This is a genomic window from Mesorhizobium sp. B1-1-1 (genome assembly GCF_006442955.1).
Taxonomy (GTDB): Bacteria; Pseudomonadota; Alphaproteobacteria; order Rhizobiales; family Rhizobiaceae; genus Mesorhizobium.
Genome location: NZ_VFWW01000003.1, coordinates 389591 through 499816, shown reverse-complemented (window position 1 = coordinate 499816; position 110226 = coordinate 389591). Strand labels below are relative to the sequence as shown.

Annotated in this window: 119 protein-coding genes and 1 tRNA gene (1 of these 120 running past the window's edge); 66 read left to right on the top strand and 54 right to left on the bottom strand. The window is 64.5% G+C overall.

Translation table 11 applies throughout. The annotated features are described in order from the left end of the window. Positions 1-120 precede the first annotated feature (120 nt). Positions 121-657 (top strand): L,D-transpeptidase, encoded by a 537-nt coding sequence (locus FJ986_RS08150; RefSeq protein WP_181165209.1) that lies wholly within the window; start codon positions 121-123, stop codon positions 655-657. A 44-nt stretch (positions 658-701) separates the two neighbouring features. Here the strand turns inward: FJ986_RS08150 and FJ986_RS08145 are convergent, their stop codons facing one another. Next, positions 702-947, bottom strand: coding sequence for a hypothetical protein (locus FJ986_RS08145; RefSeq protein WP_140524660.1), 246 nt, complete (start codon positions 945-947; stop codon positions 702-704). 165 nt (positions 948-1112) lie between these two features. Between FJ986_RS08145 and gcvA the strand changes: the two genes are divergently transcribed. Beyond that, positions 1113-2045 carry a transcriptional regulator GcvA gene (gene gcvA / locus FJ986_RS08140; protein ID WP_140492662.1) on the top strand — a complete coding sequence of 311 codons (933 nt, stop codon included), beginning with the start codon at positions 1113-1115 and terminating at the stop codon, positions 2043-2045. Positions 2046-2054: 9 nt separating this feature from the next. Here the strand turns inward: gcvA and FJ986_RS08135 are convergent, their stop codons facing one another. From FJ986_RS08135 to tsaD, 6 genes are read right to left on the bottom strand one after another with little or no spacing between them, the layout of a single operon-like run. Next, entirely contained in the window at positions 2055-2471 is a 417-nt protein-coding gene (locus FJ986_RS08135) for a DUF1761 domain-containing protein (RefSeq protein ID WP_140524659.1), read from the bottom strand. A gap of 51 nt (positions 2472-2522) precedes the next feature. Further along, the gene (locus tag FJ986_RS08130; RefSeq protein WP_140524658.1) at positions 2523-3194 is read right to left on the bottom strand and encodes a methyltransferase; all 672 of its coding nucleotides are present in this window, start codon (positions 3192-3194) and stop codon (positions 2523-2525) included. Continuing rightward, positions 3191-3616: an EVE domain-containing protein gene (locus tag FJ986_RS08125; protein ID WP_140492656.1), complete on the bottom strand. Its 426-nt coding sequence runs from the start codon at positions 3614-3616 to the stop codon at positions 3191-3193. Before FJ986_RS08125 ends, FJ986_RS08130 begins: the two co-directional genes overlap by 4 nt. Positions 3617-3644: 28 nt before the next feature. Then, positions 3645-3941, bottom strand: a complete 297-nt coding sequence (locus FJ986_RS08120; protein ID WP_140513955.1) for a YciI-like protein — start codon at positions 3939-3941, stop codon at positions 3645-3647. A gap of 23 nt (positions 3942-3964) precedes the next feature. Next, positions 3965-5002: an NAD(P)H-dependent glycerol-3-phosphate dehydrogenase gene (locus tag FJ986_RS08115; protein WP_246671685.1), complete on the bottom strand. Its 1038-nt coding sequence runs from the start codon at positions 5000-5002 to the stop codon at positions 3965-3967. Then, positions 4999-6084: a tRNA (adenosine(37)-N6)-threonylcarbamoyltransferase complex transferase subunit TsaD gene (gene tsaD, locus FJ986_RS08110; RefSeq protein WP_181171872.1), complete on the bottom strand. Its 1086-nt coding sequence runs from the start codon at positions 6082-6084 to the stop codon at positions 4999-5001. Before tsaD ends, FJ986_RS08115 begins: the two co-directional genes overlap by 4 nt. 105 nt (positions 6085-6189) lie before the next feature. Here tsaD and hemC point away from each other — a divergent pair, with 105 nt between their 5' ends. The 6 genes from hemC to FJ986_RS08080 all read left to right on the top strand — a co-directional run bounded on the left by hemC (position 6190) and on the right by FJ986_RS08080 (position 12284). Further along, positions 6190-7116 (top strand): hydroxymethylbilane synthase, encoded by a 927-nt coding sequence (gene hemC, locus FJ986_RS08105; RefSeq protein WP_140513958.1) that lies wholly within the window; start codon positions 6190-6192, stop codon positions 7114-7116. Between the two features lie 2 nt (positions 7117-7118). Beyond that, positions 7119-7835, top strand: a complete 717-nt coding sequence (locus tag FJ986_RS08100) for a uroporphyrinogen-III synthase (protein WP_140513959.1) — start codon at positions 7119-7121, stop codon at positions 7833-7835. Between the two features lie 89 nt (positions 7836-7924). Beyond that, entirely contained in the window at positions 7925-9406 is a 1482-nt protein-coding gene (locus FJ986_RS08095; protein WP_140673926.1) for a mitofilin family membrane protein, read from the top strand. A gap of 10 nt (positions 9407-9416) precedes the next feature. Further along, positions 9417-11018, top strand: coding sequence for a heme biosynthesis protein HemY (locus FJ986_RS08090; RefSeq protein ID WP_140580173.1), 1602 nt, complete (start codon positions 9417-9419; stop codon positions 11016-11018). 36 nt (positions 11019-11054) lie between these two features. Further along, positions 11055-11534: a TerB family tellurite resistance protein gene (locus FJ986_RS08085; RefSeq protein WP_140563940.1), complete on the top strand. Its 480-nt coding sequence runs from the start codon at positions 11055-11057 to the stop codon at positions 11532-11534. Positions 11535-11555: 21 nt separating this feature from the next. Continuing rightward, positions 11556-12284: a glutamine amidotransferase gene (locus tag FJ986_RS08080; protein ID WP_140563939.1), complete on the top strand. Its 729-nt coding sequence runs from the start codon at positions 11556-11558 to the stop codon at positions 12282-12284. Between the two features lie 21 nt (positions 12285-12305). Here the strand turns inward: FJ986_RS08080 and FJ986_RS08075 are convergent, their stop codons facing one another. Together FJ986_RS08075 and FJ986_RS08070 are read right to left on the bottom strand one after the other, a co-directional pair. Further along, complete coding sequence (locus FJ986_RS08075; protein ID WP_140492627.1) at positions 12306-12536, bottom strand: hypothetical protein; 231 nt, start codon at positions 12534-12536, stop codon at positions 12306-12308. A gap of 85 nt (positions 12537-12621) precedes the next feature. Continuing rightward, entirely contained in the window at positions 12622-13860 is a 1239-nt protein-coding gene (locus tag FJ986_RS08070) for an MFS transporter (RefSeq protein WP_140580174.1), read from the bottom strand. A gap of 893 nt (positions 13861-14753) precedes the next feature. Here FJ986_RS08070 and FJ986_RS08065 point away from each other — a divergent pair. Together FJ986_RS08065 and FJ986_RS08060 are read left to right on the top strand one after the other, a co-directional pair. After that, complete coding sequence (locus FJ986_RS08065; RefSeq protein WP_140554826.1) at positions 14754-15179, top strand: hypothetical protein; 426 nt, start codon at positions 14754-14756, stop codon at positions 15177-15179. A gap of 34 nt (positions 15180-15213) precedes the next feature. Continuing rightward, a complete protein-coding gene (locus FJ986_RS08060) occupies positions 15214-15621 on the top strand; it encodes a lysozyme inhibitor LprI family protein (protein WP_140673924.1) in 408 nt (135 codons plus the stop codon). A 179-nt stretch (positions 15622-15800) separates the two neighbouring features. On the opposite strand, the gene FJ986_RS08055 is transcribed toward FJ986_RS08060, so the two are convergent. From FJ986_RS08055 to FJ986_RS08035, 5 genes are all read right to left on the bottom strand, one after another. Then, positions 15801-16262: a MucR family transcriptional regulator gene (locus FJ986_RS08055; RefSeq protein ID WP_140492615.1), complete on the bottom strand. Its 462-nt coding sequence runs from the start codon at positions 16260-16262 to the stop codon at positions 15801-15803. A gap of 216 nt (positions 16263-16478) precedes the next feature. Then, positions 16479-17183, bottom strand: a complete 705-nt coding sequence (locus FJ986_RS08050; protein WP_140673922.1) for an ROK family protein — start codon at positions 17181-17183, stop codon at positions 16479-16481. 16 nt (positions 17184-17199) lie between these two features. Continuing rightward, positions 17200-18576 carry a glucose-6-phosphate dehydrogenase gene (zwf, locus tag FJ986_RS08045; RefSeq protein WP_140654945.1) on the bottom strand — a complete coding sequence of 459 codons (1377 nt, stop codon included), beginning with the start codon at positions 18574-18576 and terminating at the stop codon, positions 17200-17202. A gap of 22 nt (positions 18577-18598) precedes the next feature. Continuing rightward, positions 18599-19615, bottom strand: coding sequence for a phosphogluconate dehydrogenase (NAD(+)-dependent, decarboxylating) (gnd, locus tag FJ986_RS08040; RefSeq protein ID WP_140492606.1), 1017 nt, complete (start codon positions 19613-19615; stop codon positions 18599-18601). A gap of 42 nt (positions 19616-19657) precedes the next feature. Next, positions 19658-22075, bottom strand: a complete 2418-nt coding sequence (locus FJ986_RS08035; RefSeq protein WP_140673920.1) for a glucan 1,4-alpha-glucosidase — start codon at positions 22073-22075, stop codon at positions 19658-19660. A 208-nt stretch (positions 22076-22283) separates the two neighbouring features. Between FJ986_RS08035 and FJ986_RS08030 the strand changes: the two genes are divergently transcribed. The 5 genes from FJ986_RS08030 to FJ986_RS08010 all read left to right on the top strand — a co-directional run bounded on the left by FJ986_RS08030 (position 22284) and on the right by FJ986_RS08010 (position 28955). Next, positions 22284-23297, top strand: a complete 1014-nt coding sequence (locus FJ986_RS08030) for an ABC transporter substrate-binding protein (protein WP_140492600.1) — start codon at positions 22284-22286, stop codon at positions 23295-23297. Between the two features lie 49 nt (positions 23298-23346). Beyond that, positions 23347-24810 (top strand): sugar ABC transporter ATP-binding protein, encoded by a 1464-nt coding sequence (locus FJ986_RS08025; RefSeq protein WP_140559251.1) that lies wholly within the window; start codon positions 23347-23349, stop codon positions 24808-24810. Position 24811: 1 nt separating this feature from the next. Further along, positions 24812-25786 (top strand): ABC transporter permease, encoded by a 975-nt coding sequence (locus FJ986_RS08020; RefSeq protein ID WP_140513969.1) that lies wholly within the window; start codon positions 24812-24814, stop codon positions 25784-25786. A 3-nt stretch (positions 25787-25789) separates the two neighbouring features. After that, entirely contained in the window at positions 25790-26737 is a 948-nt protein-coding gene (locus FJ986_RS08015; protein WP_140673918.1) for an ABC transporter permease, read from the top strand. 145 nt (positions 26738-26882) lie between these two features. Continuing rightward, the gene (locus FJ986_RS08010) at positions 26883-28955 is read left to right on the top strand and encodes a 3-hydroxyacyl-CoA dehydrogenase NAD-binding domain-containing protein (RefSeq protein WP_140673916.1); all 2073 of its coding nucleotides are present in this window, start codon (positions 26883-26885) and stop codon (positions 28953-28955) included. Between the two features lie 26 nt (positions 28956-28981). On the opposite strand, the gene FJ986_RS08005 is transcribed toward FJ986_RS08010, so the two are convergent. Continuing rightward, positions 28982-29788, bottom strand: a complete 807-nt coding sequence (locus tag FJ986_RS08005; RefSeq protein WP_140673914.1) for a LuxR C-terminal-related transcriptional regulator — start codon at positions 29786-29788, stop codon at positions 28982-28984. A gap of 119 nt (positions 29789-29907) precedes the next feature. Between FJ986_RS08005 and FJ986_RS08000 the strand changes: the two genes are divergently transcribed. The 6 genes from FJ986_RS08000 to FJ986_RS07975 all read left to right on the top strand — a co-directional run bounded on the left by FJ986_RS08000 (position 29908) and on the right by FJ986_RS07975 (position 35735). Continuing rightward, on the top strand, positions 29908-31044 hold the full coding sequence (locus FJ986_RS08000; protein ID WP_140673912.1) for an ABC transporter ATP-binding protein: 1137 nt from the start codon (positions 29908-29910) through the stop codon (positions 31042-31044). Further along, positions 31025-32188 (top strand): spermidine/putrescine ABC transporter substrate-binding protein, encoded by a 1164-nt coding sequence (locus FJ986_RS07995; protein WP_140673910.1) that lies wholly within the window; start codon positions 31025-31027, stop codon positions 32186-32188. Before FJ986_RS08000 ends, FJ986_RS07995 begins: the two co-directional genes overlap by 20 nt. Before the next feature lie 77 nt (positions 32189-32265). Beyond that, entirely contained in the window at positions 32266-33123 is an 858-nt protein-coding gene (locus tag FJ986_RS07990; protein WP_140524649.1) for an ABC transporter permease, read from the top strand. After that, positions 33123-33935, top strand: coding sequence for an ABC transporter permease (locus FJ986_RS07985; protein WP_140673908.1), 813 nt, complete (start codon positions 33123-33125; stop codon positions 33933-33935). The genes FJ986_RS07990 and FJ986_RS07985 overlap by 1 nt, the downstream gene beginning before the upstream one ends. A 10-nt stretch (positions 33936-33945) precedes the next feature. After that, positions 33946-34707: a glucose 1-dehydrogenase gene (locus FJ986_RS07980; protein WP_140492572.1), complete on the top strand. Its 762-nt coding sequence runs from the start codon at positions 33946-33948 to the stop codon at positions 34705-34707. A gap of 323 nt (positions 34708-35030) precedes the next feature. Continuing rightward, positions 35031-35735: a hypothetical protein gene (locus tag FJ986_RS07975; protein ID WP_140673906.1), complete on the top strand. Its 705-nt coding sequence runs from the start codon at positions 35031-35033 to the stop codon at positions 35733-35735. Between the two features lie 29 nt (positions 35736-35764). Here FJ986_RS07975 and FJ986_RS30425 read toward each other — a convergent pair whose 3' ends face one another. Continuing rightward, a complete protein-coding gene (locus tag FJ986_RS30425; protein WP_181167598.1) occupies positions 35765-35959 on the bottom strand; it encodes a hypothetical protein in 195 nt (64 codons plus the stop codon). Between the two features lie 93 nt (positions 35960-36052). On the opposite strand from FJ986_RS30425, the gene FJ986_RS30730 reads away from it, so the two are divergent. The 9 genes from FJ986_RS30730 (at position 36053) to FJ986_RS07930 (ending at position 45545) form a co-directional block, all read left to right on the top strand. Beyond that, a complete protein-coding gene (locus FJ986_RS30730) occupies positions 36053-36373 on the top strand; it encodes a hypothetical protein (protein ID WP_224655810.1) in 321 nt (106 codons plus the stop codon). Next, entirely contained in the window at positions 36283-36711 is a 429-nt protein-coding gene (locus FJ986_RS07965) for a nucleotide disphospho-sugar-binding domain-containing protein (RefSeq protein ID WP_246681781.1), read from the top strand. Before FJ986_RS30730 ends, FJ986_RS07965 begins: the two co-directional genes overlap by 91 nt. Then, positions 36612-37985, top strand: coding sequence for a glutamine synthetase family protein (locus FJ986_RS07960; protein ID WP_140563930.1), 1374 nt, complete (start codon positions 36612-36614; stop codon positions 37983-37985). Before FJ986_RS07965 ends, FJ986_RS07960 begins: the two co-directional genes overlap by 100 nt. Before the next feature lie 2 nt (positions 37986-37987). After that, positions 37988-39286 carry an FAD-binding oxidoreductase gene (locus FJ986_RS07955; RefSeq protein WP_181181861.1) on the top strand — a complete coding sequence of 433 codons (1299 nt, stop codon included), beginning with the start codon at positions 37988-37990 and terminating at the stop codon, positions 39284-39286. 198 nt (positions 39287-39484) lie between these two features. After that, positions 39485-40690 carry a 3-oxoadipyl-CoA thiolase gene (gene pcaF, locus FJ986_RS07950; protein ID WP_140673904.1) on the top strand — a complete coding sequence of 402 codons (1206 nt, stop codon included), beginning with the start codon at positions 39485-39487 and terminating at the stop codon, positions 40688-40690. A 150-nt stretch (positions 40691-40840) separates the two neighbouring features. Then, a complete protein-coding gene (locus tag FJ986_RS07945) occupies positions 40841-41872 on the top strand; it encodes a BMP family protein (RefSeq protein ID WP_140670642.1) in 1032 nt (343 codons plus the stop codon). 165 nt (positions 41873-42037) lie between these two features. Beyond that, positions 42038-43549 (top strand): ABC transporter ATP-binding protein, encoded by a 1512-nt coding sequence (locus FJ986_RS07940; RefSeq protein ID WP_140673902.1) that lies wholly within the window; start codon positions 42038-42040, stop codon positions 43547-43549. Further along, complete coding sequence (locus FJ986_RS07935; protein ID WP_140492557.1) at positions 43549-44604, top strand: ABC transporter permease; 1056 nt, start codon at positions 43549-43551, stop codon at positions 44602-44604. Before FJ986_RS07940 ends, FJ986_RS07935 begins: the two co-directional genes overlap by 1 nt. Further along, complete coding sequence (locus FJ986_RS07930; RefSeq protein WP_140492554.1) at positions 44601-45545, top strand: ABC transporter permease; 945 nt, start codon at positions 44601-44603, stop codon at positions 45543-45545. The genes FJ986_RS07935 and FJ986_RS07930 overlap by 4 nt, the downstream gene beginning before the upstream one ends. Positions 45546-45621: 76 nt before the next feature. Here the strand turns inward: FJ986_RS07930 and FJ986_RS07925 are convergent, their stop codons facing one another. Beyond that, positions 45622-46389 (bottom strand): SDR family oxidoreductase, encoded by a 768-nt coding sequence (locus FJ986_RS07925; RefSeq protein ID WP_140492551.1) that lies wholly within the window; start codon positions 46387-46389, stop codon positions 45622-45624. Between the two features lie 292 nt (positions 46390-46681). Here FJ986_RS07925 and FJ986_RS07920 point away from each other — a divergent pair, with 292 nt between their 5' ends. Next, positions 46682-46837 (top strand): hypothetical protein, encoded by a 156-nt coding sequence (locus FJ986_RS07920; protein ID WP_140492547.1) that lies wholly within the window; start codon positions 46682-46684, stop codon positions 46835-46837. 137 nt (positions 46838-46974) lie between these two features. Beyond that, positions 46975-47922, top strand: coding sequence for an LLM class flavin-dependent oxidoreductase (locus FJ986_RS07915; protein ID WP_140554811.1), 948 nt, complete (start codon positions 46975-46977; stop codon positions 47920-47922). 98 nt (positions 47923-48020) lie between these two features. On the opposite strand, the gene FJ986_RS07910 is transcribed toward FJ986_RS07915, so the two are convergent. Further along, entirely contained in the window at positions 48021-48695 is a 675-nt protein-coding gene (locus tag FJ986_RS07910) for an isochorismatase family cysteine hydrolase (protein ID WP_140654975.1), read from the bottom strand. A gap of 219 nt (positions 48696-48914) precedes the next feature. On the opposite strand from FJ986_RS07910, the gene FJ986_RS07905 reads away from it, so the two are divergent. From FJ986_RS07905 to FJ986_RS07890, 4 genes are read left to right on the top strand one after another with little or no spacing between them, the layout of a single operon-like run. Beyond that, on the top strand, positions 48915-49706 hold the full coding sequence (locus tag FJ986_RS07905) for an ATP-binding cassette domain-containing protein (protein ID WP_181167272.1): 792 nt from the start codon (positions 48915-48917) through the stop codon (positions 49704-49706). Positions 49707-49761: 55 nt separating this feature from the next. After that, entirely contained in the window at positions 49762-50682 is a 921-nt protein-coding gene (gene exbB, locus FJ986_RS07900) for a tonB-system energizer ExbB (RefSeq protein ID WP_140580192.1), read from the top strand. Positions 50683-50694: 12 nt separating this feature from the next. Further along, positions 50695-51162: a TonB system transport protein ExbD gene (gene exbD, locus FJ986_RS07895; RefSeq protein ID WP_140673900.1), complete on the top strand. Its 468-nt coding sequence runs from the start codon at positions 50695-50697 to the stop codon at positions 51160-51162. Beyond that, positions 51159-52094 (top strand): energy transducer TonB, encoded by a 936-nt coding sequence (locus tag FJ986_RS07890; RefSeq protein WP_140673898.1) that lies wholly within the window; start codon positions 51159-51161, stop codon positions 52092-52094. Before exbD ends, FJ986_RS07890 begins: the two co-directional genes overlap by 4 nt. Positions 52095-52168: 74 nt before the next feature. Here the strand turns inward: FJ986_RS07890 and FJ986_RS07885 are convergent, their stop codons facing one another. The 5 genes from FJ986_RS07885 to FJ986_RS07860 form a co-directional block, all read right to left on the bottom strand. Beyond that, positions 52169-52492 (bottom strand): hypothetical protein, encoded by a 324-nt coding sequence (locus FJ986_RS07885; RefSeq protein ID WP_140625390.1) that lies wholly within the window; start codon positions 52490-52492, stop codon positions 52169-52171. A 241-nt stretch (positions 52493-52733) separates the two neighbouring features. Beyond that, positions 52734-52985, bottom strand: a complete 252-nt coding sequence (locus FJ986_RS07880) for a hypothetical protein (protein WP_140492525.1) — start codon at positions 52983-52985, stop codon at positions 52734-52736. A 68-nt stretch (positions 52986-53053) separates the two neighbouring features. Beyond that, positions 53054-54148, bottom strand: a complete 1095-nt coding sequence (locus FJ986_RS07875) for a SagB/ThcOx family dehydrogenase (protein WP_246674902.1) — start codon at positions 54146-54148, stop codon at positions 53054-53056. 399 nt (positions 54149-54547) lie between these two features. Further along, positions 54548-55294 carry a helix-turn-helix transcriptional regulator gene (locus FJ986_RS07865; protein WP_140524635.1) on the bottom strand — a complete coding sequence of 249 codons (747 nt, stop codon included), beginning with the start codon at positions 55292-55294 and terminating at the stop codon, positions 54548-54550. Between the two features lie 325 nt (positions 55295-55619). Next, positions 55620-55695 (bottom strand) — tRNA-Ala (locus FJ986_RS07860). A gap of 136 nt (positions 55696-55831) precedes the next feature. Here FJ986_RS07860 and FJ986_RS07855 point away from each other — a divergent pair. Together FJ986_RS07855 and FJ986_RS07850 are read left to right on the top strand one after the other, a co-directional pair. Continuing rightward, complete coding sequence (locus FJ986_RS07855; protein WP_140492518.1) at positions 55832-56122, top strand: YggT family protein; 291 nt, start codon at positions 55832-55834, stop codon at positions 56120-56122. Between the two features lie 13 nt (positions 56123-56135). Next, the gene (locus FJ986_RS07850; protein WP_140492515.1) at positions 56136-56453 is read left to right on the top strand and encodes a DUF167 family protein; all 318 of its coding nucleotides are present in this window, start codon (positions 56136-56138) and stop codon (positions 56451-56453) included. A 3-nt stretch (positions 56454-56456) separates the two neighbouring features. Here the strand turns inward: FJ986_RS07850 and FJ986_RS07845 are convergent, their stop codons facing one another. The 3 genes from FJ986_RS07845 to FJ986_RS07835 are packed head-to-tail and all read right to left on the bottom strand — an operon-like array spanning position 56457 to position 59203. Continuing rightward, positions 56457-57338: a MurR/RpiR family transcriptional regulator gene (locus FJ986_RS07845; RefSeq protein WP_140492512.1), complete on the bottom strand. Its 882-nt coding sequence runs from the start codon at positions 57336-57338 to the stop codon at positions 56457-56459. 24 nt (positions 57339-57362) lie between these two features. Next, positions 57363-58430 carry a sn-glycerol-3-phosphate ABC transporter ATP-binding protein UgpC gene (gene ugpC / locus FJ986_RS07840; protein ID WP_140524624.1) on the bottom strand — a complete coding sequence of 356 codons (1068 nt, stop codon included), beginning with the start codon at positions 58428-58430 and terminating at the stop codon, positions 57363-57365. A gap of 2 nt (positions 58431-58432) precedes the next feature. Then, positions 58433-59203, bottom strand: a complete 771-nt coding sequence (locus FJ986_RS07835; protein WP_140492506.1) for an SDR family oxidoreductase — start codon at positions 59201-59203, stop codon at positions 58433-58435. Positions 59204-59483: 280 nt separating this feature from the next. Between FJ986_RS07835 and FJ986_RS07830 the strand changes: the two genes are divergently transcribed. From FJ986_RS07830 to FJ986_RS07815, 4 genes are all read left to right on the top strand, one after another. Continuing rightward, positions 59484-60716: a sugar ABC transporter substrate-binding protein gene (locus FJ986_RS07830; protein WP_140492503.1), complete on the top strand. Its 1233-nt coding sequence runs from the start codon at positions 59484-59486 to the stop codon at positions 60714-60716. 459 nt (positions 60717-61175) lie between these two features. Next, on the top strand, positions 61176-62045 hold the full coding sequence (locus FJ986_RS07825; protein ID WP_140673896.1) for a sugar ABC transporter permease: 870 nt from the start codon (positions 61176-61178) through the stop codon (positions 62043-62045). After that, positions 62042-62866 (top strand): carbohydrate ABC transporter permease, encoded by an 825-nt coding sequence (locus FJ986_RS07820; protein ID WP_140673894.1) that lies wholly within the window; start codon positions 62042-62044, stop codon positions 62864-62866. Before FJ986_RS07825 ends, FJ986_RS07820 begins: the two co-directional genes overlap by 4 nt. 79 nt (positions 62867-62945) lie before the next feature. Beyond that, positions 62946-64451, top strand: coding sequence for a M81 family metallopeptidase (locus FJ986_RS07815; protein ID WP_140673892.1), 1506 nt, complete (start codon positions 62946-62948; stop codon positions 64449-64451). Here the strand turns inward: FJ986_RS07815 and FJ986_RS07810 are convergent, their stop codons facing one another. From FJ986_RS07810 to FJ986_RS07785, 6 genes are all read right to left on the bottom strand, one after another. Next, entirely contained in the window at positions 64452-66506 is a 2055-nt protein-coding gene (locus FJ986_RS07810) for a M3 family metallopeptidase (protein WP_140673890.1), read from the bottom strand. Positions 66507-66591: 85 nt separating this feature from the next. Continuing rightward, positions 66592-67002: a nuclear transport factor 2 family protein gene (locus tag FJ986_RS07805; protein ID WP_181168552.1), complete on the bottom strand. Its 411-nt coding sequence runs from the start codon at positions 67000-67002 to the stop codon at positions 66592-66594. Between the two features lie 20 nt (positions 67003-67022). Then, positions 67023-67667, bottom strand: a complete 645-nt coding sequence (locus tag FJ986_RS07800; RefSeq protein WP_140492485.1) for a carbonic anhydrase — start codon at positions 67665-67667, stop codon at positions 67023-67025. Between the two features lie 138 nt (positions 67668-67805). Then, positions 67806-68573, bottom strand: a complete 768-nt coding sequence (locus FJ986_RS07795; RefSeq protein WP_140625383.1) for a DUF429 domain-containing protein — start codon at positions 68571-68573, stop codon at positions 67806-67808. Then, complete coding sequence (gene pdxY / locus FJ986_RS07790) at positions 68570-69454, bottom strand: pyridoxal kinase PdxY (RefSeq protein ID WP_140625382.1); 885 nt, start codon at positions 69452-69454, stop codon at positions 68570-68572. The genes FJ986_RS07795 and pdxY overlap by 4 nt, the downstream gene beginning before the upstream one ends. Before the next feature lie 7 nt (positions 69455-69461). Further along, the gene (locus FJ986_RS07785) at positions 69462-69713 is read right to left on the bottom strand and encodes a hypothetical protein (RefSeq protein ID WP_140492477.1); all 252 of its coding nucleotides are present in this window, start codon (positions 69711-69713) and stop codon (positions 69462-69464) included. 162 nt (positions 69714-69875) lie between these two features. Between FJ986_RS07785 and FJ986_RS07780 the strand changes: the two genes are divergently transcribed. From FJ986_RS07780 to ppa, 5 genes are all read left to right on the top strand, one after another. Beyond that, a complete protein-coding gene (locus FJ986_RS07780) occupies positions 69876-70511 on the top strand; it encodes a LemA family protein (protein ID WP_140514006.1) in 636 nt (211 codons plus the stop codon). 51 nt (positions 70512-70562) lie between these two features. Continuing rightward, positions 70563-71372, top strand: a complete 810-nt coding sequence (locus FJ986_RS07775) for a YgcG family protein (protein ID WP_181165206.1) — start codon at positions 70563-70565, stop codon at positions 71370-71372. Between the two features lie 8 nt (positions 71373-71380). Further along, complete coding sequence (locus FJ986_RS07770; RefSeq protein WP_140524615.1) at positions 71381-72019, top strand: TPM domain-containing protein; 639 nt, start codon at positions 71381-71383, stop codon at positions 72017-72019. Between the two features lie 116 nt (positions 72020-72135). Next, positions 72136-72642: a GNAT family N-acetyltransferase gene (locus FJ986_RS07765; RefSeq protein ID WP_140492466.1), complete on the top strand. Its 507-nt coding sequence runs from the start codon at positions 72136-72138 to the stop codon at positions 72640-72642. Between the two features lie 190 nt (positions 72643-72832). Further along, positions 72833-73366 carry an inorganic diphosphatase gene (ppa, locus tag FJ986_RS07760; protein ID WP_140492463.1) on the top strand — a complete coding sequence of 178 codons (534 nt, stop codon included), beginning with the start codon at positions 72833-72835 and terminating at the stop codon, positions 73364-73366. A 14-nt stretch (positions 73367-73380) separates the two neighbouring features. Here ppa and FJ986_RS07755 read toward each other — a convergent pair whose 3' ends face one another. From FJ986_RS07755 to ccmA, 5 genes are all read right to left on the bottom strand, one after another. Continuing rightward, positions 73381-73962 (bottom strand): DsbE family thiol:disulfide interchange protein, encoded by a 582-nt coding sequence (locus FJ986_RS07755; protein ID WP_140492460.1) that lies wholly within the window; start codon positions 73960-73962, stop codon positions 73381-73383. Further along, positions 73959-74132 (bottom strand): heme exporter protein CcmD, encoded by a 174-nt coding sequence (gene ccmD / locus FJ986_RS07750; RefSeq protein WP_140492264.1) that lies wholly within the window; start codon positions 74130-74132, stop codon positions 73959-73961. Before ccmD ends, FJ986_RS07755 begins: the two co-directional genes overlap by 4 nt. Then, positions 74129-74278 carry a hypothetical protein gene (locus FJ986_RS30420; protein WP_181165197.1) on the bottom strand — a complete coding sequence of 50 codons (150 nt, stop codon included), beginning with the start codon at positions 74276-74278 and terminating at the stop codon, positions 74129-74131. Before FJ986_RS30420 ends, ccmD begins: the two co-directional genes overlap by 4 nt. Beyond that, on the bottom strand, positions 74265-74930 hold the full coding sequence (ccmB, locus tag FJ986_RS07745) for a heme exporter protein CcmB (protein WP_140514012.1): 666 nt from the start codon (positions 74928-74930) through the stop codon (positions 74265-74267). The genes FJ986_RS30420 and ccmB overlap by 14 nt, the downstream gene beginning before the upstream one ends. 196 nt (positions 74931-75126) lie before the next feature. Next, positions 75127-75735, bottom strand: coding sequence for a heme ABC exporter ATP-binding protein CcmA (ccmA, locus tag FJ986_RS07740; RefSeq protein WP_140673888.1), 609 nt, complete (start codon positions 75733-75735; stop codon positions 75127-75129). A gap of 284 nt (positions 75736-76019) precedes the next feature. Between ccmA and acnA the strand changes: the two genes are divergently transcribed. Then, positions 76020-78710, top strand: coding sequence for an aconitate hydratase AcnA (acnA, locus tag FJ986_RS07735; RefSeq protein WP_140673886.1), 2691 nt, complete (start codon positions 76020-76022; stop codon positions 78708-78710). 38 nt (positions 78711-78748) lie between these two features. On the opposite strand, the gene FJ986_RS07730 is transcribed toward acnA, so the two are convergent. Then, complete coding sequence (locus FJ986_RS07730) at positions 78749-79426, bottom strand: ceramidase domain-containing protein (RefSeq protein ID WP_140673884.1); 678 nt, start codon at positions 79424-79426, stop codon at positions 78749-78751. A 180-nt stretch (positions 79427-79606) separates the two neighbouring features. On the opposite strand from FJ986_RS07730, the gene FJ986_RS07725 reads away from it, so the two are divergent. After that, on the top strand, positions 79607-80422 hold the full coding sequence (locus FJ986_RS07725; protein WP_140492249.1) for a thioredoxin family protein: 816 nt from the start codon (positions 79607-79609) through the stop codon (positions 80420-80422). A gap of 91 nt (positions 80423-80513) precedes the next feature. Here the strand turns inward: FJ986_RS07725 and FJ986_RS07720 are convergent, their stop codons facing one another. The 6 genes from FJ986_RS07720 to FJ986_RS07695 form a co-directional block, all read right to left on the bottom strand. After that, a complete protein-coding gene (locus FJ986_RS07720; protein WP_140673882.1) occupies positions 80514-81899 on the bottom strand; it encodes an FAD-binding oxidoreductase in 1386 nt (461 codons plus the stop codon). A gap of 125 nt (positions 81900-82024) precedes the next feature. After that, positions 82025-83137: an ABC transporter ATP-binding protein gene (locus FJ986_RS07715; protein WP_140492243.1), complete on the bottom strand. Its 1113-nt coding sequence runs from the start codon at positions 83135-83137 to the stop codon at positions 82025-82027. Continuing rightward, positions 83134-83931 carry an ABC transporter permease gene (locus FJ986_RS07710; RefSeq protein WP_140559228.1) on the bottom strand — a complete coding sequence of 266 codons (798 nt, stop codon included), beginning with the start codon at positions 83929-83931 and terminating at the stop codon, positions 83134-83136. The genes FJ986_RS07715 and FJ986_RS07710 overlap by 4 nt, the downstream gene beginning before the upstream one ends. Beyond that, on the bottom strand, positions 83931-84794 hold the full coding sequence (locus FJ986_RS07705; RefSeq protein ID WP_140559227.1) for an ABC transporter permease: 864 nt from the start codon (positions 84792-84794) through the stop codon (positions 83931-83933). Before FJ986_RS07705 ends, FJ986_RS07710 begins: the two co-directional genes overlap by 1 nt. Before the next feature lie 23 nt (positions 84795-84817). Further along, positions 84818-85888, bottom strand: coding sequence for an extracellular solute-binding protein (locus FJ986_RS07700; RefSeq protein ID WP_181165196.1), 1071 nt, complete (start codon positions 85886-85888; stop codon positions 84818-84820). Between the two features lie 35 nt (positions 85889-85923). Further along, positions 85924-86586: an XRE family transcriptional regulator gene (locus FJ986_RS07695; protein ID WP_140670665.1), complete on the bottom strand. Its 663-nt coding sequence runs from the start codon at positions 86584-86586 to the stop codon at positions 85924-85926. 536 nt (positions 86587-87122) lie between these two features. On the opposite strand from FJ986_RS07695, the gene FJ986_RS07690 reads away from it, so the two are divergent. Further along, the gene (locus FJ986_RS07690) at positions 87123-87509 is read left to right on the top strand and encodes a DUF2794 domain-containing protein (RefSeq protein ID WP_140492230.1); all 387 of its coding nucleotides are present in this window, start codon (positions 87123-87125) and stop codon (positions 87507-87509) included. Positions 87510-87560: 51 nt separating this feature from the next. On the opposite strand, the gene FJ986_RS07685 is transcribed toward FJ986_RS07690, so the two are convergent. The 4 genes from FJ986_RS07685 to FJ986_RS07670 all read right to left on the bottom strand — a co-directional run bounded on the left by FJ986_RS07685 (position 87561) and on the right by FJ986_RS07670 (position 92512). After that, positions 87561-88130: a GNAT family N-acetyltransferase gene (locus FJ986_RS07685; RefSeq protein ID WP_140670667.1), complete on the bottom strand. Its 570-nt coding sequence runs from the start codon at positions 88128-88130 to the stop codon at positions 87561-87563. A 123-nt stretch (positions 88131-88253) separates the two neighbouring features. Next, entirely contained in the window at positions 88254-89027 is a 774-nt protein-coding gene (locus FJ986_RS07680; protein WP_140492223.1) for a Bax inhibitor-1/YccA family protein, read from the bottom strand. 240 nt (positions 89028-89267) lie between these two features. Then, on the bottom strand, positions 89268-91817 hold the full coding sequence (locus FJ986_RS07675; RefSeq protein WP_140673880.1) for an ABC transporter permease: 2550 nt from the start codon (positions 91815-91817) through the stop codon (positions 89268-89270). After that, on the bottom strand, positions 91817-92512 hold the full coding sequence (locus tag FJ986_RS07670) for an ABC transporter ATP-binding protein (RefSeq protein ID WP_140673878.1): 696 nt from the start codon (positions 92510-92512) through the stop codon (positions 91817-91819). The genes FJ986_RS07675 and FJ986_RS07670 overlap by 1 nt, the downstream gene beginning before the upstream one ends. Before the next feature lie 82 nt (positions 92513-92594). Here FJ986_RS07670 and FJ986_RS07665 point away from each other — a divergent pair, with 82 nt between their 5' ends. Together FJ986_RS07665 and thpR are read left to right on the top strand one after the other, a co-directional pair. After that, entirely contained in the window at positions 92595-93239 is a 645-nt protein-coding gene (locus tag FJ986_RS07665; protein WP_140673876.1) for an arylesterase, read from the top strand. Positions 93240-93366: 127 nt separating this feature from the next. Beyond that, the gene (thpR, locus tag FJ986_RS07660) at positions 93367-93963 is read left to right on the top strand and encodes an RNA 2',3'-cyclic phosphodiesterase (RefSeq protein ID WP_140650111.1); all 597 of its coding nucleotides are present in this window, start codon (positions 93367-93369) and stop codon (positions 93961-93963) included. Here thpR and FJ986_RS07655 read toward each other — a convergent pair. Beyond that, positions 93867-94385: a low molecular weight protein-tyrosine-phosphatase gene (locus FJ986_RS07655; protein WP_140673874.1), complete on the bottom strand. Its 519-nt coding sequence runs from the start codon at positions 94383-94385 to the stop codon at positions 93867-93869. The genes thpR and FJ986_RS07655 overlap by 97 nt on opposite strands. A gap of 51 nt (positions 94386-94436) precedes the next feature. Here FJ986_RS07655 and FJ986_RS07650 point away from each other — a divergent pair, with 51 nt between their 5' ends. From FJ986_RS07650 to FJ986_RS07640, 3 genes are all read left to right on the top strand, one after another. Next, positions 94437-94730, top strand: coding sequence for a 4a-hydroxytetrahydrobiopterin dehydratase (locus FJ986_RS07650; protein ID WP_140625370.1), 294 nt, complete (start codon positions 94437-94439; stop codon positions 94728-94730). 162 nt (positions 94731-94892) lie between these two features. Then, the gene (locus tag FJ986_RS07645) at positions 94893-95255 is read left to right on the top strand and encodes a YkvA family protein (RefSeq protein WP_140514028.1); all 363 of its coding nucleotides are present in this window, start codon (positions 94893-94895) and stop codon (positions 95253-95255) included. Positions 95256-95530: 275 nt separating this feature from the next. Further along, complete coding sequence (locus FJ986_RS07640) at positions 95531-96034, top strand: invasion associated locus B family protein (protein WP_140492199.1); 504 nt, start codon at positions 95531-95533, stop codon at positions 96032-96034. Between the two features lie 55 nt (positions 96035-96089). Here FJ986_RS07640 and FJ986_RS07635 read toward each other — a convergent pair whose 3' ends face one another. Both FJ986_RS07635 and FJ986_RS07630 read right to left on the bottom strand, forming a co-directional pair. Next, complete coding sequence (locus FJ986_RS07635) at positions 96090-97448, bottom strand: chloride channel protein (RefSeq protein ID WP_140514029.1); 1359 nt, start codon at positions 97446-97448, stop codon at positions 96090-96092. Between the two features lie 302 nt (positions 97449-97750). Beyond that, positions 97751-98050 (bottom strand): hypothetical protein, encoded by a 300-nt coding sequence (locus FJ986_RS07630; RefSeq protein WP_140554786.1) that lies wholly within the window; start codon positions 98048-98050, stop codon positions 97751-97753. 266 nt (positions 98051-98316) lie between these two features. On the opposite strand from FJ986_RS07630, the gene rlmN reads away from it, so the two are divergent. Genes rlmN through FJ986_RS07615 form a run of 3 tightly spaced genes read left to right on the top strand, consistent with a single transcriptional unit; the run spans position 98317 to position 100447 of the window. Beyond that, positions 98317-99552 carry a 23S rRNA (adenine(2503)-C(2))-methyltransferase RlmN gene (rlmN, locus tag FJ986_RS07625; RefSeq protein ID WP_140559217.1) on the top strand — a complete coding sequence of 412 codons (1236 nt, stop codon included), beginning with the start codon at positions 98317-98319 and terminating at the stop codon, positions 99550-99552. Then, positions 99549-99998 carry a hypothetical protein gene (locus FJ986_RS07620; protein WP_140492187.1) on the top strand — a complete coding sequence of 150 codons (450 nt, stop codon included), beginning with the start codon at positions 99549-99551 and terminating at the stop codon, positions 99996-99998. Before rlmN ends, FJ986_RS07620 begins: the two co-directional genes overlap by 4 nt. Beyond that, positions 99995-100447, top strand: a complete 453-nt coding sequence (locus FJ986_RS07615) for a hypothetical protein (protein ID WP_140492184.1) — start codon at positions 99995-99997, stop codon at positions 100445-100447. Before FJ986_RS07620 ends, FJ986_RS07615 begins: the two co-directional genes overlap by 4 nt. Before the next feature lie 79 nt (positions 100448-100526). Here the strand turns inward: FJ986_RS07615 and FJ986_RS07610 are convergent, their stop codons facing one another. After that, a complete protein-coding gene (locus FJ986_RS07610) occupies positions 100527-101168 on the bottom strand; it encodes a LysE family translocator (protein ID WP_140492181.1) in 642 nt (213 codons plus the stop codon). A 192-nt stretch (positions 101169-101360) separates the two neighbouring features. On the opposite strand from FJ986_RS07610, the gene FJ986_RS07605 reads away from it, so the two are divergent. Then, positions 101361-102584: an argininosuccinate synthase gene (locus FJ986_RS07605; protein ID WP_140492178.1), complete on the top strand. Its 1224-nt coding sequence runs from the start codon at positions 101361-101363 to the stop codon at positions 102582-102584. A gap of 187 nt (positions 102585-102771) precedes the next feature. On the opposite strand, the gene FJ986_RS07600 is transcribed toward FJ986_RS07605, so the two are convergent. After that, a complete protein-coding gene (locus tag FJ986_RS07600) occupies positions 102772-103572 on the bottom strand; it encodes a lytic transglycosylase domain-containing protein (protein ID WP_140492175.1) in 801 nt (266 codons plus the stop codon). A 255-nt stretch (positions 103573-103827) separates the two neighbouring features. On the opposite strand from FJ986_RS07600, the gene FJ986_RS07595 reads away from it, so the two are divergent. From FJ986_RS07595 to rpsP, 6 genes are all read left to right on the top strand, one after another. Further along, positions 103828-104925 (top strand): putative zinc-binding metallopeptidase, encoded by a 1098-nt coding sequence (locus tag FJ986_RS07595; RefSeq protein ID WP_140492172.1) that lies wholly within the window; start codon positions 103828-103830, stop codon positions 104923-104925. 62 nt (positions 104926-104987) lie between these two features. Further along, positions 104988-105584 (top strand): DUF1236 domain-containing protein, encoded by a 597-nt coding sequence (locus FJ986_RS07590; RefSeq protein ID WP_140492169.1) that lies wholly within the window; start codon positions 104988-104990, stop codon positions 105582-105584. A 172-nt stretch (positions 105585-105756) separates the two neighbouring features. After that, positions 105757-106722: a type II CAAX endopeptidase family protein gene (locus FJ986_RS07585; RefSeq protein ID WP_140492166.1), complete on the top strand. Its 966-nt coding sequence runs from the start codon at positions 105757-105759 to the stop codon at positions 106720-106722. 289 nt (positions 106723-107011) lie between these two features. Further along, positions 107012-108595 (top strand): signal recognition particle protein, encoded by a 1584-nt coding sequence (gene ffh, locus FJ986_RS07580; RefSeq protein ID WP_140492163.1) that lies wholly within the window; start codon positions 107012-107014, stop codon positions 108593-108595. A 7-nt stretch (positions 108596-108602) separates the two neighbouring features. Continuing rightward, a complete protein-coding gene (locus FJ986_RS07575; protein ID WP_140492160.1) occupies positions 108603-108929 on the top strand; it encodes a chorismate mutase in 327 nt (108 codons plus the stop codon). 57 nt (positions 108930-108986) lie between these two features. Beyond that, entirely contained in the window at positions 108987-109388 is a 402-nt protein-coding gene (gene rpsP, locus FJ986_RS07570; protein ID WP_140492156.1) for a 30S ribosomal protein S16, read from the top strand. Positions 109389-109471: 83 nt separating this feature from the next. Here rpsP and FJ986_RS07565 read toward each other — a convergent pair whose 3' ends face one another. Next, positions 109472-109735, bottom strand: a complete 264-nt coding sequence (locus FJ986_RS07565) for a glycine zipper domain-containing protein (protein ID WP_140492153.1) — start codon at positions 109733-109735, stop codon at positions 109472-109474. A 277-nt stretch (positions 109736-110012) separates the two neighbouring features. On the opposite strand from FJ986_RS07565, the gene FJ986_RS07560 reads away from it, so the two are divergent. After that, positions 110013-110226, top strand: the 5' portion of a protein-coding gene (locus tag FJ986_RS07560; protein ID WP_140492150.1) for an ACT domain-containing protein. Its footprint extends 194 nt past the window's final position; only the first 214 of its 408 coding nucleotides appear in the window; its start codon is at positions 110013-110015; its stop codon lies beyond the right edge, outside the window.

The window sequence follows — 110226 nt, the reverse complement described above, 5'->3', positions numbered from 1 at the left end:
AAAATTCAGTTGACCGCTGCCTGTTTATGCGGAAGCTGACCGGCACAACAGCCGATCACAGTGATTTGTTCCGTGGCACGATCATACAAGAAAAAACACGATCGCAATGCAGCCGGCGCAATTTTGCGAAAAGGACTGCGGGTGCTGACCGTGCGGGCAAGGCCCGGCCGTCCCAGCCAGGGGCTGCTGCAGGCGGGCAGAACGGTGTTTGCCTGCGCGCTGGGGCGTGGCGGCATCTCGGCGGGCAAGCGCGAAGGCGACGGCGCCACGCCGCTTGGCCAAATGCGGATCCTGTCGGGTTATTTCCGGGGAGACCACTTCTCCAGCGGCCGCATCACCCGGCTGGCGATGACGCCGATCGGGCCTGATCTCGGCTGGTGCGAAGTGCCCGACGACCGAAACTATAACAGGCCAGTCAAGATCCCCTACGGCGCCAGCCACGAACGCATGCGGCGCGACGACAGGCTCTATGATGCCTGCCTTGTGCTCGACTGGAATATAACGCCGCGCCGCCGCGGACGCGGCAGCGCCATCTTCTTCCACCTGGCGCGCCCGGGCTTCACGCCCACGCAAGGCTGCGTCGCGGTGACCGCACGCACGATGGCGCGCCTTTTGCCGCTGCTGTCGGACCGGACGGTGGTGAGGGTGGTAAGGTAGGGAATAGGCAGTAGGCAGTAGGGTTCTCTTTCTATTGCCTACTCCTAATTCCTATTCCCTTTCCTTACCTGCCAGCCGATGTCGAGCAGGCCCAGCCGGCCGAGTTCGCGGGCCATGGCGCGGGAGACGTCTTTGCGCGTGGCGCCGACATCGCGCAACTGGCGATCCGACAGGTCCTCGATGTCGTCCTGCGGCAGGCTTGCCGCGACCTTGGCCTGGCGGAGCCAGTCGAACGCGGCGGTCAGCCAGTTCAGCCGGCTCGCGGGAGCTCTCAAAGCTATGTGAGACATGATACGGTTCCTTCCATCCGGACATAAAATCCGGTTTGATATTGGTTCGATGGTCGCATCATGCCCGATTGAAAGATTGGAGAGAAACGAGTAGTTCTTTCCGGATTATCAAGTTTTCTTTGAGGATCAGGACGCCATGACCGCGTCTGTTCTGGGGCCGCGCTGATGGCCCGCCTGGTGCCGGGAACCCGGGCGCTGAGGACGCTGGAGGCAGCGGCCCGGCATCTCAATTTCACCCGGGCCGCCGACGAACTCGGCCTGACGCCAGCCGCCGTCAGCCACCAGATCAAGGAGATCGAAGACCAGCTCGGCATCGTCCTGTTCACGCGCTCCAGCCGCAGCATCCGGCTGACGGAGGCCGGAACGGTGCTGTTCGAGGCCTCTGCCGATGCGCTCGACCTGCTTGGCAAGGCCGTCTCGCGGGCACAGAAGATGACGCGCGGCACGACGCTGCTGAAAGTGACGCTCGACGCCCAATTCGCGACGAAATGGCTGATGCGGCGGGTCGAGGATTTTCGAAAAAAACATGAAGGCATCGAACTCAGGTTCGACATCGCCTACGGATTGCGGGATTTCGACCTTGACGATGTCGATGTCGGCATCCGCTTCGGCGCCGGCAGATATCCGGGACTTTGCGCGCATCGGCTGTTCGACAACGTCATCATCCCGGTATGCAGCCCGAGCCTGCTGGCGTCAGGTCCGCCGCTGCGCGAACCGCGCGATCTCTTCCATCACACGCTTGCCCATATCGAATGGGCGCGTCAGGGCGTGACCTGGCCGAACTGGCGCATGTGGATGGCGGCAGCCGGCGTCGACGATTTCGACGACAGCCGCACCATCGTTTTCGGCACCTCGGCCGACGCGGTCCAGGCGGCGATGGAGGGCAGCGCCGTGGCGCTCGCCGATTTCGCCATGGTGGCCAACGACCTTTCCGAAGGTAGGTTGGTGCGGCCTTTCGAACTCGGCATCAAGGTCGCGCCGGAATTCGCCTATTTCCTGGTCTATCCCAAGGAATTGGTGAACGATCCGCGCATCGTTGCCTTTCGCACGTGGATTCTGGAGGAAATGGCAAAATCCCAAACCGCGGACCGGGTGTAGCGGAGGCCTTCAACTCGCTGCGGCGCCGAACCAGCCGACCACGGCGCCGACGATCAACAGCACGCCAAGCCAGTGGCCGCCGTCGATGACGGTCAGGTCCCAGCCGAAATTCTCGTAGCGATGATTGACCGACAGCGTGGTTGCGACGAAGCCGAGCCAAAGCACGAAACCGAAGACCAGTCCCGCCAGCAATGTCGGCTCGCCGCCAGTCACCGCGCCGACGACCAGGGCCAGCACAAGCGCCATGACCAACTCGGCGATGAAAGAGATGAGAAACGGCAGCAACGATTTCTTCATGGTCGCCGGATCGAGTTTTGCAGCCTTCAGCCATGGCTTACTCAAACCGGTGTACCAGCCGGCGCCGAACAGCCACGCCAGGATTGCGGCGACGATCACCGCCAGCCAGTTAACCGCTGAAAAATCCATGATATTCCCCTCTGATACGGAGCTCATGGAAACGCCTGTTCAGTGGCGGCGTCAAGCCGGGCGCTCGGTGCTCCACCGCCAGACGGTGGTGCGTTTTATTTCGGCATCCTCGAGCGCCCGCGTCACCGGCACCTGGTAGACGCCAAGCGGTTCCAGCCCCGACCGCGGCAGATAGGAGCGGCCGGGATCGCCGATCAGGATATCGGCGCCGCGCCGCTTCAGAGCCGCGAACCAGGGCGTCAGCCGGTCTGCGAACGGCTTGTCGTAGAAGACATCGCCGGCAAGAACCACGTCCCAGTCCGCATCCGTTCCGACGCAGTCATCCTGGACGAATTCGACGGCGACGCCATTGGCTTGCGCATTGAGGCGGACCGCCGTGGCGCAGAACGGGTCGATGTCGGCGGCGGTCACCCCTGCCGCGCCGGCTTTTGCTGCGGCGATGGCGACGAGACCGGAGCCGGAGGCGAAGTCGAGCACGCGCTTGCCCCGCACCATGGCCGGGTTGTCGATGATATGGCGGGCAAGCCCCTGGCCGCCGGCCCAGGCAAAGGCCCAGAAAGGCGGCGGCAGCCCGATCTCGACCAGCTCGTCCTCCGTCCGCTGCCACAGATCATGCGCCTCGTCGGCAAGATACAGCGCAATCTCGGGCACATGCGGCGGCGCCATCAGCGCCGTATTGTCGAGGATGAAGCGTTCGGCGCTATGGCTCGTGAGAACCGTCACGGAGCCGGCGTCAGGCCACCCATGCGGCAGACTTCCTTCCATTCGGCCGGCGTCACCGGCTGCACGGAAAGCCGTCCGAGCCGCACCAGCGCCATGTCGGCGAGCTTGGGATTGGCCTTGACCTGCTCCAGCGTCGGCGGGTTCGGCACATCCTTGAAGGCGCGGATGTCGACGCATTCCCAGCGCGGATCGTCCGATGTGGTGTCGGGATGAGCCAGTGCGCACACTTCGGCGATGCCGACCACGTTCAGCCCCTCGTTGGAGTGGTAGAAGAAGCCGAGATCACCGATCTGCATGGCCTTCATGTTGTTGCGCGCCGCATAGTTGCGCACGCCGTCCCATTGCGTGCCTGCCTTGCCCTTGGCCTTCAACGCCTCGAACGAGAAGACCGAGGGTTCGGATTTGAACAGCCAGTAGTTCATTCGTATTGCTCCTCCAGCCTTGTGCCGATTAATTAGCCGCCGGCTTGTTGAAGGTCCAGTTCCACTGGCGGATCTCGACGCTTTCGAACAGTCCCGCCTTGGCATAGGGATCGGCTGCCGACAGCGCCTGCGCGCCTGCCATGTCAGGCGCTTCGACGACGACGAGGCTGCCGTTGGACTTGCCGTCGGCGTCGAGGAACGGACCGGCGAAGGCCAGCTTCTTGTCGCTGTTCAGCCCTTCGAGAAAAGCGAGGTGCTCCGGCCGCGTATCGATGCGCACTTGCATGCTTCCGGGCTTGTCCTTGCAAATCAACGCGAACAACATGTCTCTGTCTCCTGATGCTGGAATCAATCGTCGGTTTCGGTCTTCAGCGGCCGGGTCATCAAGGCCGCCACAGCCTGCCGGATGGTGATGGTGCCGTCCAGTATGGCGGCGACTGCGGCGATGATAGGCGCGTCGATGCCGCGCTCGGTGGCGATGCGGGCGGCGATCGCCGCCGTCGGCACGCCTTCCGCCAGCGGCAGCCCGCCAAGCGGCTTGCCCTGGCCGAGCGCCAGTCCGTAGGCAAAGTTGCGCGATTGCGTGGACGAGCAGGTGAGCAGCAGGTCGCCAAGGCCGGAAAGCCCCATCAACGTCTCGGGCCTGGCGCCGAAGGCGGCACCGATGCGGCGCAGTTCGACGAAGCCGCGCGTCACCATGGCGGCCTGGGCACTGGCGCCGAGCCCGGCGCCGGTGACGGCACCCGCGGCGATGGCGAAGACGTTCTTCAAGGCGCCGCCGATCTCGACGCCGATCAAATCATCATTCGAATAGCAGCGCAGATTTTCCGCCGAGAAGCGCGCGGCAAGCTTGGCCGCCAGCGCCTCGTCCCGGGCGGCAACCACTACCGCCGTGGGCAAGCCCCGGGCAACGTCCGTGGCGAAGCTCGGACCGGACAGAGCGGCGACCGGATTCACAGGCAGGATTTCCCCGACGATCGCCGACAGCAAAGCGCCGGTGTCGCGCTCGATGCCCTTGGCGCATAGCACCAGTGGGACGCCGGCCGGCATATGGCCGTTGGCGTGAGCAAGCATGGCCCGCAACGATTGCGCCGGCGTCACCGCCAGCACGCAATCGGCACCGTCGAGCGCGGCTTGGATGTTGCTCGTCGCCACGATGCCGGCCTGGAGCGCGATGCCAGGCAGATAGCGTCGATTTTCGCCGTGGTCGATTGCGGCGACGGTCTCCGGGTCGCGCGCATAAAGGCGGACGAAATGGCCGGCGCGCAGCATGGCCAGCGCCAAAGCGGTACCCCAGGCCCCGCCACCGAGCACGGCAACGCGCCAGCCGGTTGGCGCGATCTCGATGCCGCTCATGCCTTCTTCGCTCATGCCCTCCTTGCTCATGCTTTGGCCCCGCGCCGGCCCGAACCGATCATCGGCGCGGAGATGCTGTCCAGCGGCCAGCGCGAGCGCGGCACGAAATCGAAGCCGTTTTCTTGCGCCAGGCCTTCGCGCATCCGCTCGATGCCGGCCCAGGCGATCATTGCCGCATTGTCTGTGCAAAGTTTCAGCGGTGGCGCGACGAAGGCGAAGCGCGCCTCGGCGCACAGCCGTTCCAGCGTCGCCTTGATCGTATGGTTGGCGGCGACGCCGCCGGCGACGACCAGCGCCGGCGCGGCCGTGTCGGGGAATTCCCGGCGGAACCGGGCGAGCGCGCGCGAGACACGGTCGCCCAGCGCGTCGGCCACCGCCGCCTGGAAGGACGCGCAGATGTCGGCGACGTCCCGGTCGCTCAAGGGCTCGATCGCGCTCGCCGCCTGGCGCACAGCGGTCTTCAGGCCGGAGAACGAAAAATCGGGCTGCGCCGATCCCTTCATCGGACGCGGGAAGGCAAAACGACCCGCATCGCCCGATGCCGCCGCCTTCTCGACATTGGGACCGCCGGGATAGGGTAGGCCAAGCATCTTGGCCGTCTTGTCGAATGCTTCGCCGAGCGCGTCGTCGATGGTCGTCGCCCAGCGCTGGTAGTCGCCGACGCCGCGCACGGCCAGGATCTGTGTGTGGCCGCCGGAGACCAGCAGCAGGAGATAGGGAAAGTCGAGCCCATCGGTCAGCCGCGCCGTCAAGGCATGGCCTTCGAGATGGTTGACGGCGATCAGCGGCTTGCCGGTTGCGGCCGCGATCGCCTTGGCCGTCATCAACCCGACGATGAGGCCGCCGACGAGGCCCGGACCTGCGGTCGCGGCGATGGCATCGATGTCGGCCAGCGCCACGCCCGAATCGGCAAGGGCTGCCTCGACAATGCCGTCCAGCGCCTCGACATGAGCGCGCGCGGCGATCTCCGGCACAACCCCGCCGAAGGCGGCATGCTCCTCGATCTGCGACAGCACGATATTGGACAGGATTTTGGGCGCGGCATTGCCTTCCAGCGCCACGACGCTGGCGGCGGTCTCGTCACAACTCGTTTCAATGCCCAGAACGCGGATCAATTGGTCGCTGTCCCCAAGGATTGTGTATCGGGGCATTCCCCGGTAGGAGACGCCCGGAAAAGGCGACTTCGCTTGCCGGGGGGTTATCACGGACCGCGCGCCATGCAAACAATCTTGAAGATCGGAACACGCGGCAGCCCGCTGGCGCTGGCGCAGGCGCAGGAAACCCAGGCGCGGCTTATGGCGGCGCATGGTTTGCCGCAAGAAGCGTTCGAAATCGTCGTCATCTCGACCACCGGCGACCGCATCCAGGACCGGCCGCTGTCGGAAGCTGGCGGCAAGGGCCTCTTCACCAAGGAGATCGAGGAGGCGCTGCTCGCCCGCGCGATCGACATTGCCGTGCATTCCTCGAAGGACATGCCGACGCAGTTGCCCGATGGGCTGGAGCTGTCTGCTTTCCTGCCGCGCGAGGACGCGCGCGATGCTTTCGTCGGCAAGGCGGCTAAGACGATTGCAGACCTGCCGCGTGGCGCCAAAGTCGGCTCGTCGTCGCTCAGGCGGCAGGCGCTGATCCGCCGCATGCGGCCGGATCTCGACGTGGTGATGTTTCGTGGCAATGTGCAGACGCGGCTGCGCAAGCTCAATGAAGGCGTTGCCGCCGGCACCATCCTCGCCCATGCCGGGCTGAAGCGGCTCGGGCTCGGCCACGTGGTCACCGATCTGATCCCGCTCGACATCTTTCCGCCGGCGCCGGGCCAAGGCGCGATCGGCATCGAAACCCGCATAGGCGATGGCGACGTCGAACAGATGCTGGCGGCCATCCACGACCTGCCGACCGGACAGGCGCTGGCTTGCGAGCGCGCTTTCCTGGCGGCCCTCGACGGCTCCTGCCGCACGCCGATTGCCGGTCATGCCGTGATAGACGGCGCGGACCTTTCTTTCGCGGGATTGATCATCTCGCCTGATGGCACGCAGTCGCACATGGTCGAGATGAAAGGCCTGGCGCTGGATGCCGCCCGCATCGGTGAAGAGGCGGCAAGGACGGTGCGGGCCAGGGCCGGCGAGACATTCTTCGACGGCTGGGCCTGACGGTGCAGCGCGTTCTGGTGACGCGGCCTCAACCGGGCGCCTCCCGCACCGCGCGAATGCTCAAGGACATGGGGTTTCTACCGCTGCTTTTGCCGCTGACCGAGACGGTGGCCTTGCCGATCGATACGGACCTCGTCATCGGCAATGCCGTGGCCGTTGCGGTGACCAGCGCCAATGGCGTGCGCTTTGCGCCTAAGGAGGTCGTCGCCCGGCTTTCGGACTTGCCTTGCCATGCCGTCGGCAAGAGGACCGCGCAAGCCGCGCGTGAAGCAGGATTTTTGTCCGTCAGCGAAGGTCCCGGCAATGCCGAAGGTCTTGCCGGCAGTCTTGCCGGCGAATTCCAGGGCAAGACCATTGTCTATCTCTGCGGACGCGTGCGCTTCCCGGCATTCGAGCAGCGGCTGCAAGCTGCCGACGTCGGGGTCCGCCCCGTCGAGACATACGACACGCTCGCCGTGACCTATTCGGACGAGGCCGTGCTTGCCCGTCTGTCGGGGCAAACCGCGGATGCGGTGCTGCTCTATTCCGCCAGGGCGGCTGCTGCGCTGCAGGCCCTGGTCAGGCGGCCTGCGCTGCATGAAGCCTTTGACAAGACGCGGGTTTTTGCCCTGTCGCATCGCATCGCCGCCGTCCTTGGCGACGTCGCTGGCGACCGTATCCACATAGCCGCGCGGCCCGACGAGGGTGCGCTGCTTTCGCTTTTGCGGCCCGGGTCCTGAGCCGCGTCATCACACCGCCCCTTTTCACCGCTTGGTGATGTGCTAGACCCTCTTTGAACCATCCCCAAGCGAATTTGCGGAGCCCAAGCATGGTGAAGACGCCGAAGATGCGACATTCGAAAAGCCGCCGCGAGCCGGTGACCATCGAACTTGAGCCCGGCGCCGTTTCCCGCATCGCCGACGAGAATGCCGCCAGGGCCGGGGCGCAAACCGATGAGGCCAAGGCGGAGGAAGCCGCGAACGCCTCGCGGCCGGAGGCGCCCGAAGAGCCTGTGCACGCCGACCAGACCGATCTAGAACCCTGGGAGCACGCCGAGGCGACAGCGCCCCGATCGGAACGATCCGCGGAAAGCGCCGCCAAGGCGGACGAACCGGCGGCAGCCTACCCCGGTTCCCGGGACGACGCCGCTGGCAAGGCCGGCGCCTTCGACTACAGTTTCGAGGACACATCGGCGAAGCGCGCCGAACCTGAACCGGCCGGGCCAGTAACCGGCGCCTCGGCGGGGAACGGGAAAACCGCATCCGCACCGCCACCGCCGAAGCGGGTCAACGGCATCGCGGCCGGCATCATCGGCGGTGTCATCGCACTGGTCGGCGCCGGCGGATTGCAGTTCGCCGGCCTGCTCGGCGCGCCGGGGTCCGCTCCCAGCGTCTCGCTCGAAGGCGTCAACGGCGAAATCGCCGCGCTCAGAACCGAGATCGCGGATCTGAGGCAAGCCGGCGACGGCGGTGCGTCGGCCAAGGTCGACGGGTTGTCCGCGGCGTTGGATCAGGTCAGGACGGATGTCGCAGCGCTCAAATCGGCGGTCGAGCAAGGCGGAGCGGGCGACAATGCCGGGCTGGCCGCGCTTGGCGACAAGGTCAGGCAGATCGAGACGGCGGTTGCGGCGCTCGGCAAGGCCGGCAACCCGGCTCCAGTCGATCTCGGCCCGCTCAATGAAAGGCTGGCTGGCCTCGATGCGCTGGTCAAATCGGCCGGCGAGGCGGCGGCGAAGCAGGACGGCCGGCTCACCGCGCTGGAGCAGTCGGTGGCGCAGCTTTCCGGCAAGGTCGAGGCGCAGGCCGGACAGCCGAAGGTCGCGCTCGCCATCGCCGCTTCGGCACTGAAGGCGGCGCTCGACCGTGGCGCGCCGTTCGGTGCCGAACTCGAGACCTTCGCCGCGATCGCGCCGGACGCGCCGCAGCTTGCGGCTCTGCGCGCCTACGCGCAAAAGGGCGTCCAGACCCGCACCGAGATCGCATCGCAGATGGATGCCGCCGCCAACGCCATGGTCGCGGCGGCCACGCCGGTCGACGAAAATGCCGGGCTGCTGCAGAACCTTCTGTCGAGCGCCGAATCGCTGGTCAAGGTCCGGCCGATCGGCGCTGTCCAGGGCGCTGGCGCGCCGGAAACCATTGCGCGCATGGAGGTGGCGGTCAATCAGGGCGACTATGCCAAGGCGCTCACAGAATATGAGACGCTGCCCGCGCCTGCAAAGGCGGCCGGCGCCGATTTTGCCGGCAAGCTGAAGGCACGCATCGAGGTCGAGACGCTGATCGATGCGCTGATATCAGGCGCGATGAAGGCGTGAGGAACTGGCGATGATCCGAATCCTGCTCTTCCTCGCCGTCGTCTTCGCGCTGGGCCTAGGCTTTGCCTGGCTGGCGGACCGGCCGGGCGACATGGTCATCACCTTCAACGGCTACCAGTATCAGGTCAGCCTGATGGTGGCGGCGGTGGCGGTGGTCGCCGTCGTCGCGGCGGTGATGATCCTGTGGTGGCTGATCAAGTCGGTCTGGAACAGCCCCTACACCATTTCGCGCTATTTCCGGGTGCGGCGCCGCGACCGCGGCTATCAGGCGCTGTCGACCGGCATGATCGCCGCCGGCGCCGGCGACGGCGCGCTGGCCCGCAAGAAGACCAAGGAAGCGGCCAAGCTGATCCGCTCCGACCAGGAGCCATTGATCCATCTGCTCGAGGCCCAGGCTTCGCTGCTCGAAGGCGACCACGAAGGCGCGCGCCAGAAATTCGAGAGCATGCTCGACGATCCCGAAATGCGGCTGCTCGGCCTGCGCGGGCTTTATCTCGAAGCCGAGCGCCTGGGGGACCGCAATGCCGCCAGGCACTATGCTGGGCGCGCCGCCGGCATGGCGCCGCAACTGGCCTGGGCGGCCGAATCGACGCTTGAAGAGCTGACCGGGCGCGGCGACTGGGACGGCGCGCTGAAGCTGGTCGAGGCGCAGAAGGCGACCCGCCAGATCGAACGTGACGCCGCCAACCGCCGACGCGCCGTGCTGTTGACCGCCAAGGCGCAGTCACTCGCCGACAGCGATCCCGCAGCTGCCCGCACGGCGGCGATAGAGGCCAATCGGCTGCAGCCGGAGTTCGCGCCGGCCGCGGTCGCGGCTGCGACGCTGCTGTTTCGCCAGAACGACGTGCGCAAGGGCTCGAAGATCCTCGAGACAGCCTGGAGGGCCGAACCGCATCCGGAGATAGCGGAGCTCTATACCCATGCCAGGCCGGGTGACGCCGTGCTCGATCGCCTCAACCGGGCGAGGAAATTGCAGGAGATGAAGAAGAACCACGCCGAATCCTCGATGACGGTGGCGCGCGCCGCGCTCGATGCACAGGATTTTGCGACTGCCCGCCGCGAAGCCGAGGCGGCGATCCGGATGGACCGCCGCGAGGGCGCCTATCTGCTTTTGGCCGACATCGAAGAAGCCGAGACGGGCGACCAGGGCAAGGTGCGACAGCTCTTGTCCAAGGCGGTGCGGGCGCCGCGCGACCCGGCCTGGGTCGCCGACGGCGTCGTCTCGGAGCGCTGGGCGCCGGTATCGCCGGTCACCGGCCGGCTTGACGCCTTCGAGTGGCGCGCCCCGATGGAGCGTCTCGGCCAGCTGATCGACAGCCGTGACGATGCGCCGGACGCCCCGGCGGTGGCGATCGAGGCGCCGGGCAGGCCGGCGCAGGAAGAGTCGGTCGAGGTGATCGATCACGCTGGCCCGGGCGGCGAGACGGCCGGCAAGCAGGCCGAGAACGATCAGGACCACGTCAGGCCGGTGACGGCGCAGGCTTTCGCCGCGGCGCCCGCCGATGCCGAGGCCGTCGAACCGGCGCAGGAACTGGCACGCCTGCCGGACGATCCCGGCGTCGATCCGGACGATGCGGCGGAAAAGTCGCCGCGCCGGTTCCGGTTGTTTTGAGTTGGCTGGGTGGCCCGGCCGTTTGGGAATGGATCGATGTTCGAACGCGTCCTGTCGTTTCTGAGGGATTTGCCGACCGGCGCCGGCGCCCGCGCCAGCGCCGATGACCCGCGCGTGGCGGCGTCGGCGCTGCTCTACCACGTGATGAGCGCCGACGGCGTGCGCCAGGACGTCGAGTGGGAGCGGTTCAAGGCAGTGTTGGCGCAGGCCTATTCGGTCAGCGGCAACGAGCTCGACGCGCTGGCCGCCGCCGGCGAGCGCGCCGACAACGAGGCGATCGACCTCTATGCCTTCACCAGCGTTCTGAAGCGCCACCTCGATGCCGAAGGCCGCAAGGCTTTCATCGGCTTGATGTGGGAGATCGTCTATGCCGATGGCGAGCTGCACGAATTGGAAGACAACACGGTGTGGCGCGTTGCCGAGCTGATCGGCGTCGAACGCCAGGACCGCATCGAGGCGCGCCGCAAGGCGGCGGCCGATGCGCCGGGCGCCCGTGGAACGTCGAGCGACGAATAGGTCCATCCGCCGATGCCGCCGATGCCCCCGCGTTCGAAGCCGAGAATTCTGATCGTGCTGCATCAGGAGAATTCGAGCCCCGGGCGCGTCGGCCACATGCTTCTCGAAGAGGGCTTCGATCTCGACATCCGCCGCCCGCCGCTTGGCGATGCCTTGCCAGAGACGCTCGACGGCCATGCCGGGGCCGTGGTGTTCGGCGGGCCGATGAGCGCCAATGACGAGGACGAGTTCGTCCGCCGCGAGACCGACTGGCTTGAGGTTCCGCTGCGTGAGAACCGACCGCTGCTGGGTATCTGTCTTGGTGCGCAGATGCTGGCCAACCATCTCGGCGGCAAGGTCGAGGGCCATGGCGAAGGTCTGGTCGAGATCGGCTGGTATCCGTTGAAGGCGACCGAAGCCGGCAGAAAGCTGATGCACTGGCCCGAAATGGTCTATCAGTTCCACCGCGAAGGTTTTTCGCTGCCCAGCGACGCGACACTGCTGGCTACGAACGAGACCTATCCCAACCAGGCCTTTCGCTACGGCGAAAATGCCTGGGGCATCCAGTTCCATGGCGAACTGACCCGAGTGATGATGCAGCGCTGGGTGGTGCGAGGCGCGCACCGCTTCGAATTGCCGGGCGCCCAGCCCGGCCGCGACCATCTCGGCGGCAGGCTGATCTGGGACATGCACCTCAAGCGCTGGCTGGACGAGTTCCTGGTGCTGATTTTCGGCGGCCGACGGCGCGGTCGCGGCACAACCATCCCCTGATGGCGGGTTGTTTAACGCCTGCTAGTTCGAAAACGTCACGCTCACGCCGCGCTGACGAAAATAAGCCTGCATCAATTTGCGGCCCGAGCGGTTGTTCTGCGCCAGTTTGGTGGGATCGAACACCGCCTGCTTCATCCCCTCTCGTGCCAGCGCTGCCTTAAGCGTCGCGATATGGGCGTCGAGATCGGCATTGTCGGCCCGCAGCGACACATAGATACTCTCGGTTGCCTCAGCCACGGTCGGTTCGCTCACAGTTATCGTCCTTTGGTTGGTCGGGCGGCGGCTTAGCACGGATTCGCAGCCCGCCGATACCGGTGGACCTGAATTCGATGCCCCGTCAGTTTCGTCCATTGAGGTGCCGCACCCTTCGGAGCGCCGGGAACAGGTAGGCCCACAGGCCGGCAACGGCGATGGCGCCGACGCCGCCGATGACGACGGCCGGCACCGTGCCGATCAGCGCCGCCATGGTGCCGGCGCGGAATTCGCCGAGCTCGTTGGAGGCGCCGACGAAGACCTGATTGACGGCGTTGACGCGGCCGCGGACATGATCGGGGGTCCAGAGCTGGATCAAGGTTTCCCTGATGTAGACGCTGAACATGTCGGTGGCGCCGAGGAAGGCCAATGCCAGGATCGACAGCCAGGCGATGGTCGACAGGCCGAACAGCACCGTAAAGGCGCCGAACGCGGCCACGAAGCCGAGCATGATCAGGCCCGCGTGGTTTCGGATAGGATGACCAGCGAGCCAGATGGCGACACAGATGGCACCCACCCCTGGCGCCGAGCGCAGCAAACCAAGTCCCCAGGGACCGAGTTGCAATATGTCGCGGGCATAGATCGGCAGCAGCGCCGAGGCGCCGGACAGGAGCACGGCGAAGAGATCGAGCGAGATGGCGCCAAGCACGATCTTCTCGCCCCAGATGTAACCGAAGCCGGCGAACAGGGTCTGCATGGTCGGCTTGTCGGTCTCGCTGCGTTGCGCTGGCCTCGGTATGGTGAAGATCAGCAGCCCGGCGACGAGCATCAGCGCCGTGGCCGTGCCATAGGCCACCTCGGCCGATACGCCGTAGAGCAGGCCGCCGGCGACCGGCCCGACGATGGTCGCCGTCTGCCAGGCCGACGAGTTCCAGGCGATGGCGTTGGCGAAATCCCGGGGCGGCACCAGATTGGCGAACAGCGACGACGAGGCCGGTCCGAAGAAGGCGCGGGCAATGCCGAACATGGCGAGCACGATGAAGATTGGCAGCGGGCCGCTGATGCCGCGCAGGGTCAGGATGAGCAGCGCGAGCGCGCAGATCGCCTCGAGCAGCACCGCCAGCGCCATGATCAGCCGGCGGCCGAAACGGTCGGCAACGACCCCCGTGACCAGCACCAGGAGCAGCGCAGGCAGGAACTGGACGATGCCGACAAGCCCGAGATCGAGCGGGTCGCGGGTCAGGTCGTACATCTGCCAGCCGACCGCGACGGACACGATCATGGTGGCGAATGTGGTGAGGAAGCGCGCCGCCCAATAGCTCAGGAAGGAGCGATGGCGGAACGCGGCATAGCGCTGGTCCGGTGATATCTGTTCGGAGGTCATGGAACGAGGCCCCGTTAGAAGGATGGAGGCCGGCGGGGCACTTCCACGAAGGACGCTGGTCCGGCCGGGGAACCCTTTAGCCCAGTTCGACGTATGACGCGCGCAAAAAACAGGTTCTGGATCAAGGATTTTCTGACGTGTTCCATCGAACGCACACGAAACTCACCCGCCAAGGCCCGGCGGGACAGGAAAGCCTATCGGGTGTCTCGAAGACCGCATGTCTCCCCATCGTGCACGCGATAGCCTTGAAAGCCGATCGATGAGCAGCATTCTTTCGGCCTGCCCACTGGCATGGCCGAAACCTACCGATACATTGGGTTTTGGCGATAATGTCGAGCGTAACTTCACCCTTATATATCGTCGTTCCTTGTGAATTGGAACAATAGACCATTCCATGTTGGAATAATGCGAAAAGCGTACGCGTAATCAGCAATCTTTTTGCTGGCGCCTTTCTGTCATTGCATTTAAGTACTTGCTAAATCAAGCAGGGTGCTTACTGGATTATTAAGCATTTTCAAAACAGAACTCAAGATCGGGCAATTTTTCCTTGCTAGCCGGGGACATCGGTTACAACCTATGGATACATCAACCGCGCCGGCGGATCGTTGGCATGCTTGGGCGGATGGGCGCTAGGCATGGAGAGGGAAATGGACATTCGCCAAGGCGGCTCCCGCTGGGAGCGCTCCCCTCGATTTGAGGAATTGCGACGGCCGGCCGCAAAGTCGTCGAATGCATGGGCCACAGCCCGGCAATCCAAGCTTCGATACGCAGGGCAACTATCAGGGGTGCAATGGCATCGGCTGCCAGGTCGATGCGCCTGACGATGACAATTCATCGGGTGACGACGATTCCGACTGACAGCCACACTCCGCAAAGGAAGAGGAAAACCACCTATGTCTGAATTCGGCGACTTGGTTCGACGGCACGCCAAAATCGTCATGATCGGGCTGGCGGGGTTGATACCGACATCTGCTTTCGCGAACGATGCCTGCGACGGCGTCAAGGTCGAAGTGACGAAGGCGCGCAAACAGGAATATGCACCGCTCGTCGCTTCGGCGATGGACAATAAGTTCAAGCCCGCCCGCGCCAAGTTCATCACCATCTTGGAAAGCGGCAACTGGAGCGCCGCTTATGTCTCCACGCCTGTGAGCGATGACGGCGTGATGTTCTTCCAGACCGTCGACGGAAAGAAGCAGTTTCGTGACGTCTGGGGCGGCTATGCCGATCCATCGGAAAAGCCTGGACTGGTATCCTGGGCGAAGAAGCTCGGAGCGCCGGAAAAGCTGGCCAGGTGCTTCGCCGAAACCGTTACGGAATGACGATGCCGCTCACCTGCAAAGAGGACGAGAACCAATGAAAACCGCAATTCTGACCACCGCCGTAGTTCTGGCCATGCCGGCTTTCGCTTTTGCCAAGGACAAGTGCGCCGACGCCAAGGAGCAGGCCACCATGAACCAATGCGCCGATGCTTCGTTCAGGAAATCCGACAAGAAGCTCAACGAACTTTACAAGCAGATCGAAACCCGCCTGAAGGACGACGCGGATACCAAGAAGCTTCTTGTCCAAGCGCAGCAGAATTGGATCAAGTTCCGCGACGCCGAGTGCAATTTCCAGATCGCGGGAGCGGCCGGAGGCAGCGTGGTCCCCATGCTCCTCTCGATGTGCATGGATGGCCTGACGCAATCCCGGGTCAAGGATTTCGAGGGTTACCTGAATTGCAAGGAAGGCGATCTGAGCTGTTCCGTTCCGGCAGCGAACTGAGGTTTCCTGCCAGTCTGCAGACGGGGTGGAAAATCATTCCCTCAGCGCGCCGGAGATGGCATCGAGCCCGCCCTGCAATTGCGCGCTCGCCATGGAAGAGCGTAAGATCGGGCAGCCTGCCAAGACGGAACCGCCGGCAGGCCTCAATCAAACCATTGGCTCAGCGCCGGAATGCGCGCTCAGGCCGAGACCTTGGCTTTCCTGCCCCTGGCCGGCGCTTTCGGAGCGACGGCCTTGCGGCCGAGACCGATCGACTTCGCCAGTTCCGAACGCGAGGCCGCGTAATTGGGAGCGACCATCGGATAGTCCGACGGCAAGCCCCATTTGGCGCGGTAGGCGTCCGGCGTCAGGCCGAAATGCACGCCCAGATGACGCTTCAGCGATTTGAACTTCTTGCCGTCCTCCAGGCAGATGATGAAATCCGGCGTCACCGACTTCTTGGGATTGACCGCCGGCACGAGCGGCGCCGCCACGGGTACGGCCGGCTGGCCGAGCCCGCTGATCGAAGCGCTGACGCTGGCGATGAGGTCGGCCAGGCCGGAGGCGGGCAGGCGGTTCTTCTCGACGTAAGCCGACACGATATGGGCGGTCAGCTCGAGAAGGTCGATATCCTTGCGAGCGTCGTTGCTGTCGTCGGTCAATCTATTTTCCTCCGTCTATGGCGTATGGGGCCCGAAATCGGCACAGTTTCGGATGGGATGATGCGCAAAGTTAAAGTGCGGCGGCGTCTTTGCACGTCCCTCGCGGTTCGTCGCGATGTAGTGCGCCGGAATTCCTAGTCGGCAAATCTGCGCAATGCAACGACTTGGCCCCGCGTCACACATTATTTTGAATAACTATACTGAACTGTAATACTATCAGACGATCAGGGCCTTGTCTCGCCACAGACGAAATCCGCCTTCGAAGGCGCGTGTGTTGTCGCCGCGCCTGCTGTCGGCGGGCAAATCGCCGAGCTTGTCGACATTGCCGCCGCCGATGACGACATAATCGGGCTGCATGGCGGCGCGCAGCCGGTCGACGACGTCGAAAACGGATTTTCGCCATTTCTTCTTGCCGCGTTTTATCAGGCCGCGCTCACCGACATAGTCCTCGAAGCTCTTGCCCTTCTTATAGGGAAGATGGGCGAGTTCCATCGGTTGGGCGACGTTGTCGACGATCATCGCCGCACCTAGGCCGGTTCCCAAGCCCAGGAACAGCATGCGACCGCCTTCATAGCTGCCGATGGCCTGCATCAGCGCGTCGTTGACCACCTTGACCGGTTTGCCGAACTGCGCGGCGAAGTCGAAGCCGGCCCAGCCCTTGCCGAGATTGGCGGGATCGAACAAGGGCCTGTTGTGATGCACCGGGCCGGGATAGCCCATCGAGATGACGTCGTAGGACAGTCGGTCGGCCAGCGCCTTCACCGCATCGATCATCTGCTGGGGCCTCAGGTCCGGCCCGGAATCGGCGCGGCGCTCAGCACCGCCTGAGCTGGTGAGGATCTTGACGTGCGAGCCGCCTATGTCGATCGACAGCACGATCGGATCGCCGCTCGCCGCTTTCGGCCTTGCCGTCCTGGCCATGCTGCCCTCTCCCAGCCTATTTCGATGGATTGATCCAGCCGTTCGGCGGCCCGAAGCCGTTCATGGCGGCTGCCGGCCCCCAGGTCTTCGGTTCATAAAGATGCGGCGGCGTGGTGTCGCCGAGGACCGGCCCGACGATGCGCCAGGCAAGTTCGCTGGCGTCCTGGCGGGTAAAAAGCTGGCCATTGCCGTTCATGGCATCGCCGATCAGCCGTTCATAGGGCGGCATATCGCCCTTGCTGTCGTCGAGCGCCGTCAGTTCGACCTGTTCGCCGACCATGTCGTCGCCCGCTGCCTTGCGCTGGGCGCCGATCGAGATCGCCACCTGCGGGTCGATGCGGAAGCGCACATAATTGGCGTCGTTCGGCTTGATCGGGTCGAAGACATCGAGCGGCGGCCGCTTCAGCCGCACGATCACCTCCGTGGCATGCACCGGCATGTTCTTGCCGGCGCGGATGAAGAACGGCACGTCGCGCCAGCGCCAGGTGTCGACGAGGAAGCGCACCGCCGCGAAAGTTTCGACCGGCGAGTTGGGCGCCACGCCGGGCTCGGCGAGATAGCCGTCGAATTGGCCACGCACGATATCGTCCTTGGTCAAGGTGCGGATCGCGCGCAGCACCTGCACCTTCTCGTCGATCAGGTCGTCGGCGGAACGGCCGACCGGCGGTTCCATCGCCAGCAGCAGGAGGATGTTGAGCAGATGGTTCTCGATCACGTCCCTGACGCAGCCGACCTCGTCATAGAAGCGGCCGCGCCCATCGATGCCGAAATCCTCGGCCATGGTGATCTGCACGCTCTCGACGAAATTGCGGTTCCAGATCGGTTCCAGGAAGGAATTGGCGAAGCGGAAATAGAGCAGGTTTTGGATCGCCTCCTTGCCGAGATAGTGATCGATGCGGAAGATCGACTGTTCGTCGAACACCAGATGCAGCACTCGGTTCAGCCAGCGCGCCGATTGCAGGTCATGGCCGAAGGGCTTTTCCACCATCAGCCGCGCGCCGCGCGCCGTGCCCGATTGCTCCAGGCCTTGGACCACCGTCTCGAACATGGTCGGCGGCACCGCCATATAGTGCAGCGGCCGCTGGGCGGTGCCCAGCGCGCTCTTCAGTTTCTCGAACGTGGCCGGGTCGCGATAGTCGCCGCTGACATAGCGCAGCAGCGAAGCGAGCTTGGCGAACACCTTCTCGTCGATCTTGCCGAGCGTATTGACGATGCCGTCGCGCGCGCGGTCCTGCAATTTCCTCAAATCCCAGGCGTCGAAGGCGACGCCGATCACCGGTTCGCTGAGCGTCCCTTTGGCGACCATGGCGTAGAGGGACGGAAATATCTTCTTGTGGGCGAGGTCGCCGGTCGCCCCGAAGAGCACCAGCGTATCGGACCGTTCCGGGCTCATGAGCGCGTCTCCCCTGCCGCCGTCACTTGCCGGCCTTCGGTTTTTCGACATGGCCGCCGAATGCATAGCGCATGGCCGACAAGAGCTTGTCGGCGAATTCGGATTCGCCTTGCGAGGAGAAGCGGTCGAACAGGGCCGAGGACAGCACCGGCGCCGGCACGCCGGTGTCGATGGCCGCTTTCAGGGTCCAGCGGCCTTCGCCGGAATCGGACACCCGTCCGCCAAACTGGGTCAGGCCGGGATCGCTCTTCAACGCGCCGGCGGTGAGATCAAGCAGCCACGAGCCGATGACGCTGCCATGCCGCCAGACCTCGGCCACCTCGGCAAGGTCGATGTCGAACTGGTAGTATTCAGGGTTCTGCAACGGGCTGGTCTCGGCATCGGCCTCGCGCTTGACCTTGCCGGCATTGCCGGCCTTGAGAATATTCATGCCTTCGGCATAGGCGGCCATGACGCCGTACTCGATGCCGTTATGGACCATCTTGACGAAGTGGCCGGCGCCGCTCGGGCCACAATGCAGATAGCCGAAGGGCGCCGTGCCGGCCGTCTTGTCGGGAGCGGGCGCACCCGCATCCGCGCCGGGCGCCAGCGTGGCGAAGACCGAATCGAGATGCCGGACCGCGTCATCGGGCCCGCCGATCATCAGGCAGTAGCCGCGATCCAGGCCCCAGACGCCGCCGCTGGTGCCGACATCGACATAGTTGAGGCCTTTGGCGGCGAGCTTGGCGGCCCGGTCGACGTCGTCGTGATAGTAGGAATTGCCGCCGTCGATGATGATGTCGCCGGGTTCCATCAGCGCCGCCACCTGATCGACGATCTTGCCGGTGATGGCCGCAGGCAGCATCAGCCACACGCAGCGCGGCTTGGCGAGCTTGCCGACGAATTCCGCCATCGATGCAGCCCCCGAGGCGCCGTCGCCGACCAGGGCCGCGACGCTTGCCGGGTTGATGTCGTAGACGACGCATTCGTGGCCGTCACGCATCAGGCGCCGGACCATGTTGGCGCCCATTCGGCCCAGTCCCATCATTCCGATCTGCATGGTCTCATCCTTGTGTCTTGAAGAGGATCTGCCGGGAAGGATCTACAGTCTGTCCTGTTCACCAATGATGACGGAGAAGTCGACATTCTCCCAATCGCCGCTGCCGGGCCAGAAAAAAGTGAAGATCAGCGTGCTCCCCTCGGGCAGGCCGGCGACCGGCAGATCAGCAACATGGACGCCGAAAGCATTCTCGCTGGTCGCGCTGTCATGCACGGTCGCCCAATTGTCGACGCTCCAATGAACGGTCGCCTTCGCCAAAAGCTCGACGCGCATTGTCTTGCCGGCCGGCATGGAACGGATCTTGTTGTTGAAGCGCCATGTCCGGAACGGCGAGACGGTCCTATTGTCGATATAGCGTTCGACGCCTTGCGGCGGCATGTCGAACACCGCGCCGTCGCGCAGCGAGCGCAGCAGCTTGATATGTTCGGAATGCGCCCAGACCAGCGGCATGGCGCTGCCCGAGGGCTTGCCATGCAGCAGTTCGCGCTCGGGGAGGTCGGCGCCGTCCCAGACCTGCTCCGGCAACAGGCCGCCCGGCCCGGCCGAGCCCTCCATTGCCGCCAGCAGCAATGTCGCCTTGTCCTTGCGCCCGGCCGCCAGCTCGTAATGGGCCCGTTCGCCGGCGAGCAACGGCCAGGGGCGGCCCTGGCCGGTGCCGTCGAATGGCGCTCCGTCCTCGTGCTCGCCATAGCCGTCACCGGTGTAGCGATACCAGAGCGGCCCCTGCGGCAGTTGCCGGCGCAGCTGCGCGTCGATGACCTTGACCGTGTCGACGATGCGCGGATCGTCGGCTGCCCTGAGGCCAAAGCGCACCAGGGCAAATGCGTCCGGGCTGACGATTTCCTGCGCCGGCCGGTCGGCATCGCCAGGCGGGCGGTTTTTGATCGGCACATAGCCGTCCTTCGGCGAACCGGCCTCGGCGCTGTCGGGCGGTGCGATGCGGACATAGTAACCCGCGACGCCGGTCGCCTCGCAGCTTGCCGTGCCGGTGACATAGGTCCAGCGCTCGACCTGGTCGTTCCAGCCGTCGGCGGTCTCGCGCAGATAGCTTGCTGCGTCCTGCTTGCCGCAGGCCTCCAGCATATCCGCGGCGGCAAGCAGCGCCGCGATCTCAACGGCGAGCGTGAACGGGCTGTAACCGGAATCCTCCTCCCAACGGTCCTCGCCGGTGACGGGTCCATTGCGCACGACATAGGCTGCGGCGCGCTCGATCATTGGCAGGAAGGCCAAAAGCCTGGCGCGCGGCAAATGGCCCTGGCGCCGCAGCGCATCCGCCAGCAGCAGCGGAAAGGCGCATTCGTCCATCTGGATGCCCGGCCAATAAGCTGTCCCATCGAGCCAGGCGTTCTGCGGCCAGTGGCCATCCGGCTGCTGGATGGAGCAGAGATAGTCGAGGGTTTGCAGGGCCGAAGCGGCATCGCCGGCGGCGAGAAAGCCGCCCGCCGTCTCGACCAGATCGCGCGGCCAGACCAGATGGTAGCCGCCGAGATCGTCGTCGCCCTTGTCGAAGCCCCATGGGATAGACAGGCTGGCGACCGCCGCGCCCGGCATGAGCGATGACCGGTGCGTCGCCAGGACGGCGGTGGAGATCCTGTAGCTGTTCACTCCGGACGCGCCACGGCGGTCCAGCCGCAGCAGGCCAGCCTGCCATTCGCGCCATTGTTCGGCGTAGGAAGTCGCCGCCGCCGCGAAACCCTGCCTGAGGCTGGCGAAGGCATTTCGAGCGGCCTCTTCGGACGTCGCCCCGAAGCCCAGCGCCAGTACCGTTTTGGTGCTGTTGGCGGAAAACCCGATTTCGCCGGTCAGCGCTACATTGCCGTCCTCGGCTTGCTGAAAGGCTGGATCGAGCCTACCGGTGTTGCGCAGTTGCTGCCAGCCGTCGGAGACGCCGACATATCCGGCCGAGCCGTTCCGCCAGGGCAGCGATGAGGCCAGCGCAAGGCAAGTGCCGCGGCCCGAGGCGAACAGCACAGGCTCTCCCTCATGGTCGCCGACCCAGGCGGTGTTGCCCATGCCGGCATTGACCAGATGCGGCGCCAGCAAGGCGTGGACGCGGTAGTCGCCCGGCGCGCCCTTGAGCGGCGTGAAGGTGATCTCCTGCAGCAAGGTGGGTCGTGCAGGGTCGGCCAGGATACGCTTCTCGATCCGGTAGGCGCCGTCATCAGCGGTGTTGACCAGCCTGTAGGCTGGCACGCCTTCTTCGAACGGTTCGATGCCATGCGCGGCATCACGTTTTTCTTCCGAGAAATATCCGTTCGGGCCGGTGACAATCAGGCCGAGGTCGCGGGTGCAGGCACTGTCGACACCGGGATAGTAGATCTCGTTCAGGATGCCATGGCTGACCGTGAACCAGACGCGGCTCGACGGCGAAAGCGCCGCGCCGACGCCGCTTTTGGCGCTTGACGTCCAGCGCGCCGGAATTCCCGGAGCCCCCGGGGGAACGATCGGCGTCACTGCCATGCGTCTGCGGCCTCCTGCCCGCATGCCTAGCCCATCCACCGAAGCCTTTTCAATCGTCGCACCGCAATGTGATCAGCGGCATCTTATGGATTGCAGTTGACAGCTCGCCGGCCTTCTGCACTTTTGTCTGACAATAGATAAAAAACAGGTACGCAAGCGCGATAGTCACCAGCAGCCATCAAGACCAGCAACTCGGGAGGAGTATGACATGAAGAAACTGTTCGTCCTGGGCACCCTTGCAGCGGTGCTCGCAGCCGGTACGGCGTTTGCCGACACCAGCGGCAAGAAGATCGCTTTCTCCAACAATTACGCCGGCAATTCGTGGCGGCAGGCGATGCTCGACAGCTACAACGCCGTCACCAAGAAGGCGGTGGCCGACAAGGTGGTCGGGGCCGCCGATGTCTTCACGACGGCCGACAAGGAAGTGCCGACCCAGGCAGCCCAGGTGCAAAACCTGATTCTACAGGGCTACGACGCCATCGTCATCAACGCCGCCTCGCCCGACGCGCTGAACGGTGCCATCAAGCAGGCCTGCGACGCCGGCATCGTGGTCGTTTCCTTCGACGGCATCGTCACCGAACCCTGCGCCTACCGCGTCGTCGTCGACTATAAGGACATGGGCAAGCAGGAAGTCGAGCATATGGCCAAGTTCCAGCCCAAGGGCGGCAACCTGCTCGAGATCCGTGGCCTCGCCGGCACCTCGATCGACGACGCCATCCATGCCGGCATCCTCGAAGGCGTGGCCGCCCATCCCGAGTTCAAGATCGTCGGCTCGGTGACCGGCGACTGGGACCAGACGACGGCGCAGAAGGCGGTGGCGACCATCCTGCCCTCGCTGCCCGAAATCGTCGGCATCGTCGACCAGGGCGGTGACGGCTATGGCGCCGCGCAAGCCTTCGCCGCCGCCGGCAAGCCGCGCCCGACCATCATCATGGGCAACCGCCAGGACGAGCTGAAATGGTGGAAGGAACAGAAGGAAAAGGACGGCTACCAGACCTGGTCGGCCTCGATCGCGCCCGGTGTCTCGACGCTCGCCTTCTGGGTGGCGCAGCAAGTGCTCGATGGCCGCAAGGACATTCCGCACGACCTGCTGGTGCCGTATCTCGCCTTCACTCAGGACGATTTCGAGGCCGCTCTGCCGAAGATCAAGGAGGGCGGTGTCGCCACGCACGAATACACACAGGAAGATGCCATCGCGGCCATCAAAGCCAATATCAAGTGAATGTCGCACACGCGTTGCCGTGCACATCGCCGACCGGATATCGTTGAGCATGCCTGAAGGGAACGCGGACATCATCAGACTGAGCGGCGCCGAAAAACACTTCGGCGCCGTTCGCGCGCTTGGCGGCGTCGACTTCACTGTCGGGCCCGGCGAGTGCGTCGGCCTCGTCGGCCACAACGGCGCCGGCAAATCGACGCTCATGCACATGGTGGCGGGCACGCTGACACCCGACAGCGGAACGATCGGCGTGCATGGTGAGGCCGAGGAGAACTACTCGGTGTCGCGGGCACAGCAGCTCGGCATACGCTGCGTGTTCCAGGAATTGTCGCTGTGCCCCAATCTCAGCGTCGCCGAGAACACGCGCATCAACCACGCCTCGCTCACCGGCTTCGGCTGGCGGCGCAAGGCGGCCGAGCTGATCACGGCCAAGCTGGACGAAATCTTTCCCGACCATGGCATCTCGGCGGCCGACATCGCCGGTGACCTTTCCATTGGACGGCGACAGATGGTGGAGGTGGCGCGCGCGTTCACGCTGACCCGCGAGCCGCTGCACCTGGTTATCCTCGACGAGCCGACGTCCTCGCTCGACGCGCACACGGCGGGTCAGCTGCTTGCCTTCGTGCGCCGCTTCGTCGCGTCGGGCGGCAGCTGCATTCTCATCTCGCATGTGCTGGGCGAAGTGCTGCAGAACGCCGATCGCATCGTCGTGATGCGCGACGGCAAGGTTGTCGGCGCCGACGCGGCGAACGCTTTCGACCGCGATAGGCTGGTCGCCACCATGGGCGGCGCCGAAGGACATCGGAGGACCGCCACCGAAATCCGGAAAGCCGAGGCCGGCCCGTTGCGCGTGCGCGCCCGGCCGGCGCGGCAGCAGGACGGCAAGGAGCTGGTGGCCCGCGCCGGCGAGATCATCGGACTTGCCGGCCTGGCCGGCCATGGCCAGACCGACCTGCTGCTGGCGATCTTCGCCGCGGCATCGCGCGCCAAGGCCGGCGTCGAGGTCACCGCACCGGTGGCGCTTGTGGCCGGCGACCGCCAGGCGGACGGCATCTTTCCGCAGTGGTCGATCGCTGAAAATATCGGCATCCGCTCGCTGGCTCGGCTGCGCAACGGGCTGCTGATCTCGCCGCGGCGAGAGGCCGAACTGGCCGGGTTCTGGCAAAAGAAGATCGGCATCCGCACGCCGGATATGAACAACAACATCTTTTCGCTGTCGGGCGGCAACCAGCAGAAGGCTTTGTTCGCCCGGGCTCTCGGCTCCGACGCCGGGATCGTGCTGATGGACGACCCGATGCGCGGCGTCGACATCGGCACCAAGCTCGAGGTTTACGATCTCGTGCGCGAGGAGGCCGGCAAGGGCCGCACCTTCCTCTGGTACACCACAGAAACGGAAGAACTCGACAATTGCGACCATGTCTATGTCTTCAAGAACGGCCGCATCGTCGCCAATCTGACGCGCGACGAGCTGACGGAAGAAAAGATCATCCAGTCCTCCTTCGGCGACGCGGCCTGAGATGACGGCCGTCTCTGTTCAACACGGTTCGAAGACCTTTGGGAGCGGGGCGGCACGCGCCCGCCTACTGCGTGGGCTGCTGCCGGCGCTGTCGCTGGTGCTGGTGCTGCTCGCCATCGCCTGGCTCAATCCGCGCGCCATCAGCTATTTCGGCTTCGGCCTGATGCTCAACCTGGCGATCCCGATCGCGCTGGCGACGATCGCGCAGATGTTCGTCATATCGGGCAACGAGCTCGACCTGTCGATCGGCACCTTTGTCGGTTTCGTCGGCTGCGTCACCGCGACCTGGTTGAAGGACGCACCGCTCATTGGGGTTCTCGTCCTGCTCGGATCGATCGGCATCTATGCGCTGCTCGGCGCGCTGATCCATCTGCGCAATTTGCCATCGATCGTGGTGACGCTGGGCATGAGTTTCGTCTGGCAGGGGCTGGCCATCCTGGTGCTGCCCAAGCCCGGCGGCAAGGCGCCGGACTGGCTGCTGGCGATCATGGCGTTCAAGCCGCCCTTTGTGCCCTTCCCGATCATCGCGGCGCTGCTGATTGGCCTCATCGTCCATTTCGGCCTGATGCGCACCTCCTATGGCGTGATTCTGCGCGGCTCGGGCGGCAACCCGGCTGCGCTCAAACGCGCCGGCTGGTCGCTGCTCAAGACCAAGGTCGTGTTGTTCGCGCTGACGGGTCTGTTCGGCGTGCTGTCCGGCATGGCGCTGATCGGCATCACCACTTCGGCCGATGCCAATATCGGCAATGGCTACACGCTGCTTTCGATCGCCGGCGTCATCCTCGGCGGCGGTGAATTCGTCGGCGGCCGCGTGTCGCCGATCGGAGCGGTAATCGGCGCGCTGACGCTGGCGCTGGCGGCATCGCCGCTGCTTACCTTCATGCACATCCCGCCCGACTGGCAGGTGGCGGCCAACGGCGCCATCCTGATCATCGTGCTGGCGGCGCGGGTGCTGATCAGCCGTAAGGAGAGGTAAGCGATGGCGCTGGTTAGATCGCTGGTTGCCAAACCCTGGATCTGGTCGTTCGTCGGCGCGCTTGTGGTGTGGCTGGCGACCATCGCTTTCACCGGCGGCTATGGCGCCGGCGGCATGGTCACCGCCGCGCTGTCGCTGGCCGTGTTCACCGTCATCGTCGGCGTCGGCCAGATGTTCGTCATCACGCTTGGGCCGGGCAATGTCGACCTGTCGCTGCCGGCCAATATCGGGCTCGCCAGCGCGGTGGCCATGAAGGTGATGGGCGGCAGCGATGCCATGATCGTGGTCGGGCTGCTGGCCGCGCTTGCCTGTGGTGCCGCGATCGGTGCCGTCAACTATCTGCTGATCTGGGCGCTGCGAATACCGCCGATCATCGCCACTTTGTCGGCGAGCTTCATCATCCAGTCGGTCGACATCAGCTATGGGCGCGGATTGCAGATCAAGCCGCCGCCGGGCTTTGCCGATTTCGCCAACCGGCAGGTTCTCGGCATTCCGGTGCTGGCGGTTCTCACCGTGCTGTTTACCATCGGTGCGGCCATCGCCTTGCAGCGCATGATCTATGGCCGCTCGGTGCTGGCGATAGGCCAGAACATCCGCGCCGCCTGGCTCGCCGGCGTCAATGTCGGCCGCGTCCGTTTCCTCACCTACACGCTGTCGGGCGCGCTCGGCGGCATCGACGGCGCGCTGCTCGCCGGTTATTTCCGCGGCGCCAATGTCGATATCGGCAACGAGTATTTGCTGGCTTCGATCGCCGTGGTGGTCATCGGCGGCACCTCGGTGGCCGGCGGCAAGGCCAATGTCCCCGGCGTCTGGGGCGCGGCGCTGTTCCTGGTGCTGCTTTTGACCATGCTCAACACATTCGGCGTCAGCGCCGGTGTGCGCCTGCTCTTGACCGGGCTGATCATCGTCGGCGTGATCACGGCGGCCGGCGGGGAGAAGGCGGTGCGGTGATATTCGCCTCACTTCAACCGCAACTCGCCAGCGTGCCGCCCTACAGCCTGTCCTGACAAGTCTTGTGCCAGTGCGACACGCGGTTCCCATTCGCGGCGCGGCCTAGTAAACCCTCCCGATCGCAGCCGGTCTCGGGAGGTTCAGCTTGTCCAATTTTGTCAGCGTCGCCAGGGACAGCGACGTCGCCATCGTCACCATCGACAACCCGCCGGTCAACGCGCTGAGCTTTCATGTCCGCGAACCACTGATGCACGCGCTGGCTGCCTTGCGTGACGACGCATCGGTCGGAGCCATCGTCGTCGCGTGCGCGGGCCGGACCTTCGTCGCCGGCGCCGACATCACCGAATTCGGCAAGCCGGTGCAACAGCCCGAGCTGCGTGCCGTCATTGGGACGCTGGAAACCATCGCCAAACCTACGGTCGCCGCCATCCACGGCACCGCGCTGGGCGGCGGGCTGGAGCTGGCGCTCGGCTGTCACTTCCGCGTTGCCGATGCCGACGCCAGGCTCGGCCTGCCCGAGGTGAAGCTTGGACTGCTGCCGGGCGGCGGCGGCACGGTGCGGCTGCCGCGCCTCGTCGGCGCGATCAAAGCGCTCAGGATGATCGTTTCCGGTGCGCTGGTCGGTGCTGATGAGGCGCATGAAGCCGGACTGGTCGATGCTGTGTTCGAGAGTAACGTGATCACGCATGCCGTGAACTTCGCCAGGGAGATCGCCCGCAAGGGCGGGCCGTTCACGCCGGTGCGCGATCGCGATGACGAGATCAAGAAAACCGAGCTGGCTGCTTTCGATGCCGGGGCGGCGGATCTCGCCAGGAAAGCGCGCGGCCTCGACGCACCGATCGCTTGCGCGCAAGCGGTGCGCAATACCGTCACGATGTCGTTCGAGGAAGCTCTGGCTGCCGAACGCGCGCTGTTCATGAAGCTGGTCGCCGACGATCAGTCGCGGGCGCAGCGGCATCTGTTCTTCGCCGAGCGTGAAGCGGCAAAGGTCCCGGGCAAGGATCTTGTCCGGCGCAGGATCGCCCGCGTCGGCGTCGTCGGCGCCGGCACGATGGGCGGCGGCATCGCCATGGCCTTCGTCAATGGCGGTTTTCCAGTCACGTTATTGGAGACCAGCCAGGAAGTCTTGCAGCGCGGGCTCGGCATGATCGACAAGAACTATGCCGTCTCGGTCTCGCGTGGCTCCTTGACCGAAGACGCCAAGCGCCAACGCCTCGCTCAATTCAAGGGCTCCACCGACTATTCCGACCTCGCCGATTGCGACCTGATCATCGAGGCGGTGTTCGAGGACATGGCGGTCAAGAAAGAGGTGTTCGGCAAGCTCGATGCCATGGCCAAGCCGGGAGCGATACTCGCCACCAACACCTCCTATCTCGACATCGACGAAATCGCCGCCTCGATCTCGCGCCCGCAAGACGTGCTCGGCCTGCACTTCTTCTCGCCGGCCAACGTCATGAAGCTGTTGGAAATCGTGCGCGCCGACAAGACCGCGCCCGACGCGCTGGCAACCGTAGTCGACTTGGCGCGGCGGATCGGCAAGGTGGCGGTCGTCGTCGGCGTCTGCCACGGCTTCGTCGGCAACCGCATGCTGGCCGCGCGCGGCTCCGAATCGGAAGCCTTGCTGCTGGAAGGCGCGACGCCCAGCCAGATCGACAAGGCCTTCACCGATTTCGGCTGGCCGATGGGGCCGTTCCAGATGGGCGATCTCGCCGGCCTCGACATTGGCTGGCGCAACCGCAAGGCGCGAGGCCAGACGGCCGTGATCGCCGACATGTTGTGCGAACAGGGGCGTTTCGGTCAGAAAACCGGCCGTGGGTTCTATCTTTACGAGAACGGGTCACGTATGCCGGTCCGGGACCCGCAGGTCGAGGCGCTGATCCGCGGTAAGGCAGCCGAGAAGGGCATCGCGCCGCGCGAAATCAGCGCGGAAGAAATCATCGAGCGCACCCACTACCCACTAATCAATGAAGGAGCGAAAATCCTCGAAGAAGGGATAGCCGCCCGCGCCTCCGACATCGATGTCATCTGGGTCAACGGCTATGGCTTTCCCATCGGCAAGGGCGGGCCGATGTTCTGGGCCGGCCTCGAAGGCGCGACCGGGATCGTCCAGCGGCTCGAATATTGGCATCAGCGGACGGGCAAGGATGTTTTCAAGCCGGTGCGGCTGCTGAAACGGATGGCCGAGACCGGCTCCTGGGAAGCTGGTGCAAGACCCTGATCGAAAGGTGGTCGAAGTGGGTCGGACTATCTTATCCGCGCGTCGATGATTTCGACAAAGCGGGCAAAAAGGCCGGCCTGCGACTTGATCTTGAGCTTGCGATAGATGTTGCGGCGATGGACCTTCACCGTCCCCGGCACGATGCGCATGGCCCGGGCGATCGATTCTGTGGAATGCCCTTGCAGCACCAGGTCGACGACATGCTTTTCGCGCGGCGTCAGGGACAGACTCTTCCAGATATGGGCGCGATCGAACTCGTTGACCGCCGCCAATGCATCGTCTTGCCCGGCCTCGGCCGGCTCGTCGGCGGGAAGGGCGGGCCAGCGCAATCGGGCGAAGGCGACCACCGCCGGCGCCATGTCGCGCAGCAGTCTGGCGTCGGCGGTCCCGAACGGACCTGAAGCGCGCAACCGCATCAGCGACAGCACCAGCGCATCCTTGCCCGGCAGCGGAACGAAGAAGCCGACCTCCTCGGCCAGCCTGGTCTGGCTGTAGTAGGAGCGAAAATATTCGCTGGCGTAGAAGCGGTCGGGCGCCAGCTCGCGCATGCGCCAGAACCCTTCCTTGCGTTCGACCGCCGCGTGATGGAACGGGTCGAGCAGGTATGGGCCTTCCTGATAGAGCGCGACGAAGACATGGCTCTCGGCCGACGAGAAGGTCTCGAACAGCAACGGCGGACGGGTAGCGCCGCGGTAGCCGAAGATCACGCAATGATCGAAGTCGACGTGCTGCCGCAGCCAAGCGACCATCGCCCTGCCGAAGACGTCGCCGCTCGTCTCCCGCGTCGCCGCGACCAGCGCGGCGAGCTGGCTGTAGTCGTCGCTGCGGGACATCCAATACCCCCTTAAACAAGAAAATAGGTCAGATATACCACCTGCGAGGTATATACTAGCTGCCATTGGCTCTGGTAGCGTCCCGAAATCGCATCGTCCTGTCGCTGGAGCCCGCAGCCTTGACCGCAGTGCCCGACATCGAGTTTCGCGGCGTCACCAAGCGCTATGGCGCGGTGACCGCGGTCAGCGGCATCGATCTGGCCGTGCCGCCCTCCGCCTTCGTCGCCCTGCTCGGACCATCCGGCTGCGGCAAGACGACCTGCCTGCGCATGATCGGCGGCTTCGAACAGCCGAGCGAGGGCAAGGTGTCCATCCGCGGCCAGGACATGGCCGGCACGCCGCCTTACAGGCGGCCTGTCAACATGGTGTTCCAGCAATATGCGCTGTTCCCGCATCTGGATGTGAACGACAATGTCGCCTACGGGTTGCGCCAGGCACGACCGCGGCTGTCGTCGCGCGAGATCGGCCTGCGGGCAGGCAAAGCGCTGGAAATGGTGCGGCTCGCCGGTTATGGCGGCCGCAAGGTCCACGAACTGTCCGGCGGCCAGCAGCAGCGTGTCGCTCTCGCCCGCGCGCTGGTCAACAAACCGGCGGTGCTGCTGCTCGACGAGCCGCTGGCGGCGCTCGACAAGAAGCTGCGCACCGACATGCAGATCGAATTGCAGAACCTGCAGCGTGAGATCGGCATCACCTTCGTTCTGGTCACCCACGACCAGGAGGAGGCGCTGTCGATGAGCGATTTCGTCTGCGTCATGAATGGCGGCCGCATCGTCCAGCTCGGCCAGCCGAGCGAGATTTATGACGAACCGGCCGACCTGTTCGTCGCCGATTTCGTCGGCAAGACCAATCTGTTGAGCGGCACCGTCGCCGGGCATTCGGGCGATCTGGTGGATGTGAAGCTGGCCGATGGCACCGTCATCGCGGCGCGCAAGCGGGTGGATTTGCGGCAGGGCGAAACCGTTTCGGTCAGCCTGCGTCCTGAATCGCTCAGTCTCGGTGGCCCGACTAGCGGCCCGCTCAAGGGCATCGTCCGCAACCGGATCTTTCTGGGCTCCACGGCGGAATACGCGGTCGAGGTCCAGGGCATCGGTACGCTGCTGGCCAAGGCCGACCATCTGATCGGCCAGGGCAATCTCTTCAAGCCGGGTGAACCCGTCGCCATCGGCTTTGCCGCCGGAACGCCGTTGGCGTTCGCGGATCCAAAGAACAACGGGACCAACCAGAGGGTAGAAAAACATGTCGAAATCATATCGTGACGGACTGCCGGTAAGCCCCGAGAATTTCGTCGACCAGCTGATGCGCCTCAAGCGCGGCTCGATCGGCCGCCGCGACTTCCTTGGCCTCACCGGCCTCGGCATCGCGACGGCGGTGATGGCGCGCGAGATCGGCATCATGCCGACGTCGGCCTTTGCCGCCGAGAACCTCGGCGACCGCATGTCGATTGCCACCTGGCCCAACTATCACGACCCGCAGACCTTCGAGAATTTCAAGAAGGACACAGGCGTGGCCGTCGAGGTCAACGTGTTCGGCTCGAATGAGGAGATGCTGGCCAAATTGCAGGCCGGGGCGTCGGGCTGGAGCCTGTTCGTGCCGACCAACTACACGATCTCGACCTACAAGAAGCTCGGCATCATCGAGCCGCTCGACATGGCCAAGCTGCCGAATTTCGACGGCACGCAGGAAGATCCGCGCTTCACCTCGGAAGGCACGATCGACAGCACCATCTATGCGGTGCCGAAGAACTGGGGCACCACTGGCTTTGCCGTCAACACCAAGAAGCTGACCAAGCCGATGACGAGCTGGAAGGAGTTCTGGGACACGGCCATGGCGGAAGGCGATGGCCGCACTATGGTGCACGACTATCAGCTGACCACGATCGGCAATGCGCTGAAATATTATGGCTACTCCTTCAACTCGCTGAAGCAGGACGAGCTCGCCAAGGCCGAGGAATTGCTGCTCAAGGTCAAGCCGCATCTGTTCGCGGTGTCTTCCGACTACCAGCCGGGCATGCGCGCGGGCGATGCCTGGATGACAATGTGCTGGACCAATGACGGTGCGCAGCTCCATCGCGACATTCCGGAGATCGCCTATGTGCTGGGCAAGGAAGGCGGCGAGATCTGGACCGACTTCTACGCCATCCCGAAGGACGCGCCGAACAAGCCGGCCGGCTACGCCCTGCTCAACTATCTGATGAACCCGCAGGTCGCGGTCAAGGAACACCTCGCCAACGGCGCGCCCTCGACCGACGCGCGCGTCAACAAGCTGCTGCCCAAGGAAGTGCTGGACAATCCGATCCTCTATCCGGCGGCCGACCTGTTGACGCCGCTGGAATTCGGCGCTGCTGCAACGCTGACCGATCCGGGCCGCGCCGAGCTGATGGCGCGCTTCAAGTCGGCTTGAGTCAGGCGGGCAACAAATCCCATTCGAGACAACTTGACCGGCGGGCCCAGACCCGCCGGCACCGGGGCAATCCTTCGATGCGCGGCATTCGCAAAAATCTGCTGACGGCCATGCTGCTCGGGCCGGCGGCCGCCTGGCTCGTCGTGTTCCTGGTGCTGCCGTTCATGGCCATCGCCGTCTTCAGCGTCGGCGAGCGGGCGCCGGAGGGCGGCTATCAGGCGGCCTTCACGCTGGCGCAATATGCCAATCTTCCGGCGCGGGCGACCGCGTTCTGGAACACGATGGTGCTGGCTCCGGTGGGCGCGCTCGCCTGTCTGCTCGTGGCCTATCCCGTCGCCTATTACCTCGCCCTGCGGGCGCCGCAGCGCTGGCGGTTGATCCTGCTCGCGCTGGTCGTCATACCGTTCTGGACCAGCCTTTTGATGCGTACCTATGCCTGGATGTACATTTTGGGTGGACGCGGCATCCCGGCGCTGCTCGCGCTTGCCGGCATCGAGGACGTCAGGCTGATCAACACGCCGGGCGCCGTCCTACTCGGCATCGTCTATGGCTATCTGCCGCTGATGATCCTGCCGATCTATGTCAGCCTCGAGCGGCTCGATCGCCGTCTGCTGGAGGCCTCCGCCGATCTCGGCGCGACGCCGCTCTCCACTTTCTTGGGCGTGACCTTGAAACTGTCGCTGCCCGGCGTGATGACCGGCTTCTCGCTGGTGATGATCCTGCTGCTCGGCGAATACCTGATCCCGACGCTGCTTGGCGGCGGCAAGGTGTTCTTCATCGGCAATGCGCTGGTCGACCTGTTCCTGCAGTCGCGCAACTGGCCGTTCGGATCGGCCATCGCGATCACGCTGGTGCTGGTTTCGGTTGTAGTGCTGATTGCCGCCAACCGCATCTCGACCCGCGTCTCGGGCGCCCGCCGGGTGGATCTGATCTGATGCGCGCCTTCGTCATTGCCGTCTTCGCCTTCCTCTACCTGCCGATCGCGCTGGTCGTGCTGTTTTCCTTCAACGCCGGTCACCACGCCAGCGAGTTCACCGGTTTTTCGGTGCAATGGTACGGCAAGGCGCTGGCGAACCCATTCCTGGTCGAGGCGCTGAAGAACAGCCTGTTCATCGCCACCACCAGCGCCTTGCTTGCGGCGGTGTTCGGCACCGCGGCCGCGCTCGGCCTGGCACGCGTCGGGGTGCGGACCCGCGCTGTCTTCGACGCCTTGCTTGGAGCCGCAATCGTCGTTCCCGGCGTCGTCATCGGCATTTCGACACTGGTCGCACTCGTCCAGCTGTTCGCCGTCATCAACCCGTTCCTCGCCTCGATCTGGCCGGACGATCAGCCGCCGCGCCTGTCGCTCGGCTATGGTTCGATCATCGCCGCGCACGGCCTGTTTTCGATGGCGCTGGTGACGATGATCGTCGGCACGCGGCTGGGCAGCCTTGATCGCAACTTGGTCGAGGCATCCAGCGATCTCTACGCCACGCCGCTGACGACGTTCCGCTCGATCGTCCTGCCGCAGATCATGCCGGCGGTGGTCGCCGGCTTCCTGCTCGCCTTCACCTTCTCCTTCGACGATTTCATCGTCGCCTTCTTCGTCGCCGGCGCGCAGACGACGCTGCCAATCTATGTCTTTGCGTCGATCCGGCGCGGGGTGACGCCGGAGATCAATGCCATCGCGACGATCGTGCTCGTCGCGTCCGTCCTGCTCGTGGTGCTTGCCCAATGGCAGCTGCGCCAGCGCAAGCTGTCAAACTGAAGGTCGCATCATGATCCTCGAAGACCGCATCGCCGTGGTGACAGGCGCCGGTTCCGGCATCGGGCGCGCCGGCGCCATGATCATGGCCAGGGAAGGCGCGGTGGTCGTCATCGCGGACAGGGATCGGACCAGCGGCGAGGCGACGGCTTCAGATATACGCGCCGCGGGCGGCCGGGCGGAGGCGGTCGCCACCGACGTCTCGGACGACAACGCGGTCGAGCAGCTCCTTGCCGGTACGCTCGACCGGCATGGGCGCATCGACATCCTGCACAATCACGCCGGCATCCAGGTCGGCGGCACGCTGACCGAGGTCGAGACCGGCGGCATGGACGCTTCCTGGCGGGTCAATGTGCGGGCGCAGTTCCTGGCGGCAAGGATCGTCATGCCATCGATGGTCGCACAGGGCGGCGGCGTCATCCTTAATACGGCTTCGAATTCAGGCGTGTTCTACGACCGCGAGATGATCGCCTATGCGACCTCGAAACATGCCGTGGTGGCGATGACCAGGCAGATGTCGCTCGACTATGCCCGCCACAATGTGCGCGTCAACGCGCTCTGCCCCGGCTGGGTCGACACGCCGTTCAATGGACCGTTCATCGCCCAGATGGGCGGACGCGAGGCAATCGAAGCCTATGTCCGCACCAAGATCCCGATGGGGCGCTGGGCCAGCGCCGAGGAGATCGCCGAGGCGATCCTCTTCCTCGTGTCCGATCGGTCATCCTTCATGACCGGCCAGGCGTTGGTGATCGACGGTGGCGAAAGCATCGGCTGAATCAGCCGTCTGGGCCTTCGGCCGATTGGTGAAAAGCGCCGTGGCCTGCGCGTTCTGGGCCAGAGCCGCGTCGCCGGCCGGCAGCGCCGAAATCAACTCTGACCGACAGTTCGGACCATGGTCCGACCGGCATGGGACTTCAGTACCGCAGCCGTTCAAAGACATAGGTTTCCTTTAAACATCAACAAGTTACTGTGCCGACAGGTTGCCCAGCTCTCTTATTGAGACAGTCTTTGTCCAAAGTTTACTGCGCATAATTAGCGGCTTCTCATACGAACTTACCATAGCAGCGGGCGCAGGGCGGCGTTTCCCGAGGAGACATCATGACAAACCGGAAAACTGTTTTCGCGGCGTTAGCCGCACTGGCGCTTCTGGCTTCTCCGGCGCTCGCCGAAGCCGGCGGCAACGGGCATAGCAATGGTGGTGGTCACAGCGGCGGCAACGGCAATGGCAATGGTGGCGCCCACGGCAACAGCGGCGCTGCGCACGGCAAGTCCTCGTCGGCCCGGGGGCAGGTAGCCAAGGCGACAACGGACACAATGATCACGGTCGATAAGAAGACAAAGGTCTCGTCCCTGCCCAAGGAAAAGAACCTCCACGCCAAGCTCGGCCGGCTGAACTCGCTCCAGCGCAACGTCAACGCCTATATGAATTCCAAGAGCAGGAAATTCGCTGCGCTTCAGGCCTTCGTGACGCAGTCGGCAAAAGCCAAGGTCGCACAAACTCAGCTGGATGCCCTGAATTCACAGCTGGACGCACTGACATCGCTGACGCCGGACCAGATCGCCGCGATGACCCCCGAGGAGCAGGCGGCCCTGCCTGGACAGATATCGGCTCTGCAGGACCAGATCGCCGCCCAGCAGGAAGTGGTCGACGCGGCGGCGGTCGGTACCGACCCGGCCACGCTCGATGCGGCGTTGACCGATATGGCCAACAAGCCCGTCGACGCCGAGGTCACCGCTTGGGCCCAAGGCGTCCTTGCCGGCAAGATCGACGAGACGGCCGCTGCCATGCAACCGACGCCGTAGCATCGCCAGCGACAACGGGGCAGCCGGCCTCACACGCGTTTGCGGCCAATCGCTTCGTGGCCGATGCCTTGTCCGATCACCTTAAGCTGCGGCGGCTGCCGGCATCTATGCCGGTGGTCGCCAATGTCTTTCGGCTGCGGCAATCGCTGCGCGAACATCTGAAAGCACTCGACCAGCTCGAAAGCCGGCAGTATTAGGTTACTGCCGATCTGCTTCGCGTCCATCTGCGGCTCTCGCAAACTGCGACCGCAAGCGGCCGGCCACGGCGCTCTCGCGCCGTTCGGCATGACCAGCCGGCCGGAATGAAGAGGAAATAATTGACGCGTAAAGCCAGCCCGACCATCGCGCTGTTTCCCGAAGCAGGCTTCGGCGCGGCGTTGAATTGCGTCGGCATCGCGCAGGCCGTGCGGGGCGCCCGCCCCGTCTTCATCTCCCAACCCGGCCTTTCCGGTGTCTTTGCCGACAAGCTGCCGGCGCGCTTCATCGTCAATGTCGGCGGCCTGCGCGACGCCTACCGAGCGGTGCCCGACAATATCTATCTCGACCCCTGGTTTCCGCAGCGAAGTCGGATTTCTTCATCCACCATGGCGGCAGCAACTGCTTTTTTGAGGCGCTGCGCTTCCGTGTGGCGTCGCTGATCATGCCCTATTGCCGGGACGGCCACGACAATGCACGCCGCGCCGAAGAGACCGGCACCGGCGATCATATCGGCCGTGACGGCTGGACCGAAGGAGTATTGGAGAGCGCCATTCCCAGCCTTCTGGCCGACGACGCCATGCGCGCCCGCCTCAAGGGAAATGCAGCCCAGATGGCGCTGAACCCCGGAACGGACGTGGTCGCGCAAGCCATACTCTCTCTGATACGGACTCGAACAAAATGCTTGAGAAGAACACGAATACCGCGCCCTCCACCGATCCCAAGGCCTGGTTGGCGCAGCACGGCATCAACGAGGTCGAATGCCTTGTGCCCGACATGAACGGCGTGCTGCGCGGCAAGGCGCTGCCGACGGCAAAATTCCTCAAGGCGCTGGAAGACCGTGCGCTTTATCTGCCGAGCAGCGCCTTCCTGGTCAGCATAGACGGCCGCTATTCCGGTTCCATCGACGAGGGTTTTGCGTATTCGGACCCCGACATGCGCATGGTGCCCGATGTCTCGACGCTTTGCCTGGCGCCGGGCGCCGGCGCTGGCAAGGCCTACGTCTTCGCCGACGCCTTCCACATGGACGGCCGGCCATGGATGGCCTCGCCGCGCCATGTTCTGCGCGCCGTGCTCGATCTCTACCGGCAGCGCGGCTGGCGGGCGGTAGTGGCGCCGGAGCTCGAATTCTACCTGACCGCGCCCAATCCCGATCCCGACAAGCCGCTGACCGCGCCGACCGGCGGCAATGGCCGCGCCGAGGCCGTGCAGCATCCTTATGACATGGCGGCGCTCGAGGAATACGAACCGGTGGTTCGGCGCATCTATGACTATGCTGCGATCGCCGGACTGCCGCTCGATACGCTGATTCATGAATCGGGACCGGGGCAGTTGGAGATCAACTTCCTGCATGGCGACGCGCTGCCGCTGGCCGACAAGGTGCTGCTGTTCAAACGGCTGACGCGCCAGGCCGCCCAGCAAGACGGCATGCACGCCACCTTCATGGCCAAGCCGATTGCCGCACAGGCCGGCAGCTCGATGCATCTGCACATGTCCGTCATCGACGAGGCCGGCAACACGTTGTTTGCCGGCAGCGATGATGCCGATACCGCGATGTTCGGTTATTTCATCGGCGGCCTGCAAAAATACATTCCCGAAATCATGCCGCTGTTCGCGCCCAACGTGAATTCGTTCCGACGCGTTAGACCAAACCACAGCGCGCCGGCCAACATCGAATGGTCGCATGACAACCGCTCCTGCGGCCTGCGCGTGCCGGCCGGCGGGCGCGCCGCGCGGCGGGTGGAGAACCGGCTGCCGGGTGCCGATTGCAATCCGTATCTGGCGATCGCCGGCTCGCTTCTGGCGGGCTATCTGGGCGTCGAACAGAAGCTGGCGCGCTCGGCGGAAGCATCCGGAAATGCCTACAAGATCAAGAGCACGCTGCCGAAAACGATGGAGGAGGCGCTGGATCGTTTCGAGGCCTGTGAACCGGTGCGCAAACTGCTCGGCGAGGACTTCTTCCAGACCTATCTGCGGGTGAAAAGCGTCGAGCTCGACCTGTTCCAGAGCGTGGTGACGAGCTGGGAACGCGACCACCTGCTCTTGAAGGTGTGATCATGGCATCTTCAACGGGTTTCAATTCCGGTCTCGACATCGGCAAGTCCTACTATGTCGCCACCGCCAATCCGGCGCCGGACCATCCGGCACTTATCGGCGATGTCGAGGCCGACCTGGTGGTCGTCGGCGGCGGCTGCACCGGTCTGTCGGCCGCTCTTCACGCCGCCGAACGCGGGTTGAAGGTGGTGCTGCTGGAAGGCGGCAAGATTGGCTGGGGCGCTTCGGGCCGCAATGGCGGCCAAATGATCCCCGGCCTGCGCAAGGGCGCCAAGGGCCTGGTCAAGCTTTATGGGCCTGAACGGGCAAAGGTGCTGTTCGATCTCGCCTTCGAGGCGCGCAGCCTGGTGCTCGACATTATCGAGCGCCATACGATCGACTGTGATCTCAGGCTGACCGGCCATCTGGTCGGCGCGGTCAACGGCTCCGATCTCAGGGATTTGGAGGAAGAGGCGAAATGCCTAGAGAGCGTGATGAAATTCCGCGACGTCGAGATCCTGTCGGCGGCGCAGGCCCGGGCCAAGGTCGACACGCCCTATCACGGCGCGATGTACGAGCCGCTCGGCGGCCACATGCATCCCTTGAATTACACGCTCGGGCTTGCCCGCGCTGCAAGCGCGGCCGGCGTCGTCATCCACGAGAATTCGGTGGCCGTGCGGCTTGAGCGCGAGCCTTCGATCCGGGTCTCGACGTCAAAAGGATCGGTGCGCGCAAAGCATGTCGTGCTGGCTGGCGACGCGCTGCTCAATGGGCTGGAGCCGCGCGTCAACAGCCGCATCATGCCGGTCGGCAACTACATCGTCGCCACCGAGCCGCTGGAGGGCTCCCGCAACGTCATTCCTGCCAATGTCGCGGTGTCCGACACGCGCTTCGTCGTCAACTATTACCGCATGTCGGCCGACGGTCGCCTGCTGTTCGGCGGCGGCGAGCGCTACACGCCGTCGCCGCCGGCCGATATTGCCGGTTTCGTGCGGCCGCACATGGAAGGCACCTTTCCGCAGCTCAAGGGCTGCCGGATCGACCATGCCTGGGGTGGGCTGGTGTCGGTGACGACGTCGCGACTGCCGCATGTCGGGCACTATGGCGAGGTCTATTACGCGCACGGCTATTCCGGCAAGGGCGCCATCCTGTCGACGCTGTCGGGCAAGCTGCTCGCCGAAGCCATCACCGGCGACGCCTCGCGGCTGGACCTGTTCTCGACGCTGACCCCGATGCCCTTCCCCGGAGGCACGGCGCTGCGCGGGCCGCTCTATGTGCTGGGAATGCTGTGGTATGCGATGAGGGATCGGATGAAGCATTGAGCTCGCGGCCAACCGGCTGATCGTGGCGCTGCATCCAAGCGTGATTCGCCAGCAGGGCAGGAGAGCTGTGGCTGGGTGGTTAAGTTCGCGCAGGCGCTTGACGAAATGCCGGCGCCAAGCGAACCGAGCTACGACATTGCGCGACCTGCACGCGTCGCACCAAGGCGGCGCATGAGGGAAACGGGAGAGCTGACTGACATGGCCGAAGCCTATATCTGCGACTATATCCGCACGCCGATCGGCCGCTTTGGCGGCTCGCTGTCCTCGGTACGCGCCGACGACCTCGGCGCCATTCCGCTGAAGGCACTGATCGAGCGCAATGCCGGCGTCGACTGGCAGGCGGTCGACGACGTTGTCTACGGTTGCGCCAACCAGGCCGGCGAGGACAACCGCAACGTGGCGCGCATGGCGCTGCTGCTGGCCGGCCTGCCGAAGGAAATCCCCGGCTCGACCGTCAACCGCCTGTGCGGCTCGGGCATGGATGCGCTGACCATCGCCGCCCGTGCAATCAAGGCCGGCGAGGCCGAGCTGATGATCGCGGGCGGCGTCGAATCGATGAGCCGGGCGCCCTTCGTCATGCCCAAGGCCGAGACGGCGTTTTCACGCAATGCCGAGATCTACGACACCACGATCGGCTGGCGCTTCGTCAACCCGCTGATGAAGAGTCAGTATGGCGTCGATTCCATGCCGGAGACGGGCGAAAATGTCGCCGAGGATTTTTCGGTTTCCCGCGCGGACCAGGACGCTTTCGCGGTGCGCAGCCAGGACAAGGCCGTCGCCGCGCAGTCCAATGGCCGGCTGGCCAAGGAAATAACCGCGGTGACCATTCCGCAGCGCAAGGGCGATCCGGTTGTCGTCTCGAAGGACGAGCACCCCCGCGCTGGCACCACGATAGAGGCCTTGGCCAAGCTGCCGACGCCGTTCCGGCAAGGCGGCACGGTGACCGCCGGCAATGCCTCGGGCGTCAATGACGGGGCGGCGGCGCTGATCGTCGCTTCGGAAGCGGCGGCCAGGAAATACGGCCTGACGCCGATCGCCCGCATCCTCGGCGGGGCCGCCGTCGGCGTCGCGCCGCGCATCATGGGCATCGGCCCGGCGCCGGCGACGCAAAAACTGTGCGCACGGCTTGGCCTGACGCCAAAACAGTTCGATGTCATCGAGCTCAACGAAGCCTTCGCCTCGCAAGGCATCGCAGTGCTGCGCCAGCTCGGCATCGCGGTGGATGCGCCGCAAGTCAACCCGAATGGCGGCGCCATAGCGCTCGGCCACCCCTTGGGCATGTCGGGCGCGCGCATCTCCGGCACGGCGGCGCTGGAGCTGCGCGAACGCGGCGGCCGCTATGCGCTGGCGACCATGTGCATCGGCGTCGGCCAAGGCATCGCCATCGTGCTCGAACGGGTCTGAACAACCGCTCTCCCGGCTAGTCCAGGAGAGTGGATATGATCGATCTGCCAAATTTGACCATGTGGACAAAAGTCCGGACCCGTTCCATAGTTCCTCGTCTGATTTTTAGAACGGCCGGCTCGACACGGCTGTCGAACAGAGGGGACTGCAATGGAAAACCGGAAGAACAAATCTCATTCAACGCGCGAAGGCCTTTCGCGACGCAACGTGCTGGAACTGGGCGCGCTTGGCCTGGCCGCGGCGATGCTGCCGGGCGCCGCCTTCGCCAAGGACAAGAAGCTGAAAGTAGCGGCGATCTTCGCCACGCCCATCGAGGAGCCGTGGGACAACCAGATCCATGTCGCCTTGCAGAAGGCCGAGAAGGAACTCGGCATCGAGTATAAATGGTCGGAGAAGGTGCAGACCGCCGACTTCAGCCGCGTCATGCGCGAATATGCACAGGGCGGCTATGAACTGGTGCTGGGCGATGCCTTCGCCGCCGAGCGTGAATCGCGCCGCACCGCCAAGCAGTTCCCGAAGACTGCTTTTCTGTTCGGCTCCGGCGCCGGGCCGGCGGAGCCCAATTTCGGCGTCTTCGACAATTGGATCCACGAGCCCGCCTATCTCTCCGGCATGATCGCCGGCAAGATGTCGAAGTCGGGCACGGTCGGCGCCGTCGCGGCGATGGGCATTCCGGAAGTAAACCGGCTGGTCAACGCCTTCTTCGCCGGCGCCAAGGAGGTCAATCCGAACATCAAGAAGAAGGTCGCCTTCATCGGTTCCTTCTTTGATCCGCCCAAGGCCAAGGAAGCGGCGGTGGCGCAGATCGACGCCGGCGTCGACGTCATCTATGCCGAGCGTTTCGGGGTCATCGAAGCGGCGGTGGAGAAAAAGATCTACGCCATCTCCAACATGTCCGACCAGTCGAGCCTTGGCCCCGACACCGTCATTACCGGCCCGGTCTGGGATATGTATCCCACCGTCGAACAAGCCATAAAACTGGTCAAGGCCGGCGTCTTCACGGCGCAGGACTATGGCGATTTCTCGCGCATGGCCAAGGGCGGTTCTCACCTGGCGCCCTACCATAAGTTCGACAAGACGCTGCCGGCCGAGGTCAAGGACATGGTCGAGAAGAAGAAGGCCGAAATCCTTGAAGGCAATTTCCGCGTCGACGTGGACGAGAACACACCGGTTTCGGATTGAGTTTCTCACCCTCCCGCTTGTAGGGAGGGTCGATCCGCGAAGCGGAGCGGGTTGGGGTCGGCGCCGCACCCCACCCCGTCTTACGATCTTCGCTTCGCTGCGATCGCAAGCCGACCCTCCCCACAAGAGGGAGGGTGAAGCAGAGCCATCTCCGCAGGAGCGCCCTTGCCCGCCCCCCTCATCGAAATGCGTGGCATCACCAAGAGCTTCGGCGCCGTCAAGGCGAACGAAGCCGTCGACCTCAGCGTGGCGCCCGGCGAGATCCTCGGCTTGCTGGGCGAGAACGGTGCCGGCAAGACGACGCTGATGAACGTGCTGTTCGGCGCCTATGCGCCCGACGCCGGCGAGATCCTCATCCAGGGCCGGAAGGTGCGGATCACCAGTTCGGCCGATGCACTGGCCGCGGGCATCGGCATGGTGCACCAGCATTTTCACCTGGCGCCACGGCTCACGGTGCTGGAAAACCTGCTTATCGGCATACCGGGCAAATCCGGGCGGATCGACCGCGCCGGCGGACTGGCGCGGTTGGTTGAAATCAGCCGCCAGCACAGGCTGACACTCGATCCCAGCCTGCCGGTCTCGGCGCTGTCTGTCGGAGAGCAGCAACGTCTCGAGATCGTCAAGGCGCTGTTTCGCGGCGCAAAACTGCTGATTCTCGACGAGCCGACCGCGGTGCTGGCGCCGAGCGAAGTCGACGGGCTGTTTTCGGCCTTGCGGTCGATGGCGGCGCAGGGTCTGGGCATCATCTTCATCTCGCACAAGCTCAACGAGGTGCGCGCACTCACCCACCGCTGCACGGTGCTGCGGCATGGCCGCGTCGCCGGCCGCGTCGACGATCCGGCCAACACCACGTCGGCGGAAATGGCGCGACTGATGTGCGGCCACGAGATCGTGCCGCCGGCCAAGGGGCCGTCGACGCCGGGGGCAGCGGTGCTCACTCTCGACGGTATTTCCACCTCGAGCCATTCGGGCACGCCGCTGCGCGATGTGTCGCTATCCGTGCGCGCCGGCGAGATCCTCGGCATTGCCGGTGTCTCCGGCAATGGCCAGCGGGCACTGGCGGAGGTGATCTCCGGCGTGCGAGCCCCGGATGCCGGCCTGATGACGATTGCGGGACAGAAAGTGTCTCGCTTCTCGCCGCGCGAGGTGCAGGCGCTGGGCCTTGGCCGCATCCCGGAAGACCGCATGACGACGGGACTGGTTACCAATTTGCCGCTCGCCGATTCCATGGTGCTGCCGCGCATCGGCACCGCCGCTTTCAGCAGCAAGGGCCTGCTCAAGCCGGATGCGATCCGCGCCTTCGCCGAGGCGCAGATCAAGGCCTATGATATCAGATGCCCCGGGCCGATGACGCGCGCCGGCGCGCTGTCCGGCGGCAATCTGCAAAAAGCGCTTTTGGCGCGCGAGCTCGCCTTCGATCCGAAGGTGCTTGTCGTTTCGCAGCCGACGCGCGGCCTCGACATCGGAGCCGCCCGCTTCATTCATGAAAAATTCCTCGACATGCGCGCCAAGGGCTGCGGCATCATCGTCATCGGCGAGGATCTGGAAGAGTTGCTCGTGCTCTGCGACCGCATCGCGGTGATGTATGAGGGCCGCATCGCCGGCACGCTTCCCAGCGCCGAGGCGACGATCGCACGGCTGGGGCTGCTGATGACCGGGGCGGAGGGCCATAGCTGATGTTCCGCCTCGAAGTCCGCAGCTCGACGCCAGCCTGGTTCAACCTCGCATTGCCGCTGCTGGCGATCGGTGCCGCGCTGGTGCTGTGCAGCGGCCTGATCGCGCTGGCCGGCGCCGGCGTGCTCGAATCCTACGGCGTTATGTTCACGGCTTCGCTCGGCGACAGCTATGCGATCACCGAAACGCTGGTGCGCGCCGCGCCCATGATCTTCACCGGGCTGGCGGTGGCTGTCGCCTTCCGCGCCAAATTCTGGAACATCGGCGCCGAAGGGCAACTGCTTGCCGGCGCGGTGGCGAGCTGCTTCGTCGGCGCGATCCCGATGCCGGGACCGCTCGCCATGCTTTTGATGGCTCTGGCAGGCGCTGCGGCCGGTGCAGCCGTCGCGCTCGTGCCGGCAACACTGCGGGTGAAATTCAAGGTCGACGACGTCGTCAGTTCGCTGCTGCTCAATTCGGTCATCTATTACGCGCTGATGGCGCTGATCGAAGGGCCATGGAAGGATAGTTTCAGCGGCTATCCGATCTCGCCGCCGATTGAGGATTCGGCCAATTTTCCGGTGCTGATCGAGGGCACGCGGCTGCATCTCGGCGTCATCGCGGCGCTTATCGCGGCACCGCTGATATGGTTCCTGATCGTGCGCACCACGCTCGGCTTCCGGATCCGGGTGACCGGCGAGAATCCGGAAGCGGCCAGATATGGCGGCATCAATGTCCAGCGGGTGCTGCTCTCGACGGCGCTGCTCTCCGGCGCGCTAGCCGGGCTCGCCGGCGTCGGCGAGGTCGGCGGCGTGCATTTTCAGGTGATGAGCGACATCTCGCCGGGCTACGGCTATTCCGGCATCGTCGTTGCAATGCTGGCGCGGCTCAACCCGCTCGGCGTGGTGCCGGCGGCGATCTTCCTGGCTGCCGTGATGACCGGCGCCGAGGCGATGTCGCGCGCGACCGGCGTGCCGGCCTTCCTCAGCGATGTCATCCAGGGCACGGCACTGCTTGCCATGCTGGTGGCGCTGCTGTTCACCACCTATCGCATCCGCCGCGTCGGAGCCTCCCGATGAGCGCGGTGTTCGAACAGATCTTCCAGGTCGGCTTCTTGGCCGCCATCATCCGCATCGCCACGCCCTTGGCTTTCGCCACCCTCGGCGAAATGTTCTCCGAGCGCGCCGGCGTGCTCAATCTCGGGATCGAAGGCATCATGCTGTTGTCGGCGATGGCCGGCTTCACCGCCGCCAGCCTCAGCGGCAACCTGTGGCTGGGCGTCCTGGCGGCCGTGCTGACCGGCATGCTGATGGGGGCGCTGCATGCGCTGTTCACGGTGGCGCTGGGCCTAAGCCAGCATGTCTGCGGCATCGGCGTGACGCTGCTTGCGTCGGGTCTGGCCTATTTCCTCTACCGGCTGATCTTCGGCCAGCAATCGGTGCCGCCGAGCATCAACGGTTTTCAGACGCTGCCGATCCCGGTCCTCTCCGACATTCCCGTGCTTGGGCCGGCGGTGTTCAACCAGTTCGCGCTGGTCTACATGGCGATCCTGGCCATCCCTATCGCCGCCTTCGTGCTCTACCGCACGCCATGGGGGCTGTCGGTGCGCATGGTCGGCGAAAACCCGCGCGCCGCCGACTCCGCCGGCGTCAGCGTCATTGTCACCCGCTTCCAGGCGGTCATTCTCGGCGGGGCGCTGATGGGGCTGGCCGGCGCCTTCCTGTCGATGGCGCAGTTCAACGCCTTCACCTTCGGCGTCGTCTCCGGGCGCGGCTGGGTGGCGATCGCCCTGGTCGTGTTCGGCCGCTGGGACCCGTGGCGCTCGGCGGGGGCCGCATTGCTGTTCGCCTTTGTCGATGCCTTGCAGTTGCGCATGCAGGCGAGCGGCCTCGGGCATATCCCCTACGAGGCGTTCCTGATGCTGCCCTTCATCTTCACCATCGTCGCCATGGCGGTGATGTCGCGCAATGCGGTGGCGCCGTCGGCGCTGCTGAAACCGTTTCGCCGGGAAGAACGATAGACGAGTAGGGCTCGGTGTCTTTTCCTCTCCCCCCGGAGGGGGTAGAGGAAGGGCGCCAAGCTGTCCTTGGGACGTCTCACATCGCCGTGAAGCCGTTATCCACGAACAGATGGGCCCCGTTGACGAAGCTCGATTCGTCGCTGGCGAGGTACAGCGCCGCCTTTGCCACCTCTTCCGGTTCGCCGATCCGCCCTTGCTGCGCAGCCAGCGCCGCGTCGGAGACATCGACACCGAGCTTACCCAGATCGGCGACCTCGCGCAGCCCATGCGGTGTGCGGATGAAGCCGGGGCAGACGGCGTTGCAGCGGATGTTGCGGTCGCGGAATTCCACGGCGATGGCGCGCGCGAACATGTGACAGGCGCCCTTGGTGGTGTCATAGAGCACTTCGTTCGGCGTCGCCGCCACCGCCGAGATCGACGAGGTGCAGACGATCGAGCCGCCGCCGGCCGCGATCATGCCGGGCAGCACGGCGCGGGTCATCAGGAACATCGAGCGCACGTTGACGGCATGCAGCCAGTCCCATTCCTGCACGCTGGTCTCCAGGAACGGCTTTATCACGATGGTGCCGGCATGATTGAACAGGACGGTAACCGCGCCGAACTTCTCGGCCGCGCCCTTCACGGCCGCCTCGACCTGCGCCTCGTCGGAAACGTCGGCGACAAAATGCTCCGCGATTTGGCCGCGCGCCCGGATCGCCGCGGCGGTGGCTGCCGCCGCTTCGCCATTGCGGTCGATGATCGCCACCTTTGCGCCTTCCGCCGCGAACAGTTCCGAGGCCGCCCCGCCCATTCCCGTCGCGCCGCCCGAAACGATGGCGACCTTGCCGGCCAGTCTTGCTCCCATTTCCTTGCTCCTCCCAAATGTCCTTTGGACGATCTCGCATTGTCGCTCTGCCGCGATGCTATCCTGCCCGCGCGGGGCGGCCAATGCACGAATGGATCGGCAAGTGAAGTGCCGTCGAGCGCCGGAAGTGAAACCGAGGCTGCCATGTCCGTCGATCACGCCGATGCCGCTCTGCAGCAACTCAGCGCCAGTTCTCACGGCGCTGTTAGAAAAAAATTCTGCGCATGGCCGAAAAATAGCAATCGACAAAGTCTACAACTTTTATAGATTAACCGGCGAGACGGAGGTCGACATGTCCTATATGCAGAACACCGAGACCCGCAGCAGCGGCCAGAGGCTGGCCAATGCCCAGAGCTTCCGCCCGGCCTATGCCGGTGCTTTCGCCTATGTCGTCTTTGCCCTTGCGTTCGTGTTCACCGGGGCTGTTGTTCTGGGCCTCATTCCCTGAGCCGTGGTCCGGCCAGGCTGACGACCCACCGCCTTCAGGCAATCGGAGTTGAATGAACCGGATCCCGGTGCGCTTTCGCGTGCGCCATTGATTCGTATCTGACCGCATCCGTGATTCCAGAGATGGAGGAGATGGCAATGCCGATCGAATTCACGCATGTGCCCGGCAAGACCTATCCTGCCGATAGCGCAGTTTCCTTTTTCTACGACTTTGCCGAGACGGCGACCAGGCTGGCGCTGATCGAGGATGGCGGTTTCCGCAACCTCGTCGTCGACGATCCGGCCGGCCTGCTGACCAATATGGATCTTGCCGCCCAGGTGCTGGACCGCAGCTCGTCGCTGGAAGTGGTCCTCACCCATTGGGCCGGCGTGGTCGAACCGACCGTGGCGGCGCGGCAGCTTGCCTCGATCGACGCCCGCAGCGGCGGCCGCCTGGCGCTCAGGATGATCAGCGAGCCGTTAAGCGACGACGATGCCGAAGCGCGTCCGGTCGGACACGGTGTCCTCTGGCAGCGCATCGACGAATATCTGGTTCTGTTGAAGCGGCTATGGTCGAACGAGCGGCCTTTCGACCATGAAGGCGCGTTCTACAGCATCAAGGGCGGCTATGTTCCGCGCAAGGGGCCTCATGGTGCCGACCTCGTCATCCGCATGGGCGGGCAGTCCGGCACGGCACTGAAAGTGGCCGGCCGGCATGCCGACGTCTTCGAACTGGCGCCCGGTTCGATCGACGATGTCAGGCAGTTGATGGAGCGTGTGCGCGGCGCCGCCGCCGAACATGGCCGGGCCGCCAGACTGCGCTTCGCCCTTCCGGTCCGCATCCACCGGGGAATTTCCTCGGCAGGGCACAAGGCGGTCGATGTCTCCGGTCCGCCGGCCCAGGCCGCCCTGTCGCTGCTTGCTTACGCGGCTCTCGGCATCGATGAATTCATGATCGTCGGTGTCGACACGCCGCGCGAGATCGCGACAGTCGGCCGCGAGACGATCGCGCTGCTGCGCAATTCGCTGGCGCGGCGTGAAAGCGGCGAGTTCCAGCATGGGGCTTTCGCGCAGCGCACGGGACTGGAAACACGGGCAACGGGCTGAACTGCGGAGAAATTTCCTTTCCAACCGCTCTGGCCTGCCGGAGGGTGCTATCCTGCCGTGTCTATGACGTGCGAGGCTGCTCTGCGGTACCTAATCCTTTAACGCGCCTTGCTACCCAGCCGTGACAGGCCTTCAATGACTGCACCAGAATCCGCCAGCACGCCGAAGACGCCGTCTTCGACCGTCACCATGTGAAGGGCCGCCTCATGCGCCCGTCTGTCGCCGCTGGCGCAGGCGTCGGAGATCGTCAGGCACTGGAAGTTGCGATCGCAGGCTTCGCGCAGCGTCGTGTGCACGCAGACATCCGTAGTGCATCCGCAAAACAGAAGATGCGTGATGCCTCGCGCGCGCAGCACGAGCTCGAAATCCGTATAGGTGAAGGCGCCGTTGCAGGTCTTGTCGACGATGATGTCCTGCGGCGCGACGTTGATCTCCGGAACGATCTGAAAACCCGGACCCGAACGAAGCAGGATCTCGGTGCCGTCGAGGCCGGCCCGCCTGCGGCGCCATTTCTCGTACGGCGTCATGTCGGCCATGTCGGCCCGGTAGCCCTGCCTTGTATGGACGATGCTGACGCCCGCCTCGCGGGCAGCGGCGATTAGCCGGCTCACCGCGAGCAGGATCGCTCTCAACGGCGACGGATCATATCCCTTCCTGGCGAAGTAACCCGTCGTCGACAGGAAATCCTGCTGCAGGTCGATCACGACCAGCGCGGTGTTCTCGGCCACCAGCCTGCCGTCATAGGGAAAATCGAAGGGTGTCGCCTTGATCATGCGCGGTTTCCTGTTTCAGCGAAGACCTTAGAGCGGTTCATCGCTTCACGGAAACGCTTCCTTGCCTGAAATTCGAAGCGGCATCAGGCGTCACGATGTTTTGTTGATGCAAAAACTCAACTTCATTGTTGACTAGTAAAGTCATGTTTCATAGTCAACCGGGCACGGCTGCCGAAAACCGGATTGATGACATGCCCGCAGCCGTACTGGAGACGGACCTTGACCGGAATTGACACCCAGACTGCTTTCCACATCGACGCGTTGCGCTTTGCCGTGGGCGAGCGGACGCTGCTCGGTCCGGTTTCGCTCGAATTGCAGTGTGCGCGCGTCTACGGGCTGATCGGCCACAACGGGTCCGGCAAGTCGACGCTGGTCAAGCTTTTGGCGCGCCAGCAGCCGGCAAGCTCTGGCGCCATCACCTTCGCCAGGCGGCCTTTGGCCCAGTGGGGTGCGCGCGAACTGGCGCGGGCGCTTGCCTATCTGCCGCAGACGACGCCGGCGGCGACCGGCTTGACCGTGCGCGAGCTGGCGGCGCTCGGACGTTATCCCTGGCATGGCGCGCTCGGCCGCTTCGGCCAGGACGACAGACGGCATGTCGAGGAAGCGCTGGCCCTGACCGACATGGCCGGCTTTGCCGACCGGCTGGTCGACGAGCTGTCGGGCGGCGAGCGCCAGCGCGCCTGGCTCGCCATGCTGGTGGCGCAGAATGCCGGCGTCATGCTGCTCGATGAGCCTATCTCGGCGCTCGACATCGCCCATCAGGTCGAGGTGCTTGGGTTGGTCAGGGACCTCAGCCGCAAGCGCGACCTTTGCGTCGTCGTGGTGCTGCACGATCCCAACATGGCGGCGCGCTATTGCGACGAGCTGATTGCCCTGAAGGACGGCAGGCTGCTGACGCGCGGCACGCCCGGCGAAATCATGCAAGGCGATGTGCTCAAGGGCATTTTCGGAGTGGAGATGGGCGTGTTCGCGCACCCCGTCACAGGCCAGCCCGTCGGCTACGTCCAGTGACGCTTCAGCGCCACGGCGGGGAAGACTGGCGGCTGTGAGAACGAGGAAGAAGACGATGTCGAGAACCGGTTTGGTCGCAGCGCTGTTTGCATCCGCCATGCTGGCGGCCGCCAGCGCGCCGGCGCAGGAGCAGCCGGCAAGCGGCACGCCCGCCACCATTACGGCGCCAGCACCATCGCCGGCCGCGCCCGCCGCTCCCGTGGGAGCCCTAGCGCCTGCACAGCCGCAAGCCGGGGCCGGTACGGCGGCCGAGCCCTCGCCGGCGCTGAGCTTGCCGCACGATTTGTCGCCATGGGGCATGTTCATGGCTGCCGACATCATCGTCAAGGCGGTGATGATAGGGCTGGCCTTCGCCTCGCTCGTCACCTGGACGATATGGCTGGCCAAGTCGCTGGAAGTGCTTGCCGGCAAGCTTGGCGCTCGTCGCGCCGCGCGGGCCATCGGCAATGCCGCGACGCTGAAGCAGGCGAGCCGCGCGCTCGACCGCAACGGCGGCACCGGCGCCCTGCTGGTGCGGGCGGCGGAGGAAGAAGCGGCACTTTCGGCCGGCGCGCTCGACCATGCCGGCGGCGACGGGCTGAAGGAACGGGTCGCCTCGCGCCTGACACGCATCGAGGCGGCGGCGGCGCGACGCATGTCGCGCGGCACCGGCCTGCTGGCGACGATCGGCTCGACCGCGCCTTTCGTCGGTCTGTTCGGCACGGTATGGGGCATCATGAACGCCTTCATCGGCATTTCGCAGGCGCAGACCACCAATCTGGCGGTGGTGGCGCCAGGTATTGCCGAAGCCCTTCTCGCCACCGCAATGGGGCTCGTCGCCGCGATACCGGCCGTCGTCATCTACAACGTCTTTGCGCGCTCGATAGCCGGCTACCGGCAGATCCTCGCCGACGCCTCGGCTGGCGTCGAGCGGCTGGTCAGCCGTGACCTCGATTTCCGCACGGTGGCGCCGGCAACGGCGCTGGCGGCGCAGTAGCGGGGCAAGACCATGGGCAGCCGCATCCGTCAGGCCATGGACGACGATCTCGAGGAAAGCCACGAGATCAATGTCACGCCCTTCATCGACGTCATCCTGGTGCTGCTGATCATCTTCATGGTCGCCGCGCCCTTGGCGACGGTGGATGTCAATGTCGACCTGCCGGGCTCGACCGCGACGCCGGCGCCGCGGCCGGAGACGCCGCTGTTTCTGACGTTGAAGGATGATCTCTCGCTGGCGATCGGCAATGACACCGTGCCGCGCCAGGTTTTCGCCGCCACGCTGGACGGCAGGACCAAAGGCGACAAGCAGGCGCGCATCTTCCTTCGCGCCGACAAGGCGGTTGCCTATGGCGACCTGATGGAGGCGATGAACCTGCTGCGCGGCGCCGGCTACCTGAAGATCGCCCTGGTCGGCCTGGAGGCTGCGCACGCCGGCGATGCTCCCGCAGTGGCGCCAAGCGGAGCCGCTGGTCCATGACCGGGCAAGCGGCCGCCTCGCCAACGGTGGAGCTGTCGCGCCTCGGCTGGCGCGACCTCGGCCTGTGGGCGGTTGCGGCCGCGCTGGTGCTTGGGGCGCATGTTGCGGTCGCCTATGCGGTGCAGAGCTTCAGCCCGGTCGACCCGGCGGATGGCGGGCCGCCACCGGCGCTGGCGGTCGAGATGGCGCCGATGGTGGTGACGCCGGCCGTGCCCGAGCAGGCCGCCGCTGTGCCCGACCAGGCCGAGCCGGTCGAGGAGACCGAAAAGGCGCCCGAAGCCGAGCCCGAGAAAATGGTCGAGCAAGCGGAGCCCGTTGCCGAGCCGGATGCAACGCCGCCTGACACGACCGAACCGACTGGAACGACGCGGGCTGAGCCGGCCGACCAACCCCCGCTTGAAGAGATCGTCCCTGACATGGTCGAGACGGTCGCGCCTGACGTCGTGGTGCCGCTGCCGCAGCCGAAGCCGGTCGAGACGCCCAGGGAAAAGAAACCCGTCCAGGCCAAGGTGAAAAAGCCCGTCGAGAAGCCCAAGCCGAAGAAGGAGAAGACGGTACCGCCGAAGACGGTAGCCGCCGCGAGCGCGGAGGCAAAGCCCGCCGCCAGGACAGCCGCGCCGAAATCGGCGTCCGGGGCGGCCGGCGTCAGCCCGGCCAAGTGGGAATCGCGGCTGCTGTCATGGATCAAGCGGCATACGCGCTATCCGAGCGCGGCGAAATCGCGACGCTCGCAAGGCAATGCGAACGTCACCTTCACGGTGGACGCCTCAGGCCGGGTGACGTCGGCGCGCATCGTCCGCTCCTCGGGCGATCCCGACCTCGACCGCGCCGCGCTCGCCGTGCTGCAGGGCGCCACCGTGCCGCCACCGCCGCCGGAGCTGGGTTCGCGCGTCAGCCGCACGGCACCATTCGTATTCAGCTTTCGGAACTGATGCATGCCGCCCAAAACTGAACCCGGTTCGGGAGAAACGACGTCCACGGATCAAAGCAAGGTCGAACGGTCGGCCTACCGATAGCTCATCGACTGACACAGAGCCTCGACCTGCTCGAGGTAGAAGCGGCATCTCATGCGCAGGATCCTGAGGTTCGGATCGCCGGTGCCGTTGATCTCGATGGTCTGCATCATGAAGTCGAAATGGGCATGGAAGGCATCCACCGCGCCCCAGAGACTGTCGGCGTGCCAGGTGTCGGCTATCGCCGTGGAAACCAGTTGGCGCGCTTGCAGGCGCGCCGCATCCGGCGATGCCGGCCGGCTGGCGATCAGGGCATGGAGGCGGCTGAAGACATTTTCACCGACATCGGCGCTTTTGATGGCTGCGATCATGTTCATTTGTGGGTTCCCCTCAGGTCGTCGTGCATAAAGGCCGGTTCGGCGGGCTGCGGGCGATCATTGCAGGGATCGCAGCGGCATCGGCCGGCCGGCCTTGGATGATGTTGCCTCTGCGCCCGCGTGCTCCAACCAATCGGCCATCTCGATGCGGTCAAGCCGACAGCGGCCTTCCTCAAGGACGGCAGCAGGCCTTGCCGCGCACGTCCCCGGGGCACGCCACAGAGATGATGGCTGCATCTGGCTATGCCCTCCTCGGCTGGACGCGATTGTCTTTCGCCTGCGTCCTGGGGTGCATCGAATTGCCGCTGAGCTGCGGATGCCTGGCCGGCCGGGCGCCGCGAAGGACGTCGAAGGCCTCGGCATAAGCCATGCCCAGCAGATAGGAGATCATGGGGAAACGGCTTGCTTCGGCCATCTGCACCAGCTCATTGGCCATCGACGCGATATATTGGAGACTGTCGATCTCGGACTGGCGTAGGGATTGGTTGGCCACTTGCTGCTCCTGTGATGTGGTGGAATTCAGGGGACCCCTCACCGGGCACTCTGAACATAATCAATCGGCTAATTGATCGACCCCGCTGCCGGGCGCGGATTGGTTTCCGGGATAGACAGTGTCAAGGCGTAGATGGGCGCGTCGGTGAGCCGGTCGAGGCCGAGCAGGCGCTTGATCGCCGAGTGGCTGAGCGCCGCGGTCGGGCAGGCCGAGAGGCCGTGCCTGGTCGCTGCAAGCATCATGTTCTGGCCGATATGGCCAGCTTCGATCAGCACGACACGATAAGCGTTGGCGTCCTCATACTTCCACATGGTGCGGTCGAGCCTTGCGCAGAGCAGGACCAGGCAGGGCATGGGGTCCGCCCATTCCTGTCCGCCGACCAGCTCGGAGATTTTCGGCAGGTGGTTCGCCGAAATCCTTTCAAGATCGTGTCCGACAGCCGAGTAGTGATAGACGCCGGGCTCCAGCCCTTCCACTGCCGGCGCGACCACATAGGCTTCGTAGGGGTTTCTCGCGCCGCCGGAAGGGGTCATGCCCAGCGGCAGGGCGCCAACGCAGTTGCTGGTCTCGCCGGTGATACCCATGCCCGCGAACAGGCAGTCGGAAAGCTGTTTCGCGGTGACGGTGGGCGCCGCCGCCGTCCGGTTCGTGCGACGCTGGGCCATCAGGGCAAGGAGTTCATTGTCGTCCAGCGCGTCCGGCAGCCGGATGGCCGCCGCGGAATTCCTGAGCACGAGGTCGGGCTGCACGGTGTGACCGGCGCGTTCGATCTGCCGCGCCTCCGCCTGTTCGATGGTCATGAACTCGCTGTCCTGGACGCAGAAATGCATCAGCGCGGTCGGAATGCCCCAGTTCCATTGTCCCGAGAATTGGCTCTCCTGTTCGGCCAGTTGCGACCCGGCGGTCACCAGTGCGGAAAAATCGAGCAATTGGGGTATGACGGCATCCAGCTCTGATCGCGACCATCCGTGGTCCCGCGCGATCTCCGCGGCGGATGCCCATTTGTCCCAGGATGCGAGAAGACCGATCACCTCGGAACTGCATTCGAAGACGCTTCTGGTCAGGAAATTGCACGCCGTGACCTTGTTGGCGCCGGGGTAGAAGACAAGCGTTTTTGCGGAGCGCATTTTCATGATGCCGAAAGCCGAATGCAGAAATGTCATTGCGAAGGCGAGGCGCCGACGAACAACCGTCGCCGGCGCCTCGGGCAGCTCAGCGCTTGTTGTAGTGCATGCCCTGCGAAAAGAAGACGGTCTGGGTGCCTGCGGCAATCGTCAGCTTCGGAGCAGTGTTCACTTTCTTCGCCATTTTCATCCCTTCCTGACCCCAAATGGGATCTGTTGAAAAGATCCCCAAAACGGGATCCACGGGCGGAAGGTAAGATCGAAAGAGTTAATGGTTTGTTAAAATGGTAGTAAAACTGCATTAAACTAAATTATCTTTCTTGTCTGTAAAGTACAAAAAATCGATTTTACTCACATACGGAGTAGATGACTGCCGGCATACGCTATTTCCGGATAGAGTTATTCTTATTTAGCGTAAAAGGGAAGATTCTGACGCGATCAGTCCAGCCCCTCCCGAGCGAGGCTGACCACGAGCTGGTCGAGGCTCGGGTCGTCGAGCTTGACGACGTGCGCCATGCGGATCGCCTGCCGCGGGCCGATGGATACGTCCTGCCGCATGATGACCGACACGAAGGCCGGCCCGGCTTCCGTCAGAAGCATGGCCTTGCCAATCAGTACCGGTTCCGAGATGGGAGCCCACTGCACCGAGATCAGCGATGGTTCACCGGTCTGGCGGCGATTGACGCCGCTGAAGTAGATCCAGTTCAGGCGCGAGATCGCCACGCCGTAGTGATTGCCGCGCGCCCGCGCCCATGTCGTTCCCCGGCGCTCCGACCATCCGGTAACCCTTCGGAACGTCACCAGCTCGGCGTCGCGCCGCACGAAGGTCACCGACCGCATCAACAGGTCGGGGCGGGCCGGGATCGAAAAATAGGTGAAGTAGGTGCCGCCCGCGATCGACGGGGCGGGCGGCCGGATCATTTGGTTGAACAGGCTTTCGGAAATCGGTGGCAGGCCGCGAACCGCAGGTTTCGGCGCGCCCGGTTCCCGGTACAATTCGGCTTCGTCGATGCGGAAATAGTCGCAGATCAGCTTGGCTGTCGCTTTGTTCGGAACAGTCTGTCCCTGAAGGTAGCGTTCGAACTGCGTGCGATTGATGCCCAGTTCCCGGCATACCGCGCTTACCGAGGCATGCTCCTTACAGAGCCGTCTGAGATTTGCAGCGAGATACTCGCGAATTGACACGTTTTGCTTCCGCGGGCGGGTTCTTCATATCGACTTCCAAATCCGTATAGCGCCGTCAGCCGCCCCCACCGAAACGCCTTGCTACAACACACAGAAAAAACTGATTTGGTAATGTCACTCTAATGGGGTGGATTCCAAAAAAAATAGCGCGATTCCATAGCGATCACCGCCATAAGTCCAATTGACAGGCGTTTGCCCCGGAAGGCTCTCGCAATCCTTCATGATGGACGGAAAAGGGCGCCAGTGTCGTGGCATTTCGCACCGTAGCCACCGACGTGGGTTCGGCTGTTGCAATGCAGCGAAGAGAAGAAAACGACTATCCCGCTGGTGGAGCTGAGGGGGATCGAACCCCTGACCTCGTCATTGCGAACGACGCGCTCTCCCAGCTGAGCTACAGCCCCGTCCAGCGGATGGCGCATTTATCGGGCACGGCAGTTTTCTGTCAAGGCGACGTTTTGCCGAAATCCTGGCGGCCGAAGCCTGCCCTTGCCGGTTTCGCGCGCAATGGCTACATGTCGGCAACAATTGGAGACCGGCATGCTCGCCCTCATTCAAACAATCGTCATGGCGCTCGACCTCTATTGGTGGGTCATCATCATCTCGGCGATCTTTTCCTGGCTCTATGCCTTCAACGTCGTCAACTCGCGCAACCAGTTTGTCGGCAGCATCGGCAATATGCTCTACCGGCTGACCGAACCGGCGCTCAGGCCGATCCGACGTTTCATGCCGGACCTTGGCGGTATCGACATCTCGCCGATCATCCTGCTGCTGATCCTGTTCTTCCTCAGGCAGTTCCTGCTCACCACCGTGGCACCGCTGGTGCTGTGAACCCGATGCTCGCATGAGTGCCCCGTTCCGCATCCGCGAGAACGGCATCGAATTGTTCGTCCGGCTGACACCGAAGTCTTCCATGGACAGGTTCGAAAGCATAGAGACATCGGCTGATGGGCGAAGCCATTTGAAGGCACGGGTCCGCGCCGTGCCCGAAAACGGCGCCGCCAATCGAGCGCTGGAGAAGCTGGCCGCCAAGACGCTTGGAGTGCCGGCCTCGGCCGTTTCGGTTGTCGTCGGCGGCACGGCACGGCTCAAGACGCTGCGCGTGACGGGTGAACCCCAGGTGCTGATGCAGCGCATCGAGGCGCTCAGTGCTTCGGCCTGAAGTTCAATCGCCCAGCGGCAAACGCGGATCGTCGACCTTCAGCGTGTTCACGCTCTGCTTGATGCGGCGCAAATTCTCCAGCACCTTCGGGCCGCGCGTCTCGGCCACCGACGTGACGATCATGTCGACGATCGCCAGCAGCGCATAGCGCGACGATGTCGGCTTGTAGATGTTGCCGTCCTCGAGCGGCTGCAAATGGATGACGGTGTCGGCGGCCCTGGCCAATGCCGAGTCCGGCGCGGTGACGGCGACCGTTGTGGCGCCATATTGCTGCGCGACCTGCACCGCCTCGATGACCGACCGTGCATAGCCGGAAACCGAGAAGGCGACCAGCGTGGTGTCGGGCGTGGCCACGGCGGCGTACATGCGCTGCAATTGCCCGTCGATCTGCGCCAGCACCGGCAGGCCCAGCCTGAACAGCCGGTTCTGCATCTCGGTCGCCATCATCGAGGAAATGCCGCCGGAGCCGACACACAGCACGTTGCCTGACGTGGCAATGCGCGCGGCGACATCGACCAGCGTCGTCATGTCGAGGTTTTCGCTGGCGCGCTGGATGGCCGATATCGCCGCCTCGGTGATGGCCGATGCGATGCGCTGCTCACGGGCGTCGCGGCTCAGCGGCTCAGGCGACAGATACTGTCCGCCAATGGCGATCGCCTGCGCCAGGTAGAACTTGAAGTCGCGCAGGCCTTCGCAGCCGAGATTGCGGCAGAAGCGGGTCACCGTCGGCTCGCTGACGCCGACGCGCGCGGCGATCTCCGAGATCGCCGCCTTGGAGGCGAAATCGAGATCGGACAGGACCAGGCCCGCCAGCCGACGATCCGACTTGGTGCCGTCCTGCGACATCAGTTGCAACCGGGTGATGATGTCGGCCGGTGTCTTCATGCCGTTGTCTTCACGCTTGTGCTTTCATAGAGGCAGGCCCGTCGCCTTCTCGAAAAGATGGATGTTGCGCGGCTCGACCGAGACCGGCAGGCGGTCGCCCGGCTTCACCTGCATCCGGTCGCGGAAGACGACGCGCACCGTATCGCTGCCGATGGCGCCGTAGACATGGGTTTCGGAGCCCGTCGGCTCGACGACGTCCACCTTGATGGTCATCGCGTCGGCAGCTTCGCCGATGACAAAATGTTCGGGCCGGATGCCGGCCTCCACCGCACCGCCTGTCGGCACCTCTTTGCCGCCAAGCGCAAGCCTTCCGCCGCCGGTCGATTCGAACCAGCTGTTCGTGGCCGTCGTCTTGAGGGACCCGGAAACGAAACTCATCGACGGCGAGCCGAGAAAGCCGGCGACGAACTTGTTGGCCGGCCGGTCATAGAGCTCCAGTGGCGGTCCGACCTGCTGGATCCGGCCGCGATCCATCACCACGATGCGGTCGGCCATGGTCATGGCCTCGATCTGATCGTGGGTGACATAGACGACCGTCGATCTCAGTCTCTGGTGCAGCGCCTTGATCTCGGTGCGCATCTGCACCCGCAATTGCGCGTCGAGGTTGGATAGCGGTTCGTCGAACAGGAAGACCGAGGGTTCGCGCACGATGGCGCGGCCCATGGCGACGCGCTGGCGCTGACCGCCCGACAATTGCCGGGGGTAACGGTCGAGATAGGAGAACAGGTTGAGGACGCCGGATGCCTTCTTGACCTTGTCCTCGACCGCGGCGCGGCTCTCGCCGCGGATTTTCGGTCCGAAGCCGATATTGTCGGAGGCCTTGAGATGCGGAAACAGCGCATACGACTGGAAGACCATGGCGATGTTGCGCTGCTGCGGCGGCAGGTCGTTGGCGCGCACGCCGCCAATGACGAGATCGCCCGAGCTTATCGTTTCCAGTCCAGCCAGCATGCGCAGCAAGGTCGACTTGCCGCACCCGGACGGGCCGACCAGCACGACGAATTCGCCGCTCTCGATGTCGAGGTCGATGTTCTCGAGGATGCTGTGCTGGCCGAAGGATTTCGAAAGGTCGCGGAACTGGACGTCGGTCATGGTCACGCTCCCAATATGTCGTCGATGAACGGCAGGCAGCCGGCGGTCAGGCCGGCATCCACCGGCATCACCACGCCCGTTACGCCGGACGCCCGGTCGGAGGCAAGAAACGCCACGGCTTCCGCCACCTCCGAGGCATTGACGATGCGGCCGAGCGGATAGAGCCGCTGGAGCTTGCCGAGAATATCCGGGTTCTTGGCCAGGCGATGGTCCCAGGCGGCGGTACGGATCGATCCCGGACAGACGACATTGGCGCGAACGCCGCTGCGGCCGAGCTCGACGGCGATCGCCTTGGCATAGGCGTTGATACCGGCTTTGGCGGCGGCATAGGCGGGGTTGCCGAAATGGGCGATGGCGTTGACGGAAGAAATGAAGACGACGCTGCCCGACCCGCGCGCCGCCATCGCCTTGACCAGCGGGTCGGCAAAAGTCATCACGCCGGTCAGGTTGAGGTCGACTTCCTGCCCTATCCTGTCGGTCGTCAATGCGCCGAGCGTCTCCGCGCGCGTCCAGCCGGCATTGTTGATCAGGATGTCAGGCACGCCGTCCTTGTCGAGCACGGCCGCGATGGCTGCCTCGACTGAAACCCGGTCGAGAAGGTTGAAGACATGACGCGAGGCGAGGTGCGGGCTTGCCAGCGCCTCCTCCGATTGATCGCAGCCGATCACCCGCGCGCCTCTTCCGGCCAGCAGCGCGACGATCGCCGAGCCGAGGCCACCGCCGGCGCCCGTGACAACGACAGTGCGGCCTTCGAACTCGGCTTTCGAAACCACGGCGCTTGCTCCTCCGGCAGTTCGAGCAATTCCAGGAAAGTGTATATGGTTTTCCGTCCGGAATTGCGTCAAAACAAAGAGTTAGAATGGTTTTCCGTTTCCGTGAAACGGTGAACTGCTCTAGGCAGATGTCGGCAGGCTAGTGAATGGAATGTAATTAAGCAACACGATAATCTGCTTGCGTGCGGCCAGATCCTCGATAATGTAGGAAAGTCACATAATCCTGCGCCAACATCGGCGTGAGGAGCGCAAAAGCGCGGAACAAAATGGGAGAGATCGGATGAGCATTGCGAAATGGACTGTCGGCTTGATGGCCGGAATGAGCATGCTGGCCTTCGCGGCACAGGCGCAAGCCGGCGAGGTGCGCGTCACGGTCGCCGAATACAGCGCCAAGACCGGCCCTTACTTCGAGGAGGTCAAGAAGGAGTTCGAGGCAAAGAACCCCGGCATCACGGTCAAGTTCGAAGTGGTGCCGTGGGATGTGCTCTTGCAGAAGCTGACCACCGACATCACCGCCGGCACCAATGCGGATCTCTCGATCATCGGCACGCGCTGGCTGATCGACTTCGTGCAGCAGGACGTCGCCGAGCCGCTCGACAGCTACATCACGCCAGACTTCAAGGGCCGTTTCATCGACACGTTCCTGTCGCCTTCGATCATGGACGGCAAGACCTACGGCCTGCCGATCGCAGCTTCGGCGCGCGCCATGTATTACAACAAGGAGCTGTTCGAGAAGGCAGGCATCGCCAAGCCGCCGGCCAATTGGACCGAGCTGCAGGAGGACGCCCGCAAGATCAAGGCGCTGGGGTCCGGCACATTCGGCTTCGGCCTGCAGGGCAAGGAGATCGAGACCGACGTTTATTATTATTATGCGATGTGGTCATACGGCACCGAGATCCTCAACAAGGACGGCACATCGGGCTTGAGCACGCCTGGCGCGCTCGAAGCCGCCAAGCTCTACAAGTCAATGATCGACGAGGGCCTGACGGAGCCTGGCGTCACCTCCAACAACCGTGAGGACGTCCAGAACCTGTTCAAGCAGGGCAAGGTCGGCATGATGATCACCGCACCCTTCCTGTCCAACCAGATCAAGGAAGAGGCGCCGAGCCTGAAATACGGCGTGGCGGCTATACCCGCCGGCCCGACGGGCGCGCGCGGCACCTATGGCGTCACCGATTCCATCATCATGTTCAAGAACTCCAAGAACAAGGACGAGGCCTGGAAACTGCTCGACTTCCTGTTCACCACGGAACAGCGCGCCAAGTTCACGCAAGGCGAAGGCTTCCTGCCGGTGAACAAGGAAGAGGCCAAGATGGACTATTACGTCAACAATGCCGACCTCGCCGCCTTCACCGCGCTGTTGCCCGACGCCCGCTTCGCGCCGGTCATCCCCGGCTGGGAGGAGATCGCCCAGATCACGTCGGACGCGATCCAGAAGATATACCTCGGCGGCGACCCGGAGGCGGGTTTGAAGGATGCGGCGGCGAAGGCCAACGCCGTGCTGAAGAAATAGGGCGTATCTCCCTGCGCCCGTGGCGCGTCCCACTCAGGCGGGGCGCGCCACATCTTGCAGACTCGAGCAGAAAGATAGTTCATCGATATCAGCGCCGCCCCAGCCAGGCTCCTTTCCTCTCCCTCCGGAGGGGGAGAGGTGGCTCGGCGAAGCCGAGACGGAGTGGGGGAACCACCTGGCAAAGCCGCGACGGACATAGGAAGCGCAAGCATCGCCTCGCCTTGCGCCCAAGAGTCGACCCCCACTCCGTCGAGCTTCGCTCGACGCCTCTCCCCCGGTCGACGGGGGAGAGGAAAGGCCCCCTTCCGCAACTGCTGCGGAGGACGGGCAGGCAGGGGGCGCAGCGACGCTTGCAAGGAGTCCTGAAGCCGTGCCCCTGAGAAGAACGAGGCGGGATTAAGTCAATCTGTTAGGCCAGCGCAATCCAATCTCCACCCGCAACACGGTACAAACCAGCCGATGCAAAATCGTTTCCTGCCTTATCTGCTGACCTTGCCCAGCCTGTTCCTGGCGGCAATCGTGATCTTCTGGCCGGTCTGGGACCTGATCCAGATCGCCACGCATGACGTCAACCGTTTCGGCCAGCTGCGCGAATTCAGCGGTCTTGCCAATTTCGCCGCCCTCACCGCCGATCCCGATTTCGTCGCCGCACTGTGGCGCACGGGGATATGGACCGTGCTGGTGGTTGGCGGCGCGCTGCTTCTGTCGATCCCGGTCGCCATCATCCTCAACACCGATTTTTACGGCCGCGGCCTTGCCCGCGTCATCATCATGCTGCCCTGGGCGGTGTCGCTGACCATGACGGCGGTGGTCTGGCGCTGGGCGCTGAGCGGCGAAAGCGGCATGCTGAATTCGGCGCTGCTCGGCCTCGGCCTGATCGATCACAATGTCCAATGGCTGGCCAGCGCCGAGACGGCGTTCCCGATGCAGGTGCTGATCGGCACATTGGTGACGGTGCCGTTCACCACGACGATCTTCCTTGGCGGCCTGTCTTCGATTCCGGACGATCTCTACGAGGCCGCCGCGCTCGAAGGAGCGACGCCGGCACAGCAGTTCCGCGAAATCACCTTTCCGCTCCTGAAACCGTTCATCAACATCGCCATCGTGCTCAACACCATCTACGTCTTCAATTCCTTCCCGATCATCTGGGTAATGACGCAGGGCGGGCCGGCCAACTCGACCGACATCCTGGTCACTCACCTCTACAAGCTTGCCTTCCGCATCGGCAAACTGGGGGAGGCTTCCGCCGTGTCGCTGGTGATGTTCGCCATATTGCTGGTCTTCACCATGATCTATGTGCGCCTCGCCATGCGGGAGCAGCGCGTATGAGGAGCAAGCTGAAACGTACCGTCATCGCCTGGCTGCTGCTGGCGCCTTTGATCGTGGTGACGATCTTTCCCTTCGCGGTGATGTTCCTGACCGCGGTCAAGCCGCGGCAGGAGGTGCTGTCGCCGACATGGTGGCCGAGCGAATTCCGCTGGTCGAATTTTGCCGACATGTGGGTGGCGACCGGCTTCGGCCGGGCGCTCGCCAATTCGCTCTATGTCTCGGTGATCGCCACCGTCGGCGCCATCCTGATCTCCGTGCCGGCGGCCTATGCCATGTCGCGCTTTCGTTTTGCCGGCTATGGCGCCTTCCGCCAGTTCCTGCTGATCTCGCAGATGATCTCGCCGATCGTGCTGGTGCTGGGCCTGTTCCGGTTGATGGCCGCCTGGGGGCTGGTCGAATCGACGACCGCGCTCGGCTTCATCTACATGGCCTTCAACGTCGCCTTCACCGTGTGGATGCTGCAGAGTTATTTCGACACCATCCCGCGCGATCTCGAGGAGGCGGCCTGGATGGAAGGCGCCGGCCGCTGGCTGACGCTGCGCAAAGTGTTCCTGCCGCTCTGCCTGCCGGCCATTGCCGTCACCGCCATCTTCACCTTCATCAACGCCTGGAACGAATTCGTCGTGGCGCTCACCATGCTGCGCAGCCAGGAGAGCTACACGCTGCCGATCCAGGTGTTCTCGCTGGTCGCCGGGCGCTACACCATCGAATGGCACCACGTCATGGCCGCCACGCTGCTGGCGACGCTGCCGGTGGCGATCCTGTTCATCTGGCTGCAGCGCTACCTCGTGCGGGGGCTGGCGCTCGGGGCCGTCAAATAGCAATTCCATTGAAAAAGTGTGTGGCGGTTTTTCAGTCCGGAATTGCGAGAGCGAAGAGTAACCTGTCTACGGAGCTTTCATGCGCATCTTCACCGCCTCGCTGGCGACGGAAACCAACACCTTTTCGCCGGTGCCGACCGACAGGGCATCGTTCGAGATGGCCTTCTATGCCGGGCCGGGCAAGCATCCGGAGACGCCGACGCTGTGCTCCTCGCCGATCGTCGCGCTGCGCCGGCGCGCGGCCGCAGAGGGATTGACCGTCATCGAGGGCACCGCCACCTGGGCCGAGCCCGGCGGGCTGGTGCAGCGGCAGACCTACGAGGCGCTGCGCGACGAGATTCTGGGCCAGCTCCGAGCAGCGCTGCCGGTCGAGGCCGTCATTCTCGGCCTGCATGGCGCCATGGTGGCGCAGGGCTATGACGACTGCGAGGGCGACCTGCTCGAACGGGTGCGCGAGATCGTCGGGCCTGGCGTGGTGATCGCCTGCGAGTTCGACCCGCACAGCCACCTGACGCCGAAGCGCGTGGCAGCGTGCGACGTCATGGCTTATTTCCTAGAATTCCCGCACACCGATTTCTACGAACGCGGCGAACATGTCATCGAGCTTGGCCTCGCCGCGGCGCGCGGGGAGATCAAGCCCGTCATCTCGACCTTCGACTGCCGCATGATCCAGGTGCTGCCGACCAGCCGCGAACCGATGCGCTCCTTCGTCGACCGCATCAAGGCGCTGCACGGCAGGGACGGCGTGCTGTCGGTCTCGGTCATCCATGGCTTCATGGCGGCGGATGTGCCCGAAATGGGCACGCGCATCCTCGTCGTCACCGACAATGACAAGGCCAAGGGCGACGCGCTGGCCGAAACGCTGGGCCGCGAGCTCTACGCGATGCGCGAAAAGACGGCGATGACGATGCTGAGCGCCAAGGACGGCATAGAGCGGGCGCAGGCCGTATGCGCCGAAAAGCGCGGCAGGCCGGTGGTCATCGCCGATATCTGGGATAATCCGGGCGGCGGCGTGCCGGGTGACGGCACCATCGTGCTGCGGGAGCTTTTGGCCCGCGGCATCGACAATGTCGGCGTGGCGACGATCTGGGATCCGGTCGCCGTGACCTTCTGCCGGGCCGCGGGCGAGGGCGCCGTCATCGACCTGCGTTTCGGCGGCAAGGCCGGTCCTCAGGCCGGCGAGCCGATCGACGCCCGCGTCACAGTGCTGAAAGTTCTCGCCGAAGGTTGGCAGAGCTTCGGGCCGAGCCGGGTGACGCTCGGGCCCGCCGCGTTGATCCGCATCGAGGGCACCGAGGTCGACATCATCCTCAACACCAACCGCACGCAGACCTTCGAGCCGGACATTTTTTCCAACATCGGCGTCGATCCGCTGGCCAAGGACATGCTGCTGATCAAATCGACCAACCATTTCTACGCCGGCTTCGAACCGATCGCCGCCGAGATCATCTATCTCTCGGCGCCGAGCGCGTACCCCAGCAATCCGGCGGTGACGGATTATAGGAAACTGAAGCGGGCGATCTGGCCAAGGGTGGCGGATCCGTGGAAGCAGCCGATCTCCCCCACAAGGGGGGAAATTGGCTGATCACACCAGCCCCCGCTTCACCATCATGGCTTCCGGCGACGGCATCTTGCCGCGAAACGCGGTGTAGAGTTCTTCCGGATCCTTCGAGCCGCCGGCGGCATAGATGTTCTTTCTCAGCCGCTCGGCCAGCGCGGGATTGAAGGGGTCGCCCGTCTCCTCGAAAGCGGCGAAGGCGTCGGCGTCGAGTACTTCCGACCACATGTAGGAATAGTAGCCGGCCGAATAGCCCTCGCCGGCAAAGACATGGCCGAAATGCGGCGTGCGGTGGCGCATCGCGATGGTGTCGGGCATGTCGAGTTTTTCGAGCGTTTCGGCCTCGAAACGAAGTGGCTCCTCAGGCGCGTCGGGCCTTGCATGGAAGGCCATGTCGATCAGCGCCGAGGCGGTGAATTCCACCGTGGCAAAGCCAGCCCCGAAAGTGCGCGCCGCCAGCATCTTGTCGAGCAGAGCCTTCGGCATCGGCTTGCCGGTCTTGACATGCAAAGCGTGCTTTTCCAGCACCGCCGGCACGGTCAGCCAGTGTTCGTAGAGCTGCGAGGGCAGTTCGACGAAATCGCGGCTGACGGAAGTGCCCGACACCGAAGGCCAGGTGACATCGGTCAGCATGCCGTGCAGGGCATGGCCGAATTCATGGAACAAGGTCTTCGCCTCGTCCACCGACAGCAGCGCCGGCTCGCCCACGGGCGGCTTGGCGAAATTCATGATGTTGTAGATGATCGGGCTCGCGCCGGGGCCCAGGCGGTAGCCTGATTTCAGTGCGTTCATCCAGGCCCCGGAGCGTTTCGACGGCCGCGCGAAATAGTCGGCCAGGAACAGGCCGCGCTCGCTGCCATCGGCATTCTTCACCACGAACACACGCGCGTCCGGATGCCAGGCGGCAATGCCTTTCCTCTCTTCGAAGGTGATGCCGAACAGTCTTGTCGCGACGTCGAAACAGGCATCGATGATCCGGTCGAGCTGGAGATAGGGCTTCAATTCCGCCTCGTCGAAGGCGAATTTCTCCGCGCGCAGCTTCTCCTGGTAGAAACGCCAATCCCAGGCGGCGAATTTTTCGTTGCTGCCGGCTTCCGCCGCCAGCCGTTCCAGCTCCTTTTGGTCGTCGGCGGCCTTTTCCAGCGCCTTTTCCCATACGGGATCGAGCAGGTCGTGCACCGCCTTGGGCGTCTTGGCCATGGTGTCGTCGAGCTTCAGCGCCGCGAAGGAGCCGTAGCCGAGCAGCTTCGCCTTCTCGGCGCGCAGCTTCAGCATGTCGCGCACGACGGCTGTATTGTCCGTCGCGCCGCCATTCTGGCCGCGCATGGTGAAGGCGCGAAAGGCGATCTCGCGCAAGTCGCGGCGCTCCGAGAAGGTCGAGAACGGCTCGTAGATCGAGCGCGACAAAGTGACGGCGTAGCGGCCTTTCTGGCCGCGCGTCTCGGCGGCTTCGGCCATCGAGCTCTTCACGAAATCCGGCAGGCCGGCCAGGTCGGCCTCGTCCAGGAACAGCGCCCAGTCGCGTTCGTCGGCAAGCACGTTCTGGCCGAAGCTGGTGCCGAGCGACGACAGCTCCTCGTTGATCCCTGCCAGCCGCTTCTTGCCATCCGCATCGAGTTTCGCGCCCGAGCGGACAAAACCCTTCCAGGTCTTTTCCAGCACCCGCAACGTCTCGGCATCGAGCTTGAGCGTCTCGCGGCGCCGGTAAAGGTCGTCGATGCGGGCAAAGAGCCTTTCATTCATCGAGATCGCCGAGAAATGCCTCGACATCCTTGGCGAGATGTCGCGCTCCAGCGCCTGGATGTCCTCGTTGGTGTGGGCCCCGGCACGGCACCAGAAGATCGACGAGACATGGTCGAGCGCTTCGCCGGCGAGCTCCAGGGCTTGAAGCGTGTTCTCGATGGTCGGCGTATCCTCGTTCGCGGCAATGGCCTCGATCTCGGCCTCATGCGCCTTCAGCGCCGCGTCGAAGACGGGTGCGAACTCGTCGTCGCCAAATCGGGCGAAATCGGGCAGGCCGAGTGGCCCTTGCCACGTGGTCAGCGGATGGGCGGCGAGGTCGACGGCTTTCGTGGCGGGCATGGATTGTCTTTCGGGCTGGCAGGTCGGGAGGGGCTGAAATCACCGATGTAGGGCGCTCGTCCGGCGCGCGCAACAGCGCTGCCGGTCAGTAGGCTTCGCAGCTTTCCGCAAGCGCTTTCTGCGTGCTGGCCGTGATGCGGTCGCCCGCTATGGCGAAGGTCTCATGCATCAGCATGTCGTTGTCGGGGAAGTCGTAGCAGGCGATCACCGTGGTGACGCCGCCTTCGTTCTTCTCGATCCGGTGTCGGATCGCGGCACCAGCAACCGCACCTTTCCATTCGTCGAGCGAGGCGATGAACTCCTGCTTTCCCTGCACGATGCCGAGGTCGTCGAGTTCGATGCGCACATTGTCGGCGAGCAGGTCGGAAAGTTCGGTGCGGTCGGCGACCAGCAGGGCCGAATACCAGCGGCTGATGATGGCGCCGTCATCGGCACGGGCGGCCATGATCGCCATCAGCAGTGCGGCGGCGGTGAACATGACCGGCCGGATGTTCATTGCCTGGCGTGCCGTTTCGGTCACTCCAGCACCGGGCGCTCGAAATCGCCGGTTTCCTTGTTCATCACCCAGAGCTCGCCGGTCGAAATGTCGAACCAGGCACCGTGCAGCGACAGCCGCCCCTTGCCCTCAAGGATCGAGACGCAGGGAAAGGTCCTGAGATTGGCGAGGGAATAGCGGATCGAGATGCGCTCCAGCGCCGTCTGGCGCTCCGTCGCAGTCATGAAGGTGCTGGCCGACACGGTCTCGGCGGCCGGCGCGATCAGGCTCATCCATTTGCCGATGAAATCGCCCGGCGACAGTGGCGCGGAATTGGCGTCGAGCGCGGCACGGATACCGCCGCAGCGGCCATGGCCCATGACAACGATGTTCTTGACCTTGAGGCTCTGCACCGCGAATTCGAGCGCGGCCGAGGTCGAGTGGAACTCGCCGTCCGGCTCGTAAGGCGGCACCAGATTGCCGACATTGCGCAGCACGAAGAGTTCGCCGGGCCCTGCGTCGAAGATCGCCTCGGGAGCCGAGCGGGAATCGCAGCACGCGACGATCATGGTTTCCGGCGCTTGCCCCTCCCGGGCGAGCTCGCGATAGCGGCCGCTCTCGGTGAGATAGCGACCGTTCATGAAATTGCGGTAGCCGGCAAGAAGGTGGTCGGGAAGGTGAGGCATGGGCGGCTTTCCGGGTTGGAGGCGGCAGCTCGTTGCGGTCGAGAAAACGCTCTAGCGGTAAAAGCCCGTCGCGAGCAATGCAGAATTGTGGGGTTGGTGAGAAATGCCCTGCGTCAGGCGCAAAGCTGGGCAATGTTGTCACGCCCAGATGGCGACCGGTATGCCAAAGCCGTCGGTAAGTGGCGGGTCGGGAAACGGCCGTGCCGTGCAGGCGGCGATGCGGCCGGCGATCAGCATCATCGCCGCCGCATCGAGGAAATCGTCATCGGCCGCACCGCGCGGCGGCGCCTGATCGAGGAAGTCTATGGCATAGCCGTGCCGGCTAAGCAGCGCCTTGCGTTCCGCCATGCCGGCCGGATTGATGCTGCCCTTGACCTTCTTCGGCAGCAGCATGGCCTGCCCGCCGTTGAGCCGACAGAAAGCCACTTCCGGATGCGATTCGAAGACGCGGCCACGCAGTTCGGGCCGCGAGATCAGCAACGTATCGATCTCGCGTATTTTGCCAAAGATGCCGAATGCCTGGATCGAAACGCCGCGCGGCGGATCGGATGTCGTCCTGGCCACGTCGCTCGCCCGGCGGTGCGCGGCGTACCAGGCTTCGATCGAAGTGAACTCGGCGGTATCGGCGTAGAGTGCCGCACGAGACGGGATCGAGAAGACGCCGGATTGGCGCGGCCCGAGCAGCCGCCTGACCTGCGCCTCCGGCCCGCGCCCGCCCTTGCTCGAAAATTCAGGCAGGCCGATCGGCATGTCGACGGCGACGATCGCGTCGTCGGGAACCGCCGACAGCAGCGCGGCGAAGCTGGCGAAGACCTCGACCGAAGGCGCCGCGTTCGGAGCGCTCCGAACGGCGACCCAGCCGGCCTTGCAGCCGTCCGCGCCGACCAGCACCCGTGCCGATGTCACGCGCGGCGGTCCCGCCCCGGATGCGTGAGATGGCGAAGCTGCACCATCGCCATCGGGTGCGACAGGCTCTGCGCATCGGTTTCGAGCTGCAATTCGTCGCCGCCGCGTTTGGCCGTGCGCGCCAGGATCTCGTAGACCGCCGCCGTCGTCGATTGCAGCGCCTTGATCGCCGGCTGGCCGGAGAGGATGCGCGCCAGGTAGACCGCCGCTGTCAGGTCGCCCAAACCGTTCGGCGGCTTGTCGATGACGCGGTGCTCGGCGAGCAGCGCCTGGCTGCCGTCGAGCAGAAGATTCCCGGTGCCGCCTGAAATCATCGATGGCGCCGAGGTGACCAGCATGGTCGACGGCCCGGCATGGAGCGCCGCCGCCATCACCGACTTCAGGTCGGGCAACGGCACGCCGGCCATCCATTCCAGCTCATAGCGGTTAGGGGTGGCAATGTCGGCGATCGGCATCAGCCGGTCGCGCATGGCGATCGCCGTCGGCTCCGGCACATAGAGCCCGCCCGAATCGCCCATTACCGGATCGCAGATATAGACGGCGTCGGGCGTCCTCGCCTTGACCGCGGCGACCAGCGAGGCGACGGCTTCGGCCTGGCCGGCCTCGCCGAGATAGCCCGACAGCACCGCCCCGACCTCGCCCAGCCACGGCGCGCGCTCCAGATCGGCCATCAATGCCTTGAACTGATCGAGCGGCGGCACGATGCGGGTCGCGCGCCCATGGCCGGGATGCCAGGGCAGGATGATTGTCGGCACCGCCCATACCGGGAAACCCAGCGATTCCAGCGCAAAGACGGCGGCGCGATTGCCGACCGAGCCGCGTGCGACATGGCTGGAAATGACGATGACCGCGCGCGGCGCGTCGGCTTGCTCGGTGCTCATTGGAATCCTAACTGCCCCGGGTGAGGAAAAGCACGAGCCAGACCATCAGGCCCAGCGCCAGCAGCAGCCCAATTATCCGGCCAATGCGCGTGCCCCAGACTTCGATCGGATCCGCGCGGTCGGCATCGGCCGCCGCGACGTGGTCGCGAACGGCCTTCGCGGTCCGCGCCGCGAGCGAAGTGGCGGCCGGATCGGTTTCGCGCGCGACGCGCTCGAGGATGCGGCGCGATTCGGTGTCGCTGTCCTGGCGCTGCACCATGATGCTGTCCTGTTTCGTGGCGACCTTACCGCGTTCGCTCCGTCAATTACAGCGCCTTGCGACCGACCGTAACCCCATCGGTAACCGTCTGCGCCGAGGTCGTTTTCTTGCGCGCCGATTGTGGTAATGCTTCGCATGCAACTTCTACCGAGGGGACCGATCATGTTTGCCCAGCGCCTTGCTTTCCCGACATTCCGCACGCTGCCCGCCTTGCTGGTGATGGCCGTCATGCTGCCGCTGCTTGCCGGCTGCGGCTACAACACCATCCCGACGGCGGAGGAGAACGCCAAGGCGGCGTGGAGTGAGGTGCTGAACCAGTATCAACGCCGCGCCGACCTCATCCCCAACCTGGTCGAGACGGTCAAGGGCTACGCCTCGCACGAAAAGGACACGCTTGACGCGGTGGTCGAGGCGCGCGCCAAGGCGACGCAGGTCACGGTAACGCCAGAAACGTTGAAGGATCCCGAAGCCCTCAAGAGGTTCCAGGATGCCCAGGCAGGGCTGACCAGCGCGCTGTCGCGGCTGCTTGCTGTGTCGGAGGCATACCCGGACCTGAAGGCCAACCAGAACTTCCTGGCGCTGCAGGCGCAGCTCGAAGGTACCGAGAACCGCATCGCGGTGGCGCGGCGTGACTACATCCAGGCGGTCAGGGACTACAATCTGACGCTGCGGACCTTCCCCTCGGTGCTGTGGGCGACGTTCTGGTTCCGCGGCAACGAGCCCTTCGCCAATTTCACGGTCGAGGAGGACAAATTGCAGACGCCGAAGGTCGATTTCGGCACGAAACAGGGCGGATGATTGCCGGATTCCGACGTGGTGATCCTGCTCGCCAATGAGGGACGACGCGCCATGTATCGCGTCGCTGTCCTGCTCCTCGTTCTCGTGGTGCCATTTGCGGCCCTCGCCGCCGAGCTCCCGGCGCTGACCGGCCGTGTCGTCGACAATGCAGGCATCATCGATGCGGCGACCAGGGCGGCACTGACGCAGAAGCTTGCCGATTTCGAGACGAAGGGCTCCGATCAGATCGTCGTCGCCACCATTCCCAGTCTCGGCGGCGAGGAGATCGAGCCCTATGCCAACCGGCTGTACCGGTTCTGGAAACTCGGCCAGGCGAAGGAGAACAACGGCGTGCTGCTTCTGGTCGCGCCGAACGACCGCAAGATGCGCATCGAGGTCGGCTACGGGCTGGAAGGCACGCTGACCGACCTGCACACCAAGCTGATCATCGAAAACGACATGGTGCCGGCCTTCCGTGCCGGCGATTTCTCCGGCGGCATCACCAAGGCCGTCGACGACATGATCATGGTGCTCAACGGCAATCCCGAGGAGCTGGAAGCACGCGGCAAGCGCAACCAGCAGGCGCCGTTCAATTCCGACGATTTGTTCTTCGCCATCTTCATCGGCATCTGGGCGCTCATCTTCTTCGGCAGCATAGCGGCCTCGGTGTTGCCGCCGATCTTCGGCCAGAAGATCGGTCCCGGCCGTTACCGCTGGCTCGGCATGACGTTCGAGCCGAGCCGGCGATCGTCGGGTGGCGGCTGGTCGTCAGGTGGCGGCGGCTGGTCGGGCGGCGGCGGCTGGTCCTCGGGCGGTAGCGGCGGTGGTTTCTCCGGCGGTGGGGGCTCTTCCGGCGGCGGCGGCTCTTCGGGAAGCTGGTGAGAGGGATCATGGCGATACGACCGATCAGCCCGCAGGACCATGAGCGCATCGCCGGGGCGATCCGCGCCGCCGAATCAAGGACCGACGGCGAAATCTACTGCGTGGTGGCGCATGCCAGCGGCAACTACTTCTTTCCGGCTGCCTTCGTGGCGGCTCTCGCCACGCTGCTGGTCAGCCTCGCCGTCGCCTATGGGCTCGAGGCCTGGTGGCTAACCATCCGTCTGCCGCACTTCGTCATTGCCCAGCTTCTGGCGCTGGCCTGCTTTCTTTTGCTGTTATGGGCCTTTCCGGGGCTGCGCATCCATATGGTGCCGAGACGGCTGCGCTATCAGACCGCGCATGACAACGCACTGAAGCAGTTCCTGGCCCGCAACGTCCACCGCACCACCGCGCGTACCGGCGTGCTGGTGTTCGTGTCGGTCACCGAGCGCTACGCCGAGGTGGTCGCCGATTCAGGCATCGACGCCAAGGTCGGCCAGCATGTCTGGGACGATGTGGTGCGCGAGCTTACCGCACATGCCGGCGACGACCGGCTTGCCGACGGCTTCGTCAAGGCGATCCAATCGGTTGGAGCGGTGCTCGCCGAGCACTTCCCGGTGACGTCGGGCGACACCAACGAACTCGACGATCATCTGGTCGAGATTTGAGCTCCACCGACAGCCTCGAACGCGCATCGCGCAGGCGATGACGGCCTGTGAGAAAGCGTCCTCCGGACTGCCCGGACTCTTGCATTCGAGCGATGCGGGTTTATGGTTAACAAATCATGAATACGCTGAGCATCGATATCCGCAAAGCCGAATCGCGCGACGCCGCGGCGATCGCCGACGTGCATTTGCAGGCTTGGCGCGGCGCCTATAGCGGCATCATCCCGCACCGCACCCTGACATCGATGATCAACCGTCGCGGCGCCGACTGGTGGGCCAATGCCATCCGCCGCGCCGCTACCGTCCTGGTGATCGAGATCGGCGGCACGGTTGCCGGCTACGCCACGATCGGCAAGAACCGGGCCCGCGAACTCAAGCAGCAGGGCGAGATCTATGAATTGTACCTGCGGCCGGAATATCAGGGCATCGGGCTCGGCAGCCGGCTTTTCAAGGCGGCACGGGCGCGGCTTGCCGACCACGGATTGAAGGGCACGGTGGTGTGGGCGCTGGAAGACAATCAGAACGCGCTCGCCTTCTATTCCGGCGCCGGCGGCCGCGATATCGCCGAAGGCGTCGAGATATTCGAGCAGAAGGCGCTGAAGAAGGTTGCTTTCGTCTGGGAATGACCGGCGAGGAACGATCGCGTAAGCGGCGCGAAGCGCAACCTACGCAATCACGACACTGAAACATCTTCTGCTAATGATTGAACGCATTGAATGCCATTGCGTCTTGCTGGGCGTTCTTGAGCACCATTCGCCGCATTGCACCATTTTGCGCCGCCCGCTATCGGTCTGCCAATCGAGAGAGGGATAAGTCATGCGTATTGAAGCCATCGCCACCGGAAAGAATCCGCCCGAGGACGTCAACGTCATCATCGAGGTGCCGATCGGCGGCGAGCCGATCAAATACGAGATGGACAAGGAGGCCGGCACGCTGTTCGTCGACCGTTTCCTGCACACCTCGATGCGCTATCCCGGCAATTACGGCTTCGTTCCGCACACGCTGTCTGGCGACGGCGATCCGATCGACGTGCTGGTCTGCAACACGCGCGCGCTGGTGCCCGGCTGCGTCATCAATGTGCGGCCGATCGGCGTGCTGATCATGGAAGACAATGCCGGCCAGGACGAGAAGGTCATCGCCGTGCCGTCGCCGAAGCTGACGTTGCGTTACGAGAACGTCACCGAATACACGCAGCTGCCCGAGATCACCCGCGATCAGGTGCAGCACTTCTTCGAGCACTACAAGGATCTCGAACCCGGCAAATGGGTCAAGATCGAGGGCTGGCACGATTCCAAATACGCCAAGAAGATGATCGTCGACGCGATCGAGCGGGCCAAGGCAAGCAAGTAGGCCGGCCAGTCGCCTCAGTTCGGCGCGGCCAGCGCCTTCTCGATCTGCGGCAACAGCAGCGTCCGAGCCGTCTCGGCCGTCAGCGGGCCGACATGCTTGTAGGCTATTTTGCCGTCCTTGCCGATGACGAAGGTTTCCGGCACGCCATAGACGCCCCAGTCGATCGCCGTGCGGCCGGCCTCGTCGACGCCGATCGCCTGGAACGGATTGCCGAGATCGCCGAGGAATCGGCGGGCGTTTTCCGGCCGGTCCTTGTAGTTCAGCGCCGCCATGGTGAAGCGCCTGTCCTGCGCCAGCCCCAAAAGCACCGGGTGCTCTTCGCGGCAAGGCGCGCACCATGAGGCGAAGACGTTGACCAGCGTCACCTTGCCGGCAAACGATTTCGAATCGAGTCCCGGCAGGTTCGTGCCGTCCAGCGGGGGCAGGTTGGTCGGCGGCGCCGGCAGGCCGATCAGCGCCGACGGCACCTCCGAAGTGTCGCGCCCCGACAGGAGCTGCGCCAGGAACAGCCCCGCCAGCCCGAGGAAGACCAGCAGCGGCAACAGCACGAACAGGCGGCGCCGGGCCGGCGCCGGCGTTGGCATATCCGTGCTCATGACACGCGCTCCCCGCCCTTGTCGGAGCGTCGGCGCACGCCCGCCGCCTCGAGTTCGGCCAGTTCGCGCTTGCGGGCCCGTTGATCGAGCAGGATCCAGCCGATCAGCCCGGCCAGCGCAATCGCCGTGACGGCATAGGCGGCGGTGACGTAGAGCGCATGCGGGCTCATGCCGGCTGCCTCGTCGGCATGCCGCCCGCCAATTCGATCCTTCCGCCGTGCTCGATCATGCCTTCCCTTAGCCCCGCGCCGGTGACCGCGCAATTGGCCGCCGCGCCGCAGCCCTTGCCGGTCATGGCCGCCTCAATCCGTGCCATGGCGCAGCGCCAGCGCCGCCGCCAGCGGTCCGAGCACGGCAAGAAACAACGTCAGCGCGGCAAGAATGAGGAAAGGTTGCAGGAACGGATCGGGATTGGCCGTCGCGCCATAACTCGCCGAAACCCCGAAGATCAGCACCGGGATGGTCAGCGGCAGCACCAGCACCGAAATCAGGAGCCCGCCGCGCGGCAGCGCCACCGCCACCGCCGCGCCGACGGCGCCGATGAAGGTGATCGCCGGCGTGCCGACCAGCAGCGTAAGCGCCGTGGCGCCGATGGCGATCGGCTCCATGTTCATGAACAGGCCGAGCAGCGGCGCGGCGACCACCAGCGGCAGCACGCTGCCCGCCCAATGCGCCAGGCATTTGGTGAGCACCGTCAGCGCCAGCATGTGGCGGTCGTTGCCAAGCACCAGGAGATCGAGCGAGCCGTCCTCGCGGTCGGCCTGGAACAACCGGTCGAGGCCGAGCAGGCAAGAGAGCAGTGCTCCGATCCACAGGATCGCCGGGCCGATGCGGGCAAGCAGTCTCAGGTCCGGCCCGACGCCGAAGGGAATGGTGGCGATCACGGCGAGGAAGAAGATCACGCCCGTCAGCGCCCCGCCGCCGGCCCGAATCGAAAGGCGGATATCGCGGAGGAGGAGGGCTAGCATGATATGAGATACTCGCGCTTGAGCGCCCCCCTCTGTCCTGCCGGACATCTCCCCCTCGAGGGGGGAGATTGGCAGCTTCGGTGGCGCGCCAATCTTTCAACCGTTGTAATTGGCGAAAGCCAAGCTGGCAGCCGATCTCCCCCCTCGAGGGGGAGATGTCCGGCAGGACAGAGGGGGGCGCCGTAGAGTGCCGTCATCAAAAGGCCTGCCCCATCCTCAACGCCTGCGCCCCCTCGATCCCGAGCGGCAGATGCGTTGCCGCGACGATCATCCCGCCCTCGGAACAATGGCCCCTCATCAATCCCGCGAATCGCGCCTCCGAATCCTTGTCCAGACCCGCCGTCGGCTCGTCGAGCAGCCAGATCGGTCGGTGGCTGACCAGCAGTTTCGCAATCGCCGCGCGTCGTCTTTGCCCGGTCGAGAGATAGCCGAACGGCAGATGGCCGATGCCGCCCAGTCCGACCGTCTCCAGCGCCTCCTCGACGCCGAAGGATCCACCGCCGTTGTAGTCGCGCCAGAAGCGCAGGTTTTCCGTCACGCTGAGCGCCGTTTTCATTGCGTTCTGATGGCCGAGATAGTGGCAGGCCGAAGCGATCGACGGAAATTCATCGCCGCCGCCCTCGATCAGCAAATTGCCTTCAGCCTTCGGCAGCAGTCCGGCGACGATCCTGAGCAAGGTCGATTTGCCTGATCCGTTCGGCCCGGTGACCACAAGCGCCTGGCCTTGATCGAGGTCAAAGCCAATGCCCGAAAACACCGTCTCGCCGCCGCGTTCGCCGCCCAGATTTTCGGCGATAAGCCGCATCCCTCGCCCGCCCTGAAACAATCCGCCTCGGCCCCTGCCGCATCGCACAAATTTGCTTTTTAACTGTCTAGAACTATTCCAGAAAATTCTCTATATGCGGTGCATCCGTGCCAGCGGTCGGCGCGGGAACAGAACTAGCGCCGAACCAGCGCACGCGCCGCCTTGAACGGCTCGGGTTGCTTGGGAGCGGACAGCGGAAATGGCCGTACCCGCACCTTTGCGCGTGATTGCATGCCATCGGCGTCCGTTCCCTTTCAGGCTGAACAGACAAGGACGGATCGCACGTGTCAAAATCCCTCGACAGTTTCAATTGCCGCCGCACGCTGAAAGCGGGCGACGCCGAATATACCTATTTCGACCTCGTCGAGGCCGAGAAGAACGGCCTCTCCGGCATCGCCCAATTGCCTTATTCGATGAAGGTTCTGCTGGAGAACCTTCTGCGCAACGAGGACGGCCGCTCCGTCACCAAGGACTCGATCAAGGCCGTAGCCGGCTGGCTGACCGACAAGGGGACGGCCGGCGTCGAGATCGCCTATCGCCCTGCCCGCGTCCTGATGCAGGATTTCACCGGCGTTCCGGCGGTGGTCGACCTGGCGGCGATGCGCGACGCCATGGCCTCGCTCGGCGGCGACCCGCAAAAGATCAACCCGCTGGTGCCGGTCGACCTCGTCATCGACCATTCCGTCATTGTCGACGAATTCGGCTCGCCGATGGCCTTCGCCCGCAATGTCGAGCTCGAATATGAGCGCAACGAGGAACGCTACAAGTTCCTGAAATGGGGCCAGCAGGCGTTCCGCAATTTCCGCGTCGTGCCGCCCGGCACCGGCATCTGCCACCAGGTCAACCTCGAATATCTCGGCCAGGTGGTGTGGACCAACACCGAGGACGGCGAAACATCAGCCTATCCCGACACCTGCGTCGGCACCGATTCGCACACCACCATGATCAACGGCCTGGGCGTTCTCGGCTGGGGCGTCGGCGGCATCGAGGCCGAGGCGGCGATGCTCGGCCAGCCCGTCTCCATGCTTTTGCCCGAGGTCATCGGCTTCCGCCTCACCGGCAAGCTGAAGGAGGGCGTCACCGCCACAGACCTCGTGCTCACCGTCACCCAGATGCTGCGCAAGAAGGGCGTCGTCGGCAAGTTCGTCGAATTCTTCGGCCCTGGCCTTTCCAATATGACCCTGGCCGACCGCGCCACCATCGGCAACATGGCGCCTGAATATGGCGCCACCTGCGGCTTCTTTCCGGTCGATTCGGAGACCATCCGCTACCTCACAATGTCGGGCCGCGAGGAAAGCCGCATCGCGCTGGTCGAAGCCTACTCCAAGGCGCAAGGCATGTGGCGTGACGCAGGCTCCGCCGACCCGGTCTTCACCGATTTGCTGGAGCTCGACCTCGGCGACGTCGTGCCGTCGATGGCCGGCCCCAAGCGCCCCGAGGGCCGCGTCGCGCTGGAAGGCATCCCGGCCGGCTTCGTCAAGGCTATGGACACCGAATACAAGAAGGCGGCGGAAATCTCGAAGCGCTACGCCGTCGAAGGCACCGGCCATGATCTCGGCCATGGCGATGTCGTCATCGCCGCCATCACCTCCTGCACCAACACCTCGAACCCGAGCGTGCTGATCGGCGCCGGCCTGCTTGCCCGCAATGCCAACCGCCTCGGCCTCAAGCAGAAGCCCTGGGTGAAGACCTCGCTGGCGCCGGGCAGCCAGGTGGTCGCCGAATATCTCGAGAAATCCGGCCTGCAGAAGGAGCTCGATCAGATCGGCTTCAACCTGGTCGGCTTCGGCTGCACCACCTGCATCGGCAATTCCGGTCCGCTGCCGGCGCCGATCTCCAAGACCATCAACGATAAGGGTTTGATTGCCGCCGCGGTGCTTTCCGGCAACCGCAATTTCGAGGGCCGCGTCTCGCCCGACGTGCAGGCCAACTATCTCGCCTCGCCGCCGCTGGTCGTGGCGCACGCGCTGGCCGGCACGGTGACGAAGGACCTGACCACCGAGCCGCTCGGCGAGGACAGGAACGGCAAGCCGGTCTACCTCAAGGATATCTGGCCGAGCTCGGCGGAGATCCAGGAGTTCATCGAGAAGAACGTGACGCGCGAGCTGTTCGCCCGCAAATATGCCGACGTCTTCAAGGGCGATGAGAACTGGCAAAACGTCAAGGCGCCGGAAGGCCAGACCTATGCCTGGGACGACAATTCCACCTATGTGCAGAATCCGCCCTATTTCGCCGGCATGACCACGGGCTTCGGCAAGATCGGCGACATCAAGGGCGCCCGCGTGCTGGGCTTGTTCGGCGACAAGATCACCACCGACCACATTTCGCCAGCGGGCTCGATCAAGGCCGCCTCGCCGGCCGGCAAATACCTTACCGAGCATGGCGTCGGCGTTGCCGACTTCAACCAGTACGGCACGCGCCGCGGCAACCATGAGGTGATGATGCGCGGCACCTTCGCCAACATCCGCATCCGCAACCACATGCTGGGCGAGAACGGCAGGGAAGGCGGCTACACCATCCATTACCCGTCGAAGGAAGAGGAATCGATCTACGACGCGGCGATGCAATACAAGAAGGAAGGCGTGCCGCTGGTCATCTTCGCCGGCGTCGAATACGGCAACGGCTCGTCGCGCGACTGGGCGGCCAAGGGAACGAATCTCCTTGGTGTCCGCGCGGTCATCGCCCAGTCCTTCGAGCGCATCCACCGCTCCAACCTGGTCGGCATGGGCGTCATCCCCTTCGTCTTCGAGGAAGGCACCTCATGGGCTTCGCTCAACCTGAAAGGGGATGAGCTGGTCGAGATCGACGGCCTGGACGCCCTCAAGCCGCGCCAGAAGATGGAAGCCAGGATCACCTATGGCGACGGCACGGTGAAGAAGGTGCCGATCATCTGCCGCATCGATACGCTTGACGAACTCGACTACTTCAAGAACGGCGGCATTTTGCAGTACGTGTTGCGCGATCTTGCCGCGTAGCGGCAAGGGAGTAGGGCTTAGGCAGTAGGGAATAGAACCTACTGCCTACTGCCTCGCTGTGGCGCGCCGTAGCGCGCCGCGGCGGCCAGCAGCACCCCCAGCATCAGCCCGTTGAGCAGGTGCCAGAGGAAGTGCGTGCCGAGCGGGAAGCTGGCGCAGACCAGCGGATCGACCATGCGGCAGATGACCGACAGCACGAAGATCGCCGATCCGGCCAGATTATACCAGCCGGCGCGATTGCCGCTGGCCGTCACCCAGACACCGAAGAAGGCGAGCGCCAGGAACGGCGGCAGGTAGCCTGTGGTGCCGTTCGACGCCTGGCGCAGCCAATCCGGCACGGCCAGAGTTATCGCTCCGACAACGGCATAGAAAACGACGAAGATCGCGATCGCCTTGCCCCATTCCAGGCGCAGGAAGCGGCGCAGGTTGAACAGCGTGTAGGCCAGCGTGAAGCCGGCGATCGGCACCACGTCGGCCCAGACCGTTCCCTTGGTGGCGAAGATGTGAAAGATCGTCGAGCCGACGCCGATCGCCACCACCCACCAGGCCAGGACCTCGGCGAAAATGCCGGTCCTGCATCGCCGCACTTCGCGGACGCCCCATAGTCCCGCGGCAATGAAAGCCAGGTTGGTCAAAGCATTCACCGGCTCGGCCCAAAGTTCAGGACCGGTTCGCTCGCAATAGAGATCGACTGGAGCCAGGAAACTTTGCCACATGATGATGATCCCGCCCCCGAATCGAACCGCCGGTTGAAATGCAGTGGGCTTCTCCTATTGCCGCCCTACCCAGGCTTGCAATGGCAAAATTTCACCGCAACGTGACTTCCCGTTGACTTCCGGTTCTGCCACATATTTCAGCCAATCAAAACAAAGCCGGCATCACCGGCGGGAATTGGAATGGTCATGGCCTCGCGTAGATCATTGTGGCTGGCAGCGTTCGCGCTGGCCTTCTCGGCGTTTGCCGGTGCCGGGCACGCCGGCGAGTCCGGCGGGCTCCCGGCCGACAAGCCCCAGGGCGACAGGCCCGTGGGCGTGGTCGAGCTGTTCACCAGCCAAGGCTGCAGTTCCTGCCCGCCTGCCGACGCCTTCTTCTCCGAACTTGCCGCCAGGCAGGATCTTGTCGCGCTCTCCTATCACGTCGGCTACTGGGATTATCTCGGCTGGCGGGACACGCTGAGCAGCAAGGAAAACACCGAGCGGCAATATGAGTATATGCGGGCCTTCGGCAACCGCTCAGTCTATACGCCGCAGGCGGTCATCAACGGCCGGGTCCATGTCAACGGCGCCAATCGCGGCGAGGTCGATGGCCAACTCGCCCGCATGGCAAGGATCGGCGAAGACATGCGGGTCGCCATCAAGGTCAGCCGGACCAGCGACCGCGTCATGATCGATACCGGCGATGGCGGGACCGGTCCCAGCGATGCCCATGTCGTCATCGTCTATTTCGAGCCGCCGCAGACGGTCACGATCGGCCAGGGCGAGAACACGGGCCGCAAGATGACCTATTGGAACGCGGTGACCGGCATCCAGACAGCGGGCATCTGGCACGGCAAGGCGCAGCGCTACGAATTGCCGATGAGTGAGATTTCCAAGAAGGGCGGCTGCGCCGTGCTTTTGCAGTCCGTCGGCAAGGACGGCCTGCCAGGGCCCATCCTGGGCGCCGCCTTCATTCACCGCCCCGGTTCCGATGCGCCGTTCGATCGAAGGCTCTGAAGCGCGCCGCCGAAAACGGAAATGATGCGACGCGCTGTCGGTCTCCATTCATGCCTGTCGACCAAACGGAATCGCGTTTGAGTGACCTGCCTCAATGGCCGGTCAGGCGATCAGCGAAAGCGGCGAGGCGCGACGTCCGCCCCAGGCCATTTGCCTCCCGCCGGTCGGCGATGCGGTAGAGCTGGTACATGGCGTGGACGCCGAGCCAGCGCAGCGGCTCCGGCTCCCATTTCTTCACCGTGCGGTTGACCCAGGGCAACCGGGTCAGCTCCGTGTCGTGTCCGAGCACCAGGTCGCGCAAGGTGCGGCCGGACAGGTTCGAACTGGAAACGCCGAGCCCGACATAGCCGCCGGCCCAGCCGATGCCGCTTTCGCGATCGAAGCCGCACGTCGTGCACCAGTCGCGCGGCACGCCGAGCGTGCCGCACCAGGCATGGTCGAGCCGCACGCCTTTGGTCTGCGGCAGCAGCCTGGTCAGGATCTCGTGCAGCTGGTCGATGGTCGCCTGTTGTGTCTTGCCGCGCCTGTCGGTGCGCGATCCGAAGCGGTAGGGCACGCCCCGGCCGCCCATGGCGATCCGGCCTTCCCGCGTGCGCTGCGCATAGCAGTAGGTATGCGCGGCATCGCCCAGCACCTCGTAGCCGCTCCAGCCGATTTCGTCCCAGAGCTTCTGCGGCAGCTTCTCGGTCACCACGATGGCGCTGTTCAGCGGCAGCCAGAGACGCTCGTAGCCGGCAATACCGGCGCTGAAGCCCTCGGTGGCGCGCACGATCTTTTCGGCGCGCACGACGCCGCGGTCGGTGGTGACCTTGCCCTTCTCGAGCGCCAGCACCTGCGTCTGTTCGTAGATGGCGACGCCGAGCCGCGCGACCGCCGCCGCCAGACCCTGCACCAGCTTGGCCGGCTGCACGCGCGCGACGTCGCGCACGACGAAGGCGCCCAATACATTGTCGATGGCGATGCGCTCGCGCGCTTCCTGCGCACCGAGGAAGGCCAACCGCTCGGGCGGCATTTCCCAATGCCGGGCCTCTTCGTACTCGGCTTTGGCGCGCTCAAGCTGCGCGGCGTTTGTGGCGACGGTGATGTTGTCGACGCGGCGGATATCGGCGTCGATCCCTTCGGCAGCGGCAATCGCGATCACCTCGTCGACCGTGCCGGACATGGCGCGCTGCATGTCGATCACCGCCCCGCGCGAGGAGGTTTTTGCATATTTCTCGCGCGACCAGCTGAAGCCGCCGGACAGCCATCCGCCATTGCGGCCCGAGGCACCGAAGCCGGCGAACTCCTTTTCGACGATGGCGATGCGCAGCGCGGGCTCCGCCTTCTTCAGATAGTAGGCCGTCCAAAGTCCGGTATAGCCGGCGCCGACGATGCAGACATCGGCCTCGATGTCGCCGGGCAAGGGTGGGCGGCTGGCCGGCGGGCCACCTATGTCGGCATACCAGAACGACACGTCGCCATTGCGCTGGGCTTGCATCTTGTGATCCGTTCTCCGTGCGATTCCAGGAAAAGTGTGGAGCGGTTTCCCGTCCGGAACTGCGTTAAAAACCAAGAGAGGAGGCGGCCTCGTCGTTTTCCATGGAAAGGCGAGGCCGCTCTGTTTCAGGTAAGGGTCAGGTCGGCCTTGTCGTCATCGGCGAGCAGCTTCACGTCGCCGCCGGCGAAGAGCACGTCGACCTCGTCTCCAATGGCAAAGGTGTCCGCCTCGAGCGTCGAGCGCACGATGGCTTTCGAGCCGTCGGCGAGCTCCACCTCGTATTTGGAGCCGGAGCCGAGATAGATGGCCTCGCCGATACGCCCGGCGAGCCGGTTGCGGCCATCCCCGCCGCCGCCGCGACGCGCAAGCGCCAGCTTTTCGGGACGCAGCAGCATCACCGGCTTGCCGCCATTGGCGAGACGCTTTGCGGTCGCCACTCTCTGGCCTGATATTTCGATCGCCGTCTCCTTGCCGGAAGTGGCGGCGGGGCCGCGCAGCACGGTGGAATCGCCAATGAACTTGCCGACGAAAAGCGTCGCCGGCTCGTCGTAGAGTTCGCGGCCGGTGCCGATCTGCTCGATACCGCCGCGGTTGAACACGGCGATGCGGTCGGAGAGCACCAGCGCCTCCTCCTGGTCGTGCGTCACATAGACGAAGGTGGTGCCGAGTTCGCGGTGGATGCGCTTGATCTCGAGCTGCAGCCATTCGCGCAGTTTCTTGTCCAGCGCGCCGAGCGGCTCGTCCATCAGCAGCAGCGGCGGATCGAAGACGATGGCGCGGGCCAGCGCCACGCGCTGCTGCTGGCCGCCCGAAAGCTCGCTTGGAAAGCGATGGCCGAAATCGGCCATCTTGACCATGTCGAGCGCGTGGCGGACGCGGCGTTCGCGTTCTGCCCCGGTGACGCCGCGCAGCTTCAGCGGATAGGCGACATTGCGGCCGACCGTCATGTGCGGGAACAGTGCATAGTGCTGGAAGACCACGCCGATGTTGCGCTTGTGCGCCGGCACGCCGACCACGCTCTTTTCCCCGACCAGCAGCTTGCCGCTGGTCAGGTCGGTAAAGCCGGCGATCACGTTCAGCGTCGTCGTCTTGCCTGAGCCGCTCGGGCCGAGCAGCGTCATGAATTCACCCGGCTCGATTCGCAGCGACACGCCGTCGAGCGCCTTGAAGGAACCATAGGCCTTGCTTACCGACTCCAGGTCGATCGCCGCACCGCGATTTTCCGCTTTCTGATTCATAAGCCTCCCTTCCGCTCACGGCCAAGAAGCAGCATGCCGCCGCCGATCAGCAGTGTCGTTGCGCATAAGAGGATCGTGCCGACGGCCGCGACCGTCGGGTCGGCGTCGCGCGTGATGGAAGCGAAGATCTGCACCGGCAACGTCTTGAGATAGGGATTGGTGATGAACAGCGACACGACGATCTCGTCGAAGGAGGTGGCGAAGGCGAACAGCAGGCCTGACAGTACCCCGGGGGCAATCAGCGGCAGCGTCACCGTGCGGAACGTGGTGAGCGAACCTGCGCCCAGGCTCGCCGCGGCTGTCTCCAGCCGCTTGTCGAACACTTCGAGATTGGCCGAAACGGCGATCAACACGAAAGGCAGCGCAAGGATGGTGTGGGCCAGAACGAAGCCGAGCAGCGTGCCGACAAGCCGCGTGTCGAGATAGACGGCGTAGATGCCGATGGCCAGGACCACGCCCGGCACCACCATCGGCGTCAGCATCAGCATGCGCAGGAGATTTGCCGGCCGCGCCTGCATGCGGTCGAGGCCGAAGGCGGCAAGGGTGCCGAGCACGGTTGCCAGAACCGCAACGATCGATGCGACCTTCAGCGAATTGAGGAAGCTGGTCGACCAATCCGGATTGGTGACGAAATTTTCGTACCATTGCCAGGAGAAGCCCTGGGGTGGAAATGCCAGCGATTTGTTCTCGTTGAATGACATCGGCACCACGACGAGCGTCGGTGCCACCAACCATATGGCTACCAGCAGGCAGACAAGGCCCAGCATGAGGCGGGTAAGCGGCTTCATCTCCATCAGGGCCGCCCCGCTTGCCGATGGCTGGACCGCATCACGGGCGCGGCAAGCGCCAGCAGCACGAAGGTCGTGACGAGCAGCACCACGCCCATGGCGCCGCCCCTGCCCCATTGCAGGAGGCTGAGCACCTGTGTCTGCACCAGCGTCGACAGCATCGTCGAGCGCGGTCCGCCGAGCAGGGCCGGCGTGATGTAGAAGCCGAGCGCCAGGATGAAGACGATGATCGCGCCGGCATAGACGCCAGGCATCGACAGCGGCAGATACACCGTGAGGAACGCGCGCGAGGGTCTCGCCCCGAGGCTCCGCGCGGCTTGCATCAGCCTGAGATCGATGCCTTTCATGACCGAATAGAGCGGCAGGATCATGAAAGGCAAAAGCACCTGCGCCATGCCGATGACCACGCCCGTCTGGGTGCGGATCAGCCTGATCCCACCGAACCCGAGCGCCCGCAGGATCGAGTTGATGACCCCCGAATCCTGCAGCAGTATCACCCAGGACAAAGTGCGTACCACGCCGCTCACCCAAAACGGGATCAGCACACAGAGCAGCAGCACCAAGCGCACGCGTGGTCGGACCGCGGTCATCAGATAGGCATAGGGATAGGCGCAAACCACGCAGACCAGCGTGACCCATGCTGAAATGAGGAAGGTCCGCCGGAGCACGGCAAGGTTGATGGGCGCGCCGAAGAACCAGATATAGTTCTGCAGGCCCCACTGCGGCTCCGACAGGCTGCGCACGACGATGGTGAGCAGCGGATAGCCAATCACCGCGAAAAGCAGGACCAGCGCCGGCAGCGCGAGCGCGAACGGCCGCCACGCCCGGCGCCTTTCGGCGGCCGGAATGGTTGGCTGGGACGCGCTCACGGCTTTTGGTCTCCCTCAGCCGGTCAGTTGCCGGACATCAGCGCGGACCACTTCTCCTGCGCCACCGCGAAGTTCGGGACCCAGAACTTGAAGTTCTGCTTGTAGCCCTGCTTCTGGCGTTCGGGCGTGTTGGTCAGGAAAGCGGAGACGGAAGCGTCGACCTTGGGCTGCGCTTCACTGTTGATCGGCGTGTAAGACGTTTGCTCCGTCAACACCTCCTGCGCGTGCTTGCCAAGATAGGCGTTGAGCAGCGCGTAGGATGCCTCCGTGTCCTTGGCGCCGACGGGGATCGTCATCTGATCCATCACCACCAGCCAGTCCTGCCAGGCCGGTGCGTATTTGGCGCCGTTCTTGACCGCGGTCATGGCGCGGCCTGTCCACATCATCAGCATGTCGGCCTCGCCGGATTCGGCGAGTTGCTGCGATTCTGCACCCGTCTTCCAGAAGATGGTATCGGGGCCGAGCTTGCGAACCACATCGATGGCCTTGTCGATATCGGCCACCGTCATCGCCTTGGGGTCCCCGCCGGCAACCTTGAACGCCTGTTCCAGCAAGCCACCGGTCGGGCTGCCGGAGCCGTCGATTCCGCGCACGCCGGGGAATTTCTGCGTGTCGAAGAAGTCGGCCCAGCTCTTGGGCGGATTGTCCTTGTACTTTTCGGTGTTGTACATCAGCACGACGCCGTAGTTCATCGCCGGCACCGAGCACTCGCCGACCTGGCCCTCGGGAATTTTCGAGACGTCGAGTTTGGTGAAGTCCAGCTTCTGGAACAGTTTGCCGCAATAGACATAGGGCGGCAGATCGTCGGTATCGACAACGTCCCATGTCACATTGCCGGACTCGACCTGCGCCTGCAGCTTGGCGATCTCGGTTGGGCCGTCATTGAGCAGCTTGACGCCCGACTTGTCGACGAACTCCTTGAGCGCCGCCGCCTGGCCATCCTGGTAGATGCCGCCATAGGACACGAAAGTCAGCGTCTTGCCCTTCAGCGAGCCTTCGGCCACCTCTCCGGCAACCGGCTTCGATTGCGCGAGCGCGGCCGTCGCCGCCAGAAGCACGCCCAGGCACGCCGCATGTGCAAATTTCACTCTCATGTTCAACTCTCCCATTCCAGAGCTCGCATTTGTTCTCATTCACCCGGATGCGAGCGGTTTCCGGGCCTGTACTGATCGAGTTCCAGCGCGCCTGCGGTCGGCGGCGCGATGATCCAGAGCACCTCCGCCGGTGTGTCGCCGACATTGACCGTGCGGTGCGGCACCGAAGTCGCGTATTCGACGCTGTCGCCTTCGCGCATCAGATGGCGCTCGTCGGCAAGCGTCAGTTCGACGGTTCCCTTGAGCACCATGAACATCTCATGCTCGCCGCCATGCACATAGGCGTCGTCGCCGGTCGAGCCGCCGACCTCGAAATGCCCCGCATAAACCTCGAACTGATGGATCGGCCGCCGCGACAAAAGCATCTTGCGGCCTCGCACGCCGACGGGAACGACAGGCCGTTCCTTGCGCCTCAGCACCTTGTGCAACGGACGGCTGCTGCCCTCGAACAGGTCGTTGATGCCGAGATCGAGAGCGGCGGCGATCCTGAGCAGCGTGCCTGTGTTGGCGCCGCACAGATTGCGCTCGAGCTGGCTGATGAAGCTCGCCGTCGTGCCGGTCATGTCGGCCAACCGGCGCAGCGAGACGCGCCTTGCCATGCGCAGCGCCTTGATGCGGGGACCGACGCCGCCGGCCTCAGGGGTGGCCGCGACCGTACCATTCACCTCTTTCGCCGTGGAGTCCGATATGCGTGGCATTGCCGCTCCCGTTTCACTTAACACCTTATTAAGTGGCGGTAGCGTTGGCAAGCGCGGATGGCATGCCAAGATTCGGCGCGCATCGATCCTGCCGGTCGCACCGGATCGGGCTGAAAACCGTCCATACGGCGGGAAATCCGCCTTAGCGGCGATCCAGGCATGAAAAAACCGACGTCAGCTTGCTTCTGACGTCGGTCATTTAGGTTTTGGGATCGTCGCACCCGGTCTTTCCGAGGAAAAACCGAGGTTGGTTCGATCCGACGCAGACCCGTGGGCGGGGGGCTTGGGGTTTACGAGCCGGTGCCGGACCGAACCGTCTCAGGCAACGCCGGTAAATTCGTCGGACATTGGGGCATGAGCGCGGATAAAAAATGGCGAGAATGTGGCGGAGCATCACCAATTCCAACATGTCGTTTGCAAACGTGACTGGACGCGACGGAAATGGCGCGGGTCCGCACCGCTTCGCCGGGACTTGCAATTCGATGGCGAAAGCGCCAACTTTGGTCGGCAAAGATTCATTTTTGAAGGATCGAGGCATGACCGATCACGGCGGCGGGACGGAGGATGGCGACGCATCCGCGATACTGATCCCGCTCCACGAGGCACGCGGCGCGCGCCTCGACCAGCCGGTGCGCTTCGAGCGGCGCGAACTGGACCAGATCCTGAAACTCTACGGGCGCATGGTCGCCGCCAATGAATGGCGCGACTACGCTATCGATCATCTCACCGACAGGGCCGTGTTTTCGGTGTTCCGCCGGGCCAGCGAGGTGCCGCTGTTCCAAATCGTCAAGGACCCGAAGCTGGCACGCAAGCAAGGCGCCTTCGCCGTCATCGCCGCGGGCGGCCGTATCCTCAAGCGCGGGCAGGAGCTTGGCCGCGTGCTCGGCGTCTTCGACAGCAAGCTGAAGCTGGTCGAGGCCTGAACCGCGGCGCAATTGCTCGGTTGACCTCAGCCTTGGCGCTCATCTAAGCCCTTATTTTTCTTGACGGAATTTCTGTTCCGGCAATGATTCCGGATCCGGCGGAGCCGAGGCCCCGCCGTTCAGCGCCAGTTGCATGAACACCGTGTCCAGCCAGCGTCCGTGCTTGTAGCCGGAGCCTTCGAGGCGGCCGGAATGACGAAAGCCGAGCTTTTCGTGCAGCTTGACGGAAGCGCTGTCGGGATGACCATCGCCGATAACCGCGACGATCTGGCGAAAGCCCGCAGCCTCGGCGGCCGCGATCAGGCTTTGCATCAGTTTGAGGCCGACACCCTGGCCCTTGGCATCAGGCGCGACATAGACGGAGTCCTCGACGATGAAGCGATAGGCCGGGCGCGGCCGGAAGGGACCGGCATAGGCATAGCCGAGCACGGCGCCATCCTTTTCCGCCACAAGGTAAGGGAAGCCGCCGGCCTGGAGCGTGTCGAATCGCATGCCCATTTCGGCGCGGCCTGGCGGCTCCAGCTCGTAGCTCGCCGTGCCGCGGGTCACAGCATCGGCATAGATTTGCGTAATGGTGTCGAGGTCGGCCGCGCGCGCGGCCCGTATAACGATAGTGCTCATTCTTTATGCAGGCCTCTTTGTCTGCCTGCAATAACAGCAAAGGTCGGCGCAAAAGAAAAGGGCGGCCGTTGGGCCGCCCCTCCAAACCCGATGGTCCAGTCAGACCATGACGCGGACCAGCCCTTAGCGGCGGTCGCCCATGAACTGGAGCAGGAACATGAACAGGTTGATGAAGTCGAGATAGAGCGTCAGCGCTCCCATGATGGCCTTGCGGCCGGCAACGTCGGAAGCGTCGCCCTCGAAATACATCTCCTTGATCTTCTGCGTGTCGTAGGCGGTGAGGCCGGCGAAGACCAGCACGCCGATCGCCGAGACGGCGAAGGATAGCGCCGACGACTGCAGGAAGATGTTGATCACCATCGCGATGATGATGCCGAACACGCCCATGATCAGGAACGAGCCCATCGCCGTCAGGTCGCGCTTGGTCGTGTAGCCGAACAGCGACAGCGCGCCGAAGGCCGCGGCGGTGGCGAAGAAGGTCTGCGAGATGCTGGCGGTGGTGTAGACCAGGAAGATCGACGACAGCGACAGGCCGACTAGGCCCGCATAGACCCAGAACGTCGTCTGCGCCGCCGACACGCTCATCGACTGGACGCGGAACGACAGGAACAGAACGGCGGCCAGCGGGGCCAGCATCACCAGCCAGCGCAGCGGCGAGCCGAAGATCGCGTAGCCGAACGAGGTCAGCATCTCGCCGCTCGGCAGCGTCGCGACAGCCGAGGCCGGATCGGTGGTTGTGGCCAGCATGATCGTGCCGACGGCGGCAAGACCAGTGATGAGGAGACCAAGCCCCATCAAATTGTAGACCTTGATCATATAGGCGCGCAGGCCCTGATCGATGTCGACGGCGGCGCCGGGCACGGCGCGCGTCTGATAGTTGCGAATGGGTTCAGCCATTGTGGTCCTCTATTGCTTCTGCCCCGTCCGGTGTCGGGTCCACCCGGACCCAGGCGCCGCTGGCGGGACTCCAGCATGCCTGCGGCGAAATATGATGGTTATTCGCGTCAAGAACAAGACCGTAACCGGGTGTAATGCTTCGTGAGGCACGCATGGCGCGGTTTTCCAGCCCTTTGGCCGCGAAACATTACGTCGATTTAACCAAATGCCGGCCGTCGGCGGGGTGGAACCGATGCGGACTCAGAGGTTTCGCAGCACGGGCGCTGCTTTGTGGCCGAGCACCCGCCAGGTGCCGGCGAGACCGATGCCGACGGTGATGACCAGCGCAAAGAGAATGGTCGCCACCGCCACTTCCGGCATGAAATGCGACGGCAATGTCATGATGCGGGCGACGACGAACCATGCGGCGGCACTGCCGGCGGCGAGCGCGAAGACCGCCGTGGCGAGGCCGATCAGCATGTATTCGAGCGAGAAGGCCGATATCAGCGTCAGCCGCGTCGCACCGAGCGTCTTCAGCACCACCGCGTCATGGATGCGCGCCCGGTTGCCGGCGGCGAGCGCACCGGCCAGCACCAGCACCGACGCGATCAGTGCCACGCCGGCCGCCGCCCTGATCGCCGCGCCGAGCTGTCCGACCAGACGGTTGACGATGTCGAGCGCGTCCTTGACGCGGACCGTAGTGACTGCCGGGAAGGCGCGGGTGACGGCATTGAGGATGCGGGCGTCATCAGCCGCGGTGGCGCTCTTTTCGGTCAGCGTCGCCACCCAGCCATGCGGCGCGCCGGCAAATGTGTTGGGCGAGAACACCATGACGAAGTTGATGCCCATCGTCTCCCATTCGACCTGGCGGAAATTGGCAATCCTGGCCGTGACATTGCGGCCGAGCACGTTGACGGTGACGGTATCGCCGAGCTTCAGCCCGATTTCCTTGCCTTCCTTGTCGGAAAACGAGACGAGCGGCTCGCCGGTATAATCGGCCGGCCACCAGCTGCCCTCGGTCAGCGTCGCGTTGTCCGGCTGCTTGGCCTCATAGGTCAGGCCGCGATCGCCGCGCAGCACCCAAGCGCCCTCCGCCGGTACCTTGACCTTGTCGACGGCAACGCCGTTCAGCGCCATCACCCGGCCGCGCAGCATTGGCACCTTGGCAAGCGTCCCCTGCGGGGCCTCCTTGCTGATCAGACTGGAGAAGCCGTCGACATCGCTGCTCTGGATATCGACGAAGAAGAAGTTCGGCGCCCGCTCCGGCAGGCTGCCGGAGATCTGCCGCCGCAGATTGCCGTCGATCAGCGCCAGCGTCACCAGCAGCGTCAGGCCAAGCCCCAGCGACAGCACCACCGACGGCGTCAGCGCGCCTGGCCGATGGATGTTGCCGACGGCGAGCCTGAGCGCCACGAAGCGCACGCGCGGGCTCTTCCTTGCCGCCCATTGCACCAGCGCGCCGACCAGGCGCAGCACCAGGAAGGCGAAGATGGTGGCCCCGACGAAGATCGAAGCGATGCGCTGGTCGCCCGAAAACAGGATGGCGAGCGCTGCAAGAAGCACTGCGATGCCGAGCGCCGAAACGACATAGATAGCGCGTGGAAAACCGCGGCCTTCCAGTCCCATCTCGCGGAACAGCGCGGTCGCCGGCACATCGCGGGCGCGACCGAGCGGCAGCAGCGCGAAGGCCAGCGTCACCAGCAATCCGAACAGCGCCGCCATGCCGAGCGCGCCGGGATAAAAGCCGCCTTGCGCCGGCACCGGAATGACCGACTGAAGTGCGGCGCTCGCGGCGAAGGGCACCAGTGCGCCGAGCACCAGACCGGCGGCGATGCCGAGGGCCGCGATCATCAGGATCTGCACGAGGTAAACGGCAAAGACGAATCCGCCCGATGCGCCCAGGCTCTTGAAGGTGGCGATGACGCCGCGCTTGCCGTCGAGATAGGCGCGCACCGCGTTGGCGACGCCGACGCCGCCGACCACCAGCGCCGTCAGCCCGACCAGGGTCAGGAATTGCGAAAAGCGTTCGATGTTGGAAGAGAGCGCCGGGGCCGCATTGCTGCGCGTGCGGATCGACCAGCCGGACTCCGGGAAATCCTTGGCAGCCTTGTCCTGGATGGCCTTGAGCCGCGCCTCGTCGGCGTCGGCGGCCAGCCGGATCTTGTAGGAATTCTCGACGAGGCTGCCCGGCTGAACCAGCCCTGTCGCGACCAGGCCCTCGGTCGAGATCATCAGGCGCGGCGCGAAACCGAAACCTTCGGACACGGCATCGGGCTCAGTGACCAGCCTGGCGCGCAGTTCGAAGGTGGCGGTTCCGAGCTTCAGCCGATCGCCGAGCTTCACATGCAGCCGCTCGAACAGCAGGTCGGGCGCGGCCGCGCCGAAAACACCGAACTGTTCGCCAAACAGTTCCTGCTTCGTCAGCGCCGGCTCGGTTTCCAGGGCACCGTAAAGCGGATAGGCCTCGTCGACGGCCTTGGCCTCGACCAGCGCCTGATCGGTGCCGTCGGCAAGCCGCGCCATCGAACGCATGCTGGCGGTTCTCGACACCGTGCCCAGCCCATCGAGGAAGCCGCGTTCGGCTTCGCTTGCGTCGCGCTGGTTAAGCTGGAAGCGCAGATCGCCGCCAAGCAGCGTCTGGCCCTGGTTGGCGACGCCGCCACTGATCGAGCGCGCGACGGAATTCACGCCGCCGATCGCCGCGACGCCGAGCGCGATGCAGGCAAGAAAGATCAGAAAACCGGACAGGCCGCCGCGCATCTCGCGCAAGGAGAAGCGGACGGCGAGTTTTAACGTCCGCGCCGGCGACATCAGGCGATGGCCTTGGTCGGCGCCGGCGCCTCGATCCTGCCGGAGCGCATAGAGACCTGGCGCGAACAGCGCGCCGCGAGCGCCGGATCATGCGTGACCAGCACCAGCGTCATGCCGCGCTCGGCCGCCTTGGCGAACAAAAGGTCGGCGACCTGCCTACCGGTCGCCTGGTCGAGATTGCCGGTCGGCTCGTCGGCGATGAGGATGCGCGGCGATGGCGCAAGCGCCCGGGCGATCGCGACGCGCTGCTGCTCGCCGCCCGAAAGTTCGCCGGGATAGTGCGTCACGCGGTCGCTCAGACCGACGGCCGCCAGCTCGCGTTCCGCCACCGAGAACGGATCGGCATGACCGGCCAGCTCCAGCGGCACGGCGACATTTTCGAGCGCCGTCATATTGGGGATGAGATGGAAGGACTGGAACACGATGCCGATGTTTCGCCCCCGAAACGATGCGATCTGATCCTCGCTCTTGCCGTTGAGCAGCTCGCCGGCGATTCGTACCGTGCCCGAATCGACCCTTTCCAGACCTGCGAGAACCATGAGCAGCGTCGACTTGCCCGACCCCGACGGTCCAATGATGCCGGTCGCCTCGCCGCGCGCCACATCGAGGCTGACGCCCTTCAGCACATGGACGGACGAGGCGCCTTCGCCCAATGTCAGCGATACGTCTTTCAGCTCGATGACGGCTTCTGTCAAAATGAAAGCGTCCTATATGGGGATGAGGGCTCCGCCTGCGGGCCGTCGCCGGAAGAATTCTCTGTCATATGGGACCTGCCGCATGTCTTTCCAACGCAGAATTGCCGCAGGCCTGATCGTTTTCCTCGCCATTTGCGGCGCCATCTCGTCGGCACGCGCCGAGCCTTTCAAGATCGTCGGTTTCGGCGACAGCCTGATGGCCGGCTTCGGCCTCGGACCCAACGAAGGTTTTACCGACAGGCTGCAGGCGGCGCTGCGTGCCAGGGGCAGGGATGTAACCGTCGCCAATGCCGGCGTTTCCGGCGACACCTCCAGCGGCGGGCTGGCGCGGCTCGACTGGTCGGTGCCGGACGGCACGCAGCTTGTCATCCTCGAACTCGGCGCCAACGACATGCTGCGCGGCGTTTCGCCCGACATCACCCGCAAGAACCTGGATACGATGCTGGCCAAGTTGAAAGAGCGCAAGATCGCCGTTCTGCTGGCCGGCATGCGCGCAGCGCCCAATCTCGGCGCCGACTATCAGAACGCCTTCGACGCCATCTTCCCGGAACTGGCTGCAAAATACGGCGTTACCTTGTACCCGTTCTTTCTCGACGGCGTAGCCGGCCAGTCCGCCTTGCAGCTTGAGGATGGCTTGCATCCGAACGCCAAGGGGGTCGCCCAGATGGTCGAGCGCATCCTGCCTGCGGTCGAGAAGGCCATCGCGGCGGTGCCGGGAGGATCGTAAGACGGGATAGGCCCTTTCCGTTGGGGAAATCTTTTTGACGACACCTGTGACCAACAAACCTCTTGCCCCGCTTGATTATCGATGATTCGCTGGGGGCACAGTTCGATTCGAGGAAGGGAGGCTCTTCATGCCGCGTCTTTTCACCGCCCTCGAAATTCCGCGTGACGCCGCCCTTTCGCTGTCCCTGCTCAGGGGCGGCCTGCCCGGGGCCCGCTGGATCGACGTCGAGAACTATCATCTGACGCTGCGCTTCATCGGCGATGTCGAAGGCCATGTCGCCGACGAGATCGCCAACGCGCTCGACCGCGTCCACCGCCCCTCCTTCCCGCTGACGCTGGCGGGCGTCGGCGCTTTCGGCCAGAAGAAACCCCATGCCGTATGGGCCGGGGTCTCTGCCTCGCCGGATCTCTCGGCGCTTCAGGCTGAAATCGAGCGCATCTGCCAGCGGCTCGGCATTCCGGCCGATCCGCGCAAGTTCATGCCGCATGTCACACTGGCCCGCCTGCGCAATTCGAGCCCGCTGGACGTCGCCCAATATCTTTCGGCGCGCGGCAATTTTTCGACATTGCCGTTCCGCATCAGCCGGTTCGTCTTGATGTCGTCGCGCGATTCGGTCGGCGGCGGCCCCTACATCGTCGAGGAAGCCTGGCCGCTGTCGGGCGCCGATACGCGCGCGGCAAGCCGCGTCGCCAGCGCCTCCGACGCTTCGCGGATCATGCGGTAGACCTCGGCGAAGGCTTCCTCGCCGTCGTGATAGGGATCCGGCACGTCTCGCGCCTTTCCCTGCGCAAATTCCAGGAACAGGTGGATGCGGTCGCGCACGCCGGCGGGCGCCAGCGTCTTCAGGTCGGCGACGTTCGACCTGTCCATGCCGAAGATCAGGTCGAAACGCGAGAAATCCTCGGGCGTGATCTTGCGTGCCCGCAGTTCCGATATGTCGATGCCGTGGCGCGACGCGATGGCGATCGAACGCCGATCGGGGGCGGAGCCCGCCTCCCAGTCGCTGGTTGCGGCTGAATCGAGCACTATGTCCCGGCCCAGTCCACGTTCCGTCAGCACGGAACGAAGCACGCCTTCCGCCAGCGGCGAACGGCAGATGTTGCCCAGGCAGACGAACAGAATGGATTTTATGGGCTTCGTGCTCATCGATCCGGCGCTATGGTGAAAGTCATCTTCGAAATAGCACAGGAACCGGACATGACGAGAGAGAAACTTGGCAAGGAAGCCATCGTCGCGGCGCTGACAGACCTCGAAGGCTGGTCGCTGGCTGCGGATGGCGCTTCCATCAAACGGACGTTCACCTTCAGGAATTTCTCCGAAGCCTTCGCCTTCATGACCCGCGTCGCGCTTGCGGCCGAGAAGATGGACCATCATCCCGACTGGTCGAATGTCTACAAAACCGTCGACGTGACGCTGAACACGCACGATGCCGGCGGAGTCACGGCGCTTGACATCGAGTTGGCGAAGAAAATGGACCGCTTTGTTGGCTAGGATGGTTGGAGGCGGCGGCGCAACATCCCTGTAGCTCGATGCGGACTGATCCCGATTTTCAGGCCAGCGATCTCCCAAGCTCTTGCAGCAAGCGTCGGGTTTCACCACATTTTGCGCCGCGGCCATGCGCAGGCAAGCGCATGAGCCCGCAAGGAGAAATTGATGGCGCAAAAATCCGGTTTTGATTTCTTCGGCTTTGGCGACAGGCTGGGCGGTGAGAGCGAGGTGCGCGAGAAATTCTGGCGCACGGCCAAGAAGGCCGCGCGGCAGATCCCGTTCATGGAAGATGTCGTCGCGGCCTATTACTGCGCCATGGACAAGAACACGCCGCTGCGCGCAAAAGGCATCCTGGTGGCGGCACTCGGCTATTTCGTCCTGCCGGTGGATATGGTCCCCGATTTCGTCCTCGGCCTCGGCTTCACCGACGATATCGCCGTGCTCACCGCCGCAATCACCGCCGTCAGCGCCCATATCACGCCGGCGCACCGGCAGGCCGCCAAGGACGCCATATCGGACAAGGGCTGAGCCCTGGAACCGGCCTTCGCGCGCGCTGGACACCAGCGTTCAGAGGGCTTGTGGAAAAGTCAAACTCTTGCCGCTTTCATGCCCTCCAAGTCGCCGAAGGGACATCGCGCCAGCCGCTTGAAAGGCGGCGGCGCGAAGACGGCGGCGGTTTCCTGGGGTGAGCGTCCTTTTCTCAGAGGTAATTCACCGTTTGGTAACCCAGATTAAATCAAAATGAAGCGACGGCAGGACGCCACGCGGCCCGCCTCCGCACCATTTGGAATACGGGAAAAACGATGCGCGGATTGATTGCTACAGTTTCGAGCCTGGTCCTGGTGGCCTTCGCAGCGCCGGCGATGGCGCAGCAGGCGACCAAGATCGGCCAGCACAATGCCTGGGGCACCTACAGCTACCAGGCATCGGGCGGCAAGGTCTGCTATGTCCTCACCGTGCCGACCGACAAGCAGCCGCCGACGCTCGACCATGGCGACATGTTCTTCTTCGTCAGCCAGCGGCCCGGCCAGCAGGTGTCCTACGAGCCGCAATTCATCGCCGGCTACACCTTCCAGGAAAACTCCAAGGCCACCGTCACCATCGACAAGAAGACGTTTTCGATGTTCACGCGCGGCAAGTCGGCCTGGGTCGAGAACGCCGCCGAGGAGCCGGTGCTGATCGCCGCCATGAAATCCGGCACCGACATGAAGGTGCAGGCCAAGTCCGGCCGCGGCAACACCACCTCCTACGTCTTCTCGCTGAAAGGCATCTCGGCGGCGCTGTCGTCGATCGCCAACTGCAAATAATCGAAATTTCGCTTTGAACAGAGAGGCCGGCCCCCTTGAGTCCGGCCTTTGTTCTTCACGCCGGGCCTGATTCCGGCGCCGCCTCCGCCGCCCTGCGCCTGCGGATGGCTTCCGCGATGAAGACGCGCGACAGCGCGTGATAGAGCGGCTCGCGCGAGATCATGCGCGCCGTGCCGTAGCCCAGCATCGAGGCCAGCATCAGCGCGATGACATTGTCGTGATTGCCGGTCATCTCCAGGATGATGACGAAGGCCGTCATCGGCGCCTGCACGACGCCGGCGAAATAACCGGCCATGCCGAGCAACGCGGCCGCACCCGTGCTGGCGCCGAAGACGAGGCCGAGCGAGCTGCCGATGCCGGCGCCGACCGAAAGCGAAGGCGCAAAGATGCCGCCCGGAATGCCCGAGACCATCGACAGCAGCCCGGCAAGGAACTTCTCCGCGAAGAAGAACCAGGGCAGCGGCGTCCCTTCAACGGCGCCCCGCGCCTGCGCGTAGCCGGTGCCGAAGGTCAAGCCGCCCGAGGCGATGCCGATCGCCGCGACGCCGAGCCCGCAGATGGCGGCGACCAGCAGGACGCGCCGCAAGGGCTGCCCCGTGTTCCAGCGCCGGATCCGGCGCGTCGCCTTCAGCGCCAGGAGCGAGAACAGCGCGCCGAAGCCGCCGCCGATAACGCCGCAGGCAATGACAAGCGGCCACTCGGCGGCAAACGAGATTGTCTCCTTCGAGACGCCGAAATAGGTGTAGTTGCCAAGCAGGCCGAGCGAGGCGATGCCGGCCAGGATCACCGCCGTCAGCACCAGTCCGTTGGTCCGCGCTTCGTAGGTGCGGCCCATTTCCTCGATGGCGAAGACGATGCCGGCGAGCGGCGTGTTGAAGGCAGCCGCGATGCCGGCGGCCGAGCCGGCCAGGATCAGGCCGCGCGCCTGCGCCATGCCGCCCCAGCGTGCCGCCTGCAGCATCAACGACGCGCCGACCTGCACGGTCGGTCCCTCGCGGCCGATCGAAGCGCCGCAGAACAGGCCGACCAGGGTGAGCGCGATCTTGCCCGCCACCAGCTTCAGCGACAGGATGTGGCCACGGTCGTCGTCGTCGCGCAGATGCCGCGCCGCGATCGCCTGCGGAATGCCGCTGCCTTGCGAGCCCGGGAAGAAGGCTTGCGCCAGCCAGGCACACAGCACGAAGCCGAGCGGCGTGATCGCCAAAGATAGGTAGAAGCGCCAGCCGCCGTCATCGCCGGTCATGGCATGGAACAGCACCTGCGCCTTGTCGGCGAGCACCGCGAACAGCACGCTGATCACGCCGATGCAGATCGCGCCGGCCCAGAACACCAGCCGCGGCTGCCACACCCGGCGAGAGCCCCACATCGCGCGCGAACGCCGCAGCAAGGGGTATTTTCGCACTGTACCGGCCATGTCTGTCCTCTCGACGGAGCCCCAGCCCTAACACAGGCATGGCCTCGATCAAGCGTTCGCATCAAACGTGAAATGGAAGACGGACGTGGAGCAAAAGTCCATGGCTGCGGTTTGGCACCATGAACAAGGAAGTTATGCCGGTTCGGCGCAATGATCGTCGTTTCCGCATTGATCATGAGACACCCTCAACACCGACAGGTGGATATCTCGACCTGCGTGTGCTGGAGTGGTCTGCGGGAACAAGGCTCGGATGGGCTCCCGCCGACCTTCGAGCCGGCGGGAATATCGATCGACGGCAGGCCTCACATGGCCATTTTTTCGCATTCCGCCTGAGCCTTCTTGGTCGACGTGTCGATCATGAAGGCTTTGCCCTTGGCGTCGGTCATCATCATCATGCAGTGCTTGATCGGCTTTGCCATCTTCATCATCTCGGCACTCATTTTCGCGTCCGGCGTCATGGTGCCCATATGCCCGTCCGGCATGATTGCCGTGACTTGCCCTGCCTTCATCATTGTCATTGTGCCCATCGCGTCTTCGGCAAATGCCTGCGAGGCGGAAAGGCCGACGAAACTGGCAATGACGGCGAGCTTGATAGAGTTCATCGTGCATACTCCCATTTGTCGGGGCATGGTTGCCCCATTCAGGGTTCGAACGCGCGGTGAGAACCGTTACTTCAACACGATCAAGTGATCCGTTTTCGGGCGAAAAGCAGGGACCGCAGGTCTGACCGGCCGGCGCATCTGTCAATCGGTCGGCGCACGGATCGCCTCGCCATCGCATGACTCCGCGGCCAAGCTGTGCTATGGGCCGCGCTTCATATCAGGCCGATGGATGAAATCGGCCGCAAACCGCTTATATCAGTGCAACCATGACCCTTTCATTCGACCTCACCGCCGAAGGCGCCCGTGACGCGTTGCGTGCCCGCGCGACACAGCCGGAAAAGCCGTCGCTGATCGGCCTGACGCGCGCCGAACTGGGCGAGGCGCTCGTCGCGTCCGGCATCGTGCCGGAGCGCCAGGCAAAAATGCGTGCACAGCAGCTCTGGCACTGGATGTATGTGCGCGGCGTCTCCGATTTCGCCGGCATGTTCAACATCTCCAAGGATCTTCGCGCCGAACTCGACAAGCATTTCACCGTGGCGCGGCCCGAGATCGTCGAAGAGCAGATCTCCGCCGACGGCACGCGCAAATGGCTGTTCCGCTTCCCGCCGCGCGGCGCCGGCCGCCCGGTCGAGATCGAGACTGTCTACATCCCCGAGGAAGGCCGCGGCACGCTCTGCATCTCCTCGCAGGTCGGCTGCACGCTGACCTGCTCCTTCTGCCACACGGGCACGCAGAAGCTGGTGCGTAACCTGACTGCCGAGGAAATCCTCGCCCAGTTGCTCACCGCGCGCGACCGGCTCGGCGATTTCCCCGACCGCGACACGCCCGACGGCGCCATCGTGCCGGCCGAGGGCCGCAAAGTGTCCAACATCGTCATGATGGGTATGGGCGAGCCGCTCTACAATTTCGAGGCGGTCAAGAAGGCGCTGCTGATTGCTTCCGACGGCGACGGCCTTTCGCTGTCGAAGCGCCGCATCACGCTGTCGACCTCAGGCGTGGTGCCGGAGATTTTCCGCACCGGCGAGGAGATCGGCGTCATGCTCGCCATCTCGCTGCACGCCACCAATGACGATCTGCGCGACCTTCTGGTGCCGATCAACAAGAAATATCCGCTCAAGGAGTTGATCGCAGCCTGCCGCGCCTATCCTGGCCTGTCGAACGCCAGGCGCATTACCTTCGAATATGTGATGCTGAAGGACGTCAACGATTCCCTCGACGATGCCAAGGCGCTGGTCAAGCTGCTCAGGGGCATTCCGGCCAAGATCAACCTGATCCCGTTCAACCCCTGGCCCGGCACCAACTACCAGTGCTCGGACTGGGAGACGATCGAGAAATTCGCCGACTACATAAATAACGCCGGCTATGCGTCGCCGATCCGCACGCCGCGCGGCCGCGATATCCTTGCCGCCTGCGGCCAGCTCAAGTCGGAATCGGAGCGCATGCGCAAAGTCGACCGGCTGGCGCTGGAAGCCATGATGATCGCGGGGCACGGCGAGGCGTGAGGCGTCTCGTCGCCGGGCTCAAGCGCTTCGTCACCATAGCAGTCGGCTATATCGCCGCCGTGCTGACCTCGATCCTCGTGCCTGTGCTGCTGATCGCTCTTCTGGAAGGGCTCGAATATGGCAACTGGTCCATCGTTTTCGCGTTCGACTGGCTGGTTTCCTTCCCGCTCGCGGTAGTGACAGTGGCGGTCTGCGCGCTGTTGATCGTCGGCCCCGCGATCTTCATGGCCGAACGCTTGTCGCTTCGGGGGTGGTTCTACTTCGCGGCCACGGGCGCGATCACGTCCATCGCATTCGGGGTTCTTGTCCCGGGCTCGGCCGGAGGGTTTGTTTTCAACCCGGGCTTTCTCGGGTTCCTGGCCACCGCCGGCATTGCCGCCGGTTCGGTCTACTGGTTTCTGGCCGGGCGCAAGTCCGGCCATCCCTTACGCCGGGATCAGCAATGACCCGTCTCGTCGCCTATATCGTGCGCCTTGCCGTCATCCTGTTCGGCTATGCCGTCGCCGCGCTGGCGGCCAGCGCGTTCCTCAATGTCCTGTTCCTGGCCTCCCTCGGCTACACGCCGGCGCATGCGGAGCCGGCGGCGACCGCCTCGCTCTATTTCTCGATCCCCTTCGTCGCGCTGTTTGCCGCCTATTTCGCCTTCATGCCGGCGGCCCTCGTGATTCTGATCGCCGAGATTCTCGGCCGGCGCGATTGGCTGTTCTATGCGCTGGCCGGTGCGATCGTCGCCGCCGTCTTCCTCGGCTTCGCCGACCAGATGGGCGATACGCCATTCGCCGTCACCGAGCCGCGCGCCATGGCCGCCGTCATCGGCGGCGGCATGGTCGGGGGCATCTTCTATTGGCTCAGCGCCGGGCGCTGGGCCGGAAGCTGGTGGAAAGCCGAACCCTGACCTCGAACCGAGCGCCCGCGTAAGCAGGGAGCTTTGCCGACCTCCGGTTCGGAAGAGATCAGCAGCGAACAGCAAAATCCTACTTCGCCTGGGCAGTCAGGATTTTGAGCGCGAACGCGGAAAACACGCCGGCGAAGAGATAGTCGACCACCCGCGTCACGCGCGGGCTGGCCTTCATCGCCGCCGAGAATTTCTCCGCCGCTAGCACCATCGGTGTCGTCACCGGGGTCGACAGCACGACGAACATGGCGCCGAGGAAGAACAGCTTTCCCGGCGCGTGCGGATCATGCGCCGAGACGAATTGCGGCAGGAAGGTCATGAAGAACAGGATGATCTTCGGGTTGAGCAGGTTGACGCCCAGCCCCACCATCCAGCTCCGGAACAGCGAGATTTGCGGGCCCGTCTTCTTCTCCGGCGAGAAGGCCGAACCCTTGGTGATCGCCTGCCAGGCCAGGAAGACGAGATAGCCGGCGCCGAAGATCTTCAGCACGAAGAAGGCCATCGGCGAGGCGACGATCAGCGCCGAGACGCCGACCACCACCAGCGTGGTGTGGATCAGCGTGCCGCACAGCGCCCCCGCCATCGAGGCGAAGCCTGCGGCGCGGCCCTGGCTCAGCGTGCGCGAGACGAACAGCGTCATGTCCGGCCCCGGCGTGATCGCCAGGATGACCGTGGCGATGGCGAACTGGATCAGCGTTGCGGTGTCGGGAATGAAGGACATGGTAGGCCCGTTGACTTTCGATACGCAGCTATAATGAACGGGGCCTGCCGTTGCCAGCGGCTGTGCGACGGAAAGGATGATCCAGCTGTCCCGTATGCCTGTTTCTCCGCGCCTTGCCCCGTTCATCCCTTGCGGTGACCGGAAACGGCGTGATACCTCGCCGGCCGAGAACTCTTGTCGCGGAAACAGCAAATGTCGAAAACAAAAGACGTCAAGAAGGTCGTGCTCGCCTATTCCGGCGGCCTCGACACATCAATCATCCTGAAATGGCTGCAGACCGAGCTCGGCGCCGAGGTCGTCACCTTCACCGCCGACCTCGGCCAGGGCGGCGAATTGGAGCCGGCGCGCCGCAAGGCCGAGATGATGGGCATCAAGGACATCCGCATCGTCGACGTGCGCGAGGAATTCGTTGCCGACTTCGTCTTCCCGATGTTCCGCGCCAACGCCGTCTACGAAGGCACCTATCTGCTCGGCACCTCGATCGCCCGGCCGCTGATCTCGAAACACCTCGTCGAGATCGCAAAGGAGACCGGCGCCGACGCGATCGCCCACGGCGCCACCGGCAAGGGCAATGACCAGGTGCGCTTCGAGCTTTCGGCCTATGCGCTCAATCCCGATATCAAGGTCATCGCGCCCTGGCGCGACTGGTCGTTCAAGTCGCGCACCGACCTCATCAACTTCGCCGAGCAGCACCAGATTCCGGTGCCGAAGGACAAGAAGGGTGACGCGCCGTTCTCGGTCGACGCCAATCTCCTGCATTCCTCTTCCGAGGGCAAGGTGCTTGAGGACCCGTGGAGCGAGCCGCCGGAATTCGTCCATCAGCGCACCGTCTCGCCCATGGACGCGCCGGACAAGGTCACCGAGATCGAGATCGAGTTCCTGAAGGGCGATCCGGTCGCGCTCGACGGCAAGAAGCTGTCGCCGGCAACCATGCTCGCCGCCCTCAACGATCTCGGCCGCGACAACGGCATCGGCCGGCTCGACCTCGTCGAGAACCGCTTCGTCGGCATGAAGTCGCGCGGCGTCTACGAGACCCCCGGCGGCACCATCCTTATCGCTGCCCACCGAGCCATCGAATCGATCACGCTCGACAGGGGAGCTGCCCACCTCAAGGACGAGTTCATGCCGCGCTACGCCGAACTCATCTACAACGGCTTCTGGTTCGCGCCCGAGCGGCTGATGCTGCAGACGATGATCGACAAGAGCCAGGAGGATGTCGAAGGTACGGTGCGTCTGAAGCTCTACAAGGGCAATGTCATCGTTACCGGCCGCAAGTCGAAGAAGACGCTCTATTCCGACGCGCTGGTGACCTTCGAGGACGACCGCGGCGCCTACGACCAGAAGGACGCCGCCGGCTTCATCCGCCTCAATGCGCTGAGGCTGCGGACCTTGGCGGCGCGCAACCGCCGGGACTGACCGCTCTACCGGTCAGCGAACAGGAAACCCGGCAACGCGGCCGGGCTTTCTGCTGAAAAGCAATTCCAGGAAAAGTGTGTACGGTTTTCCCAGGAAAAGCGCGTAGCGCTTTCCCTTGGGAATCGCGCAAAAAACAAAGACATAGAGCGGTTCGCCGTCTCCGTGAAACGGTGAACTGCCCTAACGATTACTCGCCATCGATTGCGGTGGCGATACGGGCGATGGCCTGTTGATAGACACTCGCCGAGTTCCAGCCGGCAATTGCACCCATATTCGCCTGAGCGCTCGCGCCGGCCTGCCAGCCATGCGCCTTGAGGAAGTTGGCCGTGGAAGCCAGCGCGGTGCTCTTGTCGCGCAGGTTTCCGCTGCCCACTCCATATTTCAGGACATTTCCGGGCAGGAACTGCGTATGGCCGATCTCGCCATGCATGGCCCCGACCGACGAGGCGGTCAACGTTCCGCGATCGACCAGCTTCAGGGCCGCAATGGCATGCGGCTGAAAATAGTCCGGACGGCGGCAGTCATAGGCAAGCGTCAAAATGGCGGACACCGTGTTCTGGTTGCCCATAGAGGCGCCGAAGCCCGTCTCCATGCCCCAGATGGCAAGCAGCACGCCCGGCGAGACGCCGTAGGTCCTTTCGATCTTGTCGAACAGCGCCGCATTCGATTTCTTCAGCGCCCGGCCCCTGGAAATGATCGCCGCCCCGCCGCGGCGCTTCATGAAGGCTTCCACCGAGCCGCTGAAAGCCTTGTGGATGGCGCGGTCCGCGGAAATGGTCCTGGTCGCGTAGGTCGCGCCGGCCAGGGCGGCCAGTCCTCTCGAACCCACGCCCTCGGCCCTGGCCTCCGCTGCGAAGTCCTGCTTCCAGGCATCGAAGCCGGCTCCGGTCTTGCCACAGCTGGCCGCCGCCTGTGCGCCCGTCGCCAGCGCAAGCATCGCCACCACAGTGGCCGCTGCAAACATCTTACCTTTGGCAAGAAATGCCATGTTGTTCTCTCCTGGTTGCCTGAATCACGTCCCGGCCGGAATTTGCCAGTGAAACGCGCACTTGTCACTGTCGCGCGCGCAAGCTGGCCAATGGAAGGGAATTTGCCTACGATCAAGCAAATATTGTGGCAAGAACCACCCATGGCCTGACGATCCTTGCGCCATGTTGCTCAATGACGTCACAGTCGGGAACGACGTCTGTCGGCCGGCGTTTTGCACGACGCGCCTTCCCCTGTTCCCTGGTCCGAGACCGAGATGAAACTCTTCGACTGTCCTCATTGCGGCCATCGTCTCTATTTCGAGAACGCCCGGTGCCTGAACTGCTCCAGTGCCGTGCTCTATGATCCGCAGCGCGCCTGCTTTGCCCTGTCCGGTGCCGACGGCGGCTCCCCATGCGCCAACGCCGACGAATGCGCCTGCAACTGGATGGCCGAGCCGGGACAGCCCTTCTGCCGCGCCTGCGCGCTCAACCAGCTGATCCCGGACCTCTCCGTCGACGGCAACCGCCGCCGCTGGATACGCGTCGAGGCGGCGAAGAAGCGCGCGGTCTATTCGCTGCTGGCTTTCGGACTGCCGGTGACGCCCAAGCGGAACCCCGCCGACGAGGCCGGCCTTGCCTTCGACTTTCTTGCCGATCCGATCGGCGGCGGCCCGGGCGGCGAGCGCATCCTGACCGGCCACGACAATGGCCTGATCACCCTCAACGTCGCCGAAGCCGACTCCGCCGAGCGCGAAAGGCGGCGCGTTGAGATGGGCGAGAACTATCGCACCTTGCTCGGCCATTTCCGCCACGAGCTCGGCCACTACTACTGGGACCGGCTGATCCGCGACGATCCGCAAAGGCTTGACGCCTTCCGCGCGCTGTTCGGCGACGAGCGCACCGGCTACGAGCAGGCATTGAAGAACCACTATGCCAATGGTGCCCCACCCGACTGGCAGCAACGCCACATCTCGCCCTATGCAACCTCCCATCCCTGGGAGGATTGGGCCGAAAGCTGGGCCCACCACCTGCATATCACCGACACGCTGGAAATGGTCCATGCGCTGAACTTCCCGCTCGGCCGGCTGGAGACGGTGGAAGCCAACGAATTGCCCCAGGGCGACACCGGGGGCATGCTGCAACCAGCGCCGTCCGAACCGACACCCGCTCCCGAACCGTTCGAAAAGATCCTGTCGCGCTGGCTGGTGCTGTCGGAAGCCTCCAATTCCATCAATCGCTGCATGGGTCTGCCCGACCTCTACCCCTTCGTCATCTCGGATGTCGCGGCGCGCAAACTGGCCTTCGTTCACGACCTTCTGACCGGCCTGCCGCAAGAAACGGGAACAAATCGTGAGTTGGCTTCAACATTTTAGCTGGAACGCATGCGCCGCTCTCCCGTTTTCGCTGCCGAGGGACCATGAAACGGAGAGAAACCATGAAATCCGTATTGTTTCCCGCGGTCGCCGGAATGCTCGCGCTCTTCTCGGGCGCCGCCATGGCCGACACCCCCGTCTCCGCGATCACCGATCTCAACGTCCGCGCTGGCCCGGGCCCGCAATATCCTGTCATCGGCGTGCTCGCCGCCGGCCAGTCGGCGACGCTCAATGGCTGCATCGAAAACAGCAAATGGTGCACCATCGCCGAAGCCGGTGGCCAGGGCTGGGTCTATTCGGACTATGTGACGGCTGATTTCGGCGGCAACCGGGTCGTGTTGACGCGACGTCCGCTCGGCTCCAGCGTCGCCGTCGTGTCGCCGCCCGAGGGCTATTCCACCGATTACACCGGCTCGATCATCGCCGGCGAGCCGGTCGAGGACGCCATCCCGCAGCCTCCCGCCGAAGTCAGGACCTATGTCGACACGCATCGCGTCGACCCTGTCTATCTTGAGGGCGAGGTGGTCACCGGGGCCGTATTGCCCGAGAGTGTCGAACTGCGCGAGATCCCCGATTACGATTACCGCTACGTCTATGTGAACGGCCAGCCGGCGCTGATCGACCCGCAGACGCGGCGCATCGTGTATGTGGTGCGTTGAGGCGGATAGGACACGGGGGTAATCATCGGAGCATGCCTTTCGCCTGCCGGCAGGCAGGCGAGGGCGGCGCAAATGCGCCGAAGGCTGGCGGGGCGTACCCAACAGGAATGATTGCGCAGAACCGCCCGATCCCATAGATCATGCGACGCGAAGCACCAGCTTGCGAGAGAGCGTGATATCGGACCCTTCCGTCTTCGAGCACTATCGAAACACAGCCAACGAAAAGACGACCCTGCCGCGCCTGCTTCTCGGGACCGGGATCGTCGTCCTGTTCTGGGCCGCGTCGACGGCGGTCGTGCTGCTGGGCGGCACCTATGCCTTTTTCGCCTGGCGGACAGCGCAAGGCGCGGCTGCGCCCGCCGGCGGCATGCAGGGTTTCCTTGCGTCGCCAATCGGCATTCTCACCGCGCTCGCGTCTTTCGCCGGCATCTGGATCGGCTTGTGGATCGCCATGCGCTGGGTGCATGGCGAGAAGCTGTCGGCGCTCCTCGGCAACAGCCGTCGCATTTCGCGCTCGGGTTTCGTCAAGGGACTGGTCGCGGTGTTGGTCACTTCGCTCGTGTCCGAGGTCCTGCTCTACCTGATGCAGCCCGAGATCGCGCGCGGCTCGATCGCCCTGTCGTCCTGGCTGCTGTTCCTGATCCCGATCCTCGCGCTCACTTTTCTGCAGACATCATCGGAAGAGGTACTGTTCCGAGGCTACCTGCTGCGCGGTCTTGCCTACCGGTTCAGGAGCCCGTTCGTCTGGGCACTGCTGCCGGGCCTGCTGTTCACCTCACTGCACTGGAGCGCGAGCGCCTCGGCCGCCATCAATGCCTGCGTGCTGGTCTCGATCGCCGCTTTTGCACTGCTTCTGACGCTTGTCGTCTATGCCACCGGCAACCTCGGCGCGGCCCTTGGCGCCCATCTCGGCAACAATCTGACCGGCTTCCTGCTGATCTCGCATCAGGAGAGCTACAATTCCTTCGCCCTGTTTACCGCCAGACCACTCGAAGGGCCGGGCTGGGCGACGTCGGATGCGGTCCTCATCGCCACGATCGGCATCGCCTGCAGCCTGCTGACGATACTGCTGCTTTTGCATCCGCGCTCGCCGCTGAGCGTCTCGGCCGAACCTGCAGACGCAACGAAGGCGACTTGATTGCTGCGCAGGGAGACCGGCGGAACGGTCCTTGTCTTGACTCCGCGGCCGTTTTCCTGTCTACAGCCCCGAATTCCGCGACGAGTATCCCTCCGAGCAAGCCGACCAGGACGCCGAAGCCTCTTTGAGGCCAAGTGCTGTAAACAGATCCTGGAGGCCAACACCCGGCAGCGCTGTGCGCCCCCGGGTGCTTTTTGGTTTTGGCTTTTGCTTGCCACGAGACTTGGACACTTGGCGCGAACGCATTACCTCTCGGGCACCATCCGGTTGCCAGGGAAAAGGAAACAGAATGTTTGAATCACTTCAGGAGCGCCTTGGCTCCATCCTGAACGGCCTGACAGGCCGCGGCGCGCTGTCGGAGGCGGATGTCTCGGCGGCACTCCGCGAGGTGCGCCGTGCGCTGCTCGAGGCCGACGTGGCGCTGGAAGTGGTGCGCTCCTTCACCGACAAGGTGCGCGAGAAGGCGGTCGGCGCGGCGGTGCTGAAGTCGATCAAGCCCGGCCAGATGGTAGTCAAGATCGTGCATGACGAGCTGGTCGACATGCTCGGCGCCGAAGGCGTCGCCGTCGACCTCAACGCACCGGCGCCCGTCGTCGTCATGATGGTCGGCCTGCAGGGTTCCGGCAAGACGACGACCTCGGCCAAGATCGCCAAGCGGCTCACCGAGCGTCAGAACAAGAAGGTCCTGATGGCCTCGCTCGACACGCGGCGCCCCGCCGCGCAGGAGCAGTTGCGCCAGCTCGGCGAGCAGGTCAAGGTGGCGACGCTGCCTGTCGTGGCCGGCCAGAACCCGGTCGATATCGCCAAACGCGCCGTGCAAGCGGCCAGGCTCGGCGGTCACGACGTGGTCATCCTCGACACTGCCGGCCGCACCCATATCGACGAGCCGCTGATGGTCGAGATGGCCGACATCAAGAAGGTGTCGGGCCCGCACGAGATCCTGCTGGTCGCCGACTCCTTGACCGGCCAGGACGCCGTCAACCTCGCCAAGAGCTTCGACGAGCGCGTCGGCATCACCGGGCTGGTACTGACCCGCATGGACGGCGACGGCCGTGGCGGCGCCGCGCTCTCGATGCGCGCCGTCACCGGCAAGCCGATCAAGCTGATCGGCACCGGCGAGAAGATGGACGGGCTGGAGGAATTTCATCCCAAGCGCATCGCCGACCGCATTCTCGGCATGGGCGACATCGTTTCGCTTGTCGAAAAAGCCGCCGAGAACATCGATGCCGAGCAGGCGGCGGCGATGGCCAAAAAGATGCAGTCGGGCAAGTTCGACCTGAACGATCTCGCCCAGCAGCTTCAGCAGATGTCGAAAATGGGCGGCATGGGCGGCATCATGGGCATGATGCCCGGCATGGGCAAGATGAAGGACCAGATGGCCGCCGCCGGTCTCGACGACAAGATGTTCGGCCGCCAACTCGCCATCATCTCCTCGATGACCAAGGCCGAGCGCGCCAACCCCGACATTCTCAAGCACTCGCGCAAGAAGCGCATCGCCGCCGGCTCCGGCACCGACGCGGCCGAGATCAACAAGCTCTTGAAGATGCATCGCGGCATGGCCGACATGATGAAGGCGATGGGCGGCAAGGGCAAAGGCGGCGGCCTGATGCGCGGCATGATGGGCGGGCTCGCCTCCAAGATGGGCCTCGGCGGCATGATGCCCGGTGGCATGGGCGGCATGCCTGACCTCTCCAAGATGGATCCCAAGCAGCTCGAAGCCTTGCAGAAGCAGGCGCAGGCCGCCGGCATGAAGGGCCTGCCCAGCGGCCTTCCCGGCGGCGGTGGCCTGCCCGGCTTGCCCGGCGGCATGAAGCTTCCCGGGCTTCCCGGTCTCGGCGGCGGTGGCCTGCCTGGCCTCGGCAAGAAGAAGTGAGGACGCGATGAACGAGGAAAAGGACATGGCGGACGCCCGCACCATCCTGGCCGGCTACCGTGCTTCGATCGACAACATCGATGCCGCCCTCATCCACATGCTGGCCGAGCGCTTCCGCTGCACCAAGGCGGTCGGCCTGCTCAAGGCCGAGCATGGCTTGCCGCCGGCCGATCCGGCGCGCGAGCAGCAGCAGATCGCCCGTCTTCGCCAGCTCGCGGACGATGCGCATCTCGACCCGGATTTCGCGGAGAAATTCCTCAACTTCGTCGTCCGCGAAGTGATCCGCCACCACGAACAGATCGCCGCTGCCAACGGCGTGACGAAAACCGGCTGAAGACAAAGATTTAGCCGCAACCCTACCAACGAAATCAGAGCTTTTAGGAGATAAGAAATGGCACTGAAGATCAGACTGGCCCGCGCGGGCTCGAAGAAGCGTCCCTACTACCACGTCGTCGTCGCCGACGCGCGCTCGCCGCGCGACGGCCGTTTCATCGAGTCGCTCGGCTCGTGGAACCCGCTGCTGCCGAAGGACGGCGAGCGCGTCAAGGTTGACGCCGAGCGCGTCAAGCACTGGCTGTCGCACGGCGCCCAGCCGACCGACCGCGTGCTGCGCTTCCTCGATGAGGCCGGCCTCGCCAAGCGCGACGCCCGTTCCAATCCGAAAAAGGCCGAGCCCGGCAAGAAGGCACAGGAGCGCGCCGCGCTTCTGAAGAAGGCGCAGGACGACGCCGCTGCCGCCGTCGCGGCGGCTGCGGCCGCGCCGGCCGAGGCGGAGCCCGCCACGGCCGAGTAATCGATCACCGATCGTCTTTTTCGAAACGGCGGGCCCTTAGCCCGCCGTTTTCTATTTCGAATTCATTGTGCGGATGCTGCCGCTCAATAGCCGCTCGGGCAACGATCGACATAGACATGGCCGCGGCTGTCGCGATAACGGCAGCGGCCCGGTTCGCTGGCCCGCCCGATCAGCGCGCCGGCCACGGCACCGACCGCGCCGCCGACCACGGCGCCCTGGACGGGATCGCCCGCCACCGCCGCGCCGACCGCTGCTCCGCCCAGGCCGCCGACGGCCGCGCCTTTTTCCGTCTGCGAACAGGCGCCAAGCGCTGCCGTCAGCACCAGAATGGTCATGATTTTCTTCATTGTCGTTCCTCTCTCACGGGGATCGCCGTCCTCGCCGCCATGTTCCTAACTCCCAGGCGGCCGATTTGATCCCTAGACATTAAAGGCCGGTGCTTCGCCGCGCCTGCCAAGGCCATGCCGATCTCCGGCAAGCATTTGAAATCGTTGATGTTCTCACGCCGCAGCGCAGTTCTCTCGCCGGGTTGTCCGTGCAGCGCGCCGGCGTGGCTATCGGCGCGCTTCGGTCGCGTATATGAAGAGCCGGCGGGCGTGGCCCCTCAGACCAAGAGCAGGCAATATGGCCGGAGAGACAGATCTGAAGACATTGCTGGCGTCGATGACGCCGCAATTGATTGCCGGCATCCATGTCTTCGCCACGCTGCCGGCGGGTGTATCGGTTCCGGAAGGACTCGAAGCGGTCATGCTGTTTCGCGAACGCGAAGGCACGACATTGATTCTGATCGAAGACGAGGCGCAGGCAGCCGGACTGGAAGCCGTTTTCCGCTGCCGCA

Bases quoted from the DNA above. Each gene is read 5' to 3' on its own strand.
- FJ986_RS08005 (WP_140673914.1), bottom strand. From the start codon at position 29,788: ATGTCCCGCAGCGACGACTACAGCCAGCTCGCCGCGCTGGTCGCGGCG.
- FJ986_RS07890 (WP_140673898.1), top strand. From the start codon at position 51,159: ATGACCGGGCAAGCGGCCGCCTCGCCAACGGTGGAGCTGTCGCGCCTC.
- gnd (WP_140492606.1), bottom strand. From the start codon at position 19,615: ATGCAGATCGGAATGATGGGACTGGGCCGAATGGGCGCCAACATGGTC.
- FJ986_RS07820 (WP_140673894.1), top strand. From the start codon at position 62,042: ATGAGGAGCAAGCTGAAACGTACCGTCATCGCCTGGCTGCTGCTGGCG.
- FJ986_RS07775 (WP_181165206.1), top strand. From the start codon at position 70,563: ATGTATCGCGTCGCTGTCCTGCTCCTCGTTCTCGTGGTGCCATTTGCG.
- FJ986_RS30425 (WP_181167598.1), bottom strand. From the start codon at position 35,959: ATGGACGCGAAGCAGATCGGCAGTAACCTAATACTGCCGGCTTTCGAG.
- FJ986_RS07985 (WP_140673908.1), top strand. From the start codon at position 33,123: ATGCGCGCCTTCGTCATTGCCGTCTTCGCCTTCCTCTACCTGCCGATC.
- FJ986_RS07810 (WP_140673890.1), bottom strand. From the start codon at position 66,506: ATGCCCGCCACGAAAGCCGTCGACCTCGCCGCCCATCCGCTGACCACG.
- thpR (WP_140650111.1), top strand. From the start codon at position 93,367: ATGCCGCGTCTTTTCACCGCCCTCGAAATTCCGCGTGACGCCGCCCTT.
- ffh (WP_140492163.1), top strand. From the start codon at position 107,012: ATGTTTGAATCACTTCAGGAGCGCCTTGGCTCCATCCTGAACGGCCTG.
- FJ986_RS08030 (WP_140492600.1), top strand. From the start codon at position 22,284: ATGAAGAAACTGTTCGTCCTGGGCACCCTTGCAGCGGTGCTCGCAGCC.
- FJ986_RS07805 (WP_181168552.1), bottom strand. From the start codon at position 67,002: ATGAACATCCGGCCGGTCATGTTCACCGCCGCCGCACTGCTGATGGCG.
- FJ986_RS08060 (WP_140673924.1), top strand. From the start codon at position 15,214: ATGAAAACCGCAATTCTGACCACCGCCGTAGTTCTGGCCATGCCGGCT.
- FJ986_RS07575 (WP_140492160.1), top strand. From the start codon at position 108,603: ATGAACGAGGAAAAGGACATGGCGGACGCCCGCACCATCCTGGCCGGC.
- FJ986_RS07655 (WP_140673874.1), bottom strand. From the start codon at position 94,385: ATGAGCACGAAGCCCATAAAATCCATTCTGTTCGTCTGCCTGGGCAAC.
- FJ986_RS07710 (WP_140559228.1), bottom strand. From the start codon at position 83,931: ATGGAGATGAAGCCGCTTACCCGCCTCATGCTGGGCCTTGTCTGCCTG.
- FJ986_RS08125 (WP_140492656.1), bottom strand. From the start codon at position 3,616: ATGAACTACTGGCTGTTCAAATCCGAACCCTCGGTCTTCTCGTTCGAG.
- FJ986_RS07935 (WP_140492557.1), top strand. From the start codon at position 43,549: ATGTTCCGCCTCGAAGTCCGCAGCTCGACGCCAGCCTGGTTCAACCTC.
- FJ986_RS07650 (WP_140625370.1), top strand. From the start codon at position 94,437: ATGACGAGAGAGAAACTTGGCAAGGAAGCCATCGTCGCGGCGCTGACA.
- FJ986_RS07595 (WP_140492172.1), top strand. From the start codon at position 103,828: ATGAAACTCTTCGACTGTCCTCATTGCGGCCATCGTCTCTATTTCGAG.
- FJ986_RS07590 (WP_140492169.1), top strand. From the start codon at position 104,988: ATGAAATCCGTATTGTTTCCCGCGGTCGCCGGAATGCTCGCGCTCTTC.
- FJ986_RS07885 (WP_140625390.1), bottom strand. From the start codon at position 52,492: ATGAACATGATCGCAGCCATCAAAAGCGCCGATGTCGGTGAAAATGTC.
- exbD (WP_140673900.1), top strand. From the start codon at position 50,695: ATGGGCAGCCGCATCCGTCAGGCCATGGACGACGATCTCGAGGAAAGC.
- FJ986_RS07800 (WP_140492485.1), bottom strand. From the start codon at position 67,667: ATGCCTCACCTTCCCGACCACCTTCTTGCCGGCTACCGCAATTTCATG.
- FJ986_RS07715 (WP_140492243.1), bottom strand. From the start codon at position 83,137: ATGAATCAGAAAGCGGAAAATCGCGGTGCGGCGATCGACCTGGAGTCG.
- FJ986_RS07725 (WP_140492249.1), top strand. From the start codon at position 79,607: ATGGTCATGGCCTCGCGTAGATCATTGTGGCTGGCAGCGTTCGCGCTG.
- FJ986_RS07995 (WP_140673910.1), top strand. From the start codon at position 31,025: ATGTCGAAATCATATCGTGACGGACTGCCGGTAAGCCCCGAGAATTTC.
- FJ986_RS07955 (WP_181181861.1), top strand. From the start codon at position 37,988: ATGGCATCTTCAACGGGTTTCAATTCCGGTCTCGACATCGGCAAGTCC.
- FJ986_RS08135 (WP_140524659.1), bottom strand. From the start codon at position 2,471: ATGGATTTTTCAGCGGTTAACTGGCTGGCGGTGATCGTCGCCGCAATC.
- zwf (WP_140654945.1), bottom strand. From the start codon at position 18,576: ATGAGCCCGGAACGGTCCGATACGCTGGTGCTCTTCGGGGCGACCGGC.
- FJ986_RS07605 (WP_140492178.1), top strand. From the start codon at position 101,361: ATGTCGAAAACAAAAGACGTCAAGAAGGTCGTGCTCGCCTATTCCGGC.
- FJ986_RS07850 (WP_140492515.1), top strand. From the start codon at position 56,136: ATGAGTGCCCCGTTCCGCATCCGCGAGAACGGCATCGAATTGTTCGTC.
- FJ986_RS08065 (WP_140554826.1), top strand. From the start codon at position 14,754: ATGTCTGAATTCGGCGACTTGGTTCGACGGCACGCCAAAATCGTCATG.
- FJ986_RS07600 (WP_140492175.1), bottom strand. From the start codon at position 103,572: ATGGCATTTCTTGCCAAAGGTAAGATGTTTGCAGCGGCCACTGTGGTG.
- FJ986_RS07975 (WP_140673906.1), top strand. From the start codon at position 35,031: ATGACAAACCGGAAAACTGTTTTCGCGGCGTTAGCCGCACTGGCGCTT.
- FJ986_RS07700 (WP_181165196.1), bottom strand. From the start codon at position 85,888: ATGAGAGTGAAATTTGCACATGCGGCGTGCCTGGGCGTGCTTCTGGCG.
- FJ986_RS07720 (WP_140673882.1), bottom strand. From the start codon at position 81,899: ATGCAAGCCCAGCGCAATGGCGACGTGTCGTTCTGGTATGCCGACATA.
- FJ986_RS07610 (WP_140492181.1), bottom strand. From the start codon at position 101,168: ATGTCCTTCATTCCCGACACCGCAACGCTGATCCAGTTCGCCATCGCC.
- FJ986_RS07565 (WP_140492153.1), bottom strand. From the start codon at position 109,735: ATGAAGAAAATCATGACCATTCTGGTGCTGACGGCAGCGCTTGGCGCC.
- FJ986_RS07830 (WP_140492503.1), top strand. From the start codon at position 59,484: ATGAGCATTGCGAAATGGACTGTCGGCTTGATGGCCGGAATGAGCATG.
- FJ986_RS07690 (WP_140492230.1), top strand. From the start codon at position 87,123: ATGACCGATCACGGCGGCGGGACGGAGGATGGCGACGCATCCGCGATA.
- FJ986_RS07910 (WP_140654975.1), bottom strand. From the start codon at position 48,695: ATGATCAAGGCGACACCCTTCGATTTTCCCTATGACGGCAGGCTGGTG.
- FJ986_RS08095 (WP_140673926.1), top strand. From the start codon at position 7,925: ATGGTGAAGACGCCGAAGATGCGACATTCGAAAAGCCGCCGCGAGCCG.
- FJ986_RS08015 (WP_140673918.1), top strand. From the start codon at position 25,790: ATGGCGCTGGTTAGATCGCTGGTTGCCAAACCCTGGATCTGGTCGTTC.
- FJ986_RS07730 (WP_140673884.1), bottom strand. From the start codon at position 79,426: ATGTGGCAAAGTTTCCTGGCTCCAGTCGATCTCTATTGCGAGCGAACC.
- FJ986_RS07930 (WP_140492554.1), top strand. From the start codon at position 44,601: ATGAGCGCGGTGTTCGAACAGATCTTCCAGGTCGGCTTCTTGGCCGCC.
- pcaF (WP_140673904.1), top strand. From the start codon at position 39,485: ATGGCCGAAGCCTATATCTGCGACTATATCCGCACGCCGATCGGCCGC.
- FJ986_RS07765 (WP_140492466.1), top strand. From the start codon at position 72,136: ATGAATACGCTGAGCATCGATATCCGCAAAGCCGAATCGCGCGACGCC.
- FJ986_RS07695 (WP_140670665.1), bottom strand. From the start codon at position 86,586: ATGCCACGCATATCGGACTCCACGGCGAAAGAGGTGAATGGTACGGTC.
- FJ986_RS07980 (WP_140492572.1), top strand. From the start codon at position 33,946: ATGATCCTCGAAGACCGCATCGCCGTGGTGACAGGCGCCGGTTCCGGC.
- ccmA (WP_140673888.1), bottom strand. From the start codon at position 75,735: ATGCGGCTTATCGCCGAAAATCTGGGCGGCGAACGCGGCGGCGAGACG.
- FJ986_RS30420 (WP_181165197.1), bottom strand. From the start codon at position 74,278: ATGGCACGGATTGAGGCGGCCATGACCGGCAAGGGCTGCGGCGCGGCG.
- FJ986_RS07815 (WP_140673892.1), top strand. From the start codon at position 62,946: ATGCGCATCTTCACCGCCTCGCTGGCGACGGAAACCAACACCTTTTCG.
- pdxY (WP_140625382.1), bottom strand. From the start codon at position 69,454: ATGAGCACCGAGCAAGCCGACGCGCCGCGCGCGGTCATCGTCATTTCC.
- FJ986_RS07675 (WP_140673880.1), bottom strand. From the start codon at position 91,817: ATGTCGCCGGCGCGGACGTTAAAACTCGCCGTCCGCTTCTCCTTGCGC.
- hemC (WP_140513958.1), top strand. From the start codon at position 6,190: ATGCAAACAATCTTGAAGATCGGAACACGCGGCAGCCCGCTGGCGCTG.
- FJ986_RS08090 (WP_140580173.1), top strand. From the start codon at position 9,417: ATGATCCGAATCCTGCTCTTCCTCGCCGTCGTCTTCGCGCTGGGCCTA.
- FJ986_RS07925 (WP_140492551.1), bottom strand. From the start codon at position 46,389: ATGGGAGCAAGACTGGCCGGCAAGGTCGCCATCGTTTCGGGCGGCGCG.
- FJ986_RS08080 (WP_140563939.1), top strand. From the start codon at position 11,556: ATGCCCCCGCGTTCGAAGCCGAGAATTCTGATCGTGCTGCATCAGGAG.
- rlmN (WP_140559217.1), top strand. From the start codon at position 98,317: ATGACCCTTTCATTCGACCTCACCGCCGAAGGCGCCCGTGACGCGTTG.
- FJ986_RS07635 (WP_140514029.1), bottom strand. From the start codon at position 97,448: ATGGCCGGTACAGTGCGAAAATACCCCTTGCTGCGGCGTTCGCGCGCG.
- ugpC (WP_140524624.1), bottom strand. From the start codon at position 58,430: ATGACCGACGTCCAGTTCCGCGACCTTTCGAAATCCTTCGGCCAGCAC.
- exbB (WP_140580192.1), top strand. From the start codon at position 49,762: ATGTCGAGAACCGGTTTGGTCGCAGCGCTGTTTGCATCCGCCATGCTG.
- FJ986_RS07645 (WP_140514028.1), top strand. From the start codon at position 94,893: ATGGCGCAAAAATCCGGTTTTGATTTCTTCGGCTTTGGCGACAGGCTG.
- ccmD (WP_140492264.1), bottom strand. From the start codon at position 74,132: ATGAGCCCGCATGCGCTCTACGTCACCGCCGCCTATGCCGTCACGGCG.
- rpsP (WP_140492156.1), top strand. From the start codon at position 108,987: ATGGCACTGAAGATCAGACTGGCCCGCGCGGGCTCGAAGAAGCGTCCC.
- FJ986_RS08115 (WP_246671685.1), bottom strand. From the start codon at position 5,002: ATGAGCAAGGAGGGCATGAGCGAAGAAGGCATGAGCGGCATCGAGATC.
- FJ986_RS07780 (WP_140514006.1), top strand. From the start codon at position 69,876: ATGTTTGCCCAGCGCCTTGCTTTCCCGACATTCCGCACGCTGCCCGCC.
- FJ986_RS08025 (WP_140559251.1), top strand. From the start codon at position 23,347: ATGCCTGAAGGGAACGCGGACATCATCAGACTGAGCGGCGCCGAAAAA.
- FJ986_RS07915 (WP_140554811.1), top strand. From the start codon at position 46,975: ATGCCGATCGAATTCACGCATGTGCCCGGCAAGACCTATCCTGCCGAT.
- FJ986_RS07845 (WP_140492512.1), bottom strand. From the start codon at position 57,338: ATGAAGACACCGGCCGACATCATCACCCGGTTGCAACTGATGTCGCAG.
- FJ986_RS08035 (WP_140673920.1), bottom strand. From the start codon at position 22,075: ATGGCAGTGACGCCGATCGTTCCCCCGGGGGCTCCGGGAATTCCGGCG.
- FJ986_RS07945 (WP_140670642.1), top strand. From the start codon at position 40,841: ATGGAAAACCGGAAGAACAAATCTCATTCAACGCGCGAAGGCCTTTCG.
- FJ986_RS07630 (WP_140554786.1), bottom strand. From the start codon at position 98,050: ATGAACTCTATCAAGCTCGCCGTCATTGCCAGTTTCGTCGGCCTTTCC.
- FJ986_RS08020 (WP_140513969.1), top strand. From the start codon at position 24,812: ATGACGGCCGTCTCTGTTCAACACGGTTCGAAGACCTTTGGGAGCGGG.
- FJ986_RS07680 (WP_140492223.1), bottom strand. From the start codon at position 89,027: ATGGCTGAACCCATTCGCAACTATCAGACGCGCGCCGTGCCCGGCGCC.
- FJ986_RS07665 (WP_140673876.1), top strand. From the start codon at position 92,595: ATGTCTTTCCAACGCAGAATTGCCGCAGGCCTGATCGTTTTCCTCGCC.
- FJ986_RS07920 (WP_140492547.1), top strand. From the start codon at position 46,682: ATGTCCTATATGCAGAACACCGAGACCCGCAGCAGCGGCCAGAGGCTG.
- FJ986_RS07785 (WP_140492477.1), bottom strand. From the start codon at position 69,713: ATGGTGCAGCGCCAGGACAGCGACACCGAATCGCGCCGCATCCTCGAG.
- FJ986_RS07990 (WP_140524649.1), top strand. From the start codon at position 32,266: ATGCGCGGCATTCGCAAAAATCTGCTGACGGCCATGCTGCTCGGGCCG.
- FJ986_RS07685 (WP_140670667.1), bottom strand. From the start codon at position 88,130: ATGAGCACTATCGTTATACGGGCCGCGCGCGCGGCCGACCTCGACACC.
- FJ986_RS07770 (WP_140524615.1), top strand. From the start codon at position 71,381: ATGGCGATACGACCGATCAGCCCGCAGGACCATGAGCGCATCGCCGGG.
- ccmB (WP_140514012.1), bottom strand. From the start codon at position 74,930: ATGCTAGCCCTCCTCCTCCGCGATATCCGCCTTTCGATTCGGGCCGGC.
- FJ986_RS07755 (WP_140492460.1), bottom strand. From the start codon at position 73,962: ATGAGCACGGATATGCCAACGCCGGCGCCGGCCCGGCGCCGCCTGTTC.
- gcvA (WP_140492662.1), top strand. From the start codon at position 1,113: ATGGCCCGCCTGGTGCCGGGAACCCGGGCGCTGAGGACGCTGGAGGCA.
- FJ986_RS07855 (WP_140492518.1), top strand. From the start codon at position 55,832: ATGCTCGCCCTCATTCAAACAATCGTCATGGCGCTCGACCTCTATTGG.
- FJ986_RS08120 (WP_140513955.1), bottom strand. From the start codon at position 3,941: ATGTTGTTCGCGTTGATTTGCAAGGACAAGCCCGGAAGCATGCAAGTG.
- FJ986_RS07875 (WP_246674902.1), bottom strand. From the start codon at position 54,148: ATGACATTTCTGCATTCGGCTTTCGGCATCATGAAAATGCGCTCCGCA.
- FJ986_RS08070 (WP_140580174.1), bottom strand. From the start codon at position 13,860: ATGACCTCCGAACAGATATCACCGGACCAGCGCTATGCCGCGTTCCGC.
- FJ986_RS08085 (WP_140563940.1), top strand. From the start codon at position 11,055: ATGTTCGAACGCGTCCTGTCGTTTCTGAGGGATTTGCCGACCGGCGCC.
- FJ986_RS07960 (WP_140563930.1), top strand. From the start codon at position 36,612: ATGCTTGAGAAGAACACGAATACCGCGCCCTCCACCGATCCCAAGGCC.
- FJ986_RS08145 (WP_140524660.1), bottom strand. From the start codon at position 947: ATGTCTCACATAGCTTTGAGAGCTCCCGCGAGCCGGCTGAACTGGCTG.
- FJ986_RS08050 (WP_140673922.1), bottom strand. From the start codon at position 17,183: ATGGCCAGGACGGCAAGGCCGAAAGCGGCGAGCGGCGATCCGATCGTG.
- FJ986_RS07640 (WP_140492199.1), top strand. From the start codon at position 95,531: ATGCGCGGATTGATTGCTACAGTTTCGAGCCTGGTCCTGGTGGCCTTC.
- ppa (WP_140492463.1), top strand. From the start codon at position 72,833: ATGCGTATTGAAGCCATCGCCACCGGAAAGAATCCGCCCGAGGACGTC.
- FJ986_RS07825 (WP_140673896.1), top strand. From the start codon at position 61,176: ATGCAAAATCGTTTCCTGCCTTATCTGCTGACCTTGCCCAGCCTGTTC.
- FJ986_RS07615 (WP_140492184.1), top strand. From the start codon at position 99,995: ATGACCCGTCTCGTCGCCTATATCGTGCGCCTTGCCGTCATCCTGTTC.